The sequence below is a fragment of the Pseudomonas sp. 58 R 12 genome (assembly GCF_900005865.1).
GTDB lineage: Bacteria > Pseudomonadota > Gammaproteobacteria > Pseudomonadales > Pseudomonadaceae > Aquipseudomonas > Aquipseudomonas tritici.
In genome coordinates this window covers 55,052-167,785 of sequence record NZ_CVTP01000019.1, presented here as the reverse complement: position 1 = coordinate 167,785, position 112,734 = coordinate 55,052, and the positions used below count along the sequence as shown (strand labels likewise).

Below are 112,734 nucleotides of genomic sequence, written 5' to 3'. Positions count from 1 at the left end.
AACGTTCCCCTATGCACGGGCCAATTACCCGTTCTTGCAGTGTTTTCGCGACATTGTGGTGTCCGGCGAACTGAAGATGATCAAGCCTGATGCAGCGATCTACCATGCCAGCCTCAGCCAGGTACGGGCCCACCTGCCGGATGTCCAGCCGGCTGAAGTGGTGTTTATCGATGATGTCGCCGGCAATATCGACGCGGCTGTCGCCCTCGGTTGGCAAGGTATCCACCACGTGTCGGCTGAGCGCACTGCCGCGCGATTGCGTGAGTTGGGCGTGGGCTTTTAGCGTGCCCACTTTTCCATAGCGAAATCGACGAAGGCGCGTAGCTTGGGCAAGCGATAACGGTCCTGGCCGTAGAGCAGGTGCATCGGGCGGCTGGGCAGTCGATAAGTGGTTAACAAGGCCACCAGCTTTCCACTCTGCAGATCCGGCTGCACCAGCGCATCGGCCAGCATGATGATGCCCATGCCGTTGACCGCTGCCTGGCGCAAGCCTTGCGAGCTGTTGATGGTCAATGAACCGGACACCGGAACTTCCACCTCGACGCCATCGCCGGTCATGCGCCACAGTTTGTCGGTGTCGCGCCAGTTGTCACTTGCCGGGTAGGCGAACGCCAGGCAGTCGTGCTGGCGCAGGTCATCGGGCGTCTGTGGCGTGCCACGTCGCGCCAGGTAGGCCGGTGACGCGCAGAGCGTGAGGGTGTAGGCCTGCATTGGCCTGGCGATCAGGCTGGAGGTTTCCAGTTCGCCAAGTCGGATCGCGACATCGAAGCCGCTGTCGACCAGGTCCATCCGCTCATTGCTCAGCACCACGTACAGGTTGATCAGCGGGTAGCGTCGGGAAAATTCGCTCAAGGCCGGTGTAAGTTGTTCGGTGCCGAACACGGGTGGGGCGGTGATGCGCAGGGTGCCTTTGGGGATGTCGCTGTTGGCTTGCTCGGCGAGCTGCTCGGAGTCTGCCACCAGCCCCAACACTTCCAGGCACCGCTGATAATATTGCCCGCCAAATTCCGTAAGGCTTTGTTTGCGCGTGGTGCGCTTGAGCAGGCTGACGCCCAGGCGCTGTTCCAGGGCCCGCAGGTGGTTGCCGACCATGGTGGTCGACATGCCGCAGGCTTGGGCCGCTGCGGTCATGCTGCCGGTCTCGACCACTTTTACGTACACCGACATCGCCTGGAACAGATCCATTATCAAGCCTTGATTTAAAGTCATTGCAGGAATGCACAGTTTATCCAGCTCGGGTGGCTAACGATACTGCAGCCATCACAACGAAGCACTGGAGCCCGCACCATGACCGCCGCCTGCCTGATGACCACTTACCAACCCTTGGCCTTGAGTTTTACCCGTGGCCTGGGCACACGCGTGTGGGACCAGCAGGGCCGCGAATACCTCGATGCGGTGGCCGGCGTGGCGGTGACCAATGTCGGCCACTCGCACCCCAGGCTGGTGACGGCGATCAGTGAACAAGCGGGTTTGCTGTTGCATACCTCCAACCTCTACAGCATTGACTGGCAACAGAAGCTGGCCCAGCGCCTCACCCAGCTGTCTGGCCTGGACCGCGCCTTTTTCAACAATTCCGGGGCCGAGGCCAACGAAACAGCGCTGAAACTCGCACGGCTGCATGGCTGGAAAAAAGGCATCGAAGCGCCGTTGGTGGTGGTGATGGAAAATGCCTTTCATGGCCGCACGCTGGGCACGATGGCCGCCAGCGATGGGCCATCGGTGCGCTTGGGCTTCCAGCGTTTGCCGGGGGACTTTCTCAAGGTGGGCTTTGGTGATATCGCCGCGATCGAAGCGGTCACAAAAGCGTTTGGCACGCGCATCGCGGCGGTCCTGCTGGAGCCGATCCAGGGCGAAAGTGGCGTACTGCCGCCGCCGCCTGGCTACCTGAAAGCCCTGCGCGATCACTGCACACGCCACGGCTGGCTGATGATGCTGGATGAGATCCAGACCGGCATCGGCCGCACCGGCGCCTGGTTTGCTTTCCAGCATGAAGGCATTTTCCCGGACGTGATGACCCTGGCCAAAGGCCTCGGCAATGGCGTACCCATCGGCGCCTGCCTGGCACGGTCCGCCGTGGCGCAATTGTTTACACCGGGCAGTCATGGCAGCACCTTCGGCGGCAACCCATTGGCGTGTCGGGTGGGTTGCACGGTGCTGGACATTATCGAGGAGCAAGGCTTGCTGCAGAACGCGGCGCAGCAGGGTGAGCGTTTGCTCGCGCGGTTGCGGGTGGAGTTGAGTGAACACTCGCACGTGCTGGCGATTCGCGGGCTGGGTTTGATGATCGGTATAGAGCTGGCCAGTCCTTACCGCGACTTGGCCCTGCGTGCGGCCCAGGAACACGGCCTGCTGATCAACGTGACGCGGGGCAAGGTCATTCGCCTGCTGCCGCCGCTGACACTGGATGCCAAGGAAGTCGAGATGATCGTGCGCGCCATTACCCGGTTACTGGATCAGGCCCATTGAGCCATTCCTGATTCAGGGTTTCAGTATCTCCCAGGTACTCCAACAACCATGCCATGGCCGGGGACAGTTTGCTCTGCGCCCAGGCCACACACGACGGGCTGGCCGGAAACGGCCGGCTCAATTGCAGCGCCACCAACTCGCCCCGTTCGATCCACGGCAGCACCTGATGCGCCGGCGCCATGCCAACGCACAGGCCATCGCGCAGGCAATCGATCGCCGAGGCCCAGTTCGGCACCACCAAACGCCGCTGGTTATCCAGGGTCCACGTGTCGCGCTTGGGCAGGTTGCGTGAGGTGTCGGTCATGCACAGCGAGGCGAAGGGGCGCAGTTGGTCGTCACTCAGCAGCCCTTCGACGCTCGCCAACGGATGCCGTGCGCTGACCACGCACAGCCAGTTCAACAAGCCCATGTCGCGGAAAGTGAAGTGACTGGCCACTGGCACTGCACTGGTGGCACCGATCACGATGTCAGTGCGCTCATCCGCCAGGGCATCCCACACACCGTTGTACACCTCGTATTCCAGCAGCAATTCCACCTCGGGAAACTGCCGATAGAAATCCAATACCAACTGTCGGCAACGCTGGGGTTTGACGATGGAATCCACCGCCACCTTCAACTGGCCGCTCCAGCCGTTGGCGACCTGCTGGCACAGCCGCCGCGTGCCGAGCATTTTTTTCATCACGCTCCGGGCCTCGTCTATAAATAAACGGCCGGCAGGTGTCAGTTCTACATCCCGATGGCGTCGCACGAACAATGGCACCGCCAGCCACTCCTCGAGCTGACGCACGGTATAGCTGATGGCCGACGGCACCCGGTGCAACTCCTGGGCGGCGGCGCTGAAGCTGCCATGGCGCGCCACGGCATCCACAACATCCAGAGAGTATTCGGACCACATAGCGGGTGCCTTCAAATTTATTGATAAGAGTATCCAATTATTATCACTTCACACAGAAATTGTCAGCTTCATAATGGGCACCAGTCAGCAAATAGTTTGATGGCAGGGTTAACAAGGCTTCGATGAAAAATTCTTTTGGTTTCACTTGGTATCTGGCGGGGCTGAGCATGCTCGGTTACCTCGCGATGGACATGTATTTGCCGGCGTTCGGCGCGATGGGCGAGCAGTTGCAGATTAGCGCCGGTGCAGTGGGCGCCAGCTTGAGTATTTTCCTCGCCGGCTTTGCGGTGGGGCAGTTGCTTTGGGGGCCGCTGTCGGACCGGTTGGGGCGCAAGCCGATCCTGCTCGCAGGCCTGAGCCTGTTTGTGCTGGGCTGCGCGGGCATGTTCTGGGTCGAGACGGCGCCGCAACTGCTGGCGCTGCGCTTCATGCAGGCGATTGGCGTGTGTTCCGCCGCTGTGAGTTGGCAGGCCCTGGTGATCGACCGCTACCCGGCCGACAAGGCTCACCGCGTGTTCGCCAGCATCATGCCGCTGATGTCGCTGTCACCGGCGTTGGCGCCGTTGTTGGGCGCGATGGTTCTGAATCACTTTGGCTGGCAGGCGATCTTCGGCGTATTGCTGGGGGTGTCGCTGTTGTTGCTGTTGCCGACCTTGTTCCTGCGCACCCCTCCGAAACGTCAGGCAGAGAAGAGCGAGCCTTCGCGCCTCGGCTACGGGCAGTTGCTGGCTTCTCGCGTGTTCACCGGCAACGTCATGATTTTCGCCGCGTGCTCGGCCAGCTTCTTCGCCTGGCTGACGGCTTCGCCCTTCATCCTTGGCGACATGGGCTACAGCCCGAATGACATCGGCCTGAGTTATCTGCTGCCCACATTAGCGTTTCTGGTGGGTGGCTACAGTTGCCGCAGCGCGCTGCAGCATTTCCAGGGCAAGACGCTATTGCCCTGGTTGCTGCTGGCGTATTGCATCAGCATGGTGGCGCTGTACCTGGTAGCCACGCTGACCGTGCCGACCCTCACCACCTTGTTGATTCCGTTCTGCCTGATGGCGCTGGTTAACGGTGCCAGCTACCCCATCGTCGTGGCGAATGCGCTGATGCCGTTTGCGGAAAATTCCGGCAAAGCGGCGGCACTGCAAAACACCCTGCAACTGGGTCTGTGCTTTCTCGGCAGCTTGCTCGTGTCATCGATGATCGACCAGCCGCTCCTGATTACCGCCATCGTGATGCTGGCAACCGCGCCGCTGGCGGTGTTGGGGTACTGGTTGGCGCGGCCCAAGAAGGGTAATTCGGCACTGGCACAAGCCTGAGGTGACAATCGGATCCCACACTTGATCGGATTCCTTCAGGGGTTAGAAGGGGACTTCAAGGTTCACCGTCGGCGTCGATGTGCGGCTACCCCGGCCGCCGTCCACGCCGAACTTGTTATGCCAGTACTCGTAGCCCACCCCGAGATACAGGTTTGGCTTCACGTTCTTGCCTGGCCGCACCGCCACCATCAGCGCCGTGCGCATCAGGGCTTCCGGCGCGGTGTCGCGGCCGTGGTAATCCTCACCTTTTTCCCCGACATAATTGATAAAGCCCTGGAATTTCGCCGCGTGGTTGGCGATCTCGAACGGTCGCATCCAGGTCAGGTTGAGCATGTAGGTAGCGTCGAAGGTGTGGTTCGACTCCTGCGCACCCGGGATGCCGGTGTGGTTCCTCTCCTTGTAGTACATCAGGCTCAGGTCCAGCACACCGACGGTGTTGAACTTCAAGGTCGGGCCGATCACCAGCGCGCGTTTTTTTGCTGAAGCGAAGTTGTTGTTGCGGTTGGCATCGAAGCCCAACGTCAGCGCGTAATCCTTGACCAGGCCGGTACCCAGCGGCACATCGAATACCCGCGATGCGTACAGCTGGTGGCGGTACACCGCGTACACCTCACTCCCCCCATGATCAGTGCCCTTGCGCGGGTCGCGGCTGTCGGACAGGAACACATCAAGGTTGAGGAAGTTGCTGCCGTATCGGTAGCCGCTGGCGTGGGTGAAGCTGTAGATGCGCTTGCTGAATTCGTCGGGGTTATTCGGATTGGTGAACTGCTGGCCGTAGCGAAAGCCTACGCTGTTGTTCATCCATTCCACCGCGACGGCCTCCCCGCCGCCGAGAAGGGTGAGTGCAACGGTGGCGCCCTGTAATGCCTTTTTCATTGTTCTGGGTCCTTTGGCGTTCTGGCTCATCACGGCCGAATTGTTTTTGTAACGCCGAGGGAGGGTAACTTGTCTGAATGATTGTATACAACTCTATGGACATCCAGCCCGTACATTGCATACAGTGGCCGCACAACAAAAACAGAGAACCCCTCACCATGACTAACCCGAAGGCGTCACCGCAGCGGCCAGAAGATGAGAATCTCGGCGTCGCCGCCAACATGGCTTACGGCCTGCAACATGTACTCACCATGTACGGCGGCATCGTCGCGGTACCGTTGATCGTTGGCCAGGCGGCCGGGTTGTCGCCGGCGGATATCGGCTTGTTGATTGCCGCATCGTTGTTTGCCGGTGGCCTGGCCACGCTGTTGCAGACCCTGGGCCTGCCGTTCTTTGGGTGTCAGTTGCCGCTGGTGCAAGGCGTGTCGTTTGCTGGCGTGGCGACCATGGTGGCGATTGTCGGCAGTGATGGCGCCGGCGGGATACCGGCAATTCTCGGGGCGGTGATGGCCGCGTCGCTTATCGGGTTGCTGATAACCCCGGTGTTCTCGCGGATTACCAAGTTTTTCCCGCCGTTGGTCACGGGCATTGTGATCACCACCATCGGCCTGACCCTGATGCCGGTCGCGGCGCGCTGGGCCATGGGCGGCAACAGTCGCGCTGCGGATTTCGGCAGCATGCCCAATATCGGCCTGGCGGCATTGACCCTGGTGCTGGTGTTGCTGCTGAGCAAAATCGGCAGCGCAACCATTTCACGCTTGTCGATCCTGCTGGCAATGGTGATCGGCACGGTGATCGCGGTGTTCCTCGGCATGGCTGACTTCTCTGGCGTAACCCAGGGGCCGATGTTCGGTTTCCCTGCGCCATTCCATTTCGGCATGCCTACCTTCCATGTGGCCGCGATCATCTCCATGTGCATCGTGGTGATGGTGACCTTGGTCGAGACCTCGGCGGACATCCTGGCGGTGGGTGAGATCATTGACACCAAGGTTGATTCCAAACGCCTGGGCAACGGCCTGCGCGCCGATATGTTGTCGAGTATGTTCGCGCCGATCTTTGGTTCGTTCACTCAGAGCGCCTTCGCCCAGAACGTCGGCCTGGTCGCGGTTACCGGGGTGAAGAGCCGGTTTGTGGTGGCCACGGGCGGGCTGTTTCTGGTGATTCTTGGCTTGTTGCCGTTCATGGGGCGGGTGATTGCGGCGGTGCCGACATCCGTACTGGGCGGGGCGGGGATTGTGTTGTTCGGTACCGTGGCGGCGAGTGGTATCCGCACCTTGTCCAAGGTGGACTACCGCAACAACATGAACCTGATCATTGTTGCCACCTCCATCGGTTTTGGCATGATCCCCATCGCAGCGCCAAGTTTTTACGATCAATTCCCCAGCTGGTTCGCGACCATCTTTCACTCGGGCATCAGCTCGTCGGCGATCATGGCGATCCTGCTGAACCTGGCGTTCAACCACTTCACCGCTGGTAACTCGGACCAGCAGTCGGTCTTTGTGGCAGGCACAGACCGCAGTTTGAGCGCCCGAGATGTGTCATCACTGCGTGATGGGGACTATTTCAGGGGCGGCAAATTGTTTGATGCCGAGGGCAAGGAGATTCCGTTGGTGGCGGATGTGGCGAGGAAAGCGCCGAAGACAGAAACCACCGAGGTCTGACGCCGAACAGGGGGGCAGTGTGGGAGCTGGCTTGCCTGCGATAGCAAGGGTGAATTCACCGCCGTCATCGCAGGCAAGCCAGCTCCCACATTGATTTAGCCAGCTTTGAGTTCTTTGTACTGCGCTGAACACACCTCATCCAAAAACTTCACCACGGTCCCCATACACGCCTGGCGTTCTTCCACATGGGGCATGTGGCTGGAGTCTTCAAACAGCGCCCAGCGCACATCGGCAATCTCATCCAGGAACGGTTTGACCACCAGCGGCGTGGCCTCGTCATGCCGACCGGAAATTACCAGCGTGGGTACATTGATCGCCGACAGGCGGCCAATGGATTTCCAGTCCTTCAAGCTGCCGATCACGTGGAACTCGGTCGGTCCGCTCATCGCGTGGTACACCGTCGGGTCTGCGTCGACCTGGGCGAACGTGCGCGCCACTTCTTCCGGCCATGGGTTGACCCGGCACACGTGATGGTCATAGAACACCCGCGAGGCGGCGAGGTATTCCGGGTCCTGGTAGGTACCGGCGGCCTCATGCTTGAGCAGGGTTTCATGCACGCCTTCGGGCAACAATTTGCGCAGGCGGTTGGCTTCGCTGACCCAGGTGCGCATGCAGGTCGGCGAGTTGGCCGGGATGAACGCACGCAAGCCTTTGGGCTGCAACATTGCGTGTTCACTGCCGAGCATGCCGCCCCAGGACTGGCCGAGGATCGCGTAGTTATCGCTGATTTGCAGATGATCCAGCAGGTTGTTCAGTTCTTCCAGGAACAGGCCCACGGTCCAGAAAGACGGATCTTTTTCGGGCAGGTGGGTGGAGCGGCCGTTGCCCAGTTGGTCGTAATGGATCACGGCGTGGCCGCTGGCGGCGACGTCCTTGAACGCATCAACATAATCATGGGTGCATCCGGGGCCGCCGTGGATAACCACCAGGGGCGTGCGCCCGCTGGAGAGGTCACCGGTGACGCGGAACCAGGTTTGGTAGTTGCCAAACGCCGCATACCCTTCGCGGATTTTTTCGATGAATTCCATTTCGTACCTGCTCTGAAAAAATGATCAGGGACACGATAGAGCGTGGAAGCAGTTTAAGTAACTAGCAAAACAGCTAGGTTTTGCCGAGGGGTCAGTCTTCCAGCAGGCGGTAATGGGTGGCGCGCACCACCGCCTGTACGCGATTCTTGGCCCCCAACTTGTGCATTGCCGAGGCCAGATGCAGGGTGACCACCGCCAGTGAACGGCTCAATTGCGTGGCGATTTCAGCGGCGGTCAGGCCGTCGGCGGCCCATTTGAGGCACTCGCGTTCACGTTTGGTCAGGTGGATATGCGGGTAAGTGCGCAGCTCTTTACTGAACAGCGGGTAGGCCGCTTCCTGCAGGGCGTGGGAAACCAGGCTGAAATCCGACAAGGTCTGCTGCGCATCCTGCAGGACGTTGCCGGCTTTACCGGTACGCAGGCCGGTCAGCGAGGCGAAGCCGCCACGGGGCAGGTGAATGGGCACGCTGACGCCGCAGGTCAGTTGTTGGTCGTGCAGATAGGATGAAACGGGGGCGTGGCAGGGATCGATGATCTTTTGCAGGGGGGTATCGGCCTTGATGTCGTAGGACCAAACAAACGGCGACACCGTACTCAGGGCCAGGTGTTGCACCGGGTCGATCTGGTAGAACCCTTCGCTGCACCACAAGCTATGCCAGCCCGGCGGGGTATTGCGCAGTTCGAGCACCGAGGGGGTGATCAATGCACCATCCTGGTCGATTGGCACCGGGGTGTAGTCATACACCAGTGCATCGAAACCCAACTGCTGGGCGAGGATGAATGTGTTGTCCATCTGCTCATCCAGGCTCCTGCCCGGCATCAGACGGTGATTTAAGGCAGTCAGCTTGGCCAGCATCCGTTCTGCTCCCGAATTCATTTGAATCTCGACTTGCTGCAAGTAGAATGCCACGCCCCGGCGAAGGACTGCCAGGCCCAAACCTATAAGAAATGCTAGGTTATGGACGCGCGGCATCCTCGGTAGTGTTGGCCTGATAAACGGCCGCTACCTGCCAGGCCGACACAACACAAGGAATGTATGCATGTGGCGTGAAATTGCCCCCGACCAGCAGTACAACGTGCAAGTCGACGGCCATGACCTCGTGGTCTACAGCTTCGGCGAAGGCGATGAGGTGCTGTTGTGCCTCAACGGCGGGCCCGGCCTGCCGTGTGACTACTTGCGCGACGCCCATGGCTGGCTCAAAGACCATAACCTGCGAGTGGTTGCATTCGACCAGCTTGGCACGGGCGCATCAGCCAGACCGACCGACGTTTCGCTGTGGGAAATCGGCCGTTATGTCGAAGAAGTCGAAACCGTGCGCCAGGCCCTGGGCCTGGGCCGCGTGCATTTGCTCGGGCATTCCTGGGGCGGCTGGCTCGGTATCGAATACGCCATCCATTACCCCGATGTGCTGAAAAGCCTGATCCTCGAAAACACCGTGGGTGACATTCCACACCTGTCCCAAGAGCTGGAACGCCTGCGCGGCGCCCTTGGCAGCGAAACCGTGGCCATGATGCAACGCCATGAAGCCATGGGCACCCTCGACCACCCGCAGTACCAGGCCGCGATCACCTTGCTCAACTATCGCCACGTGTGCCGTCTCGACGAATGGCCCGCGCCGGTCAAGCGATCCCTCGACGACTGGAACATGGGCCCCTACGAAACCATGCAGGGCCCCAACGAATTCCTCTACATCGGCAACCTCAAGGACTGGAACCGCATCCCTGAGATGGCCGCGTTCAAGATGCCCATGCTGATCACCACCGGCCAGCACGACGAACTCACCCCGGCCTGCGCCCTGCGCATGAAGATGGCGGCCAAACACGCCGAATTGCACGTATTTCCCAACAGCAGCCATATGCCCTTTTATGAGGAACCCCAGGCGTATTTCCCGGTGTTGCTGGACTTTCTCGCACGTCACCGAGGCTGACGGATGAACCTGGCGCGTTATCGTTTTGTGCTGTCCCGGCCGCTGCAATTGCTGCCGGTGCTGTTTGGCATCAGCCTGATCACCTTTGTGCTGGTGCGCTCGATCCCCGGCGACCCGGCGCGCGCGCTGCTGGGTTCGCGCAGCACGCCCGACGCGTTGCTGAAAATCCGCGCCCAGTTCGGCCTCGACCAGCCTTTGTGGCTGCAATATTTCTACTTCCTGAAAAACCTGCTCAAGGGCGACCTCGGCCAATCGCTGCTGTACAAGGTCGACGCGCTCAAGCTGATCGTCACGCGCATCGAGCCGACGCTGGTGCTGGTGCTCGGCAGCGTGGTGCTGGCGCTGCTGATCGCGGTGCCGCTGGCCACCGTGGCCGCGCGTAACAAAGGTGGCTGGGCGGATAACCTGATTCGCGTGTTCACTACGGTTGGCCTGGGCATGCCGGCGTTCTGGCTGGGCTTGATGTTGATCTTGTTGCTGAGTGTGCAGTGGGGGCTGTTTCCGGTGTCGGGTTACGGGCGGACCTGGCTGGACAAGGCGCACCACATGGTTCTGCCGTGCCTGACGATCGCCCTGGCCCTGTCGGCGGTGCTGGTGCGCAACCTGCGGGCGAGCATGTTGATGGAGTTGCAAGCCGACCACGTTACCGCCGCCCGGGCGCGCGGGGTGTCGGAAGCCGCGGTGTTTCGCCGCCATGTGCTGCCCAATTCCCTGGTACCGGCCGTTAACCTGCTGGCGGTGAATATCGGCTGGTTGATCAGCGGCACGGTGGTGATCGAAAGCCTGTTCGCCATTCCCGGCATCGGCCAGTTGCTGGTGCGCGGCATCTTCACGCGCGACTACATGGTCGTGCAGGGCGTGGCCATGGTGCTGGCGTGCGCGACCGTGGTGGTCAACTTCCTGGCTGACGTGGCCACTGTCGCCCTCGACCCTCGGGTGAAGATGCAATGAGCACTCGCCCCTTGATTGCCCCATGGCGTTTGCGTCTGCGGTTTGGTTTTCGCAACGGCCGGCTGACCGCTGCGTGGGGCCTGCTGATTCTGCTGCTGTGGTTGGCGCTGGCGTTGTTTGCACCCTGGATCGCGCCTTATGACCCGATTGCGCAACACACGGATTTCAGCCTGCTCGGCCCAAGCCTTGCCCATCCCTTCGGCACGGACAACTATGGTCGAGACATTCTGTCGAGGGTGATCTGGGGCGCTCGCATCGACTTGCAACTGGCGATCGTCGGGGTGATCTTTCCGTTCCTGATCGGCACCTTTGTCGGCGCGGTTTCAGGCTATATCGGTGGGCGTTTCGACAGCTTCTGCATGCGCGTGATCGATGTGATCCTGGCGTTTCCGTTCCTGGTGCTGATGCTGGCGATCATGGCCATTCTCGGGCCCGGCTTGAAGAGTTTCTATATCGCCATGGCGCTGGTGGGCTGGGTGTCTTACGCGCGGCTGATCCGTTCGCAGATCCTGGTGCTCAAGGAAAGCGACTTCGCCCTGGCCGCCAAGAGCCTGGGCTTTGGCCATGGGCGGATTCTGTTCCGGCATCTGCTGCCGAATGCGATGTTCGGCTCGATTGTGTTTTCCATGTCTGACGCGGTGCTGGTGCTGCTCAATGGCGCCGCTGTGAGCTACCTGGGCCTGGGCGTGCAACCGCCGACCGCCGAATGGGGCACGATGGTGGCCGAGGGGCAAGCCTTTATCACGACTGCCTGGTGGATCTGCACCTTTCCGGGGCTGGCCATCGTGACGTTGGCCATGGGCTTCAGCTTGCTGGCTGATGGCGTAGCGCAAGTGCTGGGGGATCGCTCATGAGCCTGCTGCAAGTACGCGACCTCAGCGTGATTGCCAACAATACCGGGCGTGATGTGACCCTGGTCGACCGGGTGTCCTTCGACCTGGCTGAAGGTGAAATCCTCGGCCTGGTCGGGGAGAGTGGCTCAGGCAAGACCATGGCGTGTCGCGGCCTGATGCGCCTGTTGCCGTCGCCTGCGCTGCGCGTGCAAGGCGGCGCGGTTCGGTTGGCCGGCCAGGATCTGCTGCAACTCGATGACGCCGGCATGCGTGCCGTGCGCGGCGGTCAACTGGGCATGATCTTCCAGAACCCCAGCAGCCACCTCGACCCGCTGATGCGTATCGGCGAGCAGATTGCAGAGGGCATTCGCCTGCACCAAGGTGCGTCAAAAAAAGACGCGCGGCTGCAAGCCATCGAGGTGTTGCGCCAGGTTGGAATCCCCGATCCCCAAGCGCGGGTCGACAACTACCCCCACGAGTTTTCCGGCGGCATGCGCCAGCGCGCGATGATCGCGGTGGCCCTGGGCTGTAACCCTAAAGTGCTGATCGCCGACGAGCCGACCACGGCCCTGGATGTGACGGTGCAGGCGCAAATCCTGCGGTTGCTGCTGGAACTGCGTGATAAACGCGGTCTGGCGATCATCATGATTACCCACGACCTTGGCGTGGTTGCGCAAACCTGCGACGCCATCGCCGTGATGTACGCCGGGCGCCTGTGCGAACACGGCAGCAAATACGAGCTGTTGGCGCATCCGCAACACCCGTACACCGCTGGCCTGATCGACTGCCAGCCCGCCCACAGCAGCGGCCACGCCTTGCTGCGCACGATTCCCGGGCAGCCGCCCTTGCTGGACGCCTTGCCCGCCGGCTGCCGGTTCAACCCGCGTTGCCCGCAGGTCGGCGCCTTGTGCACCGAATTGCTGCCGGAGGGCGCGCGAGTCGCCTGTCATTACCCTTTGGGAGCGCACCCATGAGCCTGTTGCAGATCAAGGACCTTGAGGTGAAGTTTGCCGCGTCCGGCACGGGTCTGTTCGGCCTGAACAAGCAGTGGGTGAGGGCGGTGAACGGCGTGTCGCTGAACCTGGCGGCGGGTGAAACCCTGGGGTTGGTCGGCGAATCCGGCAGCGGCAAGAGCACCTTGGGCCGGGCGGTTTTGCACCTCAACCCGATCAGCGCCGGGCAGGTGTTGTTTGATGGCATCGACATGGCCCACGGCAGCGCCATCGATATCACTCGCCTGCGCCATGAAACCGCGATGATCTTCCAGGACCCATACGCCGCACTGAATCCACGCCACACCATCGGTGAAACCATCGCCGAAGTGTTGCGCGTGCAGCGCAAGGTGGCGCCGGATCAGATCCCCGCTCGCGTCAACGAGCTGCTCGACCTGGTCGGGCTGCGCCCCGAACTCGCCAGCCGCAAACCCGGCTCCCTCAGTGGCGGGCAATGCCAGCGCGTCGGCATTGCCCGTGCATTGGCGGTAGAGCCACGGCTGATCATCGCCGATGAATGCGTGGCGGCGCTGGATGTGTCGATCCAGGGCCAGATCATCAACCTGCTGCTGGAACTGCAACAGCGTATGAACCTGGCGATCCTATTTATCGCCCATGACCTGGCCATCGTGCGGCGCCTGTGCGACCGCGTGGCGGTGATGTACCTGGGCAAGATCGTCGAGGAAGGGCCGGTGGAAGCGGTCTTCACTTCGCCACGGCACCCTTACACGGCGGCCTTGATCCAGGCGATTCCAGAGATTGATCCGCATCGGCCGTTGCCTACGGAGCCCTTGCCGGGTGAGCCACCGAGCCCGCTGAATTTGCCTACCGGTTGCGCCTTTCACCCGCGTTGCCGGCACGCCCGAGCCATGTGTTCCGAGGTGTTGCCGCCCACGCATTTCCTGCACGAGCATCGATACAGTTGCGTGCTTGAAGAACCTTTGCTTTGACCCTTACCTGCCATTCATTAACAAGGAGTTGTGATATGCAAACGCGCCACTTGAAGTTGCTCGCCGCCGCTACGTTGACCGCTTGGTCCCTGACTGCCGGGTTGGCACACGCCGCCGGCGTCCTGACCATCGGCTGCCGTGAGGACAGCACCACGTTCGACCCGATCAAAAGCGCGCAAAACCGCGACACGTGGGTATTCGCCAACGTCTACGACACCCTGGTACGCGTCGACAACCTGGGCACCAAGATGGAGCCGGGGCTGGCAGAGAGCTGGGACATCTCCAAGGATGGCCTGACCTACACCTTCAAACTGCGCGACGCGAAGTTCTCGGATGGCTCGCCGATCACCGCTGAGGATGCGGCGTTCAGCCTGTTGCGCATCCGCGACAACAAAGCCTCGCTGTGGGCTGATCCGTTCAACTTGATCAACACCGCCAAGGCGTCCGACCCGAAAACCCTGGTGGTCACCCTCAAGACGCCGGCTGTAGCTTTTCTCTCGCAATTGGCGTCGCCGACGGTGTCGATCCTGTCGGAAAAAGCCATGACCAAAATGGGTGAAGACGCCTACTCGGAAAACCCGGTGACCTCCGGCGCGTTTACCGTAGACGAGTGGCGCAAGGGTGATCGCGTCATCCTGAAAAAGAACCCGAACTTCTGGCAGGCCAAGAACGTCAGCCTGGATGGCGTGGAGTGGGTCTCCGTCACCGACGACAACACGCGTATGCGCATGGTGCAGAACAACGAGCTGGACACGGCGATCTTCGTACCGTTCTCCCGCGTTGAAGAGCTGAAGAAAGACAAGAACGTGGTGATCCACTCCGACCCGTCCACCCGCGAAGATCACCTGTTGATCAACCACGCTCACGGCCTGCTGGCCAAGCAGGAAGTACGCGAGGCGCTGGATATGGCCATCGATAAACAATCGCTGGTGAAAACCGCCACTTACGGTCAAGGCACTGTGGCCTATTCCTACATCCCGAAAGGTTCGCTGTTCCACTACGCCAACAACCTGCAACGCCCGTATGACCCGACGGCCGCCAAGAAACTGCTGGAGGCTGCGGGTGCCAAGGACTTGAAGCTCAACTACGTGGTCAACGCCGGCAACGAAGCCGACGAGCAGATTGCGGTGATCATCAAGGACCAGTTGGCCAAGGTCGGCGTGACCGCCAACCTGCAAAAGGTCGACCCGACCCAAAGCTGGCAGATGCTGGTGGACGGTGAATACGATATTTCGGTGATGTACTGGACCAATGACATCCTCGACCCGGACCAGAAGACCACCTTCGTACTGGGGCACGACACCAACCAGAACTACATGACCCGTTACAAGAATGACAAGGTCAAGGATTTGGTGGCAGCCGCGCGGATCGAGGCCGACCCGGCCAAGCGTGAGCAGATGTATGTGGAATTGCAGAAACTGGCGAAACAGGACGTGAACTGGATCGACTTGTACTACAGCCCGTACATCAACATCTCACGCAAGAATGTGAGCAACTTCCTGCAAAACCCGTTGGGGCGTTTCACGCTTGAGGAAACGGTGAAAAACTAATATTTCCAAGACAACACACATCAAATGTGGGAGCGGGCTTGCGCGCGAAGGCAGTGGATCAGCCAATGAATCTGTTGACTGACACACCGCCTTCGCGAGCAAGCCCGCTCCCACATTTAGTTCTGCTGCATGCCTGTTATTGCGCGTCAAACGCCTGCCCACTGATCCCGGTGCTGTCCGGCCCCATCAGGTACAAATACACCGGCATGATCTCTTCCGGCGCGGGCCGTTCCATCGGGTTTTCCCCCGGATACGCCTGGGCCCGCATGCTGGTGCGGGTACCGCCCGGGTTGATGCTGTTAGCGCGTACCGCCGCCACGTCTTCGAGCTCGTCGGCCAAGGTCTGCATCAGGCCCTCAGTGGCAAACTTCGACACACCGTAAGCCCCCCAATACGCCCGGCCTTTGCGCCCGACGCTGCTGGAGGTGAACACCACCGACGCATCCTGGGACAGCTTGAGCAGCGGCAGTAGGGTGCTGGTCAGCATGAACATCGCGTTGACGTTCACGTGCATCACGCGCATGAAATTCTCACCGGACAACTGCTCGATCGGCGTGCGTGGGCCGATGATCGACGCGTTGTGCAGCAGGCCGTCGAGGTGGCCGAATTCTTTCTCGATCATCGCGGCCAGCTCATCGTATTGATGGGGCAGGGCGGTTTCCAGGTTGAACGGAATCACCACCGGTTGCGGGTGGCCCGCGGCTTCGATTTCGTCATACACCTGGGCCAGATTGGCTTCGGTCTTGCCCAGCAACAGCACAGTGGCGCCATGGGCGGCATAGGTTTTTGCCGCTGCCGCGCCAATCCCGCGACCGGCGCCGGTCACCAGGATGATGCGGCCTTTGAGCAGGTCTGGACGTGCGGAGTAATCAAACATAAATAGCCTCGACAGAATTCAGCAGGTTACAAACACCACGCTTGAGAACAGTGGAGATCCCTGTGGGAGCGGGCTTGCTCGCGAAGGCGGAGGGTCAGTCAATAAATGTGTTGAATGAAACATCGCCTTCGCGAGCAAGCCCGCTCCCACATTTGGATCTTCACTGGTCAGCGGGGGCGGCAAACAATCAGCAACTGCACAGCGCGTTATCCAGCACCTTGCGCAGCTCCAGTGGGTGATCCACCACGACATCGGCGCCCCAATGGCGCGGGTTGTCGTCCGGGTGGATGTAGCCGTAAGTGACCGCCGCCGTGCGGGTGCCGGCATCACGGCCGGATTCGATATCGCGCAGGTCATCGCCCACGAACAACACGCTGGCCGGGTCCAGGCCGAGCATCTTGCACGCCAGGATCATTGGCTCCGGGTCCGGCTTGCTGTTTTTCACATGGTCCGGGCAGATCAGCAGCGCCGAACGCTCGGCCAGGCCCAGTTGCTGCATGATCGGTTCGGCAAACCGCAGCGGCTTGTTGGTGACCACGCCCCAGATCAAATGGGCCTTCTCGATGTCTTCGAGCAACTCGGCCATGCCATCGAACAGTTTGCTATGGACCGCGCAGCCCTTGACGTAGCGCTCCAGGAACTCCAAGCGCAATGCTTCAAAACCTGGGGATTCCGGGTCCATCGAAAAGGTCACGGCGACCATCGCCCGCGCACCGCCGGAGATTTCATCGCGGATGTGCTGGTCGTTGATCGGCGCCAGGCCGCGATCGGCGCGCATGGCCTGGCAGATGGCGATGAAGTCCGGCGCGGTGTCCAGCAAGGTACCGTCCATATCGAAGAGAACCGCTCGCAACTTCACAGGCTTACTCCTCGCGCAGGGTCTGGATCATGTAGTTGACGTCCACGTCGCTGGCCAGCTTGTAGTGCTTGGTCAGCGGGTTGTAGGTCAGGCCAATGATGTCCTTGACGGTCAGCCCGGCCTGGCGGCTCCAGGCGCCCAGCTCGGACGGGCGGATGAATTTCTTGAAGTCATGGGTGCCGCGCGGCAGCAGCTTCATGATGTATTCCGCGCCGATGATCGCGAACAGGTAGGCCTTGGGGTTGCGGTTGATGGTGGAGAAAAACACCTGGCCGCCCGGCTTGACCATACGGAAGCAGGCGCGGATCACCGAGGACGGGTCCGGCACGTGCTCGAGCATCTCGAGGCAGGTGACCACATCGAACTGCTCGGGCATTTCTTCGGCCAGGTCTTCGGCGGTGATCTGGCGGTATTCGACGTTAACGCCGGATTCCAACTGGTGCAGTTGGGCGACGGCCAATGGCGCTTCGCCCATGTCGATGCCCATCACGGTCGCGCCGCGCTGCGCCATGGCTTCGCTGAGGATGCCGCCGCCGCAACCGACATCCAGAACCTTCTTGCCGGCCAGGTTGACGCGCTCGTCAATCCAGTTGACGCGCAGCGGGTTGATGTCGTGCAGGGGCTTGAACTCGCTCTCGCGGTCCCACCAGCGGTGAGCCAGGGCTTCGAATTTGGCGATTTCGGCGTGGTCGACGTTGCTCATGGTGAATCCTCTAAATCTGATAAAACGGTTGGCCGTTTCTGAACGTCAGGGTTCAAAACCGGCGTTATTCGCTGTGCCCGCTGATGCGTTGGCCCCAGGCAATGGCCGTGGCGGTCAACTGTTGTTCATCCATGCGGGTCAATTGCCGGTCGTCGAGCAACTGCTTGCCGGCGACCCAAAGGTGTTTCACACAATCGCGTCCGGTGGCATATATAAGCTGTGAGACCGGATCGTAGATCGGTTGTTGCGCCAGCCCCGACAGATCGAAGGCGACCATATCCGCCGCCTTGCCCACTTCCAGTGAGCCAATCTCGCTTTCCAGGCCCATGGCCCGCGCGCCATTGAGCGTCGCCATGCGCAGGGCGCGGTGGGCATCCAGCGCGGTGGCTGAACCGGCGACGGCCTTGGCCAGCATCGCGGCGGTGCGGGTTTCGCCCAGCAGGTCGAGGTCATTGTTGCTGGCGGCGCCATCGGTGCCGATGGCCACATTGACGCCAGCCTGCCACAACCGCTCCACCGGGCAAAAGCCGCTGGCCAGTTTCAGGTTCGATTCCGGGCAATGGATGATGCTGGTGTTGCTTTCTACCAGCAAAGCCAAGTCGTCCTCGCTGATTTGGGTCATATGAACGGCCTGGAAGCGCGGGCCCAGCAGGCCGAGTCGGCCCAGGCGTGCCAGTGGGCGCTCGCCGGTCTGTTCGACAGCTTGCTGCACTTCAAAGGCGGTTTCGTGAACATGCATATGGATCGCAGCGTCCAGCTCCTCGGCGATTACCCGGATCTTTTCCAGATTGTCGTCGCACACCGTGTAGGGCGCGTGCGGGCCGAAGGTGATTTTGATGCGCGGGTGGTGCTTGAGGTCGCCGAACAGCTCGACACCCTGGCGGATCGCTTCATCGGCGGTGCTGGCACCGGGGATCGGGAAGTCGAGGATCGGAATCGCGATCTGCGCGCGCATGCCGCTGTTGTGCACGCAGTCACTGGCGACCTTGGGGTAGAAGTACATGTCGGAAAAGCAGGTGATACCACCTTTGAGCTGTTCGGCGATTGCCAGGTCGGTGCCATCACGCACAAAGGCTTCATCGACCCACTTGGCTTCGGCGGGCCAGATGTGTTTTTCCAGCCAGGTCATCAGTGGCAAATCGTCGGCCAGGCCGCGAAACAGGCTCATCGCCGCGTGCCCGTGGGCGTTGATCAGGCCGGGGCTGAGCAGCATGCCTGGCAGTTCGCGCACTTCGTTGGCCGAAAGCTTCAAGGCCGCGGCCCGTGGCCCGATAAAGGCAATGCGCCCATCGCGGATGCCCAGGCCATGTTCCTTGAGCACCACGCCAGCAGGTTCGACAGGTACCAGCCAGGTTGGCAGCAACAACAAGTCGAGCGGGGCGGCAGTGGCGGTCATCGCAGGCTTCTTCCCAGGCAGCTATAAAAGAAGGGCGAAGTATACCCGAGCGTCCTGGCTGGCGGATCGCTATAATCGGCGGCTTTGTTTATGAGTGCGGAGTAAGGGATGCGCGATCGACTGTTGGCAGCGGAGAAAGTGAAGGCCATCGATTGGCGTGATGGCGCGCTGTACCTGCTCGACCAGCGTGCCTTGCCGTCCCGGGAAAGCTGGGTGGCCTGCGTTACGGTCGATGAGGTGGCTGCAGCCATTCGTTCGATGGTGGTACGCGGTGCGCCGGCCATTGGTATCAGTGCCGCGTATGGCTTGGTGCTGGCGGCCCGCGATCGGATCGCCGAAGGCGGTGACTGGCAGGCAGCCTGGGAAGAAGACTACGCATTGTTAGCCGATACCCGACCGACCGCGTCGAATCTGTTCTGGGCACTGAAGCGCATGCGCGACCGCCTGGACCGCGTCAAGAAGCACGCCGATCCGCTGGCGGTGCTGGAAGCCGAAGCGATTGCGATCCATGAGAGCGACCGCGAAGCCAACCTGACCATGGCCCAACTGGGCGTCGAACTGATCCGCAAGCACCAGGGCAATGCCCAGGCAATCCTCACCCATGGCAACGCTGGCGCCCTGGCGACCGGCGGTGTAGGTACCGCGCTCGGCGTGATTCGCGCGGCCTACCTGGAGGGCATGGTCGAACAGGTCTACGCCAATGAAACCCGGCCCTGGCTGCAAGGTTCGCGGCTGACCGCGTGGGAGCTGGCGGGCGAGGGCATTCCGGTGACGGTGAATGCCGACTCGGCCGGTGCGCATATCCTGAAGACCAAAGGCGTGACCTGGGTGATCGTCGGTGCCGACTGCATTGCCGCCAATGGTGATGTGATCGGCAAGATCGGCACCTACCAGCTGGCCGTGTGTGCGATGCACCACGGTGTGCGTTTCATGGTGGTGGCACCGAGTTCGACGTTGGACATGATGATGGCCACTGGCGATGACGTTGCGCTGGAAGAGCGCGATGCCGCGGAGTTGCTGGAGGTGATGGGGCAGCGCCTTGAGGTTGCTGCGTTTAACCCGGTATTCGATGTCACGCCGGCTGATTTGATCGATGTGATCGTCACGGAGAAAGGCGTAGTCGAGCGGCCGGATACGGCCAAATTGGCCAAGTTGATGTGCCGTAAGCGCCTGCATTAGAAGCCTTGGCGGCTACCCGATCGCCCTCGCGAGCAAGCCAGCTCCCACATTTGACTTGTGAACACATTCAAAATGTGGGAGCTGGCTTGCTCGCGAATGGGCCTGTAAGTCAATAAAACGCTCGGATATACCCTCAAAAAATAGCACCACCCCACTTCTGAGCCCCTCTCGTCCCTCTCAAGCCTGTCATCCGTCAACTTACTATGCTCCATGCGCATCAGGGGGATAGGTGCGTGGCGGCGATTGTGATAACATCCGGCGGTTTCCAGGGTCGCCCCGAGGGGTGGCCCATAACGTGCAGATCCGTGTCATAACTCGTTGATTTGTCGTAAGTCGTTGTCAGGCACTCTGCCGGCAGCGGCGAGCTTCGTTCGTCCCATATGGATGTGACGAGGTTTCACCCGAAAAAGGAATCAGGCTTCTCATGGGCGAACTGGCCAAAGAAATCCTCCCGGTCAATATCGAAGACGAGCTGAAACAGTCCTACCTCGACTACGCGATGAGCGTAATTGTCGGTCGGGCACTGCCTGATGCGCGCGATGGCTTGAAGCCCGTGCACCGGCGTGTGCTGTTCGCGATGAGCGAGCTGGGTAACGACTGGAACAAGCCGTACAAGAAATCTGCCCGTGTTGTCGGTGACGTGATCGGTAAGTATCACCCTCACGGCGACACTGCGGTGTACGACACCATCGTTCGGATGGCCCAGCCGTTTTCCCTGCGCTACCTGCTGGTAGACGGCCAGGGTAACTTCGGTTCGGTCGACGGCGACAACGCCGCGGCCATGCGATACACCGAAGTGCGCATGACCAAGCTGGCGCACGAGCTGCTGGCCGACCTGCACAAAGAAACCGTGGACTGGGTGCCGAACTACGACGGCACCGAAATGATCCCGGCGGTCATGCCAACCCGTATTCCCAACCTGCTGGTCAACGGTTCCAGCGGTATTGCCGTGGGCATGGCCACCAACATCCCGCCGCACAACCTCGGTGAAGTCATCGACGGTTGCCTGGCGCTTATCGACAACCCTGAGCTGACCGTCGATGAGCTGATGCAATACATCCCCGGCCCGGACTTCCCGACCGCCGCGATCATCAACGGTCGCGCCGGCATCATCGAAGCCTACCGCACCGGTCGCGGCCGCATTTACATGCGCGCCCGCTCGATGATCGAAGACATCGACAAGGTCGGTGGCCGCCAGCAGATCGTCATCACCGAACTCCCGTACCAGCTGAACAAGGCGCGTCTGATCGAGAAGATCGCCGAGCTGGTCAAAGAGAAGAAGCTTGAAGGCATCACCGAACTGCGCGACGAGTCCGACAAAGACGGTATGCGCGTAGTGATCGAGCTGCGTCGTGGCGAAGTGCCAGAGGTGATCCTCAACAACCTCTACGCCCAGACCCAGCTGCAAAGCGTGTTTGGTATCAACGTAGTTGCACTGATCGACGGCCGCCCGCGCATCCTGAACCTCAAGGATCTGCTGGAAGCTTTTGTCCGTCACCGCCGCGAAGTCGTTACCCGCCGTACCGTGTTCGAACTGCGCAAGGCTCGCGAGCGCGGCCACATCCTGGAAGGCCAGGCGGTAGCGCTGTCGAACATCGACCCGGTCATCGCCCTGATCAAAGCCTCGCCGACCCCGTCGGAAGCTAAAGAAGCACTGATCAAGATGCCGTGGGAATCCAGCGCCGTAGTGGCGATGGTTGAGCGCGCCGGCGCCGACTCCTGCCGCCCAGAGACCCTGGACCCGCAATACGGTCTGCGCGACGGTAAGTATTTCCTGTCGCCGGAACAGGCCCAGGCCATCCTGGAATTGCGCCTGCACCGCCTGACCGGTCTTGAGCACGAGAAGCTGCTGGCCGAGTACCAGGAGATTCTCAACCAGATCGGCGAGCTGATCCGCATCCTCAACAGCGCCGTGCGCCTGATGGAAGTGATCCGCGAAGAACTGGAAGTGATCCGCGCCGAATACGGTGATGTGCGCCGCACCGAGATCCTCGATGCACGCCTCGACCTGACCCTGGGTGACATGATCCCGGAAGAAGAGCGCGTTGTGACCATCTCCCACGGTGGCTACGCCAAGACCCAGCCATTGGCTGCGTACCAGGCCCAGCGTCGTGGTGGTAAAGGTAAATCGGCTACCGGCGTGAAGGATGAGGACTACATCGCTCACCTGCTGGTTGCCAACAGTCACACCACGCTGCTGCTGTTCTCCAGCAAAGGCAAAGTGTACTGGCTCAAAACCTACGAAATTCCGGAAGCCTCCCGCGCCGCCCGTGGTCGCCCACTGGTCAACCTGCTGCCGCTGGACAGTGATGAATACATCACCACCATGCTGCCGGTCGAGGAATACACCGAAGGTCACTTCATCTTCATGGCCACCGCCAAGGGCACCGTGAAGAAGACCCCGCTGGAATCCTTCAGCCGTCAACGCAGCGTGGGCCTGATCGCCCTGGAGCTGGACGAAGGCGACGTACTGATTTCGGCTGCCATCACCGATGGCGAGCGTGAAGTCATGCTGTTCTCCGACGGCGGTAAAGTAACGCGCTTCAAGGAATCCGACGTTCGCGCCATGGGCCGTACCGCCCGCGGTGTGCGCGGCATGCGTCTGCCAGAAGGGCAGAAGCTGATTTCGATGCTGATCCCGGAAGAAGGCAGCCAGATCCTCACCGCTTCCGAGCGTGGGTATGGCAAGCGTACCGCTATCAGCGAGTTCCCGGAGTACAAGCGTGGCGGCCAAGGCGTGATCGCCATGGTCAGCAACGACCGCAACGGCCGTTTGGTCGGCGCAGTCCAGGTGCTCGATGGCGAGGAAATCATGCTGATTTCCGACCAGGGCACCCTGGTACGTACCCGCGTGGCTGAAGTCTCGAGCCTAGGCCGTAACACCCAGGGCGTGACCCTGATCAAGCTGGCCAAGGACGAAAAACTGGTCGGCCTGGAGCGTGTCCAGGAACCGTCGGAAGTTGAAGGCGAAGAGCTGGAGGGCGACGAGCTTGAAGGTGAAGGCTTCGATGGCGAGGTGATTGCAGCCGGCGATGACAACGTCGACGAGCCAACCCTCGATGCAGCCGCAGACGAAGAAGAACCGCAGGAATAAGCGGACACACAGGGGGCGGATGAAGATTCGCCCCCTTGTTGTTTGTCCGGATGGAAATGTTGATACCCAAGCAGATTCCTTGTGGGAGCGGGCTTGCTCGCGAAGGCGGACTGACATTCACTACAAATGTCGGCTGTTAGATCGCTTTCGCGAGCAAGCCCGCTCCCACATTGGATCGGGTGTCGCCTGATATGTTTGCGTGACTACCACCAGATCAGAGTGAGATTGGATGTGAGCAAGAGAGCCTATAACTTCTGTGCCGGTCCCGCGGCGCTTCCTGAAGCAGTCCTGCAGCGTGCGCAGGGTGAACTCCTCGACTGGCATGGAAAAGGCCTCTCCGTGATGGAAATGAGCCATCGCAGCGATGAGTTTGTGTCCATCGCCACCAAGGCCGAGCAGGACCTGCGCGACTTGCTGGACATCCCTTCCGACTACAAAGTGCTGTTCCTGCAAGGCGGCGCCAGCCAGCAGTTCGCCCAGATCCCGCTGAACCTGCTGCCGGAAGACGGCACGGCCGACTATATCGACACCGGTATTTGGGGCCAGAAGGCGATTGAAGAGGCCTCGCGTTACGGTCACGTCAACGTGGCGGGCACCGCCAAGCCGTACGACTACTTCGCGATTCCCGGTCAGAACGAGTGGAAGCTGTCGAAGGACGCGGCCTACGTGCACTACGTAGCGAACGAAACCATCGGCGGCCTGGAATTCGACTGGGTGCCGGAAGTGGGCGACGTGCCGCTGGTGTGCGACATGTCTTCGGACATCCTCTCGCGCCCGATCGATGTGTCCAAGTACGGCATGATCTACGCCGGCGCGCAGAAGAACATCGGCCCGAGCGGCATCCTGGTCAACATCATCCGCGAAGACCTGCTCGGCCGTGCCCGCTCGCTGTGCCCGACCATGCTCAACTACAAGGTCGCGGCGGATAATGGCTCGATGTACAACACCCCGCCAGCGTTCGCCTGGTACTTGTCCGGCCTGGTTTTCGAGTGGCTGAAAGAGCAGGGCGGTGTGGCTGCCATGGGCAAGCGCAACGAAGAGAAGAAGCGCACCCTGTACGACTTCATCGACGCCAGCGGCCTCTACAGCAACCCGATCAACCTCACTGATCGCTCGTGGATGAACGTGCCGTTTCGCCTGGCGGACGACCGCCTGGACAAACCGTTCCTGGCCGGTGCCGACGCGCGCGGCCTGCTGAACCTCAAGGGCCACCGTTCGGTCGGTGGTATGCGCGCCTCCATCTACAACGCTGTCGACATCCACGCCATCAACGCGCTGGTTGCCTACATGGCAGAGTTCGAAAAGGAACACGGCTAATGTCTGAGCAAGAACTCAAGGCCCTGCGTGTACGCATTGACAGCCTGGACGAGAAAGTCCTGGAACTGATCAGTGAGCGCGCGCGGTGCGCCCAGGAAGTGGCACGGGTGAAGATGGCGTCCCTGGCAGAAGGCGAAGTGCCGGTGTTCTACCGGCCTGAGCGTGAAGCCCAGGTGCTCAAGCGCGTGATGGAACGTAACAAGGGCCCGCTGGGCAACGAAGAGATGGCGCGGTTGTTCCGCGAAATCATGTCGTCGTGCCTGGCGCTGGAGCAGCCGCTGAAAGTGGCGTACCTCGGCCCGGAAGGCACCTTCACGCAAGCGGCGGCCATGAAGCACTTCGGCCACGCAGTGATCAGCAAGCCGATGGCGGCGATCGACGAAGTGTTCCGTGAAGTGGCGGCCGGTGCGGTGAACTTTGGCGTGGTCCCGGTGGAAAACTCCACCGAAGGCGCAGTCAACCACACCCTGGACAGCTTCCTCGAGCACGACATGGTGATCTGCGGCGAAGTCGAGCTGCGTATCCACCACCATCTGCTGGTGGGCGAGAGCACCAAGACCGACAGTATCAGCCGCATCTATTCTCACGCCCAGTCCCTGGCGCAGTGCCGCAAGTGGCTGGACGCGCATTACCCGAATGTCGAGCGCGTGGCAGTCTCCAGCAACGCCGAAGCCGCCAAGCGGGTCAAGGGTGAGTGGAACTCGGCGGCCATCGCCGGTGATATGGCGGCGGGCCTGTATGGCCTGACGCGCCTGGCCGAGAAAATCGAGGACCGCCCGGACAACTCCACGCGTTTCCTGATGATCGGCAGCCAGGAAGTGCCGCCGACCGGCGACGACAAGACCTCGATCATCGTCTCCATGAGCAACAAGCCCGGCGCGCTGCATGAGCTGCTGGTGCCGTTCCACGACAACGGGATTGACCTGACGCGCATCGAGACTCGTCCTTCGCGCAGCGGTAAATGGACTTACGTGTTCTTTATCGACTTCATCGGCCATCACCGCGACCCACTGGTCAAGGGTGTGCTCGAGAAAATCAGTCAGGAAGCCGTGGCACTCAAGGTGCTGGGCTCTTACCCGAAAGCGGTTTTGTGAGGCGTTAACATGAGTGACAACTTTCTCGCCCTGGCTCAGCCGGGCGTGCAACAACTGTCGCCTTACGTTCCGGGTAAGCCTGTGGACGAGTTGGCGCGTGAGTTGAATCTGGATCCTTCCAAGATCGTCAAATTGGCGAGTAACGAGAATCCGCTGGGCCCGAGCCCTAAAGTGCTCGCGGCGATTCGTGAAGAGCTGGCGGAGCTGACGCGCTATCCCGACGGCAATGGCTTTGCTCTAAAGTCGCTGCTGGCGCAGACGTGCGGCGTCGAGCTGAACCAAGTGACGCTGGGCAACGGTTCCAACGACATTCTCGAGCTGGTCGGCCGTGCCTACCTGGCGCCTGGCCTGAATGCGGTGTTCAGCGAGCACGCGTTCGCGGTGTATCCAATTGTCACCCAGGCTGTCGGTGCGGATGCACGCATCATTCCTGCGAAGGACTGGGGCCACGACCTGCCGGCCATGCTGGCGGCCATCGATGCACAAACCCGCGTGGTGTTTATCGCCAACCCGAACAACCCGACCGGTACCTGGTTCGACGCCCAGGCGCTGAACGACTTCCTGCAAGACGTACCGGAACACGTGCTGGTGGTGCTGGACGAGGCGTACATCGAGTATGCCGAGGGCAGCGACCTGCCGGACGGCCTGGACTTCCTGGCGGCCTACCCAAACCTGCTGGTCTCGCGCACGTTCTCCAAGGCCTATGGCCTGGCGTCGCTGCGGGTTGGCTACGGTTTGTCCAGTGCGGTGGTTGCCGATGTGCTGAACCGCGTACGCCAACCCTTCAACGTCAACAGCCTCGCGCTGGCGGCGGCCTGTGCGGCGGTGAAGGATACCGAGTACCTGGAAGAGAGCCGTCGCGTCAACGAAAGCGGCATGCTGCAATTGCAGGAAGGCTTCCGTGAGATGGGCCTGGGCTGGATTCCGTCCAAGGGCAACTTCATCTGCGTCGACCTCGGCCAAGTGGCCGCCCCGGTGTTCCAGGGTCTGCTGCGCGAAGGCGTGATCGTGCGTCCGGTGGCCAGCTACGGCATGCCGAACCACCTGCGCATCACCATCGGTTTGCCAGCTGAAAACAGCCGCTTCCTGGAAGCGCTGGCCAAGGTCCTGGCCCGTGGTTGATGTCACCGCATTGCAACCTGCTGTGCCTATGATCGGTCGCCTGGTGGTGGTCGGTCTGGGCTTGATCGGCGGCTCCTTCGCCAAAGGCCTGCGTGATAGCGGGCTGTGTGGCGAAGTGGTTGGCGTGGACCTGGACCCGCAATCGCGTGAGTTGGCGGTGGAGTTGGGGGTGGTGGATCGCTGTGAAGCGGACCTGGCGCTTGCGTGCCGTGGCGCTGACGTGATCCAGCTCGCGGTGCCAATCCTGGCCATGGAGAAATTGCTCGGCGTGTTGGCCGGTATGGACCTCGGCCAGGCGATCCTGACGGACGTCGGCAGTGCCAAGGGCAATGTGGTGCGTGCGGCGCAACAGGCGTTTGGCGGCATGCCGGCGCGGTTCGTGCCGGGCCATCCGATTGCCGGTTCCGAGCAGAGCGGGGTAGAGGCGTCGAATGCGCAGCTGTTCCGTCGTCACAAAGTCATCCTCACACCGCTGGAGCAGACCGACCCCGCTGCGCTGGCAGTGGTGGATCGTCTGTGGCGTGAGCTGGGCGCGGATGTCGAGCACATGCAGGTTGAGCGTCACGACGAGGTGCTGGCGGCGACCAGTCATTTGCCGCATTTGTTGGCTTTTGGCCTGGTGGATTCGCTGGCCAAACGCAACGAGAACCTCGAGATATTCCGTTACGCCGCCGGCGGCTTCCGTGATTTTACGCGAATTGCCGGCAGCGACCCGGTGATGTGGCACGACATCTTCCTTGCCAATCGCGAAGCGGTGTTGCGCACCCTGGACACCTTCCGCAGTGACCTCGACGCCTTGCGCGATGCGGTCGACGCGGGGGATGGCCATCAATTATTGGGCGTGTTCACCCGTGCAAGGGTGGCGCGTGAGCATTTCAGCAAGATCCTGGCGCGCCGGGCCTATATGGAAACCGCTGTGAGCGCTGATGAACTGACCTTTCTCGCCAGCCCGGGGGGCCGCTTGAGCGGGCGCATTCGGTTGCCGGGCGACAAGTCGATCTCCCATCGGTCGATCATGCTCGGTTCGTTGGCTGAAGGTGTGACCGAGGTCGAGGGTTTCCTCGAGGGCGAAGACGCCCTGGCGACCTTGCAGGCGTTTCGCGACATGGGTGTAGTGATTGAAGGCCCGCACCATGGGCGTGTGACCATTCATGGCGTGGGTTTACATGGCTTGAAACCGGCGCCGGGGCCGATTTACCTCGGTAACTCTGGCACCTCCATGCGCCTGCTGTCCGGCTTGCTGGCAGCGCAGAGCTTTGACAGCGTGCTGACTGGCGATGCGTCCCTGTCCAAGCGCCCGATGAATCGCGTGGCCAAGCCGCTGCGGGAAATGGGCGCGGTGATCGAGACCGGGCCGGAAGGGCGTCCGCCGCTGACCATTCGTGGTGGCCAGTCGTTGAAGGGCGTGGCGTATGACATGCCGATGGCCAGCGCCCAAGTCAAATCCTGCCTGTTGCTGGCTGGTTTGTATGCCGAGGGCAAGACCGCCGTGACCGAGCCGGCACCGACCCGTGACCACACCGAACGTATGTTGCGCGGCTTTGGTTATCCGGTGGCGGTGCAGGGCGCGACGGCTTCGGTGGAGTCGGGCCATGCGTTGACGGCTACCCATATAGAAGTGCCGGGGGATATCTCTTCTTCTGCGTTCTTCCTGGTGGCCGCGTCGATTGCCGAGGGTTCCGAGTTGTTGCTGGAACATGTCGGTGTCAATCCGACGCGTACCGGGGTGATCGACATCCTGCGGCTGATGGGCGCAGATATTACGCTGGAAAACCAGCGCGAAGTCGGCGGTGAGCCTGTGGCGGACCTGCGGGTGCGCGCGGCGGCGCTGAAGGGGATCGAGATTCCCGAAGCGCTGGTGCCGTTGGCAATTGATGAGTTTCCGGTGCTGTTCGTCGCGGCAGCCTGTGCCGAGGGTCGTACGGTGTTGCGCGGGGCTGAGGAGCTGCGCGTGAAGGAATCTGACCGTATCCAGGTGATGGCCGACGGTCTGCTGGCGCTGGGGGTGAAGTGTGAACCGACCCCCGATGGGATTATCATTGACGGTGGCCTGATGGGGGGTGGTGAAGTGCATGCCCATGGCGATCACCGGATTGCCATGGCGTTCAGTGTGGCTTCCCTCCGGGCGGCGGCGCCGATTCGTATCCGTGACTGCGCCAATGTTGCTACGTCTTTTCCGAATTTTCTTACACTGTGTGCCCAAGTCGGCATCCGTGTTGCCCAAGAGGCTCAATTGTGAATATCAAAGCACCGGTGATTACCATCGACGGGCCAAGCGGTTCGGGCAAAGGCACGATCGCCGGCATCCTGGCCAAGCGCCTGGGTTGGTGCCTGCTGGATTCCGGCGCGCTGTACCGCTTGCTGGCGTTTGCCGCTCGCAACCACGGCGTCGACCTGACCAACGAAGAATCCCTGAAGCTGCTGGCCGCACATTTGGATGTGCAGTTCGTCGGCGCGACGGAAGGTCATCCCCAGCGCATCATCCTCGAAGGGGACGATGTGACCGATGATCTGCGTAACGAACAAGTCGGCTCCTGGGCGTCCCAGGTCGCCGCGCTGCCGGCCGTGCGTGACGCTTTGCTGCAGCGTCAGCGGGCGTTTCAGGAGCCGCCGGGCCTGGTGGCCGATGGCCGCGACATGGGCACCGTGGTGTTCCCAGAGGCGCCGCTGAAGATTTTCCTGACCGCCAGCGCCGAGGAGCGGGCTCGCCGCCGTTACTTGCAGTTGAAGGGCAAAGTCGATGGTGTTAGTCTGTCGAGTCTGCTAGATGAGATCCGTGCACGCGATGAGCGTGATACGCAGCGCGCAGTAGCCCCGCTAAAGCCGGCGGCTGATGCGATACAGCTGGATTCCACGGAGTTGTCCATCGAGCAGGTGCTGGAACGCATCATGAGCGAGATCGCCATTCGCGATATCGCCGGGTGACCAAGAAGGCCGCAGGGGACCAGTCATAGTCCTGTGGTACTTCTTTTAATTGAAACTGACCCACACCGTCTGGGGTGTGGAGATGGGCGTATTCTTCGCCCTTATCAACAGGAATTAAAATGAGCGAAAGCTTTGCGGAACTCTTTGAAGAAAGCCTAAAAACCCTGAACCTTCAGGCAGGCTCCATCATCACCGGTGTTATCGTTGATATCGATTACCAAGCTCGCTGGGTAACCGTTCACGCTGGTCTGAAGTCTGAAGCTCTGATCCCGCTGGAACAGTTCTACAACGATGCTGGCGATCTGACAATCAATGTCGGTGACGAAGTTCACGTTGCTCTGGACTCGGTTGAAGACGGTTTCGGTGAAACCAAGCTGTCCCGTGAAAAAGCCAAGCGCGCTGAATGCTGGATTGTTCTCGAAGCAGCCTTCGCAGCTGAAGAAGTGGTCAAGGGCGTTATCAACGGTAAGGTTAAAGGCGGCTTCACTGTCGACGTTAACGGCATCCGTGCGTTCCTGCCAGGTTCTTTGGTCGACGTTCGTCCAGTGCGCGACACCACGCACCTGGAAGGCAAAGAACTCGAATTCAAGGTCATCAAGCTCGACCAGAAGCGCAACAACGTTGTCGTTTCCCGTCGCAGCGTCCTGGAAGCAGAGAACTCCGCCGAGCGTGAAGCTCTGCTGGAATCCCTGCAGGAAGGCCAACAAGTCAAAGGTATCGTCAAGAACCTCACCGATTACGGCGCATTCGTCGATCTGGGTGGCGTCGATGGCTTGCTGCACATTACCGACATGGCTTGGAAGCGTATCAAGCATCCTTCCGAAATCGTCAACGTTGGCGACGAGATCGATGTCAAGGTTCTGAAATACGATCGCGAACGCAACCGTGTTTCCCTGGGCCTGAAGCAACTGGGTGAAGATCCATGGGTCGCTATCAAAGCCCGTTACCCAGAAAGCACTCGCGTTACCGCGCGTGTTACCAACCTGACTGACTACGGCTGCTTCGCTGAGCTGGAAGAAGGCGTTGAAGGCCTGGTACACGTTTCCGAAATGGACTGGACCAACAAGAACATCCACCCTTCGAAAGTCGTACAAGTCGGCGACGAAGTGGAAGTTATGGTTCTGGACATCGACGAAGAGCGTCGTCGTATCTCCCTCGGCATCAAGCAGTGCAAATCTAACCCATGGGAAGATTTCTCTGGCCAGTTCAACAAGGGCGATAAAATCTCCGGCACGATCAAGTCGATCACCGATTTCGGTATCTTCATTGGTCTGGACGGCGGCATCGACGGCCTGGTTCACCTGTCCGACATCTCCTGGAACGAAGTGGGCGAAGAAGCTGTTCGTCGTTTCAAGAAGGGCGACGAGCTGGACACCGTTATCCTGTCGGTTGACCCAGAGCGCGAGCGCATCTCCCTGGGCATCAAGCAACTGGAAAGCGACCCGTTCTCTGAATTCGTTCAGGACAACGACAAAGGCGCAATCGTTAAAGGCATCGTGAAAGAAGTTGACGCTAAAGGCGCCATCATCACTCTGGCCGACGATATCGAAGCGACTCTGAAAGCCTCCGAAATCAGCCGTGACCGCGTTGAAGACGCGCGTAACGTTCTGAAAGAAGGCCAGGAAGTAGAAGCCAAGATCATCAGCGTTGACCGCAAGAGCCGTGTAATCCAGCTCTCCATCAAGTCGAAAGACGATGCTGAAGAGAAAGAAGCCATCCAAAGCTTGAAAGACAAGCCGTCGGATAGCATCGCTGCTGGTCCTACCACTCTGGGCGACCTGTTGCGTGCACAAATGGAAAAACAGAACTAAGTTCTGTCAGACCATAGAAAAAGGGCGACTTCGGTCGCCCTTTTTTGTGCCTGAAATTTGTTGAATCAACACCGAGAACCAAGCTGCTCAGCTCAGTGTCAGAAGTGACTATAGTCATAGGAAAAGTGGTTCGCGTGTTGCGGCTTCAATAAGGATTTGAATGAACAGGCTTATCTTAATATTCGCAGTGGTAATGCTTGCAGGCTGTACCGCCACCAGCGCCAAGACCCACGCCAAGCGAGGCGTCAGCGGCATCGAGATCGATTGTTCGGGCCTGGGCAACAACTGGAGCAAGTGCGACAAACGCGCCGCCAGAGAGTGCAAGATGCAGGGCTACAAGGTCATCACCAAGTCCAGCGACGCCAAGGACGAAGAGGGTGACTACCCATTCGGCTGGAACCCCGCCGGCGCGGTAACGCGGACGATGTTGGTGATCTGCAATTGAGGGTGTGGCATGTTCGCTACGGGTGTTTATTCAACTAGCAGATAAGTTTATGTATGGGCTGTTCAAATTCATCAAGTCATGCTAAAACCTTCGAAGCGCTTTTCCTAGCTGCTTGAAAAAGAAGGGAAAAATATGACGAAGTCGGAGTTGATCGAACGAATTGTCACCCATCAAGGGCTGCTCTCATCCAAGGATGTGGAGCTGGCTATCAAGACCATGCTCGAGCAAATGTCCCAGTGCCTGGCAACCGGGGATCGGATTGAGATCCGTGGGTTTGGCAGCTTTTCGCTGCACTATCGCGCACCGCGGGTAGGGCGGAATCCTAAGACTGGGCAGTCGGTGAGCCTGGATGGGAAGTTTGTGCCTCATTTTAAGCCGGGGAAGGAGTTGCGGGATCGGGTGAATGAGGATGAGGAAGAGGGTGTCTGATTTTTTGGTGGGGAGAATGCTATGCATTGGGTTAAGCGCGTTGTTACTGTACTGATAACGCTGGTTATTGCGTTGATGGTTTTAGTATTTGTTTTGGAGAACCAGCAGGAGGTTTCTCTCTCGTTCCTTGGGGTAGGTACGGGACAGATGCCACTTTCGGTATTTGTGGTGGTGGCGTTGGTAGTTGGGATGTTGGTCGGGCCATTGTTAACGTTTTTGGTGCGCCATCGGCGGGGTAGGTCGATACCCGTTGGGCGGAGTTAAACAATTGTGTTTGCCGAAAATTCGATAAGTCGGCTGCATGACCATTTATCAGTAAGTACTGCTTTTTGTCTATTTGGCTGATTTTTAGATTCAGTCTGTCTATAGTCACGTAAGTTTGCGGCTGCTAACGTTCGCTGGCTCGCTTAATCATCTTTTCTTTATGCATCCTTCTTGAATGCCGTCGTTCCCCAATCGTGAATGCTTGATCGAGACAGGCAGATGCTGATCGTCTATGCCACTTATAGATTTGGCTCAGGCAGGCATGCATTGGCCCCATGATTTTCATCCCGAATGAAAATATGCCCGGCGAGTGCCGGGCTTCATCACAAATTTTTCAGTTGACGAAGGGATGTAGTAGTTGCTTTAGCCTCGGGGCAAGAATCGTTCGCCCTACGTACAAAGACGCTGAAGGGGTGAGATGGCCGTAGTCTACCGCCATTAGCGACTTCCCATCATCCACCTTGGCCAGGCAGGCCATGCCTTCACATACCGCACTGATAACAGAAATGTAGTCGATCACCTTCGGATTGAGCTTTTCTTTTAGAAGTGCGTCAGATTTGAGGATCCGTTGATCTAGCCCCTGATCTATGATCTGACTGTCAGTTGAGTTCCAGTGACGCTTAGTGATCAGCAGTGGCAAGGACGGTTGCCATTGCGGTACCGGCCCGACCAGCACAACCTCTTTAACTCCCAGCGTCTTTAGATGCCGAGCAATTTCATTCCAATCCGTAAGTTCGTGAGAATTCTGTTGAGCCATCACGACCATCTCAGGTTGGATTCGAGCAATTTCCTGTAATGCAAAGGCGTTGGATGCATTACAGGTAGCTTGGAACGCCACGGGAGACTTGTTCTGGCCTAGGGTTGCTCCACAAGCAGATGAGGTGACTTGATAGAAAGGAACGCCGGCAGGAAAATTGCTCCGAATTCCGAATGAAAGCGCTTCAGCATGCGAGTCCCCCCAAAGAAAGACACCACCCATCCCTTTCTTTTCAGTGCAAGAAGCGTCAATGTTTTTTGCACCGGTAGCGATAAACACCTCATAAGAATTACATTTAAGCCAGTATGCCTCACTAAGGTTCTTATGCAGCACTGCATAACTATCCACAAATTTTGTTTTCTCAATGATGTTCTCACCTCTTATATTCGAGTTGAGGCCATCGGATTTGAAAACAAAAACACAGAGCAACACAAGACTTACGAAACCGCCACACCAAGCCAAAGAACGAGCACCGCTTTTAGATTTTTTCGTCTTGCGCTCAATCAATACATAGGAGGTATAACCGAATACCAGTGAAATAACAATGCCTATCAAGGCACTGGAAAAACCATTGAGCTGCCCCGAATAAGTCATGTAGGCCATGACGGGCCAGTGCCAAATATAAATCGAGTACGAGTACAAGCCGACGCGCTGAAACACCCAATTACCGGTCAACCGAGAAGTCTGTCTATTGGCGAGGATTACCATCATCGTTCCCATGACCGGCATGAGCGCGTAATAGCCGGGCCAAGTCGTAGTTTTTGATATCACGATATAGCCAGACAGGATTAGCGCTAACCCTGCCCATTCGAGGATACGGCTTTTGGCTTTGTTCAATGCGAGAGGGAACAGGAACGCAAGTCCACCGGCGCAAAGCTCCCAGGCGCGGGCTTTCAGCAGATAAAACGCTTGTTCTGGGTACCGTGGAGAAAGTATGAGCGAGTAAATAAAACCAATCAAAACCGCCGCCAGCACAAACCAACGGATAGCCTTGATTCCAAATAATTTACTCAGGACTAGCAATACAATTGGATAGATAATATAGAACTGCCACTCAACAGAAAGCGACCAGGTGTGAAGCAGCCAATTCTCATTCGTACTTGCGGCAAAATATCCGACTTGCTTCAAATAAACTATGTTCGAATAAAATGCAAGGCTGCTATAAGCGTGTTGTGCCAATTGTTTGTATTCAGTTGCTAATAAGTTGAACCAACCAAACACCATTAACGCAAGGCACATAACAGCTAGGACGGGAATGATTCGCTTAGCCCGCGCAATATAGAAACGAACCAAACTGAAATCATCGCCACTCAACCCACGGCAAATAATCGCCGTCATCAAATAGCCAGAGATAACAAAGAACACATCTACCCCAGCAAACCCGCCTGGCAGCCATAACGCATTGAAGTGGTAAATGACGACAGCCAGTACAGCTAGCGCTCTTAAACCATTTATATCTTTTCTAAAATCCATTATTCGCTATCCGATGACTGTCTTTTCACGAGGCATATGACTTGGTATTTTTTTGGGGGGGGGGCGACGGCTGACTCCCAGACTCGTCGCGGGCGAGATATTACAGGATTTCTTTCTACCGCAGCCTCGTACTTACCAAAGTTACAACGCTTGACTTCTTTGGATTTTTTTTGCGTCTGTGTTGGGTAGCCATTGTCTTTCTTTCCGATGTCACGACTCACCTTAGAGCTCCAGCCGATGAGATTGAACACCCGCTCCGATTGAAACCTCGAGAAGGTTTTTCTAACGGCTCCGCAGCGGCTCTGTTCGGAGGGAATGTGTCGGTCGGCATGGGCCTGATACGCTTCGTCGTTCTAAAGGCACACGCAGGGACCGAAACCCGTCGATCTTGTGTTTGGTTGGCTGAAGGATGTCGTATCGTTGCGTGCTTCGTCAAACTCGCAAAAAACTCACTGGCGATGGTTTCGCTGACCAATGCCACGGGTTGTCTAAGGTGTTACCGAGTACAAAGCCTAACAGCCGATTTGCCACAACCGTCCCCCCCGATGGGGCATTCAAGTGATTCAGATTGTTAGCGAAGCGTATCCAGTAGGTCGCCATCAGGCGTTGTGAGTTTGTTTGCTAGCGCGCAATCCCGCAAGCGACCATCGCGCCGTACTTCTCATTGAGACTCTGTTGCGCTAGTTGCTTTGGCCGTTTGCTGGGGAGATTGCCGCTCTTGAGGCAGAGCTAATCGTCCCTCATTCTCAAGGTCTGTTGTGCCGGACGACACATGACACTAGAAAATCGTGGGTGAGGCGATCCTATGCGCCATAGAGAACGGGCGAATTTTCTATCGAGCTACTGCGGTCACCGTGCGTTTCAGGCGACGCCGGCACGAAAGAAGATCTCAGCAGATCTCGACGGAAAGGAGGGAGCGACGTATCGGGAGATTCATCGCGTTGGTTTTTGGTATATAGAGCCTTTCGTGGTCTAATAATAAATATTTCTATGCGGTTAGGCCTCGTGATGGCGACTTGACATGGATCGTGATTCTGAGGGGTACTAAATGAGTTTGGTAGATTTGGTCGACCTGCAAGTGCTAGGTGACGATCGTGGACAGCTGGTCGTGCTAGAGGCGCAAAAAAATGTCCCATTCGACATTAAGCGCGTTTATTTTCTGATGGGGACGCGACCAGGCGTATCGCGTGGCTTCCATGCGCACCGAGAGCTTCGACAGGCTGCTATCTGTGTCTCTGGCCAGTGTCGTATGGTGATGAATAACGGGCTAAAAACTGAAGAAGTTATTCTGGATACCTCAAGCAAAGCGATATTCATAGATAAAATGATATGGCATGAAATGCATGACTTTTCAGCGGACTGTGTTCTTCTAGTATTGGCCAGTGATTATTATGATGAGCAGGACTATATTCGGAGTTACCCAGAGTTCATAGGGCTTTTGAATCATGCCTAAAATACATGAGCTTGCAGATGTAAAAAGTCAAGATATTGGCGAGGGAACACGTATATGGCAATTTTGTGTTGTGCTGGAGGGGGCGATCATTGGTAAAGGCTGTAACTTGTGCGCCCATACCCTAGTCGAAGGTGACGTTATTATTGGTGATAATGTTACTTTGAAGTCGGGTGTGTATTTGTGGGATGGTACTCGTATAGAAGATAACGTATTTATAGGGCCGAATGCCACATTTACCAATGATTCAATGCCTCGTTCGAAAGTGTATCCAGGAAAGTTTGAAGGGATTACCGTTAAGTTTGGTGCCAGTATTGGAGCGAATGCAACGATTCTCCCAGGAATTACAGTTGGTCGCTCCGCGATGGTAGGCGCAGGAGCTGTCGTGACTAAAGATGTTCCTGATTTTTCAGTAGTCGTTGGAAATCCAGCCAAAATAATTCGGTATCTGACAGTATGATTAAGTTTTTAGATCTGAAAGCGATCAACCACGAAGTGCGTAATGAATTATTGGACGCTTGCGCCCGTGTTATTGATTCCGGTTGGTATATTGGGGGAGAGGAGCTACAGCGCTTTGAGCAAGCGTTCGCGCAGTATTGTGGGGTCAAACATTGTGTGGGCGTCGCTAATGGTCTTGATGCGCTAAGTTTGACGTTACGAGCTTGGAAGGAACTGGACCGTCTTCGCGATGGGGACGAAGTGATTGTTCCCGCTAACACTTATATAGCAAGTGTTCTCGCTATCACTGAAAATGGTCTGGTCCCGGTTTTGGTTGAACCCGATCCGGTGACGTATAACTTGAATGTCAACAATGTTGAGCAAGCGATCACCTCGAAAACTAAGGTTCTTTTACCTGTGCACCTTTACGGGCTGCTTAGTGATATGCCTGCTTTGATTTCAATTGCTGAAAAGCATGGGCTCTTGGTGCTGGAGGATTCCGCCCAATCGCATGGTGCAAGCCATAATGGAAGAAAGGCGGGTGCTTGGGGAGACGCATCAGGTTTTAGCTTTTATCCTGGCAAAAACTTGGGGGCGCTCGGTGATGCTGGAGCCATCACGACTGATGATGAGGAGCTAGCTCAGGTACTACGTGCTCTTCGAAATTACGGATCGCATGAGAAGTACCAGAATCTATATCGAGGTGTAAATAGTCGCCTGGATGAAATCCAGGCTGCGGTGCTATCTGTAAAAATAAAGTACTTGGACGCGCAAGTAACACGGCGTCGTGAAATTGTACAAACATATTTGCAGGGTATAAAGAACACCCAAATAACCTTGCCAGTGCCTCCGGGTACCCAAGTTATGGAATTTGAGGCGCACGTGTGGCACTTGTTCGTTATTCGAACAACTCATCGCGAGGCACTTCAAAAGCACCTGCAAGATAAGGGGGTTCAAACGTTGATTCATTACCCAATTCCGATTCATAAACAAAAAGCGTATGCAGAATTGTCAGCATTGTCTTTACCCATTACCGAAGCCATCCATCATGAAGTGCTAAGTTTGCCCCTGGGGCCTACGATGACTTCGGAAGAGGCGCAGAAGGTTGTGTTAGCCTGTAATAGCTTTAGTGTCGGCACCTGCTGATGACACTGATAAAAACGGGGCTGTTGAACAGTATTGCTGTCACGATAAAGATGTTGACTCTCTTGGGGCTCAACAAAGTCCTCGCTGTTTATGTCGGGCCTAATGGTTATGCGGCGCTGGGGCAGTTTCAGAACGCCATGCAAATGATTACAACCTTTGCGAGTGGCGCTATTAATACCGGCGTCACCAAGTATACTGCCGAGTACGTGAATGACCATTTAGCACAACGCAGAGTGTGGGGAACTGCGGGGACAGTTGCCTTGGTGGGCTCTTTATTGAGTGCGATTATCATCGTCGCGTGCAATGAAGTGTTGGCTAAATGGTTTTTAAACAGCGAAGAGTACGGAGGTGTATTTATATGTTTTGCAGCCTCTCTGGTTTTTTTCTCATTTAATACACTTCTCTTGGCTGTGTTGAATGGCAAGAAAGAAATAGAGCGGTATGTGATTGCTAACATAGCGGGAAGTTTATTTTCCCTAGTGATTACCTCGTTTATGGCCATGAATTTTGGGTTATATGGCGCTCTAGTTGCTCTTGCAGTTTATCAGTCAATCGCGTTTATAGTAACGCTTGTGCTTTGCTACAGGGCACCGTGGTTCAAGCTTGCATATTTTTTCTCGGGCATTGATGTGCCCGTTATATTAAACCTGAGTAAATATGCGCTGATGGCGTTCACTTCGGCTGCGTGCGTTCCCGTCAGTCACATGGTCGTGCGTGAATACCTTAGTAATACATTCGGCTTACAGACTGCCGGCTATTGGGAGGCGATGTGGCGTTTGAGTGCGGCTTATTTAATGCTCGTGACGACGACGTTGAGCGTGTATTACCTTCCGAGGTTGTCCGAACTCAAAAGCGCCAGTGAAATAAAGCTCGAAGTGCTGCAGGGCTATCGGATTATTTTACCGATAGCTATTTTGAGTGCGTTAATTATTTATTTTATGAAAGACTTTATAATTGTTACGTTGTTTACAACAGATTTTTTACCGATGCGCGAGTTGTTTGCCTGGCAGATGCTTGGGGATACCTTGAAGATAGGTGGCTGGTTATTGGCTTATCTTATGCTAGGTAAGGCTATGGTAAAACTTTTTATATTTTCAGAAGTTATTTTCGCAGTTGGCTTTGTTGTTTTTACTTGGGTGTTTACTAGCCTGCTCGGATTTCAAGGTGTTGCAATAGCGCATGCAGTGAATTATCTACTTTACTGGTTGGTCATGGCTTTTTTTGTGTGGCGTAAACTGGTTGGTCAGCAAGCCTTTACAGAAAATTAAAGTCAGTTGTTAGTATAGTTGAGAGCTTTTTGAGTAAAGCCGGAGTAGTGAATCGTGGTGAAGGGTACGGTATTGATCTTAACTCAGGGGCGCTTCGGAGGGACGGATTTCCTCCTCGCACGCCTCAGTAATTGGTTGAAGTTCAACCAATACGACGTTGACGTAGTCACACCTGCCGATACAGCGAAACTGAAGGAATACGATATTGTCTTTCTTCCAACCTCCGAGATAAGTCGGCTCTGGCTTTTTGCAGCAACATCCGTAAAGTTTAAACACATCTGCGTATGGTGCATGGGGTATGCAGCATTTCGCGGCGCGTACTTATCCATAGCTGACGAAGAATATTCCCAGCACAATAGTACCAAGGGACTCAGAGGCAAGGTGATTGAGGCTTTAAAAGGAAGGGCGAGGCAATCACTTGCTACATTTATAAAATATGAATCTACAGTATTTACTGATGAAGTCGGAGCCTATGCTGATCTTGGTGCTTTGGCGATTAACAAAGATATACAAGATATAATTTGCCCAATTGTAATAGACAAAAGCCCGGCTGCGAATTTTGAATACTGTGCCCCGGCAGGCGTTCTTCGAGTTGGTTGGGTTGGCCGCGTTGATATGGATTTTAAGTTTTATGCCCTAGAGCGAGTTATAACTGATATGCGCTCTTTGAGGGAGGGGGTGCTAAGGCGATACCACAGGATTGTGTTTTATATTGTTGGTAGTGGCGACGCTATTGATGCTTTGAAGGAGCTTATTAATTCTGACTCAAGTATGGAGTATCATCTCATTCCGTCCATTGATAAAGACAACCTTAGTGGATTTGTCCGCGAGAATATTGATCTTATGTTTGCTATGGGGACCTCTTCTTTGGAGGCTGCCAAAAATAAAGTCCCTACTATAGTAGTTCCTCCCAGGGCGCGTAGAGGCGATTCACAGGTACCGCCGTACCGATGGGTGTCAGAGTCTAAAGGCTATTCATTGGGCGAGTTAAGTTATGCTGGTGTAAAGCCAGTACAACAATCTAACTCCATGGATGTGCTAATGGAGCAGTTTGTCGGAAGTGCAGATGAGATATCACGCGCGGCACATGAGTACTCGAAGCTTTTTGAGGCTGAATTGGTTTTTAGAAAAATGAATGACGTGGCGTGTAAAAGCATCCCTTCAATCATGATATATGTAAAGTCTTTCGAACTATTTGTACTGAATAGGTTGAAAACAGCCATCAAAATAGTGTTGAGGCGGTCTTTATGATTTTGGTCAAGAGAAGTGAGCTTATATTTGGCTTGTTTTTGTTGTTTAATTTTATTTTGACTCTATTTGTAGCTTTGACGTTGGGCGAGGAAGGTAGTTATATTGGTGGCTTTTTATTCAACATATTTCTAGTCTCTATCACACTGCTTCTTGGCCATTTTTGCTTTCAAGGAAATTATAAGGGCGCGTTAAGTATTCCTTCGCTTGTATCAATCTCAATATTTTTCTTCATGTGGGTTCGTCCATTTTTGACGTTGTTTTTTGATAAGGATGTCGTAGAAGCTGGGATAGTTTTAGGTGAAAGTTCTGTAAGTAAATCAATTGTTATACTGGCGCTGGGGTTTATATTCATTGCTTTTGGGTACCTCGTGACTCAGGGGGTAAGCTTGAAATTGGCAAGGGGGCTGGTAAAAATTCCAGTTCTAGCTATGCCTCGACTAGTCAATGGTGTAGTTATATTTTTTGCCTTATGCAGTGGGACGTACTTTTTAGCTAAGTCTTTCATCCTGGCTCAAAAATATATGGTTGGGGATTATTTTGCTGCACTGGAAAATCCTGAATTTCATGCGCATATTTTTACTTTTTTTATCGCAAAAAACCTTCTGTTGTTGTGGGGAGTTTTTGGAAGGGACTCTAATCGATTATTGATTATTTCATTTGTCTGGGTATTTTTCGCTCTAGGCTTTTTAATGATCGGTCTTCGAGGGTATTTTTTTGCATATTTGTTTTTATTCGTATTTGTTTATGGGTTGGAACGACGGATAAACTATTTTTTCTTAATGGCGTTGGGAATAGGTTCACTGATTTTTGCCAATATGTTGCTTGAGTATAGGTTAGGGTTTGAGGTCGCCAGTGGTGTAATGGCTAAGATATCTCAAACACTGCACGGGCAGGGCGCATCGTTCGAGGTTTTATATGGGGCAGTAAATTTTGATAGTGCAGTGACTCACTGTTTGGAATCTACGGACCAGTCGTTTGGCATATGCGTTGATCAGGCCCGTAGTATAAACTTTGTCAGTGGCGGTTTTTCTACAAGTTTCTTTGCTGAGGCTTACTATCAAGGATGGTTGTTCTATCTATTGTGGTGTCTACTTTTTGGGTGTTTGGTGCGCACATTGGACTGGGTGGCCGCAATATATAAAGAAAATCGTACTGCTCCTGGAAATCATGGAGGGGTTATCTTTTTGGTATTGTCAGTTTTGCCAAATCTTGTGTATTTTTCTCGCTCTAACATGCATGAGTTTTTACTAAAGTTTTTACAGGTTTCTATAGCGCTAGTGATCATTGGGGTTGTCTTGGCGAACGTAAATAAATATCGCGGAGTATCTAGGTGAGCCTGCATATTAACGTAATGCTTCAAGGTGGGTTGGGTAATCAGCTATTTCAATTTGCGTGGGGTCAGTATGTTAAGTCTGTTTCAGGGGGCAGCGTTTCATACGATAGCAAAATGCTGCTCGGTAAAGGTATTCATGGTGGAATTCGTTTATCAGATTTGATTGAGTTTGATCATGACGAAACGTCCGAAAGCTGTATTTTTTTTGAAAAAAGCATTGTTGCTAAAGCGGCCCGGTTAGTCGCCAGAAAGTTACGAGTACGTAAGTTGGGCGGGTATCTTCTCTATGATTATGATGCAGATACGGATTTTGATCATTCACGTAATGCTGTAAGTTCAAAGTTTCATTTTGGTTATTTTCAGTACGTTCAAAGCGCTTTGTTTTTTCGTGAAAAACTTCTCTCGCTGATACTTGATAAACATGCGGCGTTGCTCGTTAAGGGTAGAGAGCTATACTCTGACAGTATTGGTGTTCACGTTCGTCGAGGTGACTTCTTATTATCTACGGATCCTCGCCATGCAGTGATGGGCGAAGAGTTTTATTTCAGAGCTATTGAGCGTTTCGAAGGGCGCCGCTTTGTAATATTCACAGATGATAAAGAGTGGTGCGAGAAGGTATTCAAAGGACAGGATTTTAAGATTTGTGGATTGCTTGGGACTGAAGTGAAACCTGCAATCGCCGATTTTTTAAGCTTGATTTGTTGTAAGGATTACATTATCGGTGCGAGTACTTTTGCTTGGTGGGCTGCTTTTTTAAGTTTTAACAGTGATCCGCTGGTTTATATGCCGGACTTGAATCTGTCATTTCAAACTGAAGCAAGTAATAAGCTAATTGGCTGGAATTATATTTTAGGTGAGTAATGTCAGTTTAGTTTGATTCATGAGGTTTTTGAGAGGGGTGGGAGATGTTTTGTGTGGCCAGGTTGCCATTGTCTTTGTGTACGGCTTTGCGGCACTGCGCGGTTGAATGCTGGCGATTGAGTTATCGCGATTGCATTTTTTAATGCTGCTGAAATCAGTGTTGACGCATTCACGATGGCCAGCTTAGGCAAGGCAGCTGAGCATTGTCTGGCTGAGAAAACGCAGGGCCAGAACTGCTGCTTGAAAACCGCCACCATACTCGCATAATAGGTGACTCGCATTGCCTCCCCATTCACTTAAAAAGCTTTAGAGATTTTTGCTGAACAGTGACATTTGGCATGCATCCTGTAAATTCGCATCTCACCACGCTGTTCGGTTTCGAATAGGCGTCATAGGCCTCTTCGAAGGTAATCAAAGGACGATATTATGTTTGTTCCAATTATCATGGCGGGTGGTTCGGGCACTCGCTTGTGGCCGTTGTCTCGCGAGCTTCATCCAAAACAGTTTCTTCCATTGGTAGATAGCCAGTTTTCGATGCTGCAAGCCACAATCAATCGTTTGGATGGCTTGACCCATGCCTCGCCACAATTGATTTGCAATGAGGAGCATCGTTTTTTGGCGGCGGAGCAATTACGTCTGCTTGGTCTTGAGGAAATTAATATCCTGCTTGAGCCCGTGGGCCGCAACACCGCTCCCGCGATTGCCTTGGCGGCGCTTCAGGCGACGGCTGAAGGCTCTGATCCTCTAATGCTTGTGCTGGCTGCTGATCATCTTATCCAGAATATTGAAGCTTTTCATGATGGGATACGCACTGCGGTAGTATTTGCTGAAGCGGGTAAGCTCGTTTCCTTCGGTATCACGCCCACGAGGCCTGAAACCGGCTACGGCTATTTGCTGCGGGGGCCCTCAGTTGGGGATGGAGGGTTTGAGGTTGCTAGTTTTGTTGAGAAACCTGATGCAGAAACTGCTCAGGTTTACATTTCTAACGTCGGTTATTATTGGAACAGCGGCATGTTCATGTTCAGGGCCAGCCGTTATTTGGAGGAGTTGCAGACCTTCGAACCCGATATTCTTTTCTGGTGTCGTGAGGCACTGGCAAAAGGACAGCGGGACATGCACTTCACACGAATCGACCGCGAAGCATTCTTGCAATGCCCTGATAACTCAATTGACTACGCAGTGATGGAGAAGACTCAGCACGCTGTCATGATTCCGCTTGACGCGAATTGGAGTGACATCGGTTCATGGGCGGCATTATGGGAAGCCGGTACTCGTTCCGAAGAGGGCAACGTGCTGACGGGAGACGTGATTTCAATCGGAACTTCGAACAGTTATATTCATTCAGAGAGCCGTTTGGTTTCTACGGTCGGTATTAACGATCTTATCGTTGTCGAAACCAAAGACGCAGTACTTGTAGCTCATAAAGATCATGTTCAAGATGTAAAAAAGATTGTCGAAAAGTTGAAGGCGGACGGTAGAAAGGAGCACGTATTTCACCGTGAAGTCTACAGGCCTTGGGGGATCTATGATGCTATTGATAGTGGTCTTCGTTATCAGGTGAAAAGAATAACTGTTAAGCCAGGGCACAAGCTTTCAGTCCAAATGCATCACCACCGCGCTGAACATTGGATTGTCGTCAGTGGTACGGCCAAGGTCACAAATGGGGAAAAGACCTATCTTGTGACTGAAAATCAGTCGACCTATATCCCAATAGGCGGTGTCCATGCGCTGGAAAATCCAGGTGTCATACCTCTGGAACTTATCGAAGTGCAGTCGGGTTCTTATCTAGGAGAGGATGATATTGTCCGATTTTCAGATAACTACGGGCGGTGCTGAAGTGGGAGGTTTCGATGAAAAACAGGAACCGTTTTTTAGTGTTGTAATGTGTTGTAATCGCGATGAGGGTTATATTCATCAGGCGATTCAAAGTGTCTTGGAGCAGAGTTTCAGTTTTTTCGAATTCGTGATTGTTCTGAATCGTTGTACAGACGAATTATATGAATCTGTAGCCGCGATACAGGATTCGCGAATTGTATTGCTTCGTACAGAAATAGGTCAGTTGTCGTTTAATTTGAACGTGGGCGTCAATAGTGCGAGGGGTAAGTTTATAGTCAGATTTGACAGCGATGATGTCTGTCATATTGATAGGCTTGAGGAATCTCACAAAATTATTATAAAAGACCCAGAAACGGATATTGTTGCTGGCTCCTGCCGAATAATTGATGTTGACGGTAAAGTCGTTGGATCCCGAGTGCTGGTACAGCACGACTGGCGTTCTAGACTCGCATATGCGAACCCTTTTATACATCCGGCAACGGCAATCAGAAGAGATCTGATTCTTTCAGCGAGAGGGTACTTGGGTGGTTTTCAGAGTGAGGATTATGATCTTTGGATGCGATTGGCTAAGCGTAGAGATGTAAAGTGTGTGTTCACATCATTCCCAATGATTGACTATAGAGTTTCTGACTTTCAATCGAAGGGCAGTCGTCAGGCCTACGCAGAAGTTGCATCTTATTTTTTGAGAGAGCTGCTCATTGAGCCTGGCTTTAAAAGGCTAATCAGCCTCATTGTGTCTGTATTTAAAGTTTTTTTAAAGTCGAAAAAATAGTTTTCGGTGTGAGGTGGTTTCGTGAAAACAGTTTTAGTTACTGGGGGGACCGGATACATTGGATCTCATGCAATTGTAGAATGTCTTCAGAGTGGATATCAAGTAGTGGTCCTTGACGACCTCAGTAATAGTTCCAGTGAAGTACTGGTTAGAATCAAAGATATTACAGGTGTCAGCCCTATATTCTTTGAGGGGAGTATCTGCGATGGTGAGTTGCTTGCTAGAATATTTAGTGCCTATTCGATTGACTTTGTAATTCATTTTGCTGGCGTTAAGGCGGTTGGCGAAAGTGTTGAGGACCCTTTAAAATATTATAATAACAACGTACTTGGTTCGATTGTGCTCTGCCGCACCATGGCCAGTATGAATGTTTATAGGTTGGTATTCAGTTCGTCTGCGACTGTGTATGGCGAGTCCAGTGAAATGCCGCTTCGGGAGGACTCGTGCAGCGCCGCCCCGACCAATCCTTATGGGCGCTCTAAGTTAATGGTCGAGCAGATGTTGCTTGATTTGGCTAATTCTGATTCTCGATGGTCTATCGCAATTCTGCGTTATTTCAATCCTGTAGGTGCTCATGCAAGCGGATTGATAGGGGAACATCCCAAAGGCACTCCTAATAATTTGTTTCCTTACATTAGCCAAGTTGCTGTTGGTCTCCGTCCCTCTGTGTCTGTTTTCGGTAACGACTACCCGACTCCCGATGGTACTGGTATCAGGGACTACATCCATGTCGTGGACCTGGCTAAGGGGCATTTGTCTGCTTTGGATTATCTTGACATACATAATGGTTGTTTTTTGTGGAATTTGGGAACAGGGAGAGGCTATTCGGTCTTGGAGGTAATAACGGCATTCTCCACGATTAGCCAAATGGATATACCCTTCCAATACCTCAAACGTCGTCCTGGTGATTTGGCTGAGTGCTGGTCTAATCCGTCCAAAGCAGAGGAAGATCTAGGATGGACGGCGTCATTGGACTTGTATGCAATGGTTGGGGATTCCTGGCGTTGGCAGACTCTGAATCCTCGCGGTTATGATCGGGAGGAAGAGAATTGAGAATTTTGTATGTTATTACCCGTTCTGATGTTATCGGAGGGGCAAGCGTTCACCTTCTCGATCTTGCCACCGGCCTTCAAGACGCGGGGCATGAAGTCGTCGTTGTCGTAGGCGGCCACGGTATTTTTGTCGACCGGGCCAGAGAGCGAGGGCTTACATGTATTTGTGCGGCGCATCTGGTCCGACCGTTGAATGTGATCAGCGACTTTCGCTTTTATTTCGAGCTTCGGCGAATTGTGTTGGCATGGAAACCGGATATTGTTCATGCTCATTCTTCAAAGGCCGGAATAGTAGGGCGTTTGGTTGCGAAAAAACTTTCTATCCCGTGTGTTTTTACAGCACATGGTTGGGCTTTTACCGAAGGCGTATCAACGTCTCGACGCATGTTGTATCGTTGGATAGAGCGTGCGGTTGCGAACCTGACCAGCAAGATTATAACTGTCTCTGATTATGATCGTTCTTTGGCGCTGAGGTCAGGTGTAGGTGATGCAGATTTGATTGTCACGATTCATAACGGCATACCTTCGGTTAGAGAGACAGCCCCTGTCACGGGAACATCCGATGTAATACGGCTCATAATGGTCGCGAGATTTGATGCACCCAAAGATCATCTGTTTTTAATCCGCGCATTAGCGTCACTGGTTTGCCGTAATTGGACTATGGAGTTTGTGGGGGACGGCCCTACTATGCCGCAGGCTAAACGTCTTGTTTCCGAATTGAATCTGGAAGATAAGATCTCATTCTCGGGGGCGTGTTCTGATGTCTCCGAGCGGTTGTCTAAATCCGACGTCTTTTGCCTTATCTCGAACTGGGAAGGATTGCCATTAACGGTACTGGAAGCGATGCGTTCTGGCCTGCCGGTAATCGCGTCGCGCGTGGGCGGCGTTCCAGAGGCGGTGACACAGCAGGAGACCGGAATATTGGTGGACAAGCATGATCATGACGGCCTAGTTTCCGCATTGAGCACCTTGATCAGCTCGCACGATTTGCGTTCGAAGATGGGCGCCACGGGTAAATCAAGATTTTTTAGTGATTTCACTTTTGAGTTGATGCTTCAGCGAACAATCAACGTTTATTCAAACGTCATCAAGGTGTGATATGCGTGTTCTGGTAACGGGAGCCACCGGATTTGTTGGGCGCGGGTTAATTCGAGCATGCGTAGATTTTGACTGCATTGATGTAGTCGCCGCACTACGCAACGCCCAGAGTTACGGAGAGCCACACGTTGATGTTGTAGTCATTGGCGACATAAGCGAGGCTGCTAATCGGGGAAGCGCGCTTAAAGATGTAGACGTAGTCGTCCATCTGGCCGGTAGGGCGCATGTCGTAGGCGAGGCACATGCGGGCGCACTTGCAAAGTTCAGAGCCGTAAATCTAGAGGGAACCAGGAGGCTCGCCGAGCAAGCACGTGAGGCTGGAGTGAAACGATTTGTCCTTATCAGTTCGATTGGGGTCAATGGTGCTCAAACCCTAGGTAAAGCATTCAGGGAGGATTCAACTCCCGCGCCTCATGCAGACTATGCCGTTTCCAAGCTTGAGGCTGAGCAGGCATTACGCCAGATTGCTCAAGGCTCTGCGATGGAGTGGGTAATTGTTAGGCCCCCGCTCGTCTATGGCGCCCAGGCTCCGGGAAACTTTGGGCGACTGCTTAAATTGGTATCATCGGGCTTGCCTTTACCTCTTGCGGCGGTGGAAAACTCAAGAAGCATGATATCCCTAGAAAATCTGGTGCATTTTTTGCTTTGTTGTATCACTCAGCCAGCCGCTGCGAACCAGTTATTTCTGATTTCTGACGGTGTTGCAATGTCAACTCCGGAGATCATTAAACACCTGGCCGTGGGTATGGACATGAAAGCCCGTTTGCTTCCATGCCCACCAGTGTTGATGCGGTGGGGGGCCAGCCTGATTGGCAGGCAGGGTATGTATACTCAGTTATGCGAATCTCTGGTTATTGATTCAAGTAAAGCCAACTCTGTGCTCGAATGGGTCCCACCATTAAGCCCCAAGCTTGCGCTACAAAAATGTGGTCGCGAGTTCCTGGCGATAAAATCATGATGCAAATTAACTTTTCGTAGCTCCAAGGACGTGCCTTTTTTATGAGTGTGTGGTTTTTATTCCCTCTCGCAGTGTTTTTGTCCGCAGTGTTGACTGGCGGTATTCGCCGGTACGCCATTAGTCGAAGTCTGATCGACGTTCCTAATTCGCGCAGTTCGCATACAGTTCCCACGCCAAGAGGGGGTGGAGTCGCAATAGTGCTGACTTTTTTACTGTTCGTGCCTATCTTCGGTATGACAGGGTATTTGGAATGGCCCGTAATTTGGTGCATCCTCGGAGCAGGTATGGGCGTTGCAGCTCTTGGCTTTCTTGATGATCACGGTCATATTGCGGCTCGCTGGCGACTGCTTGGTCATTTCTTGTGTGCAGGGTGGGCGTTGTATTGGCTGGGCGGTCTTCCCCCGCTTGAGTTCTGGGGGGCAGCGATTGATCTGCAATGGTTCGGCGTAATTTTGTCTGCCTTCTACCTTGTGTGGTTGTTGAACCTATATAATTTTATGGATGGTATAGATGGACTTGCAAGCGTAGAGGCTATAAGCGCGTGTGTTGGAGTCTGCATTGTTTACTGGTTAACTGGCTTTACAGCTCTGATTGGACCACCGTTACTCCTGGCACTGGCCGTCAGTGGCTTTCTCATCTGGAATTTCCCTCCAGCGCGTATTTTTATGGGGGATGCAGGTAGCGGTTTTCTGGGAGTGATGCTAGGCGTTCTGTCACTTTACGCTGCTTGGAAGGCACCGTTTTTCTTCTGGGTATGGTTGGTTCTTTTAGGGGTGTTTATAGTTGATGCAACCTATACGCTATTTTCTCGCTTGCTGCAGGGGCGTCGCGTGTATGAGGCTCATCGAAGTCATGCTTACCAGCATGCGGCACGTAAGGCCGGCAATCATTTAGCGGTGACCGGAGTTGTTGCTGCCATCAATGTATTTTGGCTGTTGCCAATAGCGATCTGTATATCTGTGTATAGGCTGAACGGTCTGCTGGGGGTCGCTATTGCTTATCTACCATTGATAGTCTTAGCTTATAAGTATCGGGCTGGGACAGATAGTTACACCTCTTAATCAAGATGTATCAATTCTCGAATGACGGTCTGTATCCCGGTTAATAGGGAATCAATGGCCTGTTGTGCTAGAACAATAGCTGCGTAAGGTGCTGGAAATTATGGATAAAATCAGAGCATTTTTGCTGAGCCTCCCGCGTAGGCAAAAGCGAATCCTACAAGTCGCTGCTGACATTTTGCTGGTTTGGATCGCGCTGTGGATGGCTTTTTTGGTGCGGTTGGGGCTGGATGAGCTGGTTAATCCGTTTACTACGCACTTTTGGTTGTTTTTGAGCGCACCTATCGTAGCCATCCCGCTTTTCGTGCGATTTGGAATGTACCGTGCCGTTATGCGCTATTTTGGTAACGATGCACTTATCGCCATTATCAAAGCTGTCAGTTTATCGTCTCTCATTCTTGGCGTAGTTGTCTATTGGTATAGCAATCACCAGAACGTAGTTCCTAGATCTATCGTTTTTAACTACTGGTGGCTTAGTTTGATATTGGTCGGCGGACTACGACTGGCAATGCGCCAGTACTTTCTCGGTGATTGGTTCTCGGCGGCGCAACATATGCCCTTTACTAGTCGCGAGGATGGTTTGGCCAGGGTTGCGATCTATGGTGCGGGCGCTGCTGGCAACCAATTGGTGGCTGCATTACGGATGGGCCGTGTCATGCGCCCGGTTGCTTTCATTGACGACGACACCAGTATTTCCGACCGCGTAATTTCTGGGTTGCAGGTATATAAGCCTAAACATATTCAGCGCATGATTGAGGCTACAGGTGCTCAAGAAATTTTACTCGCAATTCCTTCTTCCAATCGCGGTCGTCGACGTGAAATTTTAGGGTTTCTAGAAGGTTTCCCTCTGCATGTTCGCAGTGTTCCCGGGGTTATGGATCTCGCCAGTGGGCGTGTAAAAGTTGATGACATTCAGGAAGTTGACATCGCGGATCTACTGGGACGGGATGCAGTGCCGGCGCAAGAGGACTTGTTGGAGCGCTGCATCAAGGGGCATTGCGTATTGGTCACGGGTGCAGGCGGGTCAATCGGCTCCGAGCTCTGTCGGCAAATACTGAGTTTACGCCCAACTACCTTGTTATTGTTCGAGCATAGTGAATTCAATCTGTACAGTATTTTGTCCGAGTTAGAGTTGCGAATTGCGAGGGAATCGTTGCCTGTTAAATTGCTCCCGATTTTAGGCTCGGTGCGTGATGAGAAAAAGTTAATAGATGTCATGAGGACCTGGCGCGTTGACACAATCTATCATGCCGCTGCATACAAGCATGTACCAATGGTTGAGCACAATATCGCGGAAGGGGTGTTAAATAATGTGATCGGAACGCTCAACACTGCTCAGGCGGCTTTGCAGGTCGGGGTCGCTAACTTTGTGCTTATCTCTACTGACAAAGCGGTTCGCCCTACCAACGTTATGGGAAGCACAAAACGTTTGGCTGAGTTGACCTTGCAAGCTCTCAGCCAGGAGGTGGCTCCTGTATTGTTCGGTGAAAAGTCTAATATTTCGCGAGTTAACAAAACGCGTTTTACGATGGTGCGCTTTGGCAACGTTCTGGGATCTTCTGGCTCTGTTATACCGTTGTTTTACAAGCAAATTAAGTCGGGAGGCCCGCTCACTGTCACCCACCCGAAAATCACGCGTTACTTCATGACTATTCCCGAGGCCGCGCAGTTGGTGATCCAGGCAGGCTCCTTGGGACAAGGCGGCGATGTTTTTGTTTTGGATATGGGAGCGCCAGTAAAAATTGTCGAACTGGCCGAAAAGATGATTCATCTTTCAGGCTTTAGCGTTCGCTCCGAGAAGAAACCTCATGGAGATATTTCCATTGAGTTCACTGGTTTGCGCCCGGGTGAAAAACTCTACGAAGAGTTGCTCATAGGTGATAATGTCATTGCAACACAGCACCCCATGATTATGAGAGCCAACGAGGACTATCTGTCTTGGGAGTTGCTAAAAGAGAAACTGTCTGAGTTGCTCATTGCAGTGGACAAAGATGACTATGCCCGCGTTCGTCAACTGTTACGTGAAACAGTAAGCGGGTATAAGCCTGATGGTGAGATTGTTGATTGGATTTATCAGCAGCGCCGTTTTGAGCCTTGAACCTAGGCAGCTTACGCCTTAGTGGAATTGTGTTGCAGTATCTTCGTTGACAGATGAATCCGGTCGGCGCTTTATACAAGTTTACAGATGGTTGGAGCAGGGAAGTCTACAAGCGATAGTTAATATTGTTATCGCTGTGAGTTCCTGCTCCGTCCTACCATGCTTGTGTGTTAAAAGCTAACTCAGGCTCGGATGCTATTAAGCAGTGAGAACGCCTCTGAGATTGAGTAGTGATGATTGCCAATGAACAGGCCGAATTTGTCGATATGTTCGGCATTCTTCAGTTCCCCATGAACCTCGGAGTCAAAATATTTTACAACTTCGTTTTTGGCGAAGTTACCGGCCACAATCGGGCGACATTCAAATCCGAGGCTGTTCAGCTTTTCAACGAGCGCCCTGCGCGTCAGCTTGCTTTCAGGTCGTATCACTAGACTGAAACCAAACCAACTGGACTTGCCAATCTCTTGTTGAATGATGATGTCCGGGTGATCTGCCATGTCTGCTTGTAGCAGAGCACCGTTTTTACGCCGTTCCTGAATGAGTTTTGGAAGACGCTTGACTTGTTCTACACCCAACGCGCCTTCGAGTTCCAGGGGTCGAACATTGTAGCCAGGTAAAACGAAGCGGAACGACTCTTCGAATGGGTCGTCACTTTTTTCGCTGCAGACCAAGTTTTGCTTGGGCAGGTTTCGGGTCCAGCCATGAGCGCGCAGAGAGAGCAAGATTTGATAGAGCTCTTCGTCGTCGGTGACTATCAGGCCACCTTCCATCGTCGAAATGTGATGACTGAAAAAGGAGCTGAAACTACCCATGACGCCGAAGGTACCAGCTTGTTTGCCGTTGTAAGTTGCTCCCATCGACTCGCAGTTATCTTCGATCAGAACAATCTTGCGGTCCCCGATAATCTCTTGAATGCGCCCGAAATCGTTCGGATTGCCGAGAAGGTTTACGGCCATAATGGCCCGGGTCTTATCAGTGACTGCTAGTTCCAGCTGTTCCAGATCGTAATTCAAAGTGTGAAGATCGATGTCAACAAACTTTATTTTCAGGCCGTATTGATAAAGCGGGTAGTAGGTAGTGCTCCATGATACGGCGGGAACGATGATTTCATCGCCGCGCTCGAGTTTCAAGTCCGCATTTTTAGTATAAAAAAGGGCGGCAACAATCAGGAGGTTTGCGGAGGAGCCAGAGTTAACCATTACGCAGTGCTTGCTGCCTACGAACTGCGCGAAGTCTTGTTCAAATGCTTTGACGTTTTCGCCCATCGTGAACATGCCGGTGGCAATGACACGTTGCATCGCGTCGAGCTCTTCTTTTTCCCATGTAGAAGCGGCCAGAGGGAATCTAGTACTCATTGTTGATGCTCCAGATAATAGCGATAGGTCTTTTCAATGCCCTCTTGCAGGGTATGACGTGGTTTCCAACCCCATAGTGACTGCCGCTCGATATTCACTAGTTTGCGCGCCATTCCAACGGGCTTGGTCACGTCATGTATGAATTGGCCTCGGTAGTCCATCACTGCGGCTGCGGCGTGATAGTACTCGTTGATAGAGTGATCATGTCCCAGGCCTACGTTCATATTCAGGGGCAGCGAATCGAACTTGTCTACGGCCTGTATGATAGAGTCGGCGAGGTCTCCACCATACATGAATTCACGCCTTGCATTGCCGTCGCCCCATATCTCCACGTTGGGATCATTATTTGTCTTTGCTAAGTGAATCTTATGTATGATCGCAGGCAATAGATGTGAGTGTGAAGGTTCGAACTTGTCGAATCGACCGAAGATGTTGCATGGGATTAAGGTCTTGTAATGAAAGCTCGTATCCTCTCGCGTGATATATTCACATAAGCGTGCTGTCGTTACTTTCGCTAATGCATATCCCTCATTGGTTGGTTCCAGCTCGCCCTTCAGGATCATGTCTTCGCTGAGGGGCTCAGAATGATTACGGGGGTACATGCAAGAACTGCCCAGGTTGATTAGACTTTTTACGCCAGCCATGCGAGCTGCCCAGACGATATTGCGGCCCATATCGAGGTTATCCAGCAGAAACTTTACGGGCTCTCTGATATTTGCTTGAATGCCACCCACTTTACCCGCTGCATGAATTATCAAGTTCGGCTGGGAGCGCTCTAGATAGCTCTGGACTGCTTTGAAATCGAGCAGGTTCAGCTCAGTACTTGGCGGGGCGAGCACTTCAAAGTCGTCAATGCGGGAGTGTTCGAGGAGATTACGCCCCACCATGCCACTGCCGCCGGTCAACAAAATTCGTATTTTTTTCATCTAATAGATTGCCAAATACAGTTATTCGTTATAGCTGAATGTGGGATACCCGTGCTGTTTGATGAGTTCATCTCTTTCGGCACTTTTTAGGTCCTCACGCACCATTTCACTAACGAGTTCAGCGAACGTGATCTTTGGGCTCCAGCCAAGTTTCGCCTTCGCTTTGGAAGCATCACCCAACAGCGTTTCGACTTCGGTAGGGCGGAAGTATCGTGGATCGACCGCAACGATACATTTACCAGCATCGTCATACCCTTTTTCATCTTCGCCTTCACCTTTCCAGGTGATGGGCATACCCAACTCTTTAGCCGCAGCGTTTACAAAATCACGTACGCTATATTGGACTCCCGTTGCAATGACGAAGTCTTCAGGTTTTTCCTGTTGAAGCATCAACCACTGCATTTCGACGTAGTCTTTTGCATGGCCCCAGTCTCGAAGTGAGTCCATGTTGCCTAGATAGAGGCACTCTTGCAGGCCAAGTTTGATACGAGAAAGAGCGCGGGTGATTTTACGTGTCACAAAAGTCTCACCGCGAATTGGGCTTTCATGATTGAACAAGATACCATTGCAAGCGTAGATGCCATAAGCTTCGCGATAGTTAACGGTAATCCAATATGCATATAATTTCGCAACTGCATAAGGGCTGCGTGGGTAAAAAGGCGTAGTTTCTTTCTGTGGGGTTTCTTGCACCAGCCCATAAAGTTCTGAGGTTGATGCTTGGTAAAACCGAGTTTTTTTCTCAAGACCTAGAATTCGGATTGCTTCCAGGATACGTAGGGAGCCGAGTGCGTCTGAGTTTGCGGTATATTCCGGCTCTTCAAATGAAACGGCCACATGACTTTGCGCTGCAAGGTTGTAGATTTCATCCGGTTGAACTTTTTGAATGATATGGGTCAGGCTTGATGAGTCCGTCATATCTCCGTGATGAAGGAAAAAGGGCAATCCTTTATCGTGAACGTCATGGAAAAGATGGTCGATACGAGCTGTGTTGAATAATGAGCTGCGTCGTTTTACACCGTGAACTTCGTAACCTTTGTTCAGTAAGAGTTCAGCAAGATAAGCGCCATCTTGTCCTGTTACACCGGTAATGAGTGCTTTCTTAATCATTTCTTCTTCCATAATTGTTTTTGAAACTTTGAGTGTTGCTTTCGCCGAGAGATATTCGGCTGAATAACGATGATTTATAACTCAATTATTTCAGGATGTTCACTGCCGCGGGGCACCACAGCGTCGTGATAGCGTTTTTTGCATATTGGCTGTGTTTTTCTAGCCCCATCGTAAAAACGGCCTCGGTTTGGGTGTCGAGTTGTTCCGGCTGTTACCAAAAGCGGTTCAGCCAAATTTGAAATCATAAATTATGTGTCAATCGGCTTTGCGTTGAGCCGAAGGCCCATAGCTTAACCCACATCGGGAGCCTGACAAATTTTAACTCATACCATGACTCGAGACCATTTTTTCACTGAACGGTCTGCTCGGTGCTGTTCGTATCGCTCAACCTTTGATGCATTCGCTCTTGTTGGAAATTCAGTGATCGAGCGTCTACCTCGGGGTGCTACATACCTTGTAACCGAGTCTTTTTTGACTGCCTGCCAACATCACCTAACTTAGAAAAGCAGCTTCGGAAAAGCTGCTTTTCTCTTACCAATGTCATGGAGCGTCAAATGCAAAACACCTACCTCACCGCCCTAATCTTTACCTTCCTCACCACCTTGTCCGTCACCACCACCGCAGCCCCCTCCATCAAACCGGAAGCCCTAACCCCCATCACCGCCCAGATGCCCAAAGCCGAGCAATCCGCCAAGGTCAACCTCAACGCCGCCGACGCCGAAACCCTGCGCCGTGACCTCTTCGGCATCGGTGCCTCCAAAGCCAAGGCGATCATTGCTTACCGCGAAAGCAATGGTCCGTTCACGGCGGTGGATGAGTTGTTGGAGGTGAAGGGGATCGGCAAGGCGTTGTTGGAGAAGAATCGCGACAGGCTGGTGATCAACTAAGTCAGCAGGGGAGGCCGGTCATTGACCGGCTTTTTCATCTTCTGAAACCTGGGTTTTCAAATTTTCTCGCACGACATCCAATATGCGCATCGCCAGTGCTTTGTCCTCGACGCTCCGGGCCAGCACCAACGCTCCCACCAGTGTCGACATCATCACCAGGCTTTGTGCATCACCCTGTTCATTCCCCAGCGCCGTTTCAATCTGTTTGAGTCGTGCGCCGAGCACTGTGTCCGTTGTTGCACTGTGCTGGCCTCTTAACCCGAGTTCGGAGGACATGGTTGGCAGCGGGCATCCCTGATCCGGGGAGGTCAGGTGCCATTCCGACAGGTAGCTGTCGATAAACGCTTCCAGCGGCCGGTTCTGGCTGAACAACATCTCGCAATGCGCGTCCAGCTCTGCTGCTGCGACTTGCAGGGCCTTTTCCACCAGCTCGTCCTTGGACTTGAAGTGTGCGTAGAAGCCGCCATGGGTCAGGTTCAGCGCTTTCATCAACGGCTGCAGGCCGGTGGCGCCGATACCGTCGCGGCGAAAACGCACGGAGGCTTCCTTGATGATGCGTTGGTGGGTCTGGGCTTTGTGGTCGGATGAATAACGCATAGGAAGGCCTCGGTTACAGGTTGGCATTCTAACCATGTGTATCGATTTACATGTATGTCCTCTGTCTTGGACGTTGGCATGAAAAGTGGTTACCTCTACGCATGAGATTGTTCAACAATCGTGAGGCAGTCATGACAGCCAGCTTGTCTTTAGCCGACCAGATTGCCCTGGAGCTTCGCGCCGACATCATCGGCGGGCGGCTTTTACCGGGGATGCCGTTGGTCGAGATGGACCTGGTGAAAGCCTACAACGCCTCACGTAACACCATCCGCGAAGCACTGCACCGTCTAGGCCAGGAAGGCCTGACCCGCTACGTGCGTAACAAGGGCGTCATGGTCCGGCGGCTGGAACGTGATGAGGTGCGTGATTTGTTTGTAGTCCGCCGCACCCTGGAGTTGCAGGCCATCGCCCAGAGCGGTCCGCTGACAGAGGCCCAATCCGAACGCATGCAAAACGCTATCGACGCCACCACCCTGGCCCGTGAGCGCGAAGACTGGCGTGCGGTTGCCACCCACAGCCTGGTGTTTCACCAGCAGATTGTCGGGTTGATGCGCAGCCCCTTGTTCGATGAGTTTTGTGCTCAGGTCATCGCGCAACTGCGTTTGGTGTTTTGCGCCGCGCCTGATGAGCAGCGCTTCCAGTCGCCGTGGCTAGAGCGTGATCGTGAGATTTACACATTACTGGCCCAACAGGATAAACCGGCGGCAGGGGAGGCGATGAGCCTCTACCTGGATGATTCGGAACGCCTTTCCCTGGCCTTGTTTCACCACCCCTGATCGAGGATCTGCATCATGTACAAAGACTATCCGGCCGCTTATCAGGTCAGCAAAGGTTCGGCGCTGCAGGTCGACACGGCGTTTTACGAGCGCATCCGTGACCAAAAACAGCAACGTACTTTGATCGAGCAGTTCGAGGTGCCAATCCGCACGGGCAGGGCGTGGAAGGTGCCGGCTGGGCATGTGTTTCGTGTGACCACGCCGGTCGGTCCACAGGTGGGTGACTTCAATGTGTGGAACGCCAACGACCCTCGCGAACGCCTGTGGGCAGCGCGCACGCGTCAGTTGCAGGGCGCGCATGTGAGCACTCATGACCGGTTGTGGTCGAACCTGCCATTTCTAAGGCCTCTGGTGACGATCACCGATGACAGCCTGGCGGGCTACGGGATCGATGAGCACGGCGGGCGCTTGCATGATTTGCTCGGCACGCGTTGCGATCCGTATGTGAATCGGATGCTCACCGGCGAGGACTTCCATCACCATTGCCATTCGAACCTGACTCGCGCGGTGTTACCCCACGGTCTGACGGAATTCGACGTGCATGACGTACTGAACATTTTCCAGTGCACGGGCCTGAATCATGACGACATGTATTTCATGAAGGCTTGCCCGGCGCAGAAGGGCGATTACCTGGAGTTTTTTGCAGAGATTGATTTGCTGTGTGCGCTGTCGACGTGCCCGGGCGGGGATTTATCGCTGCCGATGTGGGGGCCGGATGCACAGGACCCTCTGACGGTATGCCGTCCGTTGGGGGTTGAAATTTATAAGTTGGAAGATGAATTGCTGAGCGGCTGGAGCCAGCCTGAGCGTGCTGCCTATAAGGGGCAGCACGGGTTGCATATTGCCAAGGCGGATTGGGAGTAACGCTTTAGAGGGGCTGCTTCGCAGCCCAACGGGAGCGAGCACCCTCGCCACAGGTGTGTGTCAGGGCAGCCAAGTCAGCGATCCTGCGCGTCCTTCGCATCCGCCTGGGCGTTGCGGTCGGCCACGCGCTTACGTTGTTCGTCGGTGAGTTCCACCTTGTTGGCGCTGTCTCGCAGCATCATCAGCCCACCGACGATCGACCCGATCGCGACCACCATAATCAACCACGCATACCACGGCATAAGGCTCTCCTTGAGGCAGATCACCGTGGGAGAATTTTCCCACGGGAATAACTGCTTTGAGTAACAGGCTTTCTCAGGAGTTCAGTGTAGGCCTGTTCCGCCTCGTTAACCTCAGAGTCCGGTCAACATCGCATCCGCGGGTGCATCCGCGCGGTCTTGCGCGGTCATTTGGAAGTAAACGAATCCGACGGCCATAAAGCCCAGGAAGATCAGCCCGATCAGCGTGTTGAACCAGGCCATGGCCACCAGGCACACCACCGCCAGCACCAGCGCAATGCCCGGCACGATGGGGTAGCCCGGTGCGCGGAAGGTGCGCTCCAGCAACGGTTCGGTCTTGCGCAGTTTGAACAGGCTGAGCATGCTCATGATGTACATCACAATGGCGCCAAATACGGCCATGGTGATCATCGCTGCGGTCAGTGTCATGCCGCCCAGGTTGATCAGGCCGTCGCTGTAGATCGCGGCGATACCGACCACGCCGCCGGCGATGATTGCCCGGTGCGGTGTCTGAAAGCGCGACAGTTTTGCGAGGAAAGACGGCAGGTATCCGGCGCGGGCCAGGGCGAAGAACTGACGCGAGTAGCCCAGGATAATGCCGTGGAAACTCGCCACCAGGCCGAACAAGCCGATCCACACCAGCATGTGCAGCCAGCCGGAGCTGTCGCCGACCACGGTTTTCATGGCTTGTGGCAATGGGTCGTTGATATTGGAGAGGGTGCGCCAGTCGCCCACGCCGCCGGCAAAGAACATCACACCCATGGCCAGGATCACCAGGGTCAGGATGCCGCTGATGTAGGCTTTTGGAATGGTGCGCTTCGGATCTTTCGCTTCTTCGGCGGCCATGGCCGCGCCTTCGATGGCGAGGAAGAACCAGATAGCAAACGGAATCGCGGCAAACATGCCGGCAATTGCCGGGGCGCCAAAGGTGTCGGAACCGGCCCAGCCGTTCAGGGCGAAGTTGCTGAAGCTGAAGGCGGGCGCTACGACACCCATAAACACCAGCAACTCGGCGACGGCGAGTACGCACACGACTAATTCGAAGGTGGCGGCGAGTTTCACACCAAGGATGTTCAGGCCCATGAACACGATGTACGCGCCGACGGCCGCGTGTTTTGGGTCCAGTGCCGGGAATTGAACGTTCAGATAAGCGCCGATGGCCAAGGCGATCGCAGGCGGCGCGAAGACGAACTCGATCAAGGTCGCGAGCCCCGCGATCAAGCCGCCTTTCTCACCAAAGGCACGACGGCTGTAGGCAAACGGCCCACCCGCGTGAGGAATCGCGGTCGTCAGCTCGGTGAAACTGAAGATGAAGCAGGTGTACATGGCGGCGACCATCAACGAGGTCACCAAAAAGCCCAAGGTCCCGGCGACGCCCCAGCCATAGCTCCAGCCGAAGTATTCACCGGAAATCACCAGGCCGACGGCGATACCCCACAAGTGCAGGGTGCCCAAGGTGGGTTTGAGTTGTGTGTTCATTGTGCTGCTCCCTGAACGGTTTGGAATGATTCAAGGTGTTGCAGCGTGCATGCCAGGCTGAGAATCATTGTCGTAAAGCCGTGCAACTGTCGCCACGGGAACGGTTTGGCGTTTGAATTTGCCCTGCGTTGCACCAGATAAGTGCTGTGTTGACTGAGCTGGCGTCTTCGCGGGCAAGCCCGCTCCCACATTGGAGCGCGTATTTCCTGCTGAAACGCGGTCGAGTGTGGGAGCCGGGCTTGCCCGCGATGAGGCCTTCCCATCCACAGCAAATCCCCCTGTAAACCCCGCATAAACCCACTCTTTACGCCATCTTTACGCCCCGCCCGCCACCTCGCTCTCGTTCCTTTACACCACTCCTGCCGACAATTGACCCACACGCGGCACTCGCCGCTAAACGGAGAGACTTCCATGAGCGTTCTGGACGGGGTGTCACTGCTATTGGCCGTGGCGCTGTTCATTTATCTGCTGGTTGCGCTGTTACGCGCGGATCGGAACTAGGAGCTGGCCATGCACAGTTATGACTATTGGCTGATCATTGCCTTTTTTGCCGTGGTGCTGGTGCCGGCCCCGTTCCTGGGGCGGTTCTATTACAAGGTGATGGAAGGGCAGCGCACCTGGCTGAGCCCGGTTCTGTGGCCTGTGGAAAAAGCCTGTTATCGCCTGTCGGGCGTGGACGAGCAGCAGGAACAAAGCTGGCAGAAATACATGCTGGCCTTGCTCGCGTTCAACCTCGCGGGTTTCTTGCTGTTGTTCGCGATCCTGGTGTTCCAGGACTATCTCCCACTGAACCCGCAGAAATTGCCGGGTCAGGAATGGACGCTGGCCTTCAACACTGCGGTCAGTTTCATGACCAACACCAACTGGCAGTCCTACAGCGGTGAGGCGTCTTTAAGCTACCTCAGCCAAATGGCCGGCCTCACCGTGCAGAACTTCGTCAGTGCTGCCACTGGCCTGGCAGTCCTGGTCGCGCTTTGCCGTGGGATTGGTCGCAAATCGGCGCAGACTTTGGGCAACTTCTGGGTCGACATGACCCGCGCCACCCTCTACGGCCTGCTGCCGTTGTGCCTGGTGCTGGCGTTGTTCCTGGTGTGGCAGGGCGTTCCGCAAACCTTCGCTCACTACGTTGATGCCGTGACGATGCAAGGCGTGGATCAAGTGATCCCCCTGGGCCCGGCAGCCAGCCAGATTGCGATCAAGCAGTTGGGCACCAACGGCGGTGGCTTTTTTGGTGTCAACTCGGCGCACCCGTTCGAAGACCCGACTGCCTGGGCCAACCTGTTCGAAGTGGCATCGATCATCCTGATCCCGGTGGCGCTGGTGTTCACCTTCGGCCACTACGTCAAAGACCTGCGTCAGAGCCGTGCGATTCTCGGCTGCATGCTGGCGCTGTTCCTGATCGGCGGCGCGACCTCTTTGTGGTCCGAATACCAGCCCAACCCGACCCTGAACAACCCGGCCGTGGAGCAGACCGCGCCGCTGGAAGGTAAGGAAGCGCGCTTCGGCACCACTGGCACGGTGCTGTGGTCGGTGACCACCACCGCAGCGTCCAACGGTTCGGTCAACGGCATGCAGGACAGCCTCAGTCCCCTCAGCGGCATGGTGGCGCTGGTCAACATGATGGTCGGCGAAGTGATCTTCGGCGGCGTCGGCGCCGGGATGTACGGCATGTTGCTCAACGTGTTGATCGCGGTGTTCCTCGCCGGCCTGATGATCGGCCGCACCCCGGAATACCTCGGCAAGAAGCTGCAGGCCAAGGAAGTGCAATTGCTGGTGGTGACCCTGCTGGTCATGCCGGTTGGCGTACTCGTGCTCGGCGCCATTGCCGCGAGCCTGCCTGGCCCGGCCGGTGCCATCAGCAACCCAGGTCCGCACGGCTTCAGCCAGTTGCTCTACGCCTACACCTCGGCCAGTGCCAACAACGGCTCGGCGTTCGGCGGCTTCAGTGCCAACACGCCGTTCCACAACCTGATGCTCGGCCTGGGCATGTTGATCGGTCGCTTCGGCTACATCCTTCCGGTACTGGCCCTGGCCGGCAGCCTGGCGATGAAGAAGGCCGCACCGATTGGCCAGAACAGCTTCCCTACCCATGGCCCGCTGTTCGTGACCCTGTTGACCGTGACCATTTTGCTGGTGGGCGGCCTGACCTTCCTGCCGACGCTGGCACTGGGCCCAATTGCTGAACACTTGAGCATGGGCTTCTGAGGGATATGAAAATGAATATGCCTGTAAAAAATGCGGCTCCGGTGCAAACCCAAGAGCCCGCCAAAACTGCCATCTCCGTCCTGTGGCGCCCGGCGCTGGTCCAGGCGTTCGTGAAGCTGGACCCGCGCCAACTGCAACGTTCGCCGGTGATGCTGGTGGTCGAGCTGACCGCCATCCTCACCACCGTACTGTGCTTTGTGCCGGACACGACCGTGCCGACCTACGTCGCCGTGCAAATCGCCGTGTGGCTGTGGTTCACCGTGCTGTTCGCCAACTTCGCCGAAGCGTTGGCCGAAGGACGTGGCAAGGCCCGCGCCGACAGCCTCAAGGCGGGCAGCGAAGGCTTGAGCGCACGCCGCAAAGAGGCCGATGGCAGCTTCAAAGTGGTGCCGGCCACCAGCCTGCGCAAAGGTGATGTGGTGCGCGTTACCGCTGGGGAAATGATCCCTGGTGACGGCGAAGTCGTCGAAGGCATCGCGGCGGTTAACGAAGCGGCGATCACTGGCGAATCCGCCCCCGTGATCCGCGAGTCCGGTGGCGACCGTTCTGCCGTCACCGGCAACACCCGTCTGGTATCGGACTGGCTGCTGATCCGCATCACTGCCAACCCCGGCGAGTCGACCCTGGACCGCATGATCGCCCTGGTTGAAGGCGCCAAACGCCAGAAAACCCCCAACGAAGTCGCGCTGGATATCCTGCTGATCGGCCTGACGCTGATCTTCCTGTTGGTGGTGGTGACCCTGCAACCGTTCGCCCACTTCGCCAATGGCAGCTTGCCGTTGGTTTTCCTGGTCGCACTGCTGGTGACGCTGATTCCTACGACCATTGGCGGCTTGTTGTCAGCCATCGGTATCGCCGGTATGGACCGCCTGGTGCGCCTCAATGTGATCGCCAAGTCCGGCCGCGCCGTGGAAGCGGCGGGGGACGTGCACGTATTGCTGCTCGACAAGACTGGCACCATCACCTTTGGTAACCGGCGGTGTGCGGCGGTGGTCGCGGCGCCTGGCGTCAGCGGCAAGGACGTGGCCGAAGGCGCGTTGTTTGCCTCCCTGGCGGATGACACCGCGGAAGGTAAATCCATCGTTGAATACCTGCGCGCCTTGCACCCGCAAGCCGAGCCGACCGCGGATGAGCTGACGGCCGTGCCGTTCAGTGCTGAAACCCGGTTGTCCGGTGTCGATTATCAGGGCCGTGTGTTCCGCAAAGGTGCCGTGGATTCGCTGCTGGCGTTTATCGGTCAGCAACGCAGCGACCTGCAACCAGCATTGTCGCGGGAAATCGACAAAATCGCCCAGAGCGGTGGCACGCCGTTGCTGGTGTGTGCCGATGGCAAGTTGCTCGGTGCGATTCACCTGAAGGACGTGGTCAAGCCCGGCATCCGCGAGCGTTTCGCTGAGTTGCGCAAACTGGGCATTCGGACCGTGATGGTGACGGGCGACAACCCGCTGACCGCCGCTGCGATTGCTGCCGAAGCGGGCGTGGACGACGTGTTGGCGGAAGCCACGCCGGAGAAAAAACTCGCCCGTATTCGTCATGAGCAGAACGACGGTCGCCTGGTGGCGATGTGCGGCGACGGCGCCAACGACGCCCCGGCGCTGGCCCAGGCGGACGTCGGCATGGCGATGAACGATGGCACCCAGGCCGCCCGCGAAGCCGCCAACATGGTCGACCTCGACAGCGACCCCACCAAGTTGCTGGACGTGGTGCAGATCGGCAAGGAATTGCTGGTGACGCGCGGTGCGCTGACCACCTTTTCCATCGCCAACGACGTGGCCAAGTACTTCGCAATTTTGCCGGCGCTGTTCGCTTCGATCTACCCGCAACTCGGCGTGCTCAATGTGATGCACTTGCAGAGCCCGCAGAGCGCGATCCTCTCGGCCATCGTGTTCAACGCACTGATCATTGTGGTGCTGATCCCGCTGGCGCTGCGCGGTGTGCGCGTGCAGGCGGCGAGTGCGGCGGCGTTGCTGCGGCGCAACCTGCTGATCTACGGGCTGGGCGGGCTGCTGGTGCCGTTCGTGGGCATCAAGGCGATCGACATGCTGCTGACTGCGTTGCACCTGGTGTAACCGAACCTGCTCTTTGTAGTGAGCGGGCTTGCCCCGCGTCGGGCTGCGAAGCAGCCCCATTGCAACACGGCAGAGCGTCCCACAAATTGAGGAATCCAAAATGTCCAACATTGTCCGCCCGGCCCTGAGCCTGCTGGTGCTCATGACCCTGATCACCGGCGTCGCCTACCCATTGGTAGTGACCGGCGTCGCCCAAGTCGCTTTCCCGGACCAGGCCAATGGCAGCCTGGTGCGCGACGCCAGCGGCAAAGTGCGCGGCTCCAGCCTGATCGCCCAGGACTTTACCGGTGACAGCTGGTTCCATCCGCGCCCCTCGGCCGGCGCTTTCGCGACGGTTTCCAGCAGCGCCAGCAACCTTGGCCCAAGCAACCCGGCGCTGGCGACGCGCATCTTTGATGATGCGAATAAACAGCTCGTGCCCAGCCAAGGGCCGGTGCCTTTGGCGTCGCTGACTACCTCCGGCAGCGGTCTTGATCCACACTTGCCACCGGAGGCGATTGCCTATCAACTGGCGCGGGTGGCGGCGGCGCGGAGTGTGCCGGTGTCGACCTTGCAGCGGTTGCTCGATGAGCACATCGAAAGCCCGTTGGTAGGGCCGCCGGTGGTGAATGTGCTGGCGCTGAACATGGCTCTGGAAAAACTGTAACCCCCTGTGGGAGCGGGCTTGCTCGCGAAAGCGATCTATCAGTAACAGATACATTGGCTGATACACCGCTTTCGCGAGCACGCCCGCACACACATTGGATCTTCAGTGGGCCTGAATACTTGAATACCTGAAGGAACCCCCAAGCATGAGCGACTCCGGCCGCGCCGATGCCCTGCTAGCCGATCTGCCCCGCAACGGCCGTGGCCGGCTCAAAGTCTTCCTTGGCGCCGCGCCCGGCGTGGGCAAGACCTACGCCATGCTCCAGGCCGCCCACACCCAATTGCGCCAGGGCGTGAAGTTGATCGCCGGCGTGGTCGAGACCCATGGTCGCGCCGAGACCGAAGCCTTGCTCAGCGGCCTGCCGCAGCAACCGTTGCTGCGCACCGAATATCGCGGCGTGATGCTTGAAGAAATGGACCTCGACGGCCTGCTCGCCGCCAAGCCCAAGCTGGTGCTGGTGGACGAGCTGGCCCACAGCAACGCCCCCGGCAGTCGCCATGAAAAGCGCTGGCAAGACATCCAGGAACTGCTCGCCGCTGGCATCAATGTGTTTACCACGGTCAATGTCCAGCACCTGGAAAGCCTCAACGACCAGGTGCGCGGCATCACCGGCGTGCAGGTGCGTGAAACCCTGCCGGACTGGGTGCTGCAAGAGGCCGACGAACTGCTGCTGATCGATCTGCCCTCTCGCGAGTTGCTGGAGCGCCTGCGCGACGGCAAGGTTTATGTGCCGGAGCAAGCCCGCGCGGCCATCGATGCGTTCTTCACCCAGACGAACCTCATGGCCTTGCGCGAGTTGGCGATGCAAACCGCCGCCGCCCATGTCGACGATGATTTGGCCCAAGGCTACCGCCAACTTGGCCAGGCCGCGCCGGCAGTGCGTGGGCGTTTGTTGGTCGGCGTGGACGGCGATGCACAGGCCGAACGCCTGGTGCGCCATGCCAGCCGTGTTGCCCAACGCCGGCATTTGCCGTGGAGCCTGGTGCACATCGACAACGGCCGCGCGCGGGACGAGCAGTTTCGATTACGCCTGCAAAATGCCCAGCAACTGGCCGAACGCCTGGGCGGTGAAGTGGTGTTGCTGCGAGCCGGCGAGGTGGCCAAGACGCTGATCCAGCATGCCGCCGAACGCCGCGCCAGCCTGGTGTTGGTGGGGCAGTCGCGGATGCGTTGGCGGCGTCGGTTGTTCGGTGGCGGCCTGGCTGCGCGGTTGCTGCGGAATGCCCGTGGCTTGGAAATCAACGTCCTCGACAGCGATGACATCCCCGCACCGTCACGCTTGCCGGACGTGCGCGGGCTGGTGTGGTTCGACTATGCGCTTGCGGTCGTGGCGACGGTGGTTGCTGCGGTATTGGCTTGGGCGGTGTCCAGTGTCTTGCCGCTGCCGAATATCTCGCTGGTGTTCCTGGCGGCGGTATTGCTGGTGGCCGTGCGCAGCAGCCTGGGGCCGTCGCTGGTGTGTGCGGCGTTGTCGTTCATGACCTACGACTTCCTGTTTATCCCACCGAATTTTTCCTTCGCCATCCAGCGCGAAGAGGACGTGCTGACCCTGTTGTTCTTCCTGTTAATGGCGGCGCTGACTGGCAACCTGGCCGCGCGTCAACGCCGTCAGTTGCAGGCGTTGCGCGACACTCAGGAAGAAACCAGCGAACTGCTCGACCTGTCACGCAAACTGACTGCAGCCACCGATCGCCAAGCGGTGATCAGCGCCGCGGCGCATCACCTGGAAGGCTGGAGTGACCTGGACCTGTGCCTGGTCAATCGCGATGGCCAGGGCGGTTGGGCGATTGAGACCGGCGGCCCGCTGACGCTTAGCGAAGCCGAGCGCGCCGCTGCTGATTGGGCCTGGCAGCATGACCAGCCGGCGGGCATGGGCACCGGCACCTTGCCGTTCGGGCGTTGGTGGTGGTGGCCGTTGTCGGGCGAAGAGGGCCCGTTGGGTTTGCTGGGCGTCAGTCCAAAACCCGGCCAGGAGCTGAGCGGCCAACGCCGTCGCTTGCTGACTGCCCTGAGCCAGCCATTGGCCCAGGCGCTGGCGCGGGCGCAACTGGCCCAGGAGCTGGAGTCCGCACGGTTGCACGGTGAGACCGAGCAACTGCGCAGCGCCTTGCTGGCCTCGGTGTCTCACGATTTGCGCACGCCGCTGACCTCCATGCGCGGCAGCATCGACAGCCTGTTGGCGCTGGGTGAGGCCATCCCGCTGGAAGATCGCCGCGAGTTGCTTGAAGGCACCCGCGATGAGGCCGAGCGTCTCGACCGCTATATCCAGAACTTGCTCGACATGACGCGCCTCGGCCACGGCGCGTTGAAACTGGCGCGGGATTGGGTGTCGCCCGGTGATATCGTCGGCAGCGCCCTCGGCCGTTTGCGTGCGGTGCTGGCGCCGTTGCAGGTGAGTACCGACGTGCCGCCTGAGTTGCCATTGTTGTATGTGCATGCTGCGCTGATCGAACAAGCGCTGGTCAATGTGCTGGAAAACGCCGCGCGTTTTTCACCGTCTCAAGGGCGCTTGCAACTGAGTGCAGGCGTGCTGGATAACCAGCTGTTTTTTGCCGTCGCCGATGAAGGCCCAGGTATTCCCGAAGACGAGCGCGCAAAGATTTTCGACATGTTCTATACCGCCGCACGCGGTGATCGGGGCGGGCAGGGCACAGGCTTGGGCCTGGCAATCTGCCAGGGCATGGTCGGTGCCCACGGCGGGCATATCAGCGTAGCCGACGGCATTGACGGGCGCGGCACCTGCATCACCTTGTTCCTGCCCTTGCCGACTCAGCCTGGCCTGGAGCGCGAGGCATGAGCTACCCTGTTTTCTTCACGGATTTTGATTGGACACCATGAGCCAGACCGCGACGATTTTGGTCATTGATGACGAACCGCAGATCCGCAAATTCCTGCGCATCAGCCTGGCCTCCCAGGGCTACAAAGTGATTGAGGCCGGCACCGGCAGCGAAGGCCTGGCCCAGGCGGCACTGAGCAAGCCGGATTTGCTGGTGCTCGACCTTGGCTTGCCGGACATGGACGGCCAGCAGGTGCTGCGCGAATTCCGTGAGTGGTCGACGGTGCCGGTGTTGGTGCTGTCGGTGCGGGCCAGTGAAGGGCAAAAAGTCGAGGCGCTTGACGGTGGCGCCAATGACTATGTGACCAAACCCTTCGGCATTCAGGAGTTTCTCGCTCGGGTACGTGCGCTGCTGCGCCAGGCGCCTGCGGGTGAATCCCAGGAGGCGGCCTTGCGGTTTGGCCCATTGACGGTGGACCTGGCCTATCGTCGCGTGCTGCTGGACGGCGCCGAAGTGGCGCTGACGCGCAAGGAGTACGCCGTGCTCGCGCAGCTCGCCCGGCACCCGGGGCGGGTGATTACCCAGCAGCAATTGCTCAAGGACATCTGGGGGCCGACTCACACCGAGGACAGCCACTATCTGCGTATTGTGGTGGGGCATCTGCGGCAGAAGCTGGCGGATGATCCGACTCAGCCGAGGTTTATCGTGACCGAGGCGGGGGTGGGGTATCGGTTGTTGAGTGCCTAGATGTTTGGCGTCGGCTCCGAGGCCGTCGCGGACAAGCCCGGCTCCCACAGGGGCGTGCATTCCAAAGGTGGGAGCTGGCTTGCCTGCGATGGCGTCATCAGCAGCACCTTAACCCTCAACTCTGCTCACTCTCATACCGATCCAACGTATCACTGGCAATTTCCCTTCCCAGCGCAATCAACTCCGGCGCTTTGTAGAACTCGAAAAACCGGCACACCCGCTTCGGCACGTTGATCAGCACATCCGGCGGGTAGCCGGCAATCTTGTACTGCGCCAGCGAGGTTTGCATCACTTCGAAGCTCTGGTTGATCAAGTCGAGCAGCGACGCCGGGCCGACGTTATCGATGATGAACGAGCCGGTCGCTGACCTCGGTGCACCGGGTTTTTCCGGTGCGGCGGCGGGTTGTTGGGATTCCGGCTCGGCCGAGTCCAGCCACGGATTGATCTCTGCCGCTTGCGCCTCCAGTGCCTCTTGCTCCAGCTTCAGCAATTGTTCGGCCTGCTTGCGGCGAAACGGCAGGTGCGAACCGAGTGATTTCGCCAGGTTGTTGAAGCGACTCTTGAAGGCTGGCGGGCGTTGGATCACCGGCAATCGGTACTGCTTCTGGTTGGTGGCGTTGAGGTTGACCGCGATGATCAAGTCACAATGACTCGACACCACCGGCACGATGGGCAGCGGGTTGAGCAGGCCGCCGTCCACCAGCATGCGGTTGCCTTGCATCACCGGGGTGAACAGGCTGGGAATCGCCGCTGAAGCGCGCATGGCCTGGTGCAGGCAGCCTTCCTGGAACCAGATTTCCTGTTGGTTGGTCAGGTCGGTGGCGACGGCGGTGTAGGGGATTCGCAGTTCTTCGATATTGATCTCACCGACGATCTTGCGGATCTGCCCGAAGACCTTCTCGCCGCGAATCGCCCCCAGGCGAAAACTCACGTCGACCAGGCGCAGCACGTCGAGATAGTCGAGGCTTTCAATCCAGTTTCGATACTCCTCCAGCTTGCCGGCGGCGTAGATCCCGCCGACCACGGCCCCCATGGAACACCCGGCGACACAGGCGATGTCGTAGCCGCGCCGTTCGATTTCCTCGATAACCCCGATATGGGCGTAGCCCCGAGCTCCGCCGGAGCCCAGCACCAAGGCAACACGTTTTTTCATGGTCCAGGTCCTTCCCAATGCAGGTGCCCACAATGCACCCATTGAGGTGGCGGCTTCAATCTTCGCAAGGCATGTAATATTTTTCCTGAATACTCGCGGCGCTCGGGTATGCTCTGGGATGTTGGGGTATATAGGTACTATCGATTTCAGGCTAAGGATTAGGCACTTTTCCATGTAGGCAACGTCTACAACGTACGACTGTTTTTTCTTTATTTTGAGGTGTCATCGATGAAAGCCTGGATGTGTGTGCCTGTGATCGTGTTGGCCCTGGCCGGTTGTGCCGGTAAAACCGCGTACCGCGACAGCTGTGGCTCGCAATTGGACGCCGCCTGGAAAGAACTTGACCTGGCCAAGGCTGAAGGTTTTGCCGGCACGGTGAGCTACTCCAAGGCCTTGTCTTTGTTGACCGGCGCCAAAACCCAGCAACAATTTGAAGCCTTTGAAGGCTGCTCCAATAAAGCCGAGAAAGCGCGGTTCTATATTCGTGAGTCTCGCGCCGGGCGTTGACGCGTAGCAGCTGTCGAGTGCAACGAGGCTGCGTCGGCGGCCATGAGTTACCTGGGAATTTTCGTCGTCAGGGGGAGGAAGGGATGTCAGCTTTGGTCGATCAGTTAGTCGCTCAGGTCATTGGCCTGGAAGTAGGGTTACTGAGCTGCCAGGCTCGCCTCGCCGCCGTCACCGACGATGAAGCCTTGCATGACCTGCGCACCACCGTGCGCCGACTGCGCAGCCTGTTGCGCCCCCTGCGTGGGTTGCCAGGGGTTGAACAGCTTGAATCGGCCGCCAGCAGTGTGGGCCAGATGACAACGCCGCTACGCGACCGTGAGGTGCTGGCGGCGTATTTGCATCAGCATGGCCATCACGAGGCCGCTGACCGGCGCCTACGCCTGCAACCCGATGCCTATCGCCAGGTGGCACAAAGCCCGGAAGTTGCCCATTTGCTGCGGATACTCGACGCCTTCCCGCGTTTTATTCGTGCCTCTGAACACCAGAAACTGCTCAAAGGCCTGCGCCCACGTATCGAGAAGCGTCTGGCCAAGCAATGGCAGAAACTCGGTGAAGCCTTGAAAGACCCCGACCATGATCGCCACCGCCTGCGGTTGCTGATCAAGCGCGTGCGCTACGCGGCGGAAGCGTATCCCGAGCTGGACAAGTTGCCTGCCAACGCCATGTCACGCCTGAAAAAAGCCCAGGCTACCCTCGGGGATTGGCATGACTGCTGGCAGTGGTTGGCCCAGGCCGAGCACCAGGCAGACCTGCAACCTTGTGTTGCGGTATGGCATCGCACCATGGCCAAGGCGGAAGGGCAGGCCGATCGCGTGCTGGACAAACTCAGCGCCGATTGTTTCTGAGCCGGTCCGGCTTTTGGCCGGAATAGGCGCTGCACCTCATGGGGCCGATGATTAAGATCACCCATCTGTTCCTTCTGATGTGAGACGCGCCATGCGCTTTAGTGATTTGCTCGACGCCGCACGAAGCAACCCGCTGGATGTGACCATCCCCGCCGAATGGGCCCAGGGCCGCGCAACGTTTGGTGGGCTGGTCGCCGCATTGCAATACGAAGCCCTGCGCGCCCAGGTGCCAGCTGATCGGCCTTTACGATCACTGGCAATCACCTTTGTTGGCCCGGTCGCGCCGGACGTTTCTGCCAGTTATCAAGTCGAAGTGTTGCGCGAAGGCAAGGCCGTCAGCCAGTTGCTCGGCCGCGTAGTGCAGAACGGTGAAGTGGCGACACTGGTACAAGCCAGTTTCGGCGCCTCCCGTGAGTCGGAAATTGCTGTCGAGAGTGAAGCGCCGCCCGTGTTCAAACACTGGGACGAGTGTCAGGAACTGCCCTATATCAAGGGCGTTACCCCTGAATTCATGCGCCACCTGGCGATGCGCTGGAGTGTGGGCGGCTTGCCGTTTACCGGCAACAAATCCCGCGACATGGGCGGTTGGGTGCGTTTACGCGGGGATGTGAAAGAAGAGCCACTGACCGAGGCGCATATCCTCGCCCTGGTCGACGCCTGGCCGCCGGCCTTGCTGCCGCACCTGAAAAAGCCAGCGCCGGGCAGCACCCTGACCTGGACCATCGAGTTCATCCAACCCCTGCAGACTCTGAGCACCCTCGACTGGTGCCAGTACCACGTCACCATCGAACACGCCCGCGACGGCTACGGCCATGCCGCTGCCGCGTTATGGAGCCCGACCGGCGAATTGATCGCCATCAGCCGCCAGACCGTGGTGGTCTTCGCCTGACCTCAATGCCTGTGGCGCTGCTGCCAAGCGCGCCACCAGCTACCGCTCAATACAAAACGCGGAAAGGTCACGAACTGCTCAACCACCAGGCGTTGTACTGCGTCTTTACGATCACTGAACGGCTCACTGGCCTGGGCTTCCAGGCTATGGCCATGGCGCTGTAGCGCCAAGCCGGCCAGGATGCCGACAACGCCGACGGCAAAACTGGCCAGGCTCAGGCTGAATACCCCGGATACGATCAACAGGAACCCGACGATAAACAGCGGCACGGCAATCAGGTGCAACGCCAGGTTGGTCGGGTGCTGATGGTTTTGCGGGTAGCTGCGCCATTGCCAGGCGGGGAGATTGGGGTGACGTTTGCCCATGATGGTGAATCCTCTGTCCGTTGAAATAGCCTGGGCAGAGTTTAGGTGGGAGCGGCTGGGGCGGCGAATTGGGGCTAACTATGGGGGTCATAGAGCGCAATTGCCGCAAGCCACTTTATGCCCAAATTACGCAGTCATGGTCATCCAAGTGCACCAGAAAAGTGAGTTCGATATCGGCCACCCAAAATGGGTATCCGATCGATTCACCTAGGATGTCTGCAATGTCTTGGGAATTGCTGACCGTCCAAGCGCTGTACGTTGAGTCGAGCACTAATAGAATCAGTTTTTTTTAATGATGCGATGCTGTATTTCTTTCCAGAAGTCGGGTTGTGCTCGGTGCTTTTTTCGAACAGTTTGACCGGGTCGAGTATATCGCTTTCTGATTTGAAAAACTTTCTCGTCAGAGCGTGGATGAAAGTGGCAAGTTCGCTCGATTGCAGTTTCTAGAGCGGATATGCAGCTTTTTAAAGCTTGGCCTATTTCCTTTTCAAGGTGACTCAATACTCTGGTACCGTTTGGATGTGTGTTTGCGAGTTAAAACACTCGAACTATTTGAAGTAGTAGTCGTCCGGTCCGTTAATATAAACATTAGGATCTTTAAGTGAAATGAATTTTGCATTGAACTTTATGGAAGCGTTGTTGCTGACGGCTTCAAATGTGAAATAGTCACTATCTTTGTTGATGTTTACGGTAAATACCTCATGTGCAGGAATATTTGAAATTTTTAAGTCTTTGATTTCATAAAAAGTTAGACCTAATCTACACATGTTATACCCTTTATTCTTCCATTTTTCTGGTAAGTTATCTGGAAACTCGGGTATGTCGAAACCCATGCCAATACAAGGTTGGTCATTTTCTATCCTTATAGAAAAAAGAGCTATTTTTCCAATTTCAATAGAGGAGCTAAAAAGTTTGTTAAAAAATATGCTTCCATCTAAGTCATTCCAGTATTTCATGCTTATTTCCTGAATGGATAATGTTTTTTTGCTCCTTCGATATAACCTTTTCGAGGCTTGTCGATTGGCCGCAAATTGAAGTGCGAAGAGTGATCTCCAATGCTATCTACTCTACCGAATTTATGGCCCGCTGAGTGGTCTTGAATAAGGATTTTTGAACCATTTGATCTTGTAAATTGATATACCCTTGTGTCGATGGGCATACCGTTGTCATCCAGTATTCTTTTTTCATTTTTGTCCGTCATTTTTTCAATAGCGTATTGTTTGGTCTTTCCTGTGTCTGGGTCTACTACCATGTCCGGGCTCTGGCTCATTGGTATACCGGCATCTCTTTTCGCTCCTCTGAAAGCGCCTTTGCGTGAAATATCGGGTGCTTCTGGTTCATTCCATGTTTTACAGGCTGACGGGTATTTCCCTTTCGGCGGGCAGTTGGCGCTCAGCCCTAGCGGATCCACCCACCCAGTAGGATTTGGTACGTACTGGTAGGCATTGATCCCACCCGCGAGCTTCACCGGATCCGGTGTCAGGTAACGACCAATATCCGGATTGTAGTAGCGATGGCGGTTGTAGTGCAGTCTGCTTTCCGGGTCGAAGTATTGGCCCTGGAAGCGCAGCGGGTTGTCGATTTTATTGGCGTCGAGGCGGGTGATTTCGCCGTAGGCGCGGTAATGGGCGGACCAGACGACTTCACCGTTAGGGGCGGTGAGTTCTTGTGGTGTGCCAAGGTGGTCGAGTTGGTAGTAGTAGGGCTTTGTTTCTTTTGGGCCGAAACGTTCCTGTTCGCCTTGGGAGTGGTGGACGCGGGTGAGGCGGCTTAGCGGGTCGTAGTGGTAATGGCTTTCGCCTTTGCGGGTGTCGATGAGGCGGGTGAGGTTGCCGGATTTGTCGTAGTGGTATTGGCGCTGATATATCGCACCTTCGACGTCGCATAGGCCATGGTTGAACAAGCGTCCTTGTTCGTCGTATTGGTAGCTGCTGAGTAGACTTCCTTGGCCTCTTTGGTGTTCTCGACCCGTATCAAATCGGTGGGCGGTGAGCGTGCGGCCATTGAGCTCTACTTTCTCGAGTTGACCGCCTTTGCTGTGATTGAACACCAGGCGATTGTTGTCCGGCAAACGTAGGTTTTTAAGTTGGCCGCAGGCGTCGTAGCCATAACGCAGAGTGCCCCAGCCCTGGTGCTCGGCGGTGAGGCGGTTCTGGGGATCGTATTCGTAGGCCAGCGCCCAGTGGCCGTCGTCGACGCTGAGGAGGTTGCCTTGGCGGTCGTAGGCGTAATCGACGATGTTGCCGTCGGGTAGGGTTTTTCTTACGAGTCGTCCGGCGTGATCGCGCTCGTAGCGCGTGACTAGCTGACTGCCGTCGTCGCCGTGTTCGGTCTTTTCTTGCAGGTTGCCGTTCAGGTCATAAACGTAAGCGGTGCGCTGGCCGTCAAACCCGGTTTCCTGTTGGATCAGGCCATTGCTGTGGTACTGGAGCCGGTAAGTTTCGCCGACTTCGTTTTCGATTTCGGTCAGCAACAACCGCACGTTGTCGTAACGGTATTTGACCTGGGTGCCATCGGCGTTGATGCGGCGACTGATCAGGTGCAGGCCGTCGGCGTATTCGTAGCGGGTGATATTTCCCAGTTCATCGCGGTCGGAGGTGATTTTTCCGTAGGGGTTGTAGCTGTATTCCCGCGTTGCGCCGTCAGGCTGAGTCACTTTCAGCAAGCGGCCTGCTGCATCCCACTGATACTGAGTCAGCGCGCCATGTTCATCCTCACGCGCAACCTGCCGCCCCAGATCGTCATAGCGATAGCGCTTGATCCCGCCATTCGGCAACTGCTCTTCAAGCAACTGCCCACGTTCATTCCAAACCAGCTTCTGACAGCTGTGATCCGGATACCAAACCCCAACCAGCTGCCCATATTTGTTGTAGCTGTAGTCAGTAGCGTTGCCGTCAGGATCGGTCCTGCGCGTAACGTCGCCTTGGTCATTACGCTCATACTTCCAAACCGCTTCACCACGCCGCACAACCCGTACGAACCCATTCTCATGCTCGTAGGAAGTCGGCTCATCATCCCCCGGAAACAACGCCACCAATCGCCCAGCTTCGTCATACTGATACGCCGTCACCGCCCCCAGCGGATCCTGCTCAACCGTCAGCCGGCCTTTGTTATCGTAGGATTTGAAATGCTCAGCACCATCCGGATCCACCCGCTGCACCAGCCGCGCCCGCTGGTCATGCACGTAGACTTCCTGGCTGCCATCGGCGTTAAAAACCGTGACCTGCCCGTTGTCATCCCACACATACCGCGTGTCCATCTGCGAAAAGCTCGCCCAATGCCGGACACACCGCGCCGCCTTGCCAGACCGTTCCCATTCCCAAAAGAAACTCGCCCCACCGGCCAGTCCGCGCTCAAGAATGACGTGCTGATCGTCGTACCGATAAACCTCACTTTCGCCTACAGCGTTAGTCGCTGAAACCAACCGACCAGCAGCGTCATAGGCGTAGGAAACAACGTTCTGCTCCGTCACCCAGACAAATGGGCCTTCATCCACAGCCCGCTCAACCTGGTAATCCACCGCAACAATGCGGCCCGACGCGTAGCGCAAAAACAGCGAGCGTCCCACACCGTTGTCCAGCCGCTCGATCTGCCCCAGGTAGTTACGGAAAATGCGCAACCGGTTGTCATACGCATCGCTGATCGCTGTCAGCACACCGTCGCGAAAGTGGTAGAAACGCGACGCCTGAGCCAGCACCAGCTCATCAGGCAACGCCCCCAAGTAGATCGCCGCTTCGGCAAGGCTGTTGGTGATCGCGGGCCGAGAAGCAGATGGCAAGGGCAGGGTGGTGGAGCGATTCTCATGGTCTGACCACACCACCGAATCACCAGAAACCGCGAGCCGATGCGCCAGCGAGTGACTCCAGCCAAACCCCAGCCCGCAATCCACTTCCACCGCACTGGTGCGGTAAAACCGTGTCCACTCAAACGGCAAAATCCCATCGAGCGCACCATCGGTCAGTGTCAGCAGTTCCTCCCCGGTAACCATCGATACCGGGCAGCCATTGGTAGCGGTCTTATCCGAAGAGGCCGTCGCATCGCCAGCTGGGTTTTTCGCAACCGCAGGGGCATCGTCGATAGGTTCCTGTCGCACCAACACCGTCCGCTGGGCCTTGTCCCGAATCACCGGCACCGGGTTGGAAACCACCTGATTCCCAGCCTTCAACGGCACATCCGGAATCGTCCGGATCGGCGTCGCCGGGCTACCCACCAACAACGGCTTGGCCGCTTCAACATGCTGCTCCAAGCGCGGTTCGGCAAGCTGATCGGCCAGCATCTCCAGCCACTTACGCACCCGCCCGGACTTGATATGCCCCAGCACCTGCGCACCCAGGCGTATCTGCACCCCCATCCCCCGCGTCGCCCAGATCAAAAACAGATTGATCAGCACCTCGCCGGTAATCTCGCCCAGCAGTTCGTACATCTGCGGCGGCGGGAGCATGCGTATCCAGGCCACCATCGCTGACAAATAGATGAACAACAGCGGCTCATCGCTAAGCACCAGCAGCCCGTGGGCAATGGCGTCTTTGCCCAGTTTCAGCAATTCATCCAGCTCGGCTTGGGTGATGTACTGCAACAACTTCTCGCTGTTGGCCTTGAGGTCCGCCAATAGCTCGTAAAGCTGTGTGAAATTGTCCCAGAGGTTATAGAGCGCTTTACCAATCCCTGTTGAAAACGCCACGGCCTGCATCGCGCTGCGCTCGAGCGGCGCGGTATTGGCAAAGCGGCGCCATTGCGGCTTGAAGGTGGTTTTCCATTCATCACGCAGACGACCTTCCAACCCCGCGATCACCGACTGATAAGACGCATACAGCGCCTTGACGTGATCCTTGGAAACGTTGGGATAAAAAGTGATCTGGTAGTGCTGGTCGCGGGTGCAATCCTTGATTTCAAGAATGCCGCTGGGGCCAATGGTGTGATGGATCGGCGCGCCCATCGGGCTGCCATCAGGGGCAATCGCTTGCAGCATCACCGGCGTATTGCCGATGGGCACAAAGCGTGTGCTCTCGAACATATGCACCAAGGTCAACGCGCCCTGGGCTTTGCAGACGGCCACCGTGCGATTGGGTTTTTTGGAAGACGCCGGAGCGACGAGAGAAACCTCTTCCCCCACCTTGAACACCTGCTCGACTTCCAGCGAAGAGCCACTCCAGAAGCGCTCGGCCCATTCGTCGAAAGTGTTCAGGCAATCCCGAAAGTCACGAAGGACGCCTTCGACGTCGGGCGCTTTGGCATTCATCGGCGACAGGACAAACTTGCCAATGACCGGAATCAAGAGGCCGTCCAACGGGTCAGGGTGTTAACGGAGAAGTACATCGGCGGTCCCTCGCGCTGATTGATCAGGCGAGAGACTTTGGAGAGGTTGGTAGGGAAAAGAAGTCGGCGTTATTCGCCAGGATAGCTAGGAAGTTTCACCAAAACCTCGGGTAAACCGAGGCTTCGTTGTAGGCAAGGGATTACAGGCTGAACAGTCCTACAGCTTCAACTGCCCAATCGCTTTGCTCAGCTCCCCGGCCAAGGTCGCCAATTCATTGCTGGTAGTCGCCGAGTCCACGGTTTGCTGCACGGTGTTCTCAGTCACGTCTCGAATACTCACTACCGCGCGGTTCATCTCTTCGGCGACGTGGCTTTGCTGTTCGGCGGCGGCGGCGATCTGGGTGTTGCTTTCGCGCATCTGCGCCACGGCGCCGGTGATTTCGGCGAGTGCGGCGCCGGCTTCCTGGGCTTGCTGTACACAGTCGTCGGCCTTGAACGAGCTTTCCTGCATGAAGTCCACTGCGTCGCGGGTGCCGTCTTGCAGTGCCGAGACCATGCGGGTGATTTCGTCGGTGGAGTTTTGCACGCGTTTGGCCAGGTTGCGCACTTCGTCGGCAACCACGGCAAAGCCACGGCCCATTTCCCCGGCGCGGGCGGCTTCGATGGCGGCGTTGAGGGCGAGTAGGTTGGTCTGTTCGGCGATGCTATGGATCACGCTGACCACGCCGTTGATTTTCTGGCTGTCCTCGGCGAGTTTCTGGATCATTTCGGCAGTCTGTTGCACCCCCGTGGAGAGGCCTGCAATCGAGCGTTGCACGCGGGTGACCACTTCCTGGCCGCTGCCGGCTAGGGTGTCGGCGGTCTGCGACAGATCCCGGGTAGCGCCGGCATGTTGGGCAATGTGATGGACGGTGGCGGTCATCTCGTTAATGGCAGTGGCGGCCTGGTCGGTTTCACTTTGCTGGCCGAGCATGCCGCGCTGCACCTCGTTCATGCTGCTGGCCAGCCGCGCAGCACCCTCGTCCAGTTGCCGGGCGGTACGCGCCACGGTGTTGACCACGCGCTGGTAACCGGCCTGCATGGCGTTGAAGGCGCTGGCCATCTGGCCAACTTCATCCTTGCACGCCAAGGGCACGCGGGCGGACAGGTCGCCGGTTTTTTCCACGTGCAGCATCACGTCTTTTAGAGTGTTGAGCTGGCTGAGCAGGAAGCGGATCAGCAATTGCGAGGCGCCGAGCATTGCCAGCATCAGGATCAATACCGCCACCGCGTAGTTGGCGAAGCGTTCGGCGAACACCTGGCTCAAGCTGGGGGCGTAGGCGAGCACGGCGACGTGTTGCCCGTCGGGGCGGGCGATCACTTCGGCACCCATCAGTGGGTTTTCGCCAAAGAGGGGCATGTGATTGAGTTCGACCCAGCCGTTGGCGTTTCTCAGGGCTGACAGATCTTGATCGGCCAGTTGGGGGACTTGGCCACCTGCGAACGTCAGCCAAAGCTCTCCGTTGGGCGGCGTTTTGTCCGCCGGCCAGGCGCTGAGTAACCGCGCTTGCGCCTGCGCCGAGGCGTGTGACGCCGTGCTGCGGGCCTGTTGTTCAAGCTGCACGGCGTAGAGCACCAGCAGCAGCGTGGTAATGAAGGCGACCGCATTGACGGCCCAAAATTTGTACTTCAGCGAGATATTGCTAAGCCAGGCACCCATGGAAGGTTTTCTCTGATAGCGGAAACAGCATTGGCAAGGTGCCATTATTGTGCCGCTACTCAGGAAAACCGTTTTGACATGGGTCAATGCGCCGCATTAAGCGAGGGTGGGCAAGCCGAAAAAAGCGCGTGCGCTGGCGGTGCTGTGTTGGGCCAGGTCTTCCACGCTTTCGTTGCGATGCAGGGCGACTTCGCGCAGTACCTCCGGCAGATACGCGGGCTCGTTGCGACCATTTTTCGGTTTTGGGCGCAGTGTGCGTGGCAGCAAGTAGGGCGCGTCGCTTTCCAGCATCAGACGGCCTCGGGGAATTTCCCTGACAAGTGGATGCAGGTGCGTCCCACGGCGTTCGTCGCAGATCCAGCCGGTGATACCAATGTGCAAGTCGAGGTCGAGGTAGCTGAACAACGCCTGCTGTTCGCCGGTAAAGCAATGCACCACGGCGGCGGTGAGGTGGTCGCGGTAGCCTTTGAGGATCTCCAGCAGGCGCACGTTGGCGTCACGCTCGTGGAGGAACACTGGCAGTTTCAGCTCGACGGCCAGGGCCAGGTGTTCTTCCAATACTTTTTCCTGCTGGGGGCGGGGCGAGAAGTCGCGGTTGAAATCCAGCCCGCATTCGCCCACGGCACGCACGCGGCTTTCACCGAGCAATTCACGCAAGCGCTGGGCGCTGTCGCTGTTCCAGTCACTGGCAGAGTGGGGGTGAATACCGGCGGTGCTGAACAGGCGCTGGCCGCTTTCATCGAGTTTTACGCACAGCTCCAGGGCGTGTTCGCTGCCCTCGACGCTGGTGCCGGTGAGCACCAATTGTTGCACGCCGGCGGCATAGGCACGTTCGAGCACGGCCTGGTGCTTCTCGTCGAAACTGGGGTTGGTCAGGTTGACGCCGATATCAATGAGTTGCATGGTGCTATCTCCGCCTGCGGCCGGAAAGCATATCAGAGCTGTAGATTTATAAGAAAAACTAAGAACTACAACGAGTTATAGCTGTCTTTGAACGTCGCCAGTGACATTGGGTTGTGTCCAAAGCTTTGCCCTGTGTCACCGTTGCGCGCAAAGCCTGCGCTTATAGCGCTCTGTTTCTGACCCCACCACCTCGTTTTTCGCGAGGATGTTGGCCAGTATTCTTTTCCGGAGAGCGGATGATCCGACCCTCGGCGTTGCTTATGTTGTGCCTGACGCTGCTGTTGCCCATGGCCGCGGTTGCGCGCCTGGACGGGCCGCTGGAAGTGACCAAGCCCGGCAAGGTCCGCGATCTGGCGGAGATTCGCTCGAGCCGCACCCTGCGCGTATTGGTCAACCAGAGCCGTAACAGTTCAGGCGAGGTTCAGGGCCAGGCCATCGGTGTGGAATACCATCGTTTGCGCGCCTTCGAGCAATACCTCAACGGCCATGCCCGTGACGGCCAGGAAATCAACCTCAAGATCATTCCCAAGGCCAAGGACCAGTTGCTTGGCGCGCTGGCCCGTGGTGAAGGTGACCTGGTGGCGCCCGGTGAGTTGGTGGATGTAAAGGCCGCGCACAAGATCAGCACCAGCGATCCGATTGCCAGCGATGTGCCGCTGTGGCTGGTGGGCGTGAAAGGTGAGCGGCGCTTTACCAAGTTGGAGCAACTGTCCGGACGCACCCTGGCGCTGACCACCGGTAGTGCGGCGGCGGATGCCATCAGCCAGGTCAATCAGAAGCTGGCCCTGCACAAGCAGCCACCCATCAAGGTGGAATGGGTTGACCCGACCTTGGCCGTGGAAGATGTGCTGGAGATGGTCCAGGCTGGCATTTTCCACCTGACCATTGTCGAAAAGCCGATTGCCGAGCGCTGGTCGAAGATCCTGCCCAAGTTGCGTTTCGATAAACAAGTGGTCATCAGCGAGCCGGGCGACGAGTACTGGTTTGTGCGCCAGGATGCCTCGATGCTGCGGGCCAGCATTGATCTATTCCTCAAGACCTATCGAACCCCCGCAGACCAGGATGTGGCGTTTCAACGCATCTACCGTCGCCTCTACCAAGTACGCAACCCGCTGGCCCGCGTCGACCGCCAGCGCCTGGAAAAATTGCGCCCGGTGTTGCAGAAACACGCCCGCGAGCAGGGCATGGATTGGTTGAACCTTGCCGCGCTGGCCTTCAAGGAATCCGCGCTTGACCCTGGCGCACGCAACAGCGGCGGCCCCACCGGCCTGATGCAGATTACGCCCTCGGCGGCGCAGCGCGTGGGGGTCAACAATATCGAAAGTCTCGACAGTAATGTGCAGGCGGGTGCGCGCTACCTGGCGATGATCCGCCGCAAGTTCTTCGCCAGCCCCAAGCTCAATGAGCGCGAGCGCATGGCCTTTGTGCTGGCGGCGTACAACATGGGGCCAGAGCGGGTGCAGGGTATGCGCACGGAGGCCAAGCGCCGGGGGCTCAACCCCAACCAGTGGTTCTTCCAGGTTGAACGCATTGCCATGGAGCAAGTAGGCATGGGCGGCGTCAGCTATGTTAATAGCGTCAACAAGTACTATCTGGCGTTCGATCGGGAGCGGGAATCCCTGGAACCGCCAGCGCCGAAAATCGCTTCACGGAAGTAATCGATTTAATCGATATTAATCAGGCATTTTTTCGGCTTTTATCATTGTTTAAACTGATTAATATAGCGGCCAACCAACCCCTACTTTGAAAAGGATTATCACCATGAGCCCACTGATCAAAAGCGTCCTGTCCACCCGTGCCGGTTACGGCCTGACCATCCTGCGTATTATTGTCGGCATTATCTTCGCCGCCCACGGTTCGCAAAAACTCTTTGGCTGGTTTGGCGGCTACGGCCTGGCAGGCACTGCCCAGTGGATGGAAAGCATCGGCCTGGCGCCGGGTACGCTGATGGCGCTGCTGTCGGGGGGGACCGAGTTCTTCGCCGGCCTGGCACTGATCATTGGCCTGCTGGCGCGTCCGGCGGCACTCGGCTTGACCATCCTGACGCTGGTGGCGATCTTCTCGGTGCATATCCATAACGGTCTGTTCATGGCCAACAACGGTTATGAGTTCGCACTGGCCTTGCTCGGCGGCACCCTGGCGGTGTTGTTGGAAGGGGCGGGCAAACTGTCTGCCGACCGCGCTATCGCCGACTGATCGTTCTGCAAAACCTTGAATCGGCCCGCCATGTGCGGGCCTTTTCGTTGCTCGGGATTGTTGACATCGCCCCACCGGCTTCTCTAGGATGCCGTTCATGCGCCGATTTAAACAGCTAATTGCGGGGCGCCATGGGTGATCGCTATCGGTCCCGACAGAAGCATGTTCCATGCTTCGAAATTCCGCTAAAGCGCTGGTTCGGTGTTGCCTCTCACCTGCCCGCAGACTTTTGAGGCAGAGACACGACACGATGAATGCACTACGCCCCCTGATACGCCTGGCCCCGATCACCGCGGACCTGACTCAACGCAATCCTAAAATTCTCCTTGGCGGCAAGCACCAGCCTACGCTCTTGCGTTACTTGGATGGCTGGCCGCGCCGTACTGGCCGACCCTCAGCGTTCCTGATCCAGTTTGTCGAAGATGGCGATTCCCTTGCGCGTTTTGCCAGCAACAGCTTTGACCTCGCGGTCATCCAGGCCCCGAGTGCCAGCGACGCCGCAGAAGTCATCCGCCAATTGACCCGCATCGCTCGACAAGGGCTGATCGCCCGACGTTAATCGTTTAGTGAATCAGGCTGCCAGCGTGCAGCCGACGACGGCGATGACCCCGGAAGACCCCCCAGGCGATCAGGCATAACGTCAGCGGAATGGCAAACGTCACGACCAGTTTTATCGCCAGTTCCAGGTGACGCACCTGGGCATAGGCTTTGCGTTGCAAGGCATGCAGCTCCATGGGCAAGCGCAGGCGTTCCTTGTTGAGTGCTTGCAACTGGGTGGTGGTGTCCACCGCCTGGGTGCCGAGGGCAGTGGTCCACGGGATCAGCCGTTGCCATTCCTGCTCCGTTCGTTGCAGGCGTCGTTCCAGTTCGCTGGCCTTCGAGCGATAGGCGTGCTTCGCGACCTCGTGCATGCGCTCCAGCACTGTCGGCTCCCGTTCCTGCGGCACGCGAGGGCGAATTGCGGCGAGTGTGTCGGGGGCGGACAGGTTGTCCAATGTATTCAAGACAAACAACGCGTTGCTGTCAGGTGCCGAATTGCTGACCTTGTCCGTGAGCAAGTCGGTGTCAGCAATGACCACGACATGTATCTGCGCTGCTTTCTGCACACCGGGCGGCTGCCCCTTGAGGCCATCCGGAAAGACAGAATAGCTCGGCCCCTCGATACGTGCGGCGATCACATGACGCCGCTCTTGGCCCGACGCCTGTTCAATCAATGAGTCGACCGTGGTAGCGCGGGTGAAGCTATTGGCATCCAGCAGCACCGATTGCTCGGAGCTGTGCAGGAGAGGGGTGAAGGTCGTGCGACTTTTACTCATTCGTGAGAGAGCGCCACTGCTCGATACCGTCACCCTGTTGAGGTTCCAGGTGCTGATATCGTTTGTGTTCATCGCCTGCCGAGGCAGGTTCAATCGGACCTGAGTGGGCGCCCCTGGCGTTTCCCAAGGCGTATAGAGGTCGTCGGCCAGCAGCTTGTCCGCTGGCATCTGGATACCCCAGGCAGCCAGTAATTGGTCCACTAGAGTGTTGGCAGGGGCAGCGTTTGAGCGTTGCTCGCTCAAGGGGTCAATAAACATCATCAATCTGCCGCCCCTCAATACAAATTGTTCAATCCCATACAGCGTTCGCTCAGATAACGCCTGTGGGTGCACAACCATCAGCGTTTTTATACGCTCGGGGACGTGCGCGGCAGTCGACTCCAGGTTGACCAGATCAAATTCACGTCGTAGATCCTGCAACAGCCGACCTGCAGCTTCGTCCATCGCCAGCCCCGACAGCAGTGCAATGACCGGGCGCTCCGGGTGCTGCAACTTATAGAGCAGGTGGCTGATTTCATACTCGAGCAAGGGCTCCCGGTCGAGGCTGAAGGAACCGATACGGCGCACACTGTGACCGGCGCGGGTGCCGATAAGGCCGAGAAACCCAGCGTTGTGGTCGAGTCCGGATAGCCGGGCTTTATAGGCGTCCTCGGAAAAAGGTGCAGGTTCAATAAGGTGCAGGTTAATCATGCCATTGGCCGTTTTTTCGTACTCCTTGAGCAGTTCCTCTACACGCTTGCTGTAGCGTTGCACGGCGTAGTTTCTTTTCGGGTCGTTGTTCGAGTTGAAGTAATACAGGTCGACGGGGCTTTCCAGTGTGGCAACTAGATGTTGTGCTGAAGACGATAAAGTGTGAACTTTTTGTTGAGAAAGATCCCACTGGATATCAGGAAGTTTACCTATCCAAACCAGATTGAACGCCAGGAAAAGCAACAAGGTGACGGTGAGTGTCATGCCGGTGCGCAGAGTGGACCGCATTAAGGGTTTCCCTTCTCAGCTGTGTTTGTAGTTGAGTGTGACGGTCGCCGCAGCGAGAAAGGCGAGGATCATGCTAATGAAGTAAAGCGTGTCGCGAAGTGTAAGTTTTCCATCATCGATACTGCTGAATCGTAAAGCCGGGCTGAGTGTGGCCAGGCTGTCGATCAACCCTATCGGGGCTTGGTGCTCAAGCGCATCCAATACACTAGAGAGTCCACTGGCGGTCAGCAGCAAGCCCAGGGTCAGTACGAAAATGACAGTGCGCTGGCTTACAAATGTGCAAATAAAGCAACCAGCGGACAGGTAGCTGCCCGCGAGCAGCCAACTCGCCAAAAATTGTGAAGCGATAACGCTGTTGTCCGCTCTGCCCAAGTAGTTGGCAATAATGACGAGAGGAAACATCAGGAGCAGCGTTGTACCTGCGACGAGCCAGGCGGCGAGGAATTTCCCGATAACCCATTCAAATGTCGTGATGGGCATGGTTTTCATCACGCCGAAAAAACCTGCATTGGCTTCATCCGACCATAGTTGCGTGGCCAGGGCGGGAATCAACAATAAGTACAGCCAGGGATGGAACTGGAAAAAGACCTGCAAGTCGCCGCTGTTTTGTTCCGGCCACGAGCTTATGTACATGCCCAATGTGACTGACAGTATCAGGAAGATCGCAATGTTCAGGTAAATACTGGGTGTGCAGGCAAAGCTGGCAAGTTGACGCTTTAAAATGACAGGCAATAGTTTCAAAGAGACGCCTCCTGGCTCAGTTGGTGGACTACATCATTGAGGCGACCTGGTTCCAGATTCAGTGAGTTGATTTTCCAGCGACGACTGGCAATCAGCGTGTTGATATGGGGATAGATGGTGTGCCCCGGCATCGCGAGAACGGTCACCGTGCCGGGTGCATGCCGATGCTCCTCGATGCCTGCCACGCCTGGCAGTACGGCGAGGGCCAGCAGATCCAACGGGGTGTCCGCAGCAAGTGTGACGGCCTGGAAGTGACGGGAGTCGCGCTGTAGATCGGGCAGTGGGGTATCGGCCACCAGGCGACCGCCGGCTATGACCAGTGCGCGTGTACACAATTCGGACAATTCATCGCAGTGACGAGAGGCGATGATCACTGTCATTTCTTGCGTCAGTGATTGGATAAGCGCCCTGAATGTATGTTTCTGATCAGGTGCGAGCCCTTCGGTTGGTTCATCCAGCAGTAACAGGGCTGGACCATGCAGGATGGCTTGGGCAATAGCGACTTTGCGTTTCCAGGCAATGGAGAGCGCGTCGAGGGGGGCATTGAGCGCCGGAAACAGTTCCAGTCGTGCAACAACGTGTTCCAACCGTGCGCGCTTTTCGGCGCCGTGGAGGCCGCGAACGGCCGCGATGAAGCCAAGGAATGTGTTGACGGACATTGTTGGATGGCCGAGGTCTTTGGACAGTTGGTAGCCGACGAGTTTTTTCGCGTTAAGTGCATGGGTTTGAGTATTGAAGCCCTGGATATTTATATAACCGCTGGACGGCTGCGTCGAACCGGCTATTAGATTGAGCAGGGCTGTTTTGACCGTATGATCTTCTCCGAATAAACCCAGGCATTCTTGTGAATGGGCGCTAAATGAAAAGTCGCTAATTATAGTTGTGTTACCCGTGTGTTTTGTCAGATTGCTTATTTCGATCATTTTTTTACCGAATAAGTTTGGCATGACGTAGGGGGCGTGAAAAAAGGGTACGGGTAATGACTGTTTTTGGGAACGCCGATAACTATTAATAAGACAAGTCCTACGTGCGCGGCAGTCAAGCCACTGAAACAATGTGTCGTGTTTTAAAAGCGTCCAATTTTTGAATGTTTATTTGTTGTTTATATAAACTTTCTGCCCCGCATAATGAGGCCTGAATGCCATGATGCTGCTACGTACCCTTGTGCTTGAACGCGACGGTCAAGATGCTCCAGTTAACGGTGCACTGCTCTGTGGGTTTGCTGTAGGTCAGACGGCCTCCAACTTTCTTGTTTACAGTTTGGATGAGGAGGTAGAGCCGGGAAGTTCCAGGGTCTATATCGCGGGCTTGCGTAAGAAACTTGACCGGTATTTCCTGGGCGGGGTCGAGTCCAAGGAAGACTTGCAGGTGGCCTTACATGTGTTTAAGCAAATACTGACATTGGCCGCTTCGGGGGTTAAGGCGGGCGGCGTTACTGAGACCCAGGTGCCCTATCATTTTGTCGATTTGAAAGGTTGCAAGCTGCCGCCCGCCAGGCCCGAGGATCATCACTCGGTGATTATCAAGAAAGCGCTTGTGATGAAAGTGATCACCCTGGGCATGTCGGCCTCGACACTGCCGGCTATCGAAAGTGCTTCATTGATTGTGCCGTCCATTCGTTTTTCGTCACAAATGAGCTCCCCGGTCAAAGGGGCAGGCCCCTCAGACCCACCCCGGCCGACGCATGAACACCTGGTTGAGGAGCCCCTGCCAGCTTCCGTCGAAACGCCCGTGATCATTGCGCCGCAGCCACCTGCAATCCCACCTCCACCCGTCGCGCCGGCGCAACCGCAACCCCCTGCGTCAGGTGAACACAGTACGTTGTTCGAGGTGGACAGTACGTTGACCAACCTTGCCCGTGTCGCCCAGGAGCTGACCCAGCAAAAACTCGCGGCAATCGAGCAGGAGGCCGCACTTGAGCAGTGGCAGGCGCGGTTGCAGCAGGGGCAAACCCAGTTGGATGAGAAGGTTCGAGAACTGGAACAACGCACCGCTCAACTGCATGATCAGTCGCTTGCGGTCAGCCAGAGGACCGAAGCCCTGAAGGTGATGACGTCGCAGGTGGCGGGCCTGCGGCAAAGCCTGAGAGGCATGCTGCTTGAGCTGGATCGGGCGTTGGATAGCTAGACTGGCCTGGCTACTTTCCCGGGTTCATTTATCATCAACGCCAGCCAGCCAACGCCCGGGCTTGAAACCCAGGCGTATCGGCACCTATGGACATTGCCTGGGGATGCAAGCGTTTGAGTACCAAGCTGATTACCAAAGAAGGCCATGAAGCGCTGAAGAAGGAGCTGGATTACCTCTGGCGTGAGAAGCGCCCGGACACCACGCGCAAAGTGACCTGGGCGGCCTCGCTGGGGGACCGCAGCGAAAACGCCGATTACCAGTACAACAAGAAGTTGCTGCGCGAGATCGACCGTCGCGTGCGCTACCTGCGCAAGCGCCTGGAAGACATGCGTGTGGTGGAGTACATGCCCGAGCAGGAGGGCAAGGTGTTTTTTGGCGCCTGGGTGGACATCGAAAATGAACAGGGCGAGACCAAGCGTTTTCGTATCGTCGGCTATGACGAGATCTATGAACGGATGGACTACATCTCCATCGACTCACCCATGGCCCGTGCGCTGCTGCGCAAGGAAGTAGACGACGAGGCCCTCGTGCAGACCCCGAGTGGTGAAGTGTGCTGGTGGATCACCGGGATCGAGTATGTGAAGTGAGCGGGGCTCCGAAAACACTAGAGATCACATGTGGGAGCTGTCGAGCTTCAGCGACGCTGCGATGCAGGCGCTGCGGTCTGGCAAAGACCGCGCGGTGATCCCTTCGCCGCGTTGCTAAAGCTCTCCCACACGGCGCTTCAACCTTCGCGCAATACAGTCAGCGGGCTGGCGTTCAGTGCACGACGGGTGCCAAACACACCGGCACCGCCGATCAGCACGGCGCCAATCACCGGCAGCAACAGCAACCATGGGTGAGGCTGCCAGGCCAGGTCAAATGCATAGCGGTACAGCACAAAGGTCACCAGTTCGGTCCCCAGTGCCGCCAACAGGCCACTGACGGCACCCAGCAAGCCGAACTCGATACGCCTGGCCTTGACCAGCAGCTTGCGTTCGGCACCCAGTGCGCGCAACAGCGCGCCTTGGCGGATACGTTCGTCGAGCGTGGCCTGCAGGCCCGAGAACAACACCGCCATCCCCGCTGCCAGGACAAACAGCAGTACGTACTCCACCGCCAGGGTCACTTGGGCGAGGATGCTGCGCAACTGCTCCAGCAGTGCCTCGACCTGCAGGATGGTTACCGCCGGGAACGCCCGGGACAGGTCGACGATTTGCTGGTCATGCCCGGGTGCCAGGTAGAAGCTGGTCAGGTAGGTGGCCGGCAGGTCCTTCAAGGTGCCTGGCTGGAAAATCATGAAGAAGTTGGGCTGGAAGTTATCCCAGTTGATGGTCCGCAGGCTGGTCACCCGCGCTTCACGATTTTCGCCGCCCACCGTGAACACCAAGTGGTCATTGAGCTTGAGCTTGAGGCTTTCCGCTACCTTGGCTTCTACGGAGACCCCAGGGATTTCATCGGTGGGTTGCTGTGACCACCATGAGCCCGCCGTCAGGGCATTACCCGGTGGCAGGTCGGCAGCCCAGGTCAGGCTCAGGTCGCGTTGTACCGCGCGATCGCCGCTTGAATCCTTGCTGACGATTTCCTGTACTGGCTCGCCGTTGATACTGATCAGGCGACCCGGCACCACCGGGTACAGCGGCGCGGATTGCGCTTGCAGTTCCAGCAGGCGGTCGCCAAAGGCATCCTTGTCGGCCGGCAGGATATTCAAGGCGAAATAGTTGGGCGCGTCCTTGGGCAACTGGTTTTGCCAGGTGTCGAGCAACTCGCCACGCAGCAGGGCGATCAAGCCCATGGACAGCAGGATCAAGCCAAACGCCAGGGATTGTCCGGCCGCCGCTAACGGGTGGCGCAGCAATTGGCCCAGGCCCAGGCGCCACGGCAGGGAGGCGCGTGCCAGCAGGCGGCGCAGGCTTTGCAACAGCAGCAGGAGCAGGCCGCCGAGGACCAGTGCAGCCACCACGCCACCGCCCAGCAGGGCGAAGGTCAGCACCAGGTCGAGGCTCAGGCGCCACATGATCAGGCCCAATGCAAACAGTGCCGCGCCGTAGACCATCCAGGTACTGGAGGGAATCGGCAGCAGGTCGCGACGCAATACCCTTAGCGGGGGGACACGACCCAGGGCGGCCAAGGGCGGCAGGGCGAAACCGGCGAGGGCGACCAGGCCGGTGCCGATTCCCGCAATTGCCGGTAACAGCCCGCCGGGTGGAACGTCCGCAGGCAGCAGGTCATGGAGAAAGTAAAACAGGCCAAACTGCGCCAGCCAGCCGAGCAGGGCGCCGGTCAGGCTCGCCAGCAGCCCCAGTACGCTCAGTTGCAAACTGAACAGCAACATGGCTTCGCGCCGTGACAATCCCAGGCAGCGCAGCAAGGCACTGGCGTCAAAACGCCGGGTGGCGAAGCGATTGGCCGACAGCGCCACGGCCACACCGGCCAGCAGCACTGCGACCAGGCTGGCCATGTTCAGGTAGCGCTCGGCTTTGCCCAGCGCGCCGCCGATCTGTTGGTTGCCGTCCCGTGAGTCCTGCAGCCGCTGGTTGGCGGCGAGTCCTGGCTTAATCAGGTCACGATAGGTTTGCAGCGCCGTGCTGCCCTGTGGCCCGCGCCACAGTTCGCGGTAGCTGACACGGCTGCCGGGCTGTACGACACCGGTAGCGTCCAGGTCCGACAGGTTGATCATCACCCTGGGCGTAAGGCTGTAGAAGTTGCCGGCGCGGTCCGGCTCATAGGTGAGCACGCGGGCCAGGCGCAGGGTTTTCCTACCCACATCAATGCTGTCGCCGACCTTGAGGTCCAGTGCTGTCAGCAGCCGGGCTTCAACCCAGGCTTCCCCGGGTTTGGGCTCGCCGCCAGGGGTCTCCTCACCGAAGGGCGCAGCAGCGCTTTTCAGTTCGCCGCGCAGCGGGTACTGCTCGTTGACCGCCTTGATGCTGGAGAGCTGGATGCCGTTATCAGTGGCTATAACGCTGGAGAACTCCACCACGCGAGCGTGATCGAGGCCCAGTTCGGTGCCGGACTGGATTTGCTCGGGGCGGGCCGGCGAGCTGCCTTCCAGCACCAGGTCGGCGCCCAAAAACTCGGTGGCGCGCAACAACATGGCGCCATTGAGGCGAGCGCCGAAGTAGCCGATGGCGGTACTGGCGGCCACGGCCACCAACAGGGCGAAGAACAACACACGCAATTCGCCAGCGCGGGCATCGCGCAGCAATTGGCGCATGGCAAGGCTGAACAGGCGCAACAGCGGCAAACGTGCCATCAAGGCTCCAGGGGCGCGACCATCAGGCCGGCTTCAAGGCGGATCAGGCGTCGGCAACGGTGGGCCAGGCGCTCGTCGTGGGTGACCAGCACCAGGGTCGTGCCGCTCTCTTTATTGAGCTCGAACAGCAGGTCGCTGATGCGCTCGCCGGTGTGGCTGTCGAGGTTGCCGGTAGGTTCGTCGGCAAACAGCACGTCCGGCTCGGCGGCAAAGGCGCGGGCAATCGCCACGCGTTGTTGCTCGCCACCGGAGAGTTGGCGGGGTGAGTGGGTCAGGCGTTGGCCCAGGCCGACACGTTCGAGCAGGTGCCGGGCGCGCTCGCGGGCGTCTTTGCGGCCGTCCAGCTCCAAGGGCAGCATGACGTTCTCCAGCGCGTTGAGGCTGTCGAGCAGTTGGAAGGACTGGAACACGAACCCTACGTGCTCGGCACGGATGCGCGCGCGCTGGTCTTCGTCCAGGGTGCTCAAGGCTTGGCCGGCGAGGGTGACTTCGCCGCTGCTGGGCAGGTCGAGGCCAGCCAGCAGGCCGAGGAGGGTGGATTTGCCGGAACCGGAGCTGCCGACGATAGCCAGGCTATCGCCCTTGTTCAGTTCCAGGCTCAGTTCGTGCAGGATAGTCAGTTCACCTTCCGCGCTGGGAACCACTTTGCTAAGGTTCCGCGCGGTGAGAATGCTTGCGCCCATGGAGAATCCGATGCGAATGTGGTTTTTGAGTGCTGGCCTGGCCTTGATGTGCATGGCCCAGAACGCAGCGGCGGGTACAGTCCTGATCGTTGGCGATAGTATCAGTGCCGGTTTCGGCCTGGATACCCGCAAGGGGTGGGTTGCCCTGCTGGAGCAACGGCTCAAGCAGGAAGGTTTCGACGATAAAGTGATCAACGCCTCCATCAGCGGGGATACCAGTGCCGGGGGCTTGGCGCGGCTGCCGGCGGCGCTTGCAGAGCATAAGCCGGACGTGGTGGTGATCGAGTTGGGCGGCAATGATGGATTGCGTGGGCAACCCCCGGCGCAATTGAAACAAAATCTTGCGTCGATGATTGACCAGTCCAAGGCCGGTGGTGCCAAGGTGTTGTTGTTGGGGATGCAATTACCGCCCAATTATGGCCCGCGCTACACCACGGCATTTGCCGAAGTCTATGGTGTGTTGGCCAAGGAAAAAAACGTCCCGCTGGTACCGTTTTTCCTCGATGGCGTGGGCGGTCATCCGGAGCTGATGCAGGCGGATCAACTGCACCCGGCGGTCGGCGCCCAGGGCAAGTTGCTGGAAAATGTCTGGCCGACGCTAAAACCGCTGCTTTGACGCTTTTCTACCGGCAGTCTTTCGGCTAAGGTGGCGCCCCCCCGATTTGGAGCCCCTGATGTCGCGTCCCGCCTGGTCCCTGTTTAATTACCAACTGATCGAGCCGGATGAGCAGCTGGATCTGTTCGCCTGCCAGGAAGTGCGGGTGCATCTGGTGACGCGTCAACTGGAACTGGGCGGTACCATCGATCGCACGCTGTGCGGCACGCTATTGCCGGCGCAACCGCGTTGGTCGCGGGTTGATCGCTCGATCTTCCAGGACCAGCGACTGTGCCCCTTGTGTCGTGCGATCCTGGAATCCCAGAAGCGCGGTACGCCGCCGATCTGGCCGGAGCTGCGTTTCGAGCTGTAAGGGGCAGCTAGAAGCGCGCTTCACGTATACAATCGATCTTTACCTCCCCGTCGTTCTGCGAAGGATTTTCCGGATGTTGTCGCGCCTTTCCGTCGTCACCTGCTGCCTGTCTCTCGCTGCACTCTGTGCGGCTGGTTCTGCGTCAGCTTTGCAGTTGCCCTTGCCACCGCCGGGTGAAGACATCGTCGGTCAGGTCCAGGTGATCAAGGCCAAGTACGAAGACACTTTTGCCGACCTGGGCACCACCTATGACCTGGGCTATTCTGAGATGGTCGCGGCCAACCCGGGTGTGGATGCCTGGTTGCCGGGGGCGGGCACCGAGATCGTGCTGCCGACGCGGTTCATCCTGCCGCCGGGCCCGCGCGAAGGTATTGTGATCAACCTGGCGGAGTACCGGCTCTACTACTTCCCCAAGGGCCAGAACGTGGTCTACACCTTCCCGCTGGGCATTGGCCGTGAAGGCTGGGGTTCGCCTATCGCCCATACCAGCATCATTGCCAAAACGCCGAACCCGACCTGGACGCCGCCCGCCTCGATCAAGGCCGAGCACGCTGCCAACGGTGACCCGCTGCCCAACGTGGTGCCGGCCGGCCCGGACAACCCCTTGGGCCCGTTCAAGTTCACCCTGGGCACGCCGGGTTACCTGATCCACGGCTCCAACGCGAAGTTCGGCATCGGCACCCGTACCAGCCACGGCTGCTTCCGTATGTTCAACAACAACGTGCTGGAGATGGCCGGCATGGTGCCGGTGGGCACGTCGGTGCGCATCATCAACGATGCCTACAAGTTCGGCGCCAGCGGCGGCAAGGTCTACCTTGAAGCACATACCCCATTGAACGACGACGGTACGCCGTCGGTGGTGGACAAGCACACGGCGGTGATCAACGCCTTGCTCAAGCGTGAGGACCTGTCCAATCAGTTGCGCGTGAACTGGGACCAGGTGCGGGATGTGGTGGCGGCAGAAGATGGTTTGCCGACGGAAATCGGCGTGCCGGGCCCGGCACCGATCGCCTCCAGCGCGCCGATCGACCTGCAGCAATAAGGCGTTCGTTCAAAAGCCCGTCAAGGCCTTGCGCCTCGGCGGGCTTTTTATTGCGCGTTATTCAGGTATAAATCCCAGGCAATAAAAAAGCCGACCCATAAATGGATCGGCTTGATAACAACCCCGAAGGATTATTACTTGCGGCTAGCTTTTTCAAGCATACGCAGTGCGCGCTCGTTAGCTTCGTCAGCAGTCTGTTGTGCTTTTTGAGCAGCAGCCAGAGCTTCATCAGCTTTACGGTAGGCTTCGTCTGCACGAGCCTGGGAGCGAGCTGCTGCGTCTTCAGTTGCAGTCAGACGAGCTTCGGTTTCTTTGGAGACGCTGCTGCAACCGGTAGCCAGAACTGCGGCCAGAGCCAGAGCAGAGAATTTCAGAACGTTGTTCATCGTGTTCCCCTTCAAGGACTTTCTATTAGATGGCTAGTTCGCCCAGAGTGAGCTAATAGCCGGCGTACATACTACCCATTACTTGTAGTAAGTAAACTGACGTAGCGCAAGAAGCAAAAAAAATTCTCGTGCCGAATCTATTTTGGCTAACCTTTTGAAGGTTTGTATAAAAAGCGTCCAATTTTTTTCAATCAGGCGACAATTGGATCCAGGCTGGAAGGGCCGTCCCGCATGCGTTAAGCCCTGTAAACAGATGAAAATTTATATATACAGCTGACACTTTCGTTCAGCACGGCTTTGTGTTGCCCGGCATCTTTTGCGCATGTAGAGGTGACTTTAAGAGCGTCTGTTCGTCTCAAGGTTCAACTGCCGGCAATGTACAGGCTTTCGATCATCGGTTGATCGAGGCTTTTTCTATATCCACCAGCGGCAGGGGATGACAGGTGCGCCTTGAGCAATCGCAGGATTGGTGCCTACTATTCCCTACGTGCTGGTTGTGAGCGCTCAGGGTTTTCTCGTTGTCGGAACCGGCACGGGGTGGCGTAGATGTTCCTTCGCCGGAAAAACATCGGTAAGGTAGGGGTCAGAAACCAAGACCCGCGAGGAGTAGTGATGAGCGAGGCGTTGTCCATCCACCATGACCAGGCTGGTCATCAGTTCGAGACCAATGTGGACGGTCATCGTGCCTATCTGACCTATATGGACCTCGGCAAACAGACCCTGGATATCTATCGGACCTTTGTGCCCAACGCACTGCGGGGCCGTGGTATTGCGGCGGCATTGACCGAGGAAGCCTTGAAGTTCGCCGAACAGGCAGGCTATACGGTGATCCCGTCCTGCTCCTACGTTGAACGCTACATGGAGCGCCACCAGCGCCATGCCGCGAAGCTCTAAGGCATAAATAGCACCATAAAAAACGCCGGGCTCAGCCCGGCGTTTTTGTGTGCGCAGTGTTGTGTCAGGTGCGTTTGCGTTTCGGCAATACGTCCTTGAGCTTGGCGTGCATGCTGCGCAGGGTGTTTTCAGTGGCGGCCCAATCGATGCAGGCATCAGTGATCGACACGCCGTATTGCAAGTCGGCCAGGTCTTTTGGAATCGCCTGGCAACCCCAGTTCAGGTGGCTCTCGACCATCAGGCCGATGATCGACTGGTTGCCTTCGAGGATCTGGTTGGCGACGTTTTCCATCACCAGCGGTTGCAGGGCCGGGTCCTTGTTGGAGTTGGCGTGGCTGCAGTCGACCATGATGTTCGGCTTGATCTTGGCCTTGTTCAGCGCCTGTTCGCACAGCGCAACGCTGACCGAATCATAGTTGGGCTTGCCGTTGCCGCCGCGCAGCACCACGTGGCCGTAGGCGTTGCCCTTGGTGGTGACGATGGACACGCCACCTTCCTGGTTGATACCCAGGAAACGGTGCGGGCTGGAGACCGATTGCAGCGCGTTGATCGCCACGGTCAGGCCACCGTCGGTGCCGTTCTTGAAGCCCACGGCCGAGGAAAGGCCGGACGCCATTTCTCGGTGAGTCTGGGATTCAGTGGTGCGTGCGCCGATGGCCGACCAACTGATCAGATCCTGCAGGTACTGCGGGGAGATCGGGTCCAGGGCTTCAGTGGCGGTGGGCAGGCCCATTTCAGCCAGGTCCAGCAGCAATTGACGACCGATGTGCAGGCCATCCTGGATCTTGAACGAGTCGTCCAGGTACGGATCGTTGATCAAGCCTTTCCAGCCGACGGTGGTACGCGGTTTTTCGAAATAGACGCGCATCACCAGATACAGGGTGTCGGATACTTCCGCCGCCAGTACTTTGAGGCGCTCGGCGTACTCGTGGGCAGCCTTGAGGTCATGGATCGAGCAGGGCCCGATGACGACAAACAGGCGGTGGTCGGTGCCGTCGAGAATGTCACGGATGACTTCGCGGCCCTTGGTGACGGTCTGCAGGGCAGCGTCGCTCAAAGGGATTTCGCGCTTGAGCTGATCAGGTGTGATCAGGGTCTCGTTGGATTCGACGTTTAGGTCATTGATCGGTAAATCAGCCATCGTGTTACTCGTCAGGGTCACGGGTGCCGGCCGCCAGCCATCCCCGTGCGGCGGAGCACAGCATGATTTGGATGCAGGGGGAAGGAACCTTAGCGCGTAACACGGGCCCGCGACAATGGGCAAAGCCCGCTTTAATCCAGCGCTGGCGCCACAAACGCCTCATGAGAGAACTCGCAGGCATGGCGCGATACCCACTCGCGGGCCAATGCTTCGAATTGCTGGGCGGTGGGTTCTGCGTCTTCGTGCTGGCGGCAATAGCGCTCTATCCGGCATGCTTGCTCACCCATTCGCGCACCGAACAGTGCATGTTCATCGGTAAACGAGACACCGACGCGGTAGCCGTTTTCCACCTTGCGGCACCACGCCACATAGCCCGGATAACGCGCGCTGGCGCCCAGGGAAGGGATGTGCAGATCAACCGCCGTGCCCTCGCGCCAGGCGCGTGGCCAATCGCAGGCAACACCGCCCAGGCCGATAGTGTGCAGGCGTTGGCGGGGGATGGCAGGAGAGGGGCGTTGGATTAACTCGACAGCGACATCATCAGGGTGAGGTAAAAAACGACCCATGTACACGGACTCCGAGCACCGTCCAGTTGACGGCGGCAGCAGCAGTATAGTGAAGGAACTGGAATTGACCGACCTGGATATTGACCAGCAATTGCTGGGATTGCCAGGTATTTCGCTTGTCGTGTTCACAAGCGTAGGGTGTTCCAGTTGCCGTTGGGCGCGCCAGCAATTACCAGGCTGGCCGTTGCCGCTGGACCGGGTGTGCTGGGTGGATGCCGGGCACAACGGCGGCGCGGTCGAACGCTACCAGATCTTTCATTTGCCGGCGTTGTTCGTGGTGTGCGAGGGTCAATTCCTCGGACAATTACAGACGCGTCTTACACCTTCTGACCTTGCTGACTCTATAAAACATGCGCTTACCCGCACTCCAGAGGATCTGCCATGACCGCACAATCACCCCGCATTGGCATCATCGGCACCGGCGCCATCGGTGGTTTCTACGGTTTGATGCTGGCACGCGCCGGTTTTGATGTGCACTTCCTGTTGCGCAGTGAGTACGCAGCGGTCAGCGAGCACGGCCTGCACCTCAACAGCACCGTGCATGGCCCCTTGCACCTGCACCCGGTGCAGGCCTACGCCCGGGCTGCCGATATGCCGCCGTGCGACTGGCTTCTGGTGGGCACCAAGTCCACCGGCAACGTCGACCTGGCCCCGACCATCGCCCAGGTTGCGGCGCCGGATGCCAAGGTGGTGTTGCTGCAAAATGGCCTCGATGTGGAAGACAGCCTGCGCGAGCACCTGCCCGCATCACTGCATTTGCTCGGCGGCCTGTGTTACATCGGCGTGCATCGTTCTGCCCCCGGCGTTATCGAGCATCAGGCGTTGGGCCGGGTCAACCTGGGTTATCACAGTGGCACGGCGGCCAATGATGAAACCCGCCAAAAGGCGATCGTCGAAGCCGGCGCCGCGTTGTTTCACAAGGCGGGCATTGAGTCCCAGGCCATGGCGAATGTGCATCAGGCCCGTTGGCATAAGTTGGTGTGGAACGTGCCCTACAACGGCCTCTCGGTATTATTGGGCGCGGGCACCACGGCGATGATGGCGGATGAATCCAGCCGCGAGCTGATTCAGGCGTTGATGGCCGAAGTGGTACAAGGCGCCCACGCCTGCGGCCATGAAATCCCCAAGAGTTACGCTGAGCAGATGTTCGCCATGACCGAAACGATGGTCGACTACCTGCCGAGCATGTACCACGACCACGTGCACAAACGCCCGCTTGAACTGGCGGCGATCTATGCCCGGCCACTCGCCGCGGCAAAAGCTGCCGGTTGCGAACTGCCGCGGATGCAGGCGCTGTACCAGGCCTTGAGTTTTATTGATCGGCATAACCGCTGAGCCGGGGGACACACCATGGCAAAGGGATTGGGCGACAAACTGGTGCTGGCGATCTCGTCGCGCGCCCTGTTCGACCTGAGCGACAGCCACAAGGTCTACCTCGCCCAAGGCGTCGAGGCCTACCGCAAATACCAGATCGAACACGAAGAAGAAATCCTCGAGACCGGCGATGCCTTCCCGCTGGTCAAGAAACTGCTGAGTCTTAACGCCAGCCTGGGCCGTGCCCGGGTCGAAGTGGTGCTGGTGTCGCGCAACAGTGCCGATACCGGCCTGCGGGTGTTCAACTCGATCCAGCATTACGGCCTGGACATTTCCCGCGCCGCTTTCGTGGGCGGGCGTAGTCCTTATCCTTATTTGGCGGCGTTTGGCTGCCATCTGTTTCTGTCGACCCATGCTGAAGATGTGCGCAGTGCCTTGGACGCCGGTTTCGCGGCGGCGACGATTTTATCCGGCGGTCCAAACCGGGCCTCCAGCGAAGAGCTGCGCATCGCCTTCGACGGTGACGCCGTGTTGTTTTCCGATGAGTCGGAGCGTGTGTACCAGGCTGGGGGGGTGGAAGCGTTCCAGGCCAACGAGCGGGAGTCGGCGCGCCAGCCTTTGCACGGCGGTCCTTTCAAGGGTTTTTTGGCGGCGCTCAACCTGCTGCAGCGCGAGTTTCCCGATGAGTCCTGCCCGATCCGTACGGCCTTGGTCACCGCGCGCTCGGCGCCGTCGCACGAGCGAGTGATTCGCACCTTGCGTGAGTGGGATATCCGCCTGGACGAGTCGTTGTTCCTCGGCGGCCTGGAAAAATCCGCGTTTCTGGAGGCGTTTGCTGCCGATGTGTTTTTCGATGACCAGGCCGGGCATTGCGAGAAAGCCAGGGAGTTTGTAGCGACCGGGCATGTGCCCCATGGCATCAGTAATGAGGTGAAGATCTAAGCTAATCGTATTCGCCCGGGCACTGCTAAGCTCATTTCATCTCCGCCATCCTGGCAGTTCCGGGGGGGTTCTATGATTCGTTCGATGCTGTACGCCACGGACCTCGGTCTGTACGCGCCTTATGTGATGCAGCACGCGCTGGCGCTGGCCCGAACGTTCAAGGCAGATTTGTATGTGATTCACGTGGTCGAGCCCATCGGGTTGTTCGCCGAATCGGTGTTACAGAGCTACCTTGATGAGAAGGCCCTGAGTGAATGGCAGAGTCAGGGGCTGACCACGGTGATGGCGACGATTGAGCAGCGGGTACTGGACAGTTTTCGCGAGGAGTTGGGGGAAGGGGAGCAAGACCTGAAGTTGATCCGCTCGGTACGGGTGATCCAGGGGGACCCGTGCGAGGTGATACTCGACCAGTTGCGCAAACTGTCCGTGGACTTGTTGATTGTAGGCAGTCATAGCCACGCGATCGCGGCGGCCACCCCGTTGGGGCGGACCGCTGCACGGGTGCTGCAGTTGTCTACGGTGCCGGTGTACCTGGTGCCTTCGTTACAACGTCGACGCAGTGATGATGCGTGATGGGTAAAAACGATAAAAAGTTCTAGATTTATCCATCAAACCTTTAATATAGTTATATACCGTCGCTGATACCCGTGGCGTCTATCTGCTTTGAGGGACACATATGAAGCTTCAACAACTGCGCTACATCTGGGAAGTGGCGCACCACGACCTCAACGTTTCCGCTACCGCTCAAAGCCTGTACACCTCGCAACCTGGTATCAGCAAGCAGATCCGCCTGCTCGAAGATGAGTTGGGCGTCGAAGTGTTCGCCCGCAGCGGCAAGCACCTCACCCGTGTCACCCCGGCCGGTGAACGCATCATCACCACCGCTGGCGAGATCCTGCGCAAAGTCGAAAGCATCAAGCAGATCGCCCAGGAATTCTCCAACGAAAAGAAGGGTACCCTGTCCATCGCCACCACCCACACCCAGGCTCGTTATGCGTTGCCGCCGGTGATCCGTGATTTCATCAAGCAATACCCGGACGTGGCCCTGCACATGCACCAGGGTTCGCCGATGCAGATCGCCGAGATGGCCGCTGACGGCACCGTCGATTTCGCCATCGCCACCGAAGCCCTGGAGCTGTTCGGGGACCTGGTGATGATGCCGTGCTATCGCTGGAACCGCTGCGTGGTCGTGCCGCAAGGTCACCCGTTGGCCAAGCTGCCGAAACTGACCCTGGAAGCCCTGGCTGAATACCCGATCGTGACCTACGTATTCGGTTTTACCGGCCGTTCCAAGCTCGACGAAGCCTTCAGCCATCGTGGCCTAACGCCGAAAGTGGTGTTCACTGCGGCCGACGCCGACGTGATCAAGACTTACGTGCGCCTGGGCCTGGGCGTCGGTATCGTCGCCAAGATGGCGGTCGACACGGCCCTCGACAAAGACTTGGTAGTGCTTGATGCGAGCGAGCTGTTCGAGTCGAGTGTGACCAAGATAGGTTTCCGTCGCGGCACTTTCCTGCGTGGTTTCATGTGCGATTTCATCGAGAAGTTTGCGCCCCACCTGACCCGTGAAGTCATGGCCAAGGCGATCCAGTGCCACAACAAGCAGGAACTGGAAGAGCTGTTCGACGGCGTTGAACTGCCCGTTCACTGAGTGGTTTATTTGGCCTCGGTAACCGTAAACAGTTGCCGAGCGCCTGCCACCAGAATCTCCACCTCATCACCTTCAAACTTGCCCAGCAGGCTGTTGCCCAGCGGCGAGCGCGGGGTGATGACGGTCACCGGTTGCCCGACCACGTCCACTTTCAAACCCGCCGCGTCCGGCGCCAGGAACAGCCACTGCTGGCGACCGTTCTCATCATCCAGGCCCAGTAGCGCGCCGATTTCTATGCCCCGCTGATCATCGTAGGCACGCAGTGCCATGTTCTGGCACAGCGCCAGCGACTGCTTGATTTCCTCGACACGCTTGGCTTGCCCGGCTGCCAGGTAGGAAGCCTCCAGCCCCAGAGTGTCGTATTTGTTTTCGGCGATGTTTTCTTCGTGGGTCGCAGTTTCGTAGGCGGTCTGCGCGGCCCGTTGGGCAATGTCGAGGTCGACGCTGAGCTTTTCCAGGACCAACTGGTGGACGGCGTGTTTATTCATAGTGATCAATCGCAGAATTGCAGGACATTGGCCCGAGTCTTTTCGTTGGGAGCGTTCTGGTCTTGTTGCAGCCAGAACTGGCATTTGGGGTTGGACAGGTTGCGTGCATTGTTGCGGGCCTGATCCAGGGCTTGCTGCTGTTCCTGCTTCTGCAGGTTCTGCTGGTATTGCTCGAACAGGCGGTTCGGCGGTTCAGGTTCCACAACCGCAGGCTTGCCCAATTGCTGGACCGCCTGGGCCACCGGCGCCAAGCTCTGCGGGAACAGATAGCGCGAAGCCAGCCAAGTGGTCAGCACGATGGCGATAAACCCCAGCCACACGCCAAACGCGATAGAGACACTGAGCTTGAGCAGCGAGAACGAACGATCAGACATGGCGGCCTCCTGGCAGGCATTTGCGGCGTGGCGGCGATTGTCGCACAGCCGCTGTGCAGAATAATCGCGATCAAGCCTTCTGCATCGGTGCATTTATGCGGACAATCGAGCCTTTGATCGTTGGAGCCCGGAATGAAAGCCCGCTGGGATATTTTTTGCAGCGTCGTCGACAACTACGGCGACATCGGCGTGACCTGGCGCCTGGCCCGGCAATTGGTGGCGGAGCACGCTTGCGCTGTGCGTTTGTGGGTCGATGACCTGCGTGCCTTCGAACGCATGTGCCCGGAAATTGATGTGCAGCAAGACCTGCAATGGCAGGAAGGCGTCGAAGTGTGCCATTGGCCGGCCGAGTGGGTGGGGGCGCCTGCGGCGGACGTAGTGATCGCCGCCTTCGCCTGTCAGTTACCGCCCGACTATATGGAAGCCATGGCCGAACGCGAGCGTACGCCGTTATGGATGAACCTGGATTACCTCAGCGCGGAAGACTGGGTAGTGGGGTGTCACCGGTTGCCTTCGGTGAAATTCAAAGGCGTGCAGAAGTACTTCTTCTTTCCCGGGTTTCGTCCCGGCACCGGAGGCTTGCTGCGCGAGGCGGGTCTGCTGGAGCAGCGTCGGGCCTTTCAGCAGGATGCCAGCGCGCAGCGAGATTTCCTGCAAGCCTTGGGCATATTTCCCGCAGCCGATGCGCGGCTGATCTCACTGTTTGCCTACGAAAATGCCGGGCTGGCCAGTTGGCTGGACGTGTTATCGACGGATGGGCGTGCCACTCATCTGTTGGTTCCGGAGGGCCGTATTCTGGGTGATGTGCAGCGCTGGCTGGGCCTGGACCGGCTGGCAGCGGGGGACATCCAGCAACGCGGAGCGCTGACGGTGCAGGTCATCGCGTTCGTACGCCAAGAGCAATATGACCACCTGCTGTGGTGCTGCGACTTCAATGCCGTACGCGGCGAAGACTCGTTCGTGCGCGCCCAATGGGCCGGCCGGCCGTTGCTGTGGCACATCTATCGCCAGGACGAAGACATCCATCTCGACAAGCTCGATGCCTTCCTGGAGCTGTACACGGCCGGCTTATCAGCGGCGGCAAAGGCTGCCTTTATCGGGCTCTGGCAAGCCTGGAACACGGAGGGCGATATGGCACAACCGTGGAAAATGCTGCTGGAACACGGGTCGGAGGTGAGCCAGCACGCCGAAACATGGTGTCTGGAACAGGGCTTGCAGGCCGATCTTGCGACGGCGCTGGTGAAGTTTTATGAAAGTTGGATATGATACGCCACCTTGAATTTTGTAAATCCCATCCAAATTTCGGATATATGCAATGAAAACTGGTAAAGAACTGAAACCCGGTACAGTGATCCGTCTCGAAAACGACCCTTGGCTGGTTCAGAAAGCTGAGTTCACCAAGTCTGGTCGTAACAGCGCAATCATGAAGACCAAGCTGAAGAACCTGCTGACCGGTTACAAGACCGAGATCGTCTACAGCGCCGATGACAAACTGGACGACGTGATCCTCGACCGCAAAGAAGCGACCCTGTCCTTCATCAGCGGCGACACCTACACGTTCATGGACACCACCGACTACACCATGTACGAGCTGAACGCTGAAGATATCGAAGCCGTTCTGCCGTTCATCGAGGAAGGCATGGAAGACGTTTGCGAAGCTATTTTCTTCGAAGAGCGCCTGGTTTCCGTAGAGCTGCCGACCACCATCGTGCGTAAAGTGGCCTACACCGAAGGTTCCGCTCGCGGCGACACTTCCGGCAAGGTGATGAAGCCTGCCAAGCTGAGCAACGGTACCGAACTGCAAGTGGCCGATTTCATCGAAATCGACGACATGATCGAAATCGATACCCGCGAAGGCGGTTCGTACAAAGGTCGCGCCAAGAAGTAATTCTGGCCCAGCCGATACGAAAAAAAGCCCGACCTTGTGTCGGGCTTTTTCGTGGGCGTCGTACTGACTTACTTCAGGTGTTGCTTCAGTTCGTCCGACGCTTGCAGCAGGGCTGAGCGCACCGCTGGTACCTGGCTGACCACATTGAGCAAACCGTAGTCGTGGATCATGCCGTTGTAGCGCACGGCAGTTACCGGCACACCGGCTGCATCCAGTTTGCGGGCATAGGCCTCGCCTTCATCACGCAGCACATCGGCGCCGGCCGTCTGGATCAGCGCGGGCGGCAAGCCTTTGAGCTGAGCAGGGGTGGCCCGCAGCGGCGAGGCGTAGACCTCGGCGCGCTGGTTGGCGTCGGTGGTGTAGTTGTCCCAGAACCACTTCATCATATTGCGGGTGAGGAAGTGCCCTTCGGCATACTGGTCGTAGGACCCCGTGTCGAAGCTGGCGTCGGTCACCGGCCACAGCAGCAGCTGGAATTTGATGGCTGGCGTGCCCTTGTCCTTGGCCATCAGGCTGACCACGGCCGCCATATTGCCGCCGACACTGTTGCCCGCTACCGCCAGGCGCTTGCCATCGACATTGATCTCTTTGCCATGCTCGGCCACCCATTTAGTGGCGCCGTAGGCCTGGTTGATCGCCACCGGATAGTGCGCTTGCGGCGAAGGCGTGTAGTTGACGAACACCGCCACCGCACCTGAGCCCGCCACCAAATCCCGCACCAGGCGTTCGTGAGTCGGGTAATCCCCCAGCACCCAGCCGCCACCGTGGAAGAACATGAACACCGGCAATGTGCCCTTGACCCCGGCCGGACGCACGATGGTCAGGTCCAGCGGCTTACCATCGACCTGAATGGTCTTCTGGCTCACTTCCGCCTTGGGTAAGGTCAGCTTCACACCGGCCTGGGCGCCAGTGAGTACGGCACGGGCGTCCTTTGGCGTCAGTTGCTCTATTGGTTTACCGGTGCCGGCGTTCAACGCATCCAGGAAGGCCTGGGTGTTGTGTTCCACATCACCCGTCGCAGCAAAGGCATTGGTGATAGACAGGGCGAGCAGGGTACCGGTGAGCGCTTTACCAATTGTGTTCATGTCGTTCTCCAGGGGCGGCCAAGGTCATCAGACGGTCACGTGCAGGCGCACATCGACGTTGCCACGGGTGGCGTTGGAGTACGGGCAGACTTGGTGAGCCGCGTCGACCAGGCTTTGCGCGTCGTCCTGAGCCAGGCCCGGCAGGCTGATGTGCAGGTCGATATCCAGGCCGAAACCACCGGGGATCTGGCCGATGCCGACGTGGGCAGTGATCGAGGCGTCATCCGGGATTTTGCGTTTGGTCTGGCTGGCGACGAATTTCAGCGCGCCGATAAAGCAGGCCGAGTAGCCGGCAGCGAACAGTTGTTCAGGGTTAGTGGCCTGGCCACCGGCACCGCCGAGTTCTTTGGGGGTGGAGAGTTTGACGTCGAGGATGTTGTCGTTGGAAACAGCACGACCATCACGGCCGCCGGTGGCGGTGGCTACTGCGGTATAGAGCGTTTGCATGGTGTTGTCCTCTTGGGTTGTAGCGCTAAATGTTTGTGCGCTAAGTAGTTGGTGAGGCGAATGTATAGCGCTAATGTTTAGCGCGCAAGCTAAATTTATAAAAAAGTTTGCATTGAGTAGTTTTCTGACGCGCCACAAAACCAAATGTGGGAGCTGGCTTGCCTGCGATAGCGGTGGGTCAGTCAATGCTGCTGTGACTGATAGACCGCTATCGCAGGCAAGCCAGCTCCCACATTTAGATATTGGGTGGCTGGTCTAGCGCGTTAGATGCTGGCTTGCAGGTTGGTGCGCAACGCAATCAAATCGCCTTGCAGCTTGCGCAACTGGTCCAATTCCAAGCCGCTGGCGCCAAGAATGCACTGAGGTATCCCCATGGCCTTGTCCTGCAACGCCCGGCCGGCGTCGGTCAATTCCACCACGACCACGCGCTCATCTTCACGGCTGCGTGTACGGCTGAGCAGGCCTTCGACCTCCAGGCGCTTGAGCAGCGGAGTGAGGGAGCCCGGATCGGTCAGCAGGCGGCTGCTGATTTCGCCGACGGTCAAACCGTCCTCTTCCCACAGCACCATCATCGCCAGGTACTGCGGATAGGTCAGGCCCAGGGCCTGCAACAAAGGCTTGTAGACCTTGGTCATCAACAGCGAGGTGGAGTGCAGGGCGAAGCACAGCTGGTTGTCCAGCATCAGCGATTCGCACGGATCAGGGTTTTTGCTCATGGCGGTGCCTCGAAAAAACGTGTCTGGGCTGGAATCTAGCGGGCAAATCTTTAATGCGCCAGATAATTCTGTCCGGGTGGTCAGACCAAGCCGCTTTGCAATGCCAGGTCCCAGGGCGGTACTGGGCTGAAACGGGTTTTGAGGTATTCCAGCAGCAAGCGGCTACGTGCATTGGGTTGCTGCTCCAGGCGCAGCGCATAGATCCCGGTGGTCTCGGGGCTGGGCAAGCCGTTTTCGCAAAACAACGGTAACAGCTCGCCGCGCACCAAGTACTCACTGGCGAGCCATGTGGGCAGATGGGCAATACCCAGCCCCGCCAGTGCGCCGGACAGCAAGGCTTCAGCGTTGTTGGCGCTCATGCGGATGCGCTGCGGGCGATAGGTCGCGCGGCGCCCATCCAGCTCAAAGCGCCAGGCGAACATCGGCGCCAAGCCATCCCAGTCCAGCCCGTCGTGTTCGCTTAGCTCGCGAGGATGCAGCGGCGTGCCACGGCTTTTCAGATAGGCCGGGCTGGCGCAGGCGATGCGTACGATGCTCGCCAGGGGCGTGGCGATCAGCCGGGTATCGACGATATGCCCGGCGCGCAGCACCAGATCGACCTTGCCCAGGTGCGCGCCCTGCATATCCACAAAGCTGTCGATCAAATGCAGGTGCACATCCAGCCCCGGATACACATTGAGGAAATCTGCAATCACCGGCGCCAGATGCCGTCGTCCAAACGCTGCCGGCGCATCCACGCGAATCAAGCCTTCCGGCGCATGGCTGAGGGACACCGCTTCGGCGCGCGCCAATTGCAACTCGCTGACAATCCGTCGCGCCCGCTCGGCAAACGCCAGGCCTGCCGGGGTCGGCACTACCGCGTGGGTGCTGCGCTGGAACAGGCGGCTGCCCACTGAGCTTTCCAGGCTGTCGATGCGCCGTGCCACCGCTGAGGGCGTCAGCGGGTGGCGACGTGCGGCGGCGGAAAAGCTGCCGGTCTCCAGTACATCGAGAAACAGGCCCAGCTGATCGGTCAAGGTATTCGGGTTCATGACTCAAACGCTTATGCGAGATTGGCACAGCCATTGTGCGTTGCTATGCGTTTCCACGCCATAGCCGACTGCGTAGCATGCAAGGCCTGGGATTGAGGAGTAACGCGCAGTGTTGGATTTAGTGATGTATTTGATCTTGGGCGCGGCCCTCGGCACGGTGGGCGGCCTGTTTGGCATTGGTGGCGGGCTGATTGCGATTCCGGTGCTCGGCGTATTGTTCGGCCTGGACCAGCAGTTGGCCCAAGGCACGGCGCTGGTCATGGTGGTGCCCAACGTGATGCTTGCGCTGTGGCGCTATCACCAACGCAACCGCATCGAACTGCGGCATGCGCTGCCGTTGGGGATCATGGGCTTCAGTTTTGCCTGGCTCGGTTCGATCTGGGCGGTGGGCCTGGATGCGGGGGCGATGCGCATCGGCTTTATCGTCTTTCTGATGGTGCTGGCGGCCTATAACCTGCTGCGCATGTTCACCCGCAACGCACCCCCGACTGCACAGATGCGTTACTCCTGGCCCTGGCTGGGCGTACTGGGTGCGGCGTCGGGCTCTATGGGCGGCCTGTTTGGCGTGGGGGGCGCGGTGGTCGCCACGCCGGTACTCACCAGCGTGTTTGGCACCAGCCAAGTGGTCGCGCAAGGATTGTCGCTGGCCTTGGCGCTGCCCAGCACCGGCGTAACGCTGGTGACCTACGCCTGGCACCAGGAAGTGGACTGGATGATCGGCGTGCCGTTGGCCGTCGGCGGCTTGCTCAGTATCAGTTGGGGTGTGAAGGTGGCGCATGCGCTGCCGGAGCGCGTGCTGCGCGGCTTGTTCTGTGGCTTCCTGGTGGTGTGCGCGGTGATGCTGACCTTTAAAGTCTGAAACCTTCGAGGATGTAGTCCGCCAGGCATTCGGTGATGGGCGAATTCATCTGTGGGTTGCGCAACAGGTGCAGGTTCATCGACGGCAGTGGCGGCAGGCCCTCGTCCTTGCCAAGCACGCGCAGGTCATCAGTCACCAGGCTTTCCATGCTGACCATCATCGCCAGGCCGGCGTTGACCACCGCCTGGATCGCCGCCACGTTGGAGCTGTGATAGGCCAGGCGATAATCCCGCCCGGCCGCCTCCAGTGCCGAGCGTGCCCACTGGGTGTAAAGACAATCGGCACCGGACATCGCCAGTGGCAGGGCCTCATGCTCGTCCGTGCAAAAGCATGGCGCCGCCGCCCACACCATGCGTTCTGTGCGCAACAGTTCACCGATTTCATTGCCTGGCTCGCGACTGACAACGGTCAACGCCAAATCACGGCGCTGCATCAGCACTGGTGAGGATTCGCAGTGCATCTCGATCTGGATCAGCGGATAGGCCTTGGAAAACTGCTTGAGAATCCCTGGCAGGAAACGCATCACGTAGTCATCTGGCGTGCCGATGCGCACCAAGCCCACCATGTGCGGCTCACGCAGGGTGTTGAACACCTCGCTGTGCAGTTTCAGGATGCGCCGTGCATACCCCAGCAACACCTGGCCTTCGGGTGTGAGCCGTACCTGCCGACCATCACGCTCGAACAGCTTGCGCTGCAACACGTCTTCTTCCAGGCGCTTCATCTGCATGCTCACCGCCGACTGGGTGCGGTTGACCAATTCCCCGGCGCGGGTGAAACCGCCCTGATCGGCGATGGCGACGAAGGTGCGCAGCACTTCTGTGTCGATGCTTGGAAAACTGGACAAATGATCAATCTCTGAGATGTATTGCATAAGAAACATTCGTTGGATTGATCATAAGCCCGAGCACACACTTGCGCCATCCCCACTGGAGGGCGAGAAGATGAAAGGTCAAAGAGGTTTTGTAGTGCTGGTGAAACGTCCATTTTCCGGGCTGTTTCACAAGATTTCCCGTTGGCAGGTGGTGCACGAGGAGCGGCAGATGCTGGCAACCTTGAGCGATGAGGCGCTCAAGGACATCGGGCTCAATCGCGGCGACGTAGAGCAGGAGCGACACCTGCATTTCTGGCAAGACCCGCTGCGAAAATGATCGCTGATGCAGTAGGGTGTTCGGTGAGTCCACACGGAGAACCTCATGCCCGCCGACCTGTCTTTTTCACTTAAGCAAGCTCGACGCATGGCGCTGGTGGCCCAAGGTTTTTCCGGACGCCAGGCGCCTGCGCTGATTAAGGCTACGCATCTCAACCGGATGATTGAGCGCCTCGGCGTGTTGCAGATCGACTCGGTGAACGCCGTGGTGCGCTCGCATTACCTGCCGCTGTTTTCCCGATTGGGCAATTACTCCCCTTTGCTCCTTGAGCAGGCGGCCTGGAGCCAGGGCCGGCGGCGTTCGTTGTTCGAATACTGGGGGCATGAGGCGTCACTATTGCCGCTGGCGCTTTACCCGTTGATGCGCTGGCGCATGGTACGGGCGCAGCAGGGGCAGGGTATCTATTCACAGATGGCGCGTTTTGGTCGGGAGCAGCAGGCCACGATCCAGCGCGTTTTGCGCACGGTCGAGCAACAGGGCGCATTGGGTGCCGGCAGCCTCTCGACGCGTGAGGAGCGCGCCGGCCTTTGGTGGGACTGGAGCGATGAGAAACACGCGCTGGAATGGTTGTTTGCGGCCGGCCTGGTGACGGTTGCTGGCCGACGTGGCTTTGAGCGTCTCTACGATTTGCCGGAGCGGGTCATTCCCAGCGCTGTCCTACAAACCTCTGTGACTGAGGCCGAAGCCCAGCGCGGCTTGCTGCTGCACAGCGCCACGGCGTTGGGCGTGGGCACCGAGAAGGACCTGCGCGATTACTTCCGTCTCGATCCTGCCGACAGCCGCAATCGCCTCGCCGAACTGGTGGAACACGGCCGACTGCAGGTTTGCCAGGTACAAGGTTGGAAACAACCGGCCTACTGCCTGCCCGAACCCAAAGTGCCGCGCAACGTCACGGCCAGCGCATTGCTGTCGCCATTCGATTCGTTGATCTGGGAACGCAGCCGCACCGAGCGCTTGTTCGATTTCCGTTACCGCTTGGAGATCTACACGCCACAGGACAAACGCGTCTACGGCTATTACGTGCTGCCGTTTTTGCGCAACGAACGGATCGCCGCGCGCATCGACTTGCGCGCCGAGCGCGCCAATGGTCGTTTGGCGGTGCATGCGGTGCATGAGGAGGCGCCGGGGCTTGATGAGGAGGGGATGTTGGCGCTGGCGCTGAACCTGCGGCAGATGGCTGATTGGCTGGGACTTGAACAGGTCCAGCTCAATTGCCGACGGCCGAGTGCCGACCGGTTAAGGGCGGCAATGATGACTATGGATATTGGCCTATAGGGCCCCATCGCGGGCAAGTCGAATCGTCGCACCGCCGCTCCCACATTTGGAGCGCATTCCCCTGTGGGATCCGGGCTTGCCCGCGATGGCGTCGGCTCAGTCGACAAAAATCTCAGCGCTTGACCTGCTTCAACGTCTCAGCAATCAAAAACGCCAACTCCAGCGACTGATCGGCATTCATCCGCGGGTCGCAATGGGTGTGATAGCGGTCCGACAAACCATCTTCAGTAATCGGCCGCGCGCCGCCGATGCATTCGGTGACGTTCTGCCCGGTCATTTCGATATGAATCCCGCCGGCATATGTCCCCTCGGCCTGGTGCACCTGGAAGAATTCCTTCACCTCGCCCAGGATCTGCGCAAAGTCGCGGGTCTTGTAGCCGCTGCTGGCCTTGATGGTGTTGCCATGCATCGGGTCGGAGCTCCACAGCACCTGCTTGCCCTCGTGCTGTACCGCACGAATCAGGCCTGGCAGGTGGTCGCCGACCTTGCCGGCGCCCATGCGCGCGATCAGGTTGAGGCGGCCGGGGTCGTTGTCCGGGTTGAGGATGTCGATCAAGCGGATCAAGTCATCCGGGTTCATGCTCGGGCCGACCTTGACGCCGATCGGGTTGTTCACCCCGCGCAGGAATTCGACGTGGGCACCGTCCAACTGGCGCGTACGGTCGCCGATCCACAGCATGTGCGCCGAGCAGTCGTAGTAGTCGTTGGTCAGGCTGTCACGGCGCACAAAGGCTTGTTCGTAATTGAGCAGCAGCGCTTCGTGGGCGGTGAAGAAGCTGGTTTCGCGCAGTTGCGGCGAGCTGTCCATGCCGCAGGCGCGCATGAAGGCCAGGGTTTCATCGATGCGGTCGGCCAGTTGGCTGTATTTTTCGGCCAGGGCGGAGTTGGCGATGAAGTCCAGGTTCCACTTGTGCACCTGGTGCAGGTCGGCAAAACCGCCTTGGGCAAACGCGCGCAACAGGTTGAGGGTGGCGGTGGACTGGTGATAGGACTGCAACAAGCGATCCGGGTCCGGCACGCGGCTTTTTTCATCGAAACCGATGCCGTTGACGATATCGCCACGGTAGGCGGGCAGGGTGATGCCGTCGATGGTCTCGTCGTTGGCCGAACGCGGCTTGGCGAACTGGCCGGCCATGCGCCCGACTTTGACCACCGGGCAGCCGGCGGCGAACGTCATCACAATGGCCATCTGCAGCAACACCTTGAAGGTGTCGCGGATTTTTGCGGCGGAGAATTCGGCAAAACTCTCGGCGCAATCGCCACCTTGCAGCAGGAACGCGCGTCCCTGGGTCACTTCGGCGAACTGACGACGCAACTCGCGGGCTTCCCCGGCAAACACCAGCGGCGGGTAGCTGGCCAGGCTCTGCTCCACGTGCAGCAGGTGCGCAGCGTCCGGGTACTGGGGTTGTTGCTGGATCGGCAGGGCGCGCCAGCTGTCGGGGCTCCAGGGTTGGCTCATCATGCACTCGATTGTTGATTGACGGTCGGGCGCCAATGTTATCAGCAATTAGTGCGTGACCTGTTGCCGCCGGTTGGCCGACAATCGCGCCTTTGCCGTGCAGCAAACCCTTTAGGAGTAGTGATGACCGAGGAGCGTGTCGAGCGCCTGCTCGCCGAAGTCCATGATGATTTCGGCATGATCCGTGTGCTTGAAGTGGCCGATTACCGTTTTCTCGAGTTCGGCGATGCCATCGAGCAAAGCTGCGTATTTACGGCTGACCCGAGCTGGCTGGAGTACGACTACACCCGCGCGATGCTGATCGGCGCGTTGTGCCATGAGCAACCGGAAAGCGCGCTGTTCCTCGGCCTGGGCGCCGGCACGTTGACCCAGGCGTGCCTGAAGTTCCTGCCACTGGAAGACGTGGAGGCCATTGAGCTGCGTCCCGATGTACCGCGCCTGGCCATCGAATACCTGGGGCTGGACGATGACCCACGGCTGTATATTCGCGTCGGCGACGCACTGCAATTGCTCGACACGGCTGAGTCGGCTGACCTGATTTTTGTCGACCTCTACACCGACGTCGGCCCCGGCGTCGGGCACCTGGCCTGGACCTTCCTGGAAAACTGTCAGAAAAAACTCAACCCCGGCGGCTGGCTGGTGATCAACCAGTGGGCCACCGACGATGGCAAACCGTTGGGGGCGGCATTGTTGCGCGGGTTGTATCACCGGCATTATTGGGAGCTGCCGGTGAAGGAGGGGAATGTGATTCTGCTGGTGCCTTCGGAGTTGGATCAGGAACTGGACCTTGGCGCGCTTTCGGCTCGTGCTGAAGCGCTGGCACCGCGGTTGGGCTATTCGTTGCAGTCGCTGATCAAGGCGATTCGGCCGGCTACTTAGTTGCCTGGAACGACGCCATCGCGGGCAAGCCCGGCTCCCACATTCGACCGCATTCCTACAGGATGCACGCAGTCAAAATGTGGGAGCGGCGGTTCGACGCTTCGACTTGCCCGCGATGAGGCCATCACTGTCGACGGCTAATTCAGGTGTTCATATACCCTTGAACACCCCCGGCCGCTTCTCAATCATCGCCCGCACCCCTTCCTTGGCATCCTCGCTGTTAAGCAACTTATCCACCATCGGCGGCAAAGCCGCGGCCGCGACCGCTTCGCCTTCCATATGCGCCAGCCGTGCCGACATCAACGTGGCCTGCACCCCAAGCGGTGCCTGGCGCGCAATCCGGTTAGCCAGTTCGACGGCGCGCGGCAGCAAGTCTTCGCTGGCCATCACCTCCTGCACCAAACCCAAGCGCAAGGCGTCATGGGCGTCGAATTCATCGCCGGTCAGCAGCCAGCGCATCGCATTGCCCCAGCCGGCGATCTGATGAAAGCGCAGCGTCGCGCCGCCAAACGGAAAAATCCCACGCTGTACTTCCATCTGCGCAAAGCGCGTATTGCTTGCGCACAGGTTGATGTCCGCCGCCAGCATCAGCTCGATACCGATGGTCAGGCAGTAGCCCTGGGCCGCGACGATCACCGGTTTGCTCACGCGCGGGCCGGCAAACACGCCCCAGGGATCGCAGCCCCCCAGCGGTGGTTGCCAGCCGCCGGCCATCACCGCGCTGACATTGGCCAGGTCCAGCCCGGCGGTAAAGTGATCACCATGGGCAAACACCACCGCCACCCGCGCATCGGCATTTCGATCAAATTCACC

The 112,734-nt window shown here is 57.3% G+C and carries 106 protein-coding genes (2 of these 106 only partly in view); 67 read left to right on the top strand and 39 right to left on the bottom strand.

What is annotated here, in order from left to right; translation table 11 throughout:
- Window positions 1-283 carry the 3' end of an HAD family hydrolase gene (locus BFP95_RS16405; RefSeq protein WP_065910436.1) on the top strand. It extends 341 nt beyond the left edge of the window, so only the last 283 of its 624 coding nucleotides appear in the window; its start codon lies beyond the left edge, outside the window; the stop codon is at window positions 281-283.
- On the opposite strand, the gene BFP95_RS16400 is transcribed toward BFP95_RS16405, so the two are convergent.
- Window positions 280-1,185 carry a LysR family transcriptional regulator gene (locus BFP95_RS16400; RefSeq protein WP_065874896.1) on the bottom strand — a complete coding sequence of 302 codons (906 nt, stop codon included), beginning with the start codon at window positions 1,183-1,185 and terminating at the stop codon, window positions 280-282. The two genes, BFP95_RS16405 and BFP95_RS16400, sit on opposite strands and share 4 nt — an antisense overlap.
- Before the next feature lie 102 nt (window positions 1,186-1,287).
- Here BFP95_RS16400 and BFP95_RS16395 point away from each other — a divergent pair, with 102 nt between their 5' ends.
- Window positions 1,288-2,466: an aspartate aminotransferase family protein gene (locus BFP95_RS16395; RefSeq protein ID WP_065874898.1), complete on the top strand. Its 1,179-nt coding sequence runs from the start codon at window positions 1,288-1,290 to the stop codon at window positions 2,464-2,466.
- Here BFP95_RS16395 and punR read toward each other — a convergent pair.
- Window positions 2,438-3,361, bottom strand: coding sequence for a DNA-binding transcriptional activator PunR (gene punR / locus BFP95_RS16390; RefSeq protein ID WP_065874899.1), 924 nt, complete (start codon window positions 3,359-3,361; stop codon window positions 2,438-2,440). The two genes, BFP95_RS16395 and punR, sit on opposite strands and share 29 nt — an antisense overlap.
- Window positions 3,362-3,483: 122 nt before the next feature.
- Here punR and punC point away from each other — a divergent pair, with 122 nt between their 5' ends.
- Entirely contained in the window at window positions 3,484-4,668 is a 1,185-nt protein-coding gene (gene punC / locus BFP95_RS16385; protein WP_065882318.1) for a purine nucleoside transporter PunC, read from the top strand.
- A gap of 42 nt (window positions 4,669-4,710) precedes the next feature.
- Here punC and BFP95_RS16380 read toward each other — a convergent pair whose 3' ends face one another.
- Window positions 4,711-5,544 carry a nucleoside-binding protein gene (locus tag BFP95_RS16380; protein WP_065910435.1) on the bottom strand — a complete coding sequence of 278 codons (834 nt, stop codon included), beginning with the start codon at window positions 5,542-5,544 and terminating at the stop codon, window positions 4,711-4,713.
- A 158-nt stretch (window positions 5,545-5,702) separates the two neighbouring features.
- Here BFP95_RS16380 and BFP95_RS16375 point away from each other — a divergent pair, with 158 nt between their 5' ends.
- Complete coding sequence (locus BFP95_RS16375; protein WP_065874905.1) at window positions 5,703-7,205, top strand: nucleobase:cation symporter-2 family protein; 1,503 nt, start codon at window positions 5,703-5,705, stop codon at window positions 7,203-7,205.
- Window positions 7,206-7,300: 95 nt separating this feature from the next.
- On the opposite strand, the gene BFP95_RS16370 is transcribed toward BFP95_RS16375, so the two are convergent.
- Together BFP95_RS16370 and BFP95_RS16365 are read right to left on the bottom strand one after the other, a co-directional pair.
- Entirely contained in the window at window positions 7,301-8,233 is a 933-nt protein-coding gene (locus BFP95_RS16370) for a proline iminopeptidase-family hydrolase (RefSeq protein ID WP_065874907.1), read from the bottom strand.
- Between the two features lie 91 nt (window positions 8,234-8,324).
- Complete coding sequence (locus BFP95_RS16365; RefSeq protein ID WP_065910434.1) at window positions 8,325-9,089, bottom strand: LuxR family transcriptional regulator; 765 nt, start codon at window positions 9,087-9,089, stop codon at window positions 8,325-8,327.
- A 184-nt stretch (window positions 9,090-9,273) separates the two neighbouring features.
- Here BFP95_RS16365 and BFP95_RS16360 point away from each other — a divergent pair, with 184 nt between their 5' ends.
- Genes BFP95_RS16360 through BFP95_RS16335 form a run of 6 tightly spaced genes read left to right on the top strand, consistent with a single transcriptional unit; the run spans window position 9,274 to window position 15,437 of the window.
- A complete protein-coding gene (locus BFP95_RS16360; protein WP_065874910.1) occupies window positions 9,274-10,161 on the top strand; it encodes a proline iminopeptidase-family hydrolase in 888 nt (295 codons plus the stop codon).
- Between the two features lie 3 nt (window positions 10,162-10,164).
- Entirely contained in the window at window positions 10,165-11,112 is a 948-nt protein-coding gene (locus BFP95_RS16355; RefSeq protein ID WP_065874912.1) for an ABC transporter permease, read from the top strand.
- Window positions 11,109-11,966: an ABC transporter permease gene (locus tag BFP95_RS16350; RefSeq protein ID WP_065874914.1), complete on the top strand. Its 858-nt coding sequence runs from the start codon at window positions 11,109-11,111 to the stop codon at window positions 11,964-11,966. Before BFP95_RS16355 ends, BFP95_RS16350 begins: the two co-directional genes overlap by 4 nt.
- Window positions 11,963-12,919, top strand: coding sequence for an ABC transporter ATP-binding protein (locus tag BFP95_RS16345; protein WP_065910433.1), 957 nt, complete (start codon window positions 11,963-11,965; stop codon window positions 12,917-12,919). The genes BFP95_RS16350 and BFP95_RS16345 overlap by 4 nt, the downstream gene beginning before the upstream one ends.
- Window positions 12,916-13,887, top strand: coding sequence for an ABC transporter ATP-binding protein (locus BFP95_RS16340; protein WP_065910432.1), 972 nt, complete (start codon window positions 12,916-12,918; stop codon window positions 13,885-13,887). Before BFP95_RS16345 ends, BFP95_RS16340 begins: the two co-directional genes overlap by 4 nt.
- A gap of 35 nt (window positions 13,888-13,922) precedes the next feature.
- Complete coding sequence (locus tag BFP95_RS16335) at window positions 13,923-15,437, top strand: ABC transporter substrate-binding protein (protein ID WP_065910431.1); 1,515 nt, start codon at window positions 13,923-13,925, stop codon at window positions 15,435-15,437.
- A 136-nt stretch (window positions 15,438-15,573) separates the two neighbouring features.
- Here BFP95_RS16335 and BFP95_RS16330 read toward each other — a convergent pair whose 3' ends face one another.
- From BFP95_RS16330 to BFP95_RS16315, 4 genes are all read right to left on the bottom strand, one after another.
- Window positions 15,574-16,314: a YciK family oxidoreductase gene (locus BFP95_RS16330; protein WP_065874920.1), complete on the bottom strand. Its 741-nt coding sequence runs from the start codon at window positions 16,312-16,314 to the stop codon at window positions 15,574-15,576.
- A gap of 187 nt (window positions 16,315-16,501) precedes the next feature.
- A complete protein-coding gene (gene mupP / locus BFP95_RS16325) occupies window positions 16,502-17,173 on the bottom strand; it encodes an N-acetylmuramic acid 6-phosphate phosphatase MupP (RefSeq protein WP_065874921.1) in 672 nt (223 codons plus the stop codon).
- Window positions 17,174-17,177: 4 nt separating this feature from the next.
- Window positions 17,178-17,876 (bottom strand): bifunctional 2-polyprenyl-6-hydroxyphenol methylase/3-demethylubiquinol 3-O-methyltransferase UbiG, encoded by a 699-nt coding sequence (ubiG, locus tag BFP95_RS16320; RefSeq protein WP_017734479.1) that lies wholly within the window; start codon window positions 17,874-17,876, stop codon window positions 17,178-17,180.
- A 64-nt stretch (window positions 17,877-17,940) separates the two neighbouring features.
- Complete coding sequence (locus BFP95_RS16315; RefSeq protein ID WP_065910430.1) at window positions 17,941-19,272, bottom strand: TRZ/ATZ family hydrolase; 1,332 nt, start codon at window positions 19,270-19,272, stop codon at window positions 17,941-17,943.
- A 108-nt stretch (window positions 19,273-19,380) separates the two neighbouring features.
- Between BFP95_RS16315 and mtnA the strand changes: the two genes are divergently transcribed.
- From mtnA to BFP95_RS16260, 11 genes are all read left to right on the top strand, one after another.
- On the top strand, window positions 19,381-20,451 hold the full coding sequence (gene mtnA, locus BFP95_RS16310; RefSeq protein WP_065874925.1) for an S-methyl-5-thioribose-1-phosphate isomerase: 1,071 nt from the start codon (window positions 19,381-19,383) through the stop codon (window positions 20,449-20,451).
- Between the two features lie 424 nt (window positions 20,452-20,875).
- The gene (gyrA, locus tag BFP95_RS16305) at window positions 20,876-23,545 is read left to right on the top strand and encodes a DNA gyrase subunit A (RefSeq protein ID WP_065874927.1); all 2,670 of its coding nucleotides are present in this window, start codon (window positions 20,876-20,878) and stop codon (window positions 23,543-23,545) included.
- A gap of 231 nt (window positions 23,546-23,776) precedes the next feature.
- Window positions 23,777-24,862: a 3-phosphoserine/phosphohydroxythreonine transaminase gene (gene serC, locus BFP95_RS16300; RefSeq protein ID WP_065874929.1), complete on the top strand. Its 1,086-nt coding sequence runs from the start codon at window positions 23,777-23,779 to the stop codon at window positions 24,860-24,862.
- On the top strand, window positions 24,862-25,956 hold the full coding sequence (gene pheA, locus BFP95_RS16295) for a prephenate dehydratase (RefSeq protein ID WP_053132458.1): 1,095 nt from the start codon (window positions 24,862-24,864) through the stop codon (window positions 25,954-25,956). Before serC ends, pheA begins: the two co-directional genes overlap by 1 nt.
- A gap of 9 nt (window positions 25,957-25,965) precedes the next feature.
- Entirely contained in the window at window positions 25,966-27,078 is a 1,113-nt protein-coding gene (gene hisC, locus BFP95_RS16290) for a histidinol-phosphate transaminase (RefSeq protein WP_065910429.1), read from the top strand.
- Window positions 27,079-27,106: 28 nt separating this feature from the next.
- A complete protein-coding gene (locus BFP95_RS16285; protein ID WP_065910480.1) occupies window positions 27,107-29,317 on the top strand; it encodes a bifunctional prephenate dehydrogenase/3-phosphoshikimate 1-carboxyvinyltransferase in 2,211 nt (736 codons plus the stop codon).
- Window positions 29,314-30,003 (top strand): (d)CMP kinase, encoded by a 690-nt coding sequence (gene cmk / locus BFP95_RS16280; protein WP_012722932.1) that lies wholly within the window; start codon window positions 29,314-29,316, stop codon window positions 30,001-30,003. Before BFP95_RS16285 ends, cmk begins: the two co-directional genes overlap by 4 nt.
- A gap of 119 nt (window positions 30,004-30,122) precedes the next feature.
- Window positions 30,123-31,814, top strand: a complete 1,692-nt coding sequence (gene rpsA, locus BFP95_RS16275) for a 30S ribosomal protein S1 (RefSeq protein ID WP_065910428.1) — start codon at window positions 30,123-30,125, stop codon at window positions 31,812-31,814.
- A gap of 160 nt (window positions 31,815-31,974) precedes the next feature.
- Window positions 31,975-32,259 (top strand): hypothetical protein, encoded by a 285-nt coding sequence (locus tag BFP95_RS16270; protein ID WP_049709364.1) that lies wholly within the window; start codon window positions 31,975-31,977, stop codon window positions 32,257-32,259.
- Between the two features lie 132 nt (window positions 32,260-32,391).
- Window positions 32,392-32,688, top strand: coding sequence for an integration host factor subunit beta (ihfB, locus tag BFP95_RS16265; RefSeq protein WP_003218804.1), 297 nt, complete (start codon window positions 32,392-32,394; stop codon window positions 32,686-32,688).
- Between the two features lie 21 nt (window positions 32,689-32,709).
- Window positions 32,710-32,952 carry a lipopolysaccharide assembly protein LapA domain-containing protein gene (locus BFP95_RS16260; protein ID WP_065910427.1) on the top strand — a complete coding sequence of 81 codons (243 nt, stop codon included), beginning with the start codon at window positions 32,710-32,712 and terminating at the stop codon, window positions 32,950-32,952.
- Between the two features lie 334 nt (window positions 32,953-33,286).
- Here BFP95_RS16260 and BFP95_RS16255 read toward each other — a convergent pair whose 3' ends face one another.
- Complete coding sequence (locus BFP95_RS16255) at window positions 33,287-35,182, bottom strand: acyltransferase family protein (RefSeq protein WP_065910426.1); 1,896 nt, start codon at window positions 35,180-35,182, stop codon at window positions 33,287-33,289.
- Window positions 35,183-36,230: 1,048 nt separating this feature from the next.
- On the opposite strand from BFP95_RS16255, the gene BFP95_RS16250 reads away from it, so the two are divergent.
- The 14 genes from BFP95_RS16250 (at window position 36,231) to BFP95_RS16190 (ending at window position 51,801) form a co-directional block, all read left to right on the top strand.
- Window positions 36,231-36,635, top strand: coding sequence for a sugar 3,4-ketoisomerase (locus BFP95_RS16250; protein WP_065910425.1), 405 nt, complete (start codon window positions 36,231-36,233; stop codon window positions 36,633-36,635).
- Window positions 36,628-37,092 (top strand): acyltransferase, encoded by a 465-nt coding sequence (locus tag BFP95_RS29035; protein WP_083207096.1) that lies wholly within the window; start codon window positions 36,628-36,630, stop codon window positions 37,090-37,092. Before BFP95_RS16250 ends, BFP95_RS29035 begins: the two co-directional genes overlap by 8 nt.
- The gene (locus tag BFP95_RS16245; RefSeq protein ID WP_065910424.1) at window positions 37,089-38,216 is read left to right on the top strand and encodes a DegT/DnrJ/EryC1/StrS family aminotransferase; all 1,128 of its coding nucleotides are present in this window, start codon (window positions 37,089-37,091) and stop codon (window positions 38,214-38,216) included. The genes BFP95_RS29035 and BFP95_RS16245 overlap by 4 nt, the downstream gene beginning before the upstream one ends.
- Window positions 38,216-39,484, top strand: a complete 1,269-nt coding sequence (locus tag BFP95_RS16240) for an O-antigen translocase (protein WP_065910423.1) — start codon at window positions 38,216-38,218, stop codon at window positions 39,482-39,484. The genes BFP95_RS16245 and BFP95_RS16240 overlap by 1 nt, the downstream gene beginning before the upstream one ends.
- Before the next feature lie 54 nt (window positions 39,485-39,538).
- Window positions 39,539-40,735, top strand: a complete 1,197-nt coding sequence (locus BFP95_RS16235; RefSeq protein ID WP_065910422.1) for a hypothetical protein — start codon at window positions 39,539-39,541, stop codon at window positions 40,733-40,735.
- Window positions 40,732-42,069, top strand: a complete 1,338-nt coding sequence (locus BFP95_RS16230) for a hypothetical protein (RefSeq protein ID WP_065910421.1) — start codon at window positions 40,732-40,734, stop codon at window positions 42,067-42,069. Before BFP95_RS16235 ends, BFP95_RS16230 begins: the two co-directional genes overlap by 4 nt.
- Entirely contained in the window at window positions 42,066-42,929 is an 864-nt protein-coding gene (locus BFP95_RS16225) for an alpha-1,2-fucosyltransferase (protein WP_065910420.1), read from the top strand. The genes BFP95_RS16230 and BFP95_RS16225 overlap by 4 nt, the downstream gene beginning before the upstream one ends.
- Window positions 42,930-43,355: 426 nt before the next feature.
- The gene (locus BFP95_RS16220) at window positions 43,356-44,765 is read left to right on the top strand and encodes a mannose-1-phosphate guanylyltransferase/mannose-6-phosphate isomerase (RefSeq protein WP_065910419.1); all 1,410 of its coding nucleotides are present in this window, start codon (window positions 43,356-43,358) and stop codon (window positions 44,763-44,765) included.
- The gene (locus BFP95_RS16215) at window positions 44,731-45,537 is read left to right on the top strand and encodes a glycosyltransferase (RefSeq protein ID WP_175405980.1); all 807 of its coding nucleotides are present in this window, start codon (window positions 44,731-44,733) and stop codon (window positions 45,535-45,537) included. The genes BFP95_RS16220 and BFP95_RS16215 overlap by 35 nt, the downstream gene beginning before the upstream one ends.
- 21 nt (window positions 45,538-45,558) lie before the next feature.
- Window positions 45,559-46,590, top strand: coding sequence for a UDP-glucose 4-epimerase GalE (gene galE / locus BFP95_RS16210; RefSeq protein ID WP_083224226.1), 1,032 nt, complete (start codon window positions 45,559-45,561; stop codon window positions 46,588-46,590).
- Window positions 46,587-47,687: a glycosyltransferase family 4 protein gene (locus BFP95_RS16205; RefSeq protein ID WP_065910416.1), complete on the top strand. Its 1,101-nt coding sequence runs from the start codon at window positions 46,587-46,589 to the stop codon at window positions 47,685-47,687. Before galE ends, BFP95_RS16205 begins: the two co-directional genes overlap by 4 nt.
- A gap of 1 nt (window position 47,688) precedes the next feature.
- The gene (locus BFP95_RS16200) at window positions 47,689-48,645 is read left to right on the top strand and encodes an NAD-dependent epimerase/dehydratase family protein (RefSeq protein ID WP_065910415.1); all 957 of its coding nucleotides are present in this window, start codon (window positions 47,689-47,691) and stop codon (window positions 48,643-48,645) included.
- Window positions 48,646-48,686: 41 nt separating this feature from the next.
- Window positions 48,687-49,706 carry an MraY family glycosyltransferase gene (locus tag BFP95_RS16195; RefSeq protein WP_065910414.1) on the top strand — a complete coding sequence of 340 codons (1,020 nt, stop codon included), beginning with the start codon at window positions 48,687-48,689 and terminating at the stop codon, window positions 49,704-49,706.
- 100 nt (window positions 49,707-49,806) lie between these two features.
- Window positions 49,807-51,801 (top strand): polysaccharide biosynthesis protein, encoded by a 1,995-nt coding sequence (locus tag BFP95_RS16190; RefSeq protein ID WP_065910413.1) that lies wholly within the window; start codon window positions 49,807-49,809, stop codon window positions 51,799-51,801.
- A gap of 182 nt (window positions 51,802-51,983) precedes the next feature.
- Here the strand turns inward: BFP95_RS16190 and BFP95_RS16185 are convergent, their stop codons facing one another.
- The 3 genes from BFP95_RS16185 to gmd are packed head-to-tail and all read right to left on the bottom strand — an operon-like array spanning window position 51,984 to window position 55,189.
- Entirely contained in the window at window positions 51,984-53,156 is a 1,173-nt protein-coding gene (locus BFP95_RS16185; RefSeq protein ID WP_065910412.1) for a DegT/DnrJ/EryC1/StrS family aminotransferase, read from the bottom strand.
- Window positions 53,153-54,082, bottom strand: a complete 930-nt coding sequence (locus BFP95_RS16180) for an NAD-dependent epimerase/dehydratase family protein (RefSeq protein WP_083207094.1) — start codon at window positions 54,080-54,082, stop codon at window positions 53,153-53,155. The genes BFP95_RS16185 and BFP95_RS16180 overlap by 4 nt, the downstream gene beginning before the upstream one ends.
- Window positions 54,083-54,103: 21 nt before the next feature.
- Window positions 54,104-55,189 carry a GDP-mannose 4,6-dehydratase gene (gene gmd / locus BFP95_RS16175; protein WP_065910411.1) on the bottom strand — a complete coding sequence of 362 codons (1,086 nt, stop codon included), beginning with the start codon at window positions 55,187-55,189 and terminating at the stop codon, window positions 54,104-54,106.
- A gap of 554 nt (window positions 55,190-55,743) precedes the next feature.
- Between gmd and BFP95_RS16170 the strand changes: the two genes are divergently transcribed.
- A complete protein-coding gene (locus BFP95_RS16170; protein ID WP_065910410.1) occupies window positions 55,744-56,076 on the top strand; it encodes a ComEA family DNA-binding protein in 333 nt (110 codons plus the stop codon).
- A gap of 18 nt (window positions 56,077-56,094) precedes the next feature.
- On the opposite strand, the gene BFP95_RS16165 is transcribed toward BFP95_RS16170, so the two are convergent.
- Entirely contained in the window at window positions 56,095-56,673 is a 579-nt protein-coding gene (locus BFP95_RS16165; RefSeq protein WP_065910409.1) for a TetR/AcrR family transcriptional regulator, read from the bottom strand.
- A gap of 131 nt (window positions 56,674-56,804) precedes the next feature.
- Here BFP95_RS16165 and BFP95_RS16160 point away from each other — a divergent pair, with 131 nt between their 5' ends.
- Entirely contained in the window at window positions 56,805-57,449 is a 645-nt protein-coding gene (locus BFP95_RS16160) for a GntR family transcriptional regulator (protein WP_065910408.1), read from the top strand.
- A gap of 15 nt (window positions 57,450-57,464) precedes the next feature.
- A complete protein-coding gene (locus BFP95_RS16155) occupies window positions 57,465-58,313 on the top strand; it encodes an urea carboxylase-associated family protein (RefSeq protein WP_065910407.1) in 849 nt (282 codons plus the stop codon).
- Window positions 58,314-58,387: 74 nt separating this feature from the next.
- On the opposite strand, the gene BFP95_RS16150 is transcribed toward BFP95_RS16155, so the two are convergent.
- Both BFP95_RS16150 and eat read right to left on the bottom strand, forming a co-directional pair.
- The gene (locus BFP95_RS16150) at window positions 58,388-58,555 is read right to left on the bottom strand and encodes a DUF2897 family protein (RefSeq protein ID WP_065874977.1); all 168 of its coding nucleotides are present in this window, start codon (window positions 58,553-58,555) and stop codon (window positions 58,388-58,390) included.
- A gap of 111 nt (window positions 58,556-58,666) precedes the next feature.
- Window positions 58,667-60,031 carry an ethanolamine permease gene (gene eat, locus BFP95_RS16145; RefSeq protein WP_049709334.1) on the bottom strand — a complete coding sequence of 455 codons (1,365 nt, stop codon included), beginning with the start codon at window positions 60,029-60,031 and terminating at the stop codon, window positions 58,667-58,669.
- Window positions 60,032-60,442: 411 nt separating this feature from the next.
- Here eat and kdpF point away from each other — a divergent pair, with 411 nt between their 5' ends.
- The 6 genes from kdpF (at window position 60,443) to BFP95_RS16115 (ending at window position 68,475) form a co-directional block, all read left to right on the top strand.
- On the top strand, window positions 60,443-60,532 hold the full coding sequence (kdpF, locus tag BFP95_RS16140; protein WP_003218754.1) for a K(+)-transporting ATPase subunit F: 90 nt from the start codon (window positions 60,443-60,445) through the stop codon (window positions 60,530-60,532).
- 9 nt (window positions 60,533-60,541) lie between these two features.
- Entirely contained in the window at window positions 60,542-62,236 is a 1,695-nt protein-coding gene (gene kdpA, locus BFP95_RS16135; protein WP_065874979.1) for a potassium-transporting ATPase subunit KdpA, read from the top strand.
- 17 nt (window positions 62,237-62,253) lie between these two features.
- Window positions 62,254-64,305: a potassium-transporting ATPase subunit KdpB gene (kdpB, locus tag BFP95_RS16130; protein ID WP_371905663.1), complete on the top strand. Its 2,052-nt coding sequence runs from the start codon at window positions 62,254-62,256 to the stop codon at window positions 64,303-64,305.
- A gap of 100 nt (window positions 64,306-64,405) precedes the next feature.
- Complete coding sequence (gene kdpC, locus BFP95_RS16125) at window positions 64,406-64,951, top strand: potassium-transporting ATPase subunit KdpC (protein WP_065874981.1); 546 nt, start codon at window positions 64,406-64,408, stop codon at window positions 64,949-64,951.
- A 145-nt stretch (window positions 64,952-65,096) separates the two neighbouring features.
- A complete protein-coding gene (locus BFP95_RS16120; RefSeq protein ID WP_065910406.1) occupies window positions 65,097-67,748 on the top strand; it encodes a sensor histidine kinase in 2,652 nt (883 codons plus the stop codon).
- Window positions 67,749-67,785: 37 nt separating this feature from the next.
- Complete coding sequence (locus BFP95_RS16115) at window positions 67,786-68,475, top strand: response regulator (protein WP_065910405.1); 690 nt, start codon at window positions 67,786-67,788, stop codon at window positions 68,473-68,475.
- Between the two features lie 115 nt (window positions 68,476-68,590).
- Here the strand turns inward: BFP95_RS16115 and BFP95_RS16110 are convergent, their stop codons facing one another.
- Window positions 68,591-69,628 (bottom strand): patatin-like phospholipase family protein, encoded by a 1,038-nt coding sequence (locus BFP95_RS16110; RefSeq protein ID WP_065874984.1) that lies wholly within the window; start codon window positions 69,626-69,628, stop codon window positions 68,591-68,593.
- Between the two features lie 228 nt (window positions 69,629-69,856).
- On the opposite strand from BFP95_RS16110, the gene BFP95_RS16105 reads away from it, so the two are divergent.
- The 3 genes from BFP95_RS16105 to BFP95_RS16095 all read left to right on the top strand — a co-directional run bounded on the left by BFP95_RS16105 (window position 69,857) and on the right by BFP95_RS16095 (window position 71,869).
- Window positions 69,857-70,135, top strand: coding sequence for a hypothetical protein (locus BFP95_RS16105; RefSeq protein ID WP_012722962.1), 279 nt, complete (start codon window positions 69,857-69,859; stop codon window positions 70,133-70,135).
- 83 nt (window positions 70,136-70,218) lie between these two features.
- Complete coding sequence (locus BFP95_RS16100) at window positions 70,219-70,980, top strand: CHAD domain-containing protein (RefSeq protein ID WP_065874985.1); 762 nt, start codon at window positions 70,219-70,221, stop codon at window positions 70,978-70,980.
- A 91-nt stretch (window positions 70,981-71,071) separates the two neighbouring features.
- Window positions 71,072-71,869, top strand: coding sequence for an acyl-CoA thioesterase (locus BFP95_RS16095; RefSeq protein ID WP_065874986.1), 798 nt, complete (start codon window positions 71,072-71,074; stop codon window positions 71,867-71,869).
- Between the two features lie 2 nt (window positions 71,870-71,871).
- Here the strand turns inward: BFP95_RS16095 and BFP95_RS16090 are convergent, their stop codons facing one another.
- The 5 genes from BFP95_RS16090 to BFP95_RS16070 form a co-directional block, all read right to left on the bottom strand.
- On the bottom strand, window positions 71,872-72,234 hold the full coding sequence (locus tag BFP95_RS16090; protein WP_065874987.1) for an Mpo1-like protein: 363 nt from the start codon (window positions 72,232-72,234) through the stop codon (window positions 71,872-71,874).
- Between the two features lie 548 nt (window positions 72,235-72,782).
- The gene (locus BFP95_RS16085; protein WP_065874988.1) at window positions 72,783-73,190 is read right to left on the bottom strand and encodes an Imm50 family immunity protein; all 408 of its coding nucleotides are present in this window, start codon (window positions 73,188-73,190) and stop codon (window positions 72,783-72,785) included.
- 2 nt (window positions 73,191-73,192) lie between these two features.
- The gene (locus BFP95_RS16080) at window positions 73,193-77,509 is read right to left on the bottom strand and encodes an RHS repeat-associated core domain-containing protein (protein ID WP_065910404.1); all 4,317 of its coding nucleotides are present in this window, start codon (window positions 77,507-77,509) and stop codon (window positions 73,193-73,195) included.
- A gap of 198 nt (window positions 77,510-77,707) precedes the next feature.
- On the bottom strand, window positions 77,708-79,189 hold the full coding sequence (locus tag BFP95_RS16075; RefSeq protein ID WP_065910403.1) for a methyl-accepting chemotaxis protein: 1,482 nt from the start codon (window positions 79,187-79,189) through the stop codon (window positions 77,708-77,710).
- A gap of 96 nt (window positions 79,190-79,285) precedes the next feature.
- Window positions 79,286-80,092: a TatD family hydrolase gene (locus BFP95_RS16070; protein WP_065872750.1), complete on the bottom strand. Its 807-nt coding sequence runs from the start codon at window positions 80,090-80,092 to the stop codon at window positions 79,286-79,288.
- 236 nt (window positions 80,093-80,328) lie between these two features.
- Here BFP95_RS16070 and BFP95_RS16065 point away from each other — a divergent pair, with 236 nt between their 5' ends.
- The 3 genes from BFP95_RS16065 (at window position 80,329) to BFP95_RS16055 (ending at window position 82,847) form a co-directional block, all read left to right on the top strand.
- Complete coding sequence (locus BFP95_RS16065) at window positions 80,329-81,750, top strand: transglycosylase SLT domain-containing protein (RefSeq protein ID WP_065910402.1); 1,422 nt, start codon at window positions 80,329-80,331, stop codon at window positions 81,748-81,750.
- Between the two features lie 103 nt (window positions 81,751-81,853).
- A complete protein-coding gene (locus BFP95_RS16060; RefSeq protein WP_065910401.1) occupies window positions 81,854-82,288 on the top strand; it encodes a DoxX family protein in 435 nt (144 codons plus the stop codon).
- Window positions 82,289-82,538: 250 nt separating this feature from the next.
- Window positions 82,539-82,847, top strand: coding sequence for a hypothetical protein (locus BFP95_RS16055; RefSeq protein ID WP_065882405.1), 309 nt, complete (start codon window positions 82,539-82,541; stop codon window positions 82,845-82,847).
- A 4-nt stretch (window positions 82,848-82,851) separates the two neighbouring features.
- Here the strand turns inward: BFP95_RS16055 and BFP95_RS16050 are convergent, their stop codons facing one another.
- Genes BFP95_RS16050 through BFP95_RS16040 form a run of 3 tightly spaced genes read right to left on the bottom strand, consistent with a single transcriptional unit; the run spans window position 82,852 to window position 86,246 of the window.
- Window positions 82,852-84,582 (bottom strand): Gldg family protein, encoded by a 1,731-nt coding sequence (locus BFP95_RS16050; RefSeq protein ID WP_065910400.1) that lies wholly within the window; start codon window positions 84,580-84,582, stop codon window positions 82,852-82,854.
- A gap of 15 nt (window positions 84,583-84,597) precedes the next feature.
- The gene (locus BFP95_RS16045; protein WP_065872745.1) at window positions 84,598-85,323 is read right to left on the bottom strand and encodes an ABC transporter permease; all 726 of its coding nucleotides are present in this window, start codon (window positions 85,321-85,323) and stop codon (window positions 84,598-84,600) included.
- The gene (locus BFP95_RS16040) at window positions 85,320-86,246 is read right to left on the bottom strand and encodes an ATP-binding cassette domain-containing protein (protein ID WP_065910399.1); all 927 of its coding nucleotides are present in this window, start codon (window positions 86,244-86,246) and stop codon (window positions 85,320-85,322) included. The genes BFP95_RS16045 and BFP95_RS16040 overlap by 4 nt, the downstream gene beginning before the upstream one ends.
- 220 nt (window positions 86,247-86,466) lie before the next feature.
- Here BFP95_RS16040 and BFP95_RS16035 point away from each other — a divergent pair, with 220 nt between their 5' ends.
- Window positions 86,467-87,450: a hypothetical protein gene (locus BFP95_RS16035; protein WP_065882412.1), complete on the top strand. Its 984-nt coding sequence runs from the start codon at window positions 86,467-86,469 to the stop codon at window positions 87,448-87,450.
- A gap of 113 nt (window positions 87,451-87,563) precedes the next feature.
- Window positions 87,564-88,037, top strand: a complete 474-nt coding sequence (gene greB / locus BFP95_RS16030; protein ID WP_065872762.1) for a transcription elongation factor GreB — start codon at window positions 87,564-87,566, stop codon at window positions 88,035-88,037.
- A 137-nt stretch (window positions 88,038-88,174) separates the two neighbouring features.
- Here greB and BFP95_RS16025 read toward each other — a convergent pair whose 3' ends face one another.
- Entirely contained in the window at window positions 88,175-90,685 is a 2,511-nt protein-coding gene (locus BFP95_RS16025; protein WP_065882414.1) for an ABC transporter permease, read from the bottom strand.
- Window positions 90,685-91,368: an ABC transporter ATP-binding protein gene (locus BFP95_RS16020; RefSeq protein ID WP_005786391.1), complete on the bottom strand. Its 684-nt coding sequence runs from the start codon at window positions 91,366-91,368 to the stop codon at window positions 90,685-90,687. The genes BFP95_RS16025 and BFP95_RS16020 overlap by 1 nt, the downstream gene beginning before the upstream one ends.
- A gap of 10 nt (window positions 91,369-91,378) precedes the next feature.
- On the opposite strand from BFP95_RS16020, the gene BFP95_RS16015 reads away from it, so the two are divergent.
- The 3 genes from BFP95_RS16015 to BFP95_RS16005 all read left to right on the top strand — a co-directional run bounded on the left by BFP95_RS16015 (window position 91,379) and on the right by BFP95_RS16005 (window position 93,378).
- Entirely contained in the window at window positions 91,379-91,984 is a 606-nt protein-coding gene (locus BFP95_RS16015) for an arylesterase (protein WP_065872741.1), read from the top strand.
- Window positions 91,985-92,042: 58 nt separating this feature from the next.
- Window positions 92,043-92,336, top strand: a complete 294-nt coding sequence (locus BFP95_RS16010) for a hypothetical protein (protein ID WP_065872740.1) — start codon at window positions 92,043-92,045, stop codon at window positions 92,334-92,336.
- Window positions 92,337-92,409: 73 nt separating this feature from the next.
- Window positions 92,410-93,378, top strand: coding sequence for a L,D-transpeptidase family protein (locus BFP95_RS16005; protein WP_065872739.1), 969 nt, complete (start codon window positions 92,410-92,412; stop codon window positions 93,376-93,378).
- Window positions 93,379-93,512: 134 nt separating this feature from the next.
- On the opposite strand, the gene oprI is transcribed toward BFP95_RS16005, so the two are convergent.
- Entirely contained in the window at window positions 93,513-93,764 is a 252-nt protein-coding gene (gene oprI / locus BFP95_RS16000; protein ID WP_003172710.1) for an outer membrane lipoprotei OprI, read from the bottom strand.
- Between the two features lie 612 nt (window positions 93,765-94,376).
- On the opposite strand from oprI, the gene BFP95_RS15995 reads away from it, so the two are divergent.
- A complete protein-coding gene (locus BFP95_RS15995; protein ID WP_049709309.1) occupies window positions 94,377-94,658 on the top strand; it encodes a GNAT family N-acetyltransferase in 282 nt (93 codons plus the stop codon).
- A gap of 64 nt (window positions 94,659-94,722) precedes the next feature.
- Here BFP95_RS15995 and BFP95_RS15990 read toward each other — a convergent pair whose 3' ends face one another.
- Together BFP95_RS15990 and BFP95_RS15985 are read right to left on the bottom strand one after the other, a co-directional pair.
- Window positions 94,723-95,799: a 3-deoxy-7-phosphoheptulonate synthase gene (locus BFP95_RS15990; protein ID WP_016975370.1), complete on the bottom strand. Its 1,077-nt coding sequence runs from the start codon at window positions 95,797-95,799 to the stop codon at window positions 94,723-94,725.
- A 131-nt stretch (window positions 95,800-95,930) separates the two neighbouring features.
- On the bottom strand, window positions 95,931-96,365 hold the full coding sequence (locus tag BFP95_RS15985; RefSeq protein WP_065882417.1) for a PilZ domain-containing protein: 435 nt from the start codon (window positions 96,363-96,365) through the stop codon (window positions 95,931-95,933).
- Between BFP95_RS15985 and BFP95_RS15980 the strand changes: the two genes are divergently transcribed.
- The 5 genes from BFP95_RS15980 (at window position 96,364) to cysB (ending at window position 100,272) form a co-directional block, all read left to right on the top strand.
- A complete protein-coding gene (locus tag BFP95_RS15980; protein ID WP_065872737.1) occupies window positions 96,364-96,750 on the top strand; it encodes a thioredoxin in 387 nt (128 codons plus the stop codon). The genes BFP95_RS15985 and BFP95_RS15980 overlap by 2 nt on opposite strands.
- A complete protein-coding gene (locus tag BFP95_RS15975; RefSeq protein ID WP_065882419.1) occupies window positions 96,747-97,700 on the top strand; it encodes a putative 2-dehydropantoate 2-reductase in 954 nt (317 codons plus the stop codon). Before BFP95_RS15980 ends, BFP95_RS15975 begins: the two co-directional genes overlap by 4 nt.
- A gap of 15 nt (window positions 97,701-97,715) precedes the next feature.
- On the top strand, window positions 97,716-98,621 hold the full coding sequence (locus BFP95_RS15970; protein WP_065910398.1) for a 5'-nucleotidase: 906 nt from the start codon (window positions 97,716-97,718) through the stop codon (window positions 98,619-98,621).
- A gap of 72 nt (window positions 98,622-98,693) precedes the next feature.
- Window positions 98,694-99,194 (top strand): universal stress protein, encoded by a 501-nt coding sequence (locus tag BFP95_RS15965; RefSeq protein ID WP_049709304.1) that lies wholly within the window; start codon window positions 98,694-98,696, stop codon window positions 99,192-99,194.
- Window positions 99,195-99,297: 103 nt separating this feature from the next.
- Complete coding sequence (cysB, locus tag BFP95_RS15960; RefSeq protein ID WP_012722988.1) at window positions 99,298-100,272, top strand: HTH-type transcriptional regulator CysB; 975 nt, start codon at window positions 99,298-99,300, stop codon at window positions 100,270-100,272.
- 5 nt (window positions 100,273-100,277) lie between these two features.
- Here cysB and BFP95_RS15955 read toward each other — a convergent pair whose 3' ends face one another.
- Window positions 100,278-100,760, bottom strand: a complete 483-nt coding sequence (locus BFP95_RS15955) for a GreA/GreB family elongation factor (RefSeq protein ID WP_065872734.1) — start codon at window positions 100,758-100,760, stop codon at window positions 100,278-100,280.
- Window positions 100,761-100,765: 5 nt separating this feature from the next.
- Window positions 100,766-101,134, bottom strand: coding sequence for a hypothetical protein (locus tag BFP95_RS15950; protein ID WP_065872733.1), 369 nt, complete (start codon window positions 101,132-101,134; stop codon window positions 100,766-100,768).
- Window positions 101,135-101,266: 132 nt separating this feature from the next.
- On the opposite strand from BFP95_RS15950, the gene earP reads away from it, so the two are divergent.
- A complete protein-coding gene (gene earP / locus BFP95_RS15945; RefSeq protein WP_065882420.1) occupies window positions 101,267-102,400 on the top strand; it encodes an elongation factor P maturation arginine rhamnosyltransferase EarP in 1,134 nt (377 codons plus the stop codon).
- A 49-nt stretch (window positions 102,401-102,449) separates the two neighbouring features.
- Window positions 102,450-103,022: an elongation factor P gene (locus BFP95_RS15940; protein WP_065872731.1), complete on the top strand. Its 573-nt coding sequence runs from the start codon at window positions 102,450-102,452 to the stop codon at window positions 103,020-103,022.
- Between the two features lie 68 nt (window positions 103,023-103,090).
- On the opposite strand, the gene BFP95_RS15935 is transcribed toward BFP95_RS15940, so the two are convergent.
- From BFP95_RS15935 to BFP95_RS15920, 4 genes are all read right to left on the bottom strand, one after another.
- On the bottom strand, window positions 103,091-104,107 hold the full coding sequence (locus BFP95_RS15935) for an alpha/beta hydrolase (RefSeq protein ID WP_083224225.1): 1,017 nt from the start codon (window positions 104,105-104,107) through the stop codon (window positions 103,091-103,093).
- A gap of 27 nt (window positions 104,108-104,134) precedes the next feature.
- The gene (locus BFP95_RS15930) at window positions 104,135-104,554 is read right to left on the bottom strand and encodes an organic hydroperoxide resistance protein (protein ID WP_010211852.1); all 420 of its coding nucleotides are present in this window, start codon (window positions 104,552-104,554) and stop codon (window positions 104,135-104,137) included.
- 263 nt (window positions 104,555-104,817) lie between these two features.
- Window positions 104,818-105,270, bottom strand: a complete 453-nt coding sequence (locus BFP95_RS15925) for a MarR family winged helix-turn-helix transcriptional regulator (protein WP_065872730.1) — start codon at window positions 105,268-105,270, stop codon at window positions 104,818-104,820.
- A gap of 80 nt (window positions 105,271-105,350) precedes the next feature.
- Complete coding sequence (locus tag BFP95_RS15920) at window positions 105,351-106,301, bottom strand: LysR family transcriptional regulator (protein ID WP_049709297.1); 951 nt, start codon at window positions 106,299-106,301, stop codon at window positions 105,351-105,353.
- A gap of 109 nt (window positions 106,302-106,410) precedes the next feature.
- Here BFP95_RS15920 and BFP95_RS15915 point away from each other — a divergent pair, with 109 nt between their 5' ends.
- On the top strand, window positions 106,411-107,160 hold the full coding sequence (locus BFP95_RS15915) for a sulfite exporter TauE/SafE family protein (protein ID WP_065872729.1): 750 nt from the start codon (window positions 106,411-106,413) through the stop codon (window positions 107,158-107,160).
- On the opposite strand, the gene BFP95_RS15910 is transcribed toward BFP95_RS15915, so the two are convergent.
- A complete protein-coding gene (locus tag BFP95_RS15910; protein ID WP_065882422.1) occupies window positions 107,150-108,031 on the bottom strand; it encodes a LysR family transcriptional regulator in 882 nt (293 codons plus the stop codon). The genes BFP95_RS15915 and BFP95_RS15910 overlap by 11 nt on opposite strands.
- Window positions 108,032-108,101: 70 nt before the next feature.
- Here BFP95_RS15910 and BFP95_RS15905 point away from each other — a divergent pair, with 70 nt between their 5' ends.
- Both BFP95_RS15905 and BFP95_RS15900 read left to right on the top strand, forming a co-directional pair.
- A complete protein-coding gene (locus tag BFP95_RS15905; protein ID WP_065872727.1) occupies window positions 108,102-108,308 on the top strand; it encodes a DUF1127 domain-containing protein in 207 nt (68 codons plus the stop codon).
- 45 nt (window positions 108,309-108,353) lie between these two features.
- Window positions 108,354-109,583 carry a winged helix-turn-helix domain-containing protein gene (locus tag BFP95_RS15900; protein WP_065909907.1) on the top strand — a complete coding sequence of 410 codons (1,230 nt, stop codon included), beginning with the start codon at window positions 108,354-108,356 and terminating at the stop codon, window positions 109,581-109,583.
- Window positions 109,584-109,695: 112 nt separating this feature from the next.
- Here the strand turns inward: BFP95_RS15900 and BFP95_RS15895 are convergent, their stop codons facing one another.
- On the bottom strand, window positions 109,696-111,042 hold the full coding sequence (locus BFP95_RS15895; protein ID WP_065909905.1) for a class II 3-deoxy-7-phosphoheptulonate synthase: 1,347 nt from the start codon (window positions 111,040-111,042) through the stop codon (window positions 109,696-109,698).
- A gap of 123 nt (window positions 111,043-111,165) precedes the next feature.
- Here BFP95_RS15895 and BFP95_RS15890 point away from each other — a divergent pair, with 123 nt between their 5' ends.
- Window positions 111,166-111,921, top strand: coding sequence for a spermidine synthase (locus tag BFP95_RS15890; RefSeq protein WP_049709291.1), 756 nt, complete (start codon window positions 111,166-111,168; stop codon window positions 111,919-111,921).
- 150 nt (window positions 111,922-112,071) lie between these two features.
- On the opposite strand, the gene BFP95_RS15885 is transcribed toward BFP95_RS15890, so the two are convergent.
- Window positions 112,072-112,734, bottom strand: the 3' portion of a protein-coding gene (locus BFP95_RS15885; protein ID WP_065909903.1) for a crotonase/enoyl-CoA hydratase family protein. Its footprint extends 129 nt past the window's final position; the window shows 663 of its 792 coding nt (coding positions 130-792); the start codon falls outside the window, past its right edge; its stop codon occupies window positions 112,072-112,074.

What these genes read in the sequence shown, in the direction of transcription:
- BFP95_RS16400 (WP_065874896.1), bottom strand. Translation starts at nt 1,185, where the DNA reads ATGGATCTGTTCCAGGCGATGTCGGTGTACGTAAAAGTGGTCGAGACC.
- BFP95_RS16395 (WP_065874898.1), top strand. Translation starts at nt 1,288, where the DNA reads ATGACCGCCGCCTGCCTGATGACCACTTACCAACCCTTGGCCTTGAGT.
- punR (WP_065874899.1), bottom strand. Translation starts at nt 3,361, where the DNA reads ATGTGGTCCGAATACTCTCTGGATGTTGTGGATGCCGTGGCGCGCCAT.
- punC (WP_065882318.1), top strand. Translation starts at nt 3,484, where the DNA reads ATGAAAAATTCTTTTGGTTTCACTTGGTATCTGGCGGGGCTGAGCATG.
- BFP95_RS16380 (WP_065910435.1), bottom strand. Translation starts at nt 5,544, where the DNA reads ATGAAAAAGGCATTACAGGGCGCCACCGTTGCACTCACCCTTCTCGGC.
- BFP95_RS16375 (WP_065874905.1), top strand. Translation starts at nt 5,703, where the DNA reads ATGACTAACCCGAAGGCGTCACCGCAGCGGCCAGAAGATGAGAATCTC.
- BFP95_RS16370 (WP_065874907.1), bottom strand. Translation starts at nt 8,233, where the DNA reads ATGGAATTCATCGAAAAAATCCGCGAAGGGTATGCGGCGTTTGGCAAC.
- BFP95_RS16365 (WP_065910434.1), bottom strand. Translation starts at nt 9,089, where the DNA reads ATGCTGGCCAAGCTGACTGCCTTAAATCACCGTCTGATGCCGGGCAGG.
- BFP95_RS16360 (WP_065874910.1), top strand. Translation starts at nt 9,274, where the DNA reads ATGTGGCGTGAAATTGCCCCCGACCAGCAGTACAACGTGCAAGTCGAC.
- BFP95_RS16355 (WP_065874912.1), top strand. Translation starts at nt 10,165, where the DNA reads ATGAACCTGGCGCGTTATCGTTTTGTGCTGTCCCGGCCGCTGCAATTG.
- BFP95_RS16350 (WP_065874914.1), top strand. Translation starts at nt 11,109, where the DNA reads ATGAGCACTCGCCCCTTGATTGCCCCATGGCGTTTGCGTCTGCGGTTT.
- BFP95_RS16345 (WP_065910433.1), top strand. Translation starts at nt 11,963, where the DNA reads ATGAGCCTGCTGCAAGTACGCGACCTCAGCGTGATTGCCAACAATACC.
- BFP95_RS16340 (WP_065910432.1), top strand. Translation starts at nt 12,916, where the DNA reads ATGAGCCTGTTGCAGATCAAGGACCTTGAGGTGAAGTTTGCCGCGTCC.
- BFP95_RS16335 (WP_065910431.1), top strand. Translation starts at nt 13,923, where the DNA reads ATGCAAACGCGCCACTTGAAGTTGCTCGCCGCCGCTACGTTGACCGCT.
- BFP95_RS16330 (WP_065874920.1), bottom strand. Translation starts at nt 16,314, where the DNA reads ATGTTTGATTACTCCGCACGTCCAGACCTGCTCAAAGGCCGCATCATC.
- ubiG (WP_017734479.1), bottom strand. Translation starts at nt 17,876, where the DNA reads ATGAGCAACGTCGACCACGCCGAAATCGCCAAATTCGAAGCCCTGGCT.
- BFP95_RS16315 (WP_065910430.1), bottom strand. Translation starts at nt 19,272, where the DNA reads ATGACCGCCACTGCCGCCCCGCTCGACTTGTTGTTGCTGCCAACCTGG.
- mtnA (WP_065874925.1), top strand. Translation starts at nt 19,381, where the DNA reads ATGCGCGATCGACTGTTGGCAGCGGAGAAAGTGAAGGCCATCGATTGG.
- gyrA (WP_065874927.1), top strand. Translation starts at nt 20,876, where the DNA reads ATGGGCGAACTGGCCAAAGAAATCCTCCCGGTCAATATCGAAGACGAG.
- pheA (WP_053132458.1), top strand. Translation starts at nt 24,862, where the DNA reads ATGTCTGAGCAAGAACTCAAGGCCCTGCGTGTACGCATTGACAGCCTG.
- hisC (WP_065910429.1), top strand. Translation starts at nt 25,966, where the DNA reads ATGAGTGACAACTTTCTCGCCCTGGCTCAGCCGGGCGTGCAACAACTG.
- BFP95_RS16285 (WP_065910480.1), top strand. Translation starts at nt 27,107, where the DNA reads ATGATCGGTCGCCTGGTGGTGGTCGGTCTGGGCTTGATCGGCGGCTCC.
- rpsA (WP_065910428.1), top strand. Translation starts at nt 30,123, where the DNA reads ATGAGCGAAAGCTTTGCGGAACTCTTTGAAGAAAGCCTAAAAACCCTG.
- BFP95_RS16270 (WP_049709364.1), top strand. Translation starts at nt 31,975, where the DNA reads ATGAACAGGCTTATCTTAATATTCGCAGTGGTAATGCTTGCAGGCTGT.
- ihfB (WP_003218804.1), top strand. Translation starts at nt 32,392, where the DNA reads ATGACGAAGTCGGAGTTGATCGAACGAATTGTCACCCATCAAGGGCTG.
- BFP95_RS16260 (WP_065910427.1), top strand. Translation starts at nt 32,710, where the DNA reads ATGCATTGGGTTAAGCGCGTTGTTACTGTACTGATAACGCTGGTTATT.
- BFP95_RS16255 (WP_065910426.1), bottom strand. Translation starts at nt 35,182, where the DNA reads ATGGATTTTAGAAAAGATATAAATGGTTTAAGAGCGCTAGCTGTACTG.
- BFP95_RS16250 (WP_065910425.1), top strand. Translation starts at nt 36,231, where the DNA reads ATGAGTTTGGTAGATTTGGTCGACCTGCAAGTGCTAGGTGACGATCGT.
- BFP95_RS29035 (WP_083207096.1), top strand. Translation starts at nt 36,628, where the DNA reads ATGCCTAAAATACATGAGCTTGCAGATGTAAAAAGTCAAGATATTGGC.
- BFP95_RS16245 (WP_065910424.1), top strand. Translation starts at nt 37,089, where the DNA reads ATGATTAAGTTTTTAGATCTGAAAGCGATCAACCACGAAGTGCGTAAT.
- BFP95_RS16240 (WP_065910423.1), top strand. Translation starts at nt 38,216, where the DNA reads ATGACACTGATAAAAACGGGGCTGTTGAACAGTATTGCTGTCACGATA.
- BFP95_RS16230 (WP_065910421.1), top strand. Translation starts at nt 40,732, where the DNA reads ATGATTTTGGTCAAGAGAAGTGAGCTTATATTTGGCTTGTTTTTGTTG.
- BFP95_RS16220 (WP_065910419.1), top strand. Translation starts at nt 43,356, where the DNA reads ATGTTTGTTCCAATTATCATGGCGGGTGGTTCGGGCACTCGCTTGTGG.
- BFP95_RS16200 (WP_065910415.1), top strand. Translation starts at nt 47,689, where the DNA reads ATGCGTGTTCTGGTAACGGGAGCCACCGGATTTGTTGGGCGCGGGTTA.
- BFP95_RS16195 (WP_065910414.1), top strand. Translation starts at nt 48,687, where the DNA reads ATGAGTGTGTGGTTTTTATTCCCTCTCGCAGTGTTTTTGTCCGCAGTG.
- BFP95_RS16190 (WP_065910413.1), top strand. Translation starts at nt 49,807, where the DNA reads ATGGATAAAATCAGAGCATTTTTGCTGAGCCTCCCGCGTAGGCAAAAG.
- BFP95_RS16185 (WP_065910412.1), bottom strand. Translation starts at nt 53,156, where the DNA reads ATGAGTACTAGATTCCCTCTGGCCGCTTCTACATGGGAAAAAGAAGAG.
- BFP95_RS16180 (WP_083207094.1), bottom strand. Translation starts at nt 54,082, where the DNA reads ATGAAAAAAATACGAATTTTGTTGACCGGCGGCAGTGGCATGGTGGGG.
- gmd (WP_065910411.1), bottom strand. Translation starts at nt 55,189, where the DNA reads ATGATTAAGAAAGCACTCATTACCGGTGTAACAGGACAAGATGGCGCT.
- BFP95_RS16170 (WP_065910410.1), top strand. Translation starts at nt 55,744, where the DNA reads ATGCAAAACACCTACCTCACCGCCCTAATCTTTACCTTCCTCACCACC.
- BFP95_RS16165 (WP_065910409.1), bottom strand. Translation starts at nt 56,673, where the DNA reads ATGCGTTATTCATCCGACCACAAAGCCCAGACCCACCAACGCATCATC.
- BFP95_RS16160 (WP_065910408.1), top strand. Translation starts at nt 56,805, where the DNA reads ATGACAGCCAGCTTGTCTTTAGCCGACCAGATTGCCCTGGAGCTTCGC.
- BFP95_RS16155 (WP_065910407.1), top strand. Translation starts at nt 57,465, where the DNA reads ATGTACAAAGACTATCCGGCCGCTTATCAGGTCAGCAAAGGTTCGGCG.
- BFP95_RS16150 (WP_065874977.1), bottom strand. Translation starts at nt 58,555, where the DNA reads ATGCCGTGGTATGCGTGGTTGATTATGGTGGTCGCGATCGGGTCGATC.
- eat (WP_049709334.1), bottom strand. Translation starts at nt 60,031, where the DNA reads ATGAACACACAACTCAAACCCACCTTGGGCACCCTGCACTTGTGGGGT.
- kdpF (WP_003218754.1), top strand. Translation starts at nt 60,443, where the DNA reads ATGAGCGTTCTGGACGGGGTGTCACTGCTATTGGCCGTGGCGCTGTTC.
- kdpA (WP_065874979.1), top strand. Translation starts at nt 60,542, where the DNA reads ATGCACAGTTATGACTATTGGCTGATCATTGCCTTTTTTGCCGTGGTG.
- kdpB (WP_371905663.1), top strand. Translation starts at nt 62,254, where the DNA reads ATGCCTGTAAAAAATGCGGCTCCGGTGCAAACCCAAGAGCCCGCCAAA.
- kdpC (WP_065874981.1), top strand. Translation starts at nt 64,406, where the DNA reads ATGTCCAACATTGTCCGCCCGGCCCTGAGCCTGCTGGTGCTCATGACC.
- BFP95_RS16120 (WP_065910406.1), top strand. Translation starts at nt 65,097, where the DNA reads ATGAGCGACTCCGGCCGCGCCGATGCCCTGCTAGCCGATCTGCCCCGC.
- BFP95_RS16115 (WP_065910405.1), top strand. Translation starts at nt 67,786, where the DNA reads ATGAGCCAGACCGCGACGATTTTGGTCATTGATGACGAACCGCAGATC.
- BFP95_RS16110 (WP_065874984.1), bottom strand. Translation starts at nt 69,628, where the DNA reads ATGAAAAAACGTGTTGCCTTGGTGCTGGGCTCCGGCGGAGCTCGGGGC.
- BFP95_RS16105 (WP_012722962.1), top strand. Translation starts at nt 69,857, where the DNA reads ATGAAAGCCTGGATGTGTGTGCCTGTGATCGTGTTGGCCCTGGCCGGT.
- BFP95_RS16100 (WP_065874985.1), top strand. Translation starts at nt 70,219, where the DNA reads ATGTCAGCTTTGGTCGATCAGTTAGTCGCTCAGGTCATTGGCCTGGAA.
- BFP95_RS16095 (WP_065874986.1), top strand. Translation starts at nt 71,072, where the DNA reads ATGCGCTTTAGTGATTTGCTCGACGCCGCACGAAGCAACCCGCTGGAT.
- BFP95_RS16090 (WP_065874987.1), bottom strand. Translation starts at nt 72,234, where the DNA reads ATGGGCAAACGTCACCCCAATCTCCCCGCCTGGCAATGGCGCAGCTAC.
- BFP95_RS16085 (WP_065874988.1), bottom strand. Translation starts at nt 73,190, where the DNA reads ATGAAATACTGGAATGACTTAGATGGAAGCATATTTTTTAACAAACTT.
- BFP95_RS16075 (WP_065910403.1), bottom strand. Translation starts at nt 79,189, where the DNA reads ATGGGTGCCTGGCTTAGCAATATCTCGCTGAAGTACAAATTTTGGGCC.
- BFP95_RS16070 (WP_065872750.1), bottom strand. Translation starts at nt 80,092, where the DNA reads ATGCAACTCATTGATATCGGCGTCAACCTGACCAACCCCAGTTTCGAC.
- BFP95_RS16065 (WP_065910402.1), top strand. Translation starts at nt 80,329, where the DNA reads ATGATCCGACCCTCGGCGTTGCTTATGTTGTGCCTGACGCTGCTGTTG.
- BFP95_RS16060 (WP_065910401.1), top strand. Translation starts at nt 81,854, where the DNA reads ATGAGCCCACTGATCAAAAGCGTCCTGTCCACCCGTGCCGGTTACGGC.
- BFP95_RS16055 (WP_065882405.1), top strand. Translation starts at nt 82,539, where the DNA reads ATGAATGCACTACGCCCCCTGATACGCCTGGCCCCGATCACCGCGGAC.
- BFP95_RS16050 (WP_065910400.1), bottom strand. Translation starts at nt 84,582, where the DNA reads ATGCGGTCCACTCTGCGCACCGGCATGACACTCACCGTCACCTTGTTG.
- BFP95_RS16040 (WP_065910399.1), bottom strand. Translation starts at nt 86,246, where the DNA reads ATGATCGAAATAAGCAATCTGACAAAACACACGGGTAACACAACTATA.
- BFP95_RS16035 (WP_065882412.1), top strand. Translation starts at nt 86,467, where the DNA reads ATGATGCTGCTACGTACCCTTGTGCTTGAACGCGACGGTCAAGATGCT.
- BFP95_RS16025 (WP_065882414.1), bottom strand. Translation starts at nt 90,685, where the DNA reads ATGGCACGTTTGCCGCTGTTGCGCCTGTTCAGCCTTGCCATGCGCCAA.
- BFP95_RS16020 (WP_005786391.1), bottom strand. Translation starts at nt 91,368, where the DNA reads ATGGGCGCAAGCATTCTCACCGCGCGGAACCTTAGCAAAGTGGTTCCC.
- BFP95_RS16015 (WP_065872741.1), top strand. Translation starts at nt 91,379, where the DNA reads ATGCGAATGTGGTTTTTGAGTGCTGGCCTGGCCTTGATGTGCATGGCC.
- BFP95_RS16010 (WP_065872740.1), top strand. Translation starts at nt 92,043, where the DNA reads ATGTCGCGTCCCGCCTGGTCCCTGTTTAATTACCAACTGATCGAGCCG.
- BFP95_RS16005 (WP_065872739.1), top strand. Translation starts at nt 92,410, where the DNA reads ATGTTGTCGCGCCTTTCCGTCGTCACCTGCTGCCTGTCTCTCGCTGCA.
- oprI (WP_003172710.1), bottom strand. Translation starts at nt 93,764, where the DNA reads ATGAACAACGTTCTGAAATTCTCTGCTCTGGCTCTGGCCGCAGTTCTG.
- BFP95_RS15995 (WP_049709309.1), top strand. Translation starts at nt 94,377, where the DNA reads ATGAGCGAGGCGTTGTCCATCCACCATGACCAGGCTGGTCATCAGTTC.
- BFP95_RS15990 (WP_016975370.1), bottom strand. Translation starts at nt 95,799, where the DNA reads ATGGCTGATTTACCGATCAATGACCTAAACGTCGAATCCAACGAGACC.
- BFP95_RS15980 (WP_065872737.1), top strand. Translation starts at nt 96,364, where the DNA reads ATGTACACGGACTCCGAGCACCGTCCAGTTGACGGCGGCAGCAGCAGT.
- BFP95_RS15985 (WP_065882417.1), bottom strand. Translation starts at nt 96,365, where the DNA reads ATGGGTCGTTTTTTACCTCACCCTGATGATGTCGCTGTCGAGTTAATC.
- BFP95_RS15975 (WP_065882419.1), top strand. Translation starts at nt 96,747, where the DNA reads ATGACCGCACAATCACCCCGCATTGGCATCATCGGCACCGGCGCCATC.
- BFP95_RS15970 (WP_065910398.1), top strand. Translation starts at nt 97,716, where the DNA reads ATGGCAAAGGGATTGGGCGACAAACTGGTGCTGGCGATCTCGTCGCGC.
- BFP95_RS15965 (WP_049709304.1), top strand. Translation starts at nt 98,694, where the DNA reads ATGATTCGTTCGATGCTGTACGCCACGGACCTCGGTCTGTACGCGCCT.
- cysB (WP_012722988.1), top strand. Translation starts at nt 99,298, where the DNA reads ATGAAGCTTCAACAACTGCGCTACATCTGGGAAGTGGCGCACCACGAC.
- BFP95_RS15955 (WP_065872734.1), bottom strand. Translation starts at nt 100,760, where the DNA reads ATGAATAAACACGCCGTCCACCAGTTGGTCCTGGAAAAGCTCAGCGTC.
- BFP95_RS15950 (WP_065872733.1), bottom strand. Translation starts at nt 101,134, where the DNA reads ATGTCTGATCGTTCGTTCTCGCTGCTCAAGCTCAGTGTCTCTATCGCG.
- earP (WP_065882420.1), top strand. Translation starts at nt 101,267, where the DNA reads ATGAAAGCCCGCTGGGATATTTTTTGCAGCGTCGTCGACAACTACGGC.
- BFP95_RS15940 (WP_065872731.1), top strand. Translation starts at nt 102,450, where the DNA reads ATGAAAACTGGTAAAGAACTGAAACCCGGTACAGTGATCCGTCTCGAA.
- BFP95_RS15935 (WP_083224225.1), bottom strand. Translation starts at nt 104,107, where the DNA reads ATGAACACAATTGGTAAAGCGCTCACCGGTACCCTGCTCGCCCTGTCT.
- BFP95_RS15930 (WP_010211852.1), bottom strand. Translation starts at nt 104,554, where the DNA reads ATGCAAACGCTCTATACCGCAGTAGCCACCGCCACCGGCGGCCGTGAT.
- BFP95_RS15925 (WP_065872730.1), bottom strand. Translation starts at nt 105,270, where the DNA reads ATGAGCAAAAACCCTGATCCGTGCGAATCGCTGATGCTGGACAACCAG.
- BFP95_RS15920 (WP_049709297.1), bottom strand. Translation starts at nt 106,301, where the DNA reads ATGAACCCGAATACCTTGACCGATCAGCTGGGCCTGTTTCTCGATGTA.
- BFP95_RS15910 (WP_065882422.1), bottom strand. Translation starts at nt 108,031, where the DNA reads ATGCAATACATCTCAGAGATTGATCATTTGTCCAGTTTTCCAAGCATC.
- BFP95_RS15905 (WP_065872727.1), top strand. Translation starts at nt 108,102, where the DNA reads ATGAAAGGTCAAAGAGGTTTTGTAGTGCTGGTGAAACGTCCATTTTCC.
- BFP95_RS15900 (WP_065909907.1), top strand. Translation starts at nt 108,354, where the DNA reads ATGCCCGCCGACCTGTCTTTTTCACTTAAGCAAGCTCGACGCATGGCG.
- BFP95_RS15895 (WP_065909905.1), bottom strand. Translation starts at nt 111,042, where the DNA reads ATGAGCCAACCCTGGAGCCCCGACAGCTGGCGCGCCCTGCCGATCCAG.
- BFP95_RS15890 (WP_049709291.1), top strand. Translation starts at nt 111,166, where the DNA reads ATGACCGAGGAGCGTGTCGAGCGCCTGCTCGCCGAAGTCCATGATGAT.